This window comes from Ruminococcus sp. OM06-36AC (assembly GCF_003438725.1).
Lineage (GTDB): Bacteria > Bacillota > Clostridia > Oscillospirales > Ruminococcaceae > Ruminococcus_C > Ruminococcus_C callidus.
Genome location: NZ_QSTT01000006.1, coordinates 1 through 115,343, shown reverse-complemented (window position 1 = coordinate 115,343; position 115,343 = coordinate 1). Strand labels below are relative to the sequence as shown.

Annotated in this window: 94 protein-coding genes, 3 tRNA genes and 1 riboswitch; of the genes, 29 read left to right on the top strand and 68 right to left on the bottom strand. The window is 54.4% G+C overall.

Translation table 11 applies throughout. From position 1 onward, the window contains the following. The first annotated feature begins 918 nt into the window (after positions 1-918). Positions 919-1,056 (top strand): hypothetical protein, encoded by a 138-nt coding sequence (locus DXB92_RS13610; RefSeq protein WP_181976947.1) that lies wholly within the window; start codon positions 919-921, stop codon positions 1,054-1,056. Between the two features lie 260 nt (positions 1,057-1,316). On the opposite strand, the gene DXB92_RS06865 is transcribed toward DXB92_RS13610, so the two are convergent. From DXB92_RS06865 to DXB92_RS13605, 3 genes are all read right to left on the bottom strand, one after another. Further along, positions 1,317-2,063, bottom strand: a complete 747-nt coding sequence (locus DXB92_RS06865) for a hypothetical protein (RefSeq protein ID WP_242986614.1) — start codon at positions 2,061-2,063, stop codon at positions 1,317-1,319. A gap of 20 nt (positions 2,064-2,083) precedes the next feature. Then, positions 2,084-3,157: a glycosyltransferase family 2 protein gene (locus tag DXB92_RS06860; protein ID WP_242986613.1), complete on the bottom strand. Its 1,074-nt coding sequence runs from the start codon at positions 3,155-3,157 to the stop codon at positions 2,084-2,086. 691 nt (positions 3,158-3,848) lie between these two features. Further along, positions 3,849-3,986: a hypothetical protein gene (locus tag DXB92_RS13605; protein ID WP_181976912.1), complete on the bottom strand. Its 138-nt coding sequence runs from the start codon at positions 3,984-3,986 to the stop codon at positions 3,849-3,851. A gap of 298 nt (positions 3,987-4,284) precedes the next feature. Here DXB92_RS13605 and DXB92_RS06855 point away from each other — a divergent pair, with 298 nt between their 5' ends. Further along, positions 4,285-6,177 (top strand): endo-1,4-beta-xylanase, encoded by a 1,893-nt coding sequence (locus DXB92_RS06855; RefSeq protein WP_117733295.1) that lies wholly within the window; start codon positions 4,285-4,287, stop codon positions 6,175-6,177. A gap of 259 nt (positions 6,178-6,436) precedes the next feature. Here the strand turns inward: DXB92_RS06855 and DXB92_RS06850 are convergent, their stop codons facing one another. From DXB92_RS06850 to DXB92_RS06775, 15 genes are all read right to left on the bottom strand, one after another. Next, a complete protein-coding gene (locus DXB92_RS06850) occupies positions 6,437-6,796 on the bottom strand; it encodes a DUF3783 domain-containing protein (protein WP_117733294.1) in 360 nt (119 codons plus the stop codon). 429 nt (positions 6,797-7,225) lie between these two features. Beyond that, positions 7,226-10,030 (bottom strand): glycoside hydrolase family 2 TIM barrel-domain containing protein, encoded by a 2,805-nt coding sequence (locus DXB92_RS06845; protein ID WP_117733293.1) that lies wholly within the window; start codon positions 10,028-10,030, stop codon positions 7,226-7,228. Between the two features lie 709 nt (positions 10,031-10,739). Beyond that, complete coding sequence (locus DXB92_RS06840; RefSeq protein ID WP_117733292.1) at positions 10,740-11,594, bottom strand: zinc-ribbon domain-containing protein; 855 nt, start codon at positions 11,592-11,594, stop codon at positions 10,740-10,742. A gap of 49 nt (positions 11,595-11,643) precedes the next feature. Further along, positions 11,644-12,072 carry a zinc-ribbon domain-containing protein gene (locus DXB92_RS06835; protein WP_181976946.1) on the bottom strand — a complete coding sequence of 143 codons (429 nt, stop codon included), beginning with the start codon at positions 12,070-12,072 and terminating at the stop codon, positions 11,644-11,646. Positions 12,073-12,542: 470 nt separating this feature from the next. Then, complete coding sequence (locus tag DXB92_RS06830; protein WP_117733290.1) at positions 12,543-13,529, bottom strand: ATP-binding protein; 987 nt, start codon at positions 13,527-13,529, stop codon at positions 12,543-12,545. 638 nt (positions 13,530-14,167) lie between these two features. Beyond that, positions 14,168-15,064 (bottom strand): LysR family transcriptional regulator, encoded by an 897-nt coding sequence (locus tag DXB92_RS06825; protein WP_040646663.1) that lies wholly within the window; start codon positions 15,062-15,064, stop codon positions 14,168-14,170. 769 nt (positions 15,065-15,833) lie between these two features. Further along, the gene (locus DXB92_RS06815; protein WP_021680911.1) at positions 15,834-16,829 is read right to left on the bottom strand and encodes an NAD(P)H-dependent glycerol-3-phosphate dehydrogenase; all 996 of its coding nucleotides are present in this window, start codon (positions 16,827-16,829) and stop codon (positions 15,834-15,836) included. A 429-nt stretch (positions 16,830-17,258) separates the two neighbouring features. Beyond that, positions 17,259-17,930, bottom strand: a complete 672-nt coding sequence (gene plsY / locus DXB92_RS06810) for a glycerol-3-phosphate 1-O-acyltransferase PlsY (protein WP_021680912.1) — start codon at positions 17,928-17,930, stop codon at positions 17,259-17,261. A gap of 14 nt (positions 17,931-17,944) precedes the next feature. Next, a complete protein-coding gene (gene der, locus DXB92_RS06805) occupies positions 17,945-19,273 on the bottom strand; it encodes a ribosome biogenesis GTPase Der (RefSeq protein ID WP_040646665.1) in 1,329 nt (442 codons plus the stop codon). Positions 19,274-19,632: 359 nt separating this feature from the next. Beyond that, positions 19,633-19,821, bottom strand: a complete 189-nt coding sequence (gene rpmF, locus DXB92_RS06800; protein ID WP_021680914.1) for a 50S ribosomal protein L32 — start codon at positions 19,819-19,821, stop codon at positions 19,633-19,635. A 16-nt stretch (positions 19,822-19,837) separates the two neighbouring features. Continuing rightward, positions 19,838-20,293, bottom strand: a complete 456-nt coding sequence (locus DXB92_RS06795) for a DUF177 domain-containing protein (RefSeq protein WP_040646667.1) — start codon at positions 20,291-20,293, stop codon at positions 19,838-19,840. A gap of 121 nt (positions 20,294-20,414) precedes the next feature. Beyond that, entirely contained in the window at positions 20,415-20,822 is a 408-nt protein-coding gene (locus tag DXB92_RS06790; protein WP_021680917.1) for a hypothetical protein, read from the bottom strand. 91 nt (positions 20,823-20,913) lie between these two features. After that, positions 20,914-22,254 carry a glucose-6-phosphate isomerase gene (locus tag DXB92_RS06785; protein WP_021680918.1) on the bottom strand — a complete coding sequence of 447 codons (1,341 nt, stop codon included), beginning with the start codon at positions 22,252-22,254 and terminating at the stop codon, positions 20,914-20,916. Positions 22,255-22,469: 215 nt separating this feature from the next. Next, entirely contained in the window at positions 22,470-23,615 is a 1,146-nt protein-coding gene (locus DXB92_RS06780) for a serine hydrolase (RefSeq protein WP_117733288.1), read from the bottom strand. A 374-nt stretch (positions 23,616-23,989) separates the two neighbouring features. After that, positions 23,990-24,220 (bottom strand): HPr family phosphocarrier protein, encoded by a 231-nt coding sequence (locus DXB92_RS06775; RefSeq protein WP_021680922.1) that lies wholly within the window; start codon positions 24,218-24,220, stop codon positions 23,990-23,992. A 371-nt stretch (positions 24,221-24,591) separates the two neighbouring features. Here DXB92_RS06775 and mtaB point away from each other — a divergent pair, with 371 nt between their 5' ends. After that, complete coding sequence (gene mtaB / locus DXB92_RS06770; RefSeq protein WP_117733287.1) at positions 24,592-25,920, top strand: tRNA (N(6)-L-threonylcarbamoyladenosine(37)-C(2))-methylthiotransferase MtaB; 1,329 nt, start codon at positions 24,592-24,594, stop codon at positions 25,918-25,920. A 348-nt stretch (positions 25,921-26,268) separates the two neighbouring features. Further along, entirely contained in the window at positions 26,269-29,973 is a 3,705-nt protein-coding gene (locus DXB92_RS06760) for a phosphoribosylformylglycinamidine synthase (protein WP_117733285.1), read from the top strand. 716 nt (positions 29,974-30,689) lie between these two features. Here DXB92_RS06760 and DXB92_RS06755 read toward each other — a convergent pair. From DXB92_RS06755 to DXB92_RS06730, 5 genes are all read right to left on the bottom strand, one after another. Further along, positions 30,690-32,327: an LCP family protein gene (locus tag DXB92_RS06755; RefSeq protein WP_117733284.1), complete on the bottom strand. Its 1,638-nt coding sequence runs from the start codon at positions 32,325-32,327 to the stop codon at positions 30,690-30,692. Between the two features lie 472 nt (positions 32,328-32,799). Continuing rightward, on the bottom strand, positions 32,800-35,262 hold the full coding sequence (locus DXB92_RS06750) for a hypothetical protein (RefSeq protein WP_117733283.1): 2,463 nt from the start codon (positions 35,260-35,262) through the stop codon (positions 32,800-32,802). 732 nt (positions 35,263-35,994) lie between these two features. Continuing rightward, a complete protein-coding gene (gene rlmB / locus DXB92_RS06740; protein ID WP_040646279.1) occupies positions 35,995-36,735 on the bottom strand; it encodes a 23S rRNA (guanosine(2251)-2'-O)-methyltransferase RlmB in 741 nt (246 codons plus the stop codon). Between the two features lie 492 nt (positions 36,736-37,227). Next, entirely contained in the window at positions 37,228-37,476 is a 249-nt protein-coding gene (locus DXB92_RS06735; protein WP_040646252.1) for a hypothetical protein, read from the bottom strand. Between the two features lie 311 nt (positions 37,477-37,787). After that, the gene (locus tag DXB92_RS06730) at positions 37,788-39,314 is read right to left on the bottom strand and encodes a sialate O-acetylesterase (protein WP_181976945.1); all 1,527 of its coding nucleotides are present in this window, start codon (positions 39,312-39,314) and stop codon (positions 37,788-37,790) included. A 429-nt stretch (positions 39,315-39,743) separates the two neighbouring features. Here DXB92_RS06730 and DXB92_RS06725 point away from each other — a divergent pair, with 429 nt between their 5' ends. From DXB92_RS06725 to DXB92_RS06670, 12 genes are all read left to right on the top strand, one after another. Continuing rightward, positions 39,744-40,346, top strand: a complete 603-nt coding sequence (locus DXB92_RS06725) for a flavin reductase family protein (protein ID WP_117733280.1) — start codon at positions 39,744-39,746, stop codon at positions 40,344-40,346. Positions 40,347-40,765: 419 nt separating this feature from the next. Continuing rightward, on the top strand, positions 40,766-41,491 hold the full coding sequence (locus tag DXB92_RS06720) for an ATP-dependent Clp protease proteolytic subunit (protein WP_117733279.1): 726 nt from the start codon (positions 40,766-40,768) through the stop codon (positions 41,489-41,491). Between the two features lie 52 nt (positions 41,492-41,543). Further along, the gene (locus tag DXB92_RS06715) at positions 41,544-44,144 is read left to right on the top strand and encodes a DNA translocase FtsK (RefSeq protein ID WP_242986612.1); all 2,601 of its coding nucleotides are present in this window, start codon (positions 41,544-41,546) and stop codon (positions 44,142-44,144) included. 362 nt (positions 44,145-44,506) lie between these two features. Further along, a complete protein-coding gene (locus tag DXB92_RS06710; RefSeq protein WP_117733278.1) occupies positions 44,507-46,408 on the top strand; it encodes a YgiQ family radical SAM protein in 1,902 nt (633 codons plus the stop codon). Positions 46,409-46,557: 149 nt separating this feature from the next. Further along, positions 46,558-47,322, top strand: coding sequence for a ComEC/Rec2 family competence protein (locus DXB92_RS06705; protein ID WP_181976944.1), 765 nt, complete (start codon positions 46,558-46,560; stop codon positions 47,320-47,322). A gap of 10 nt (positions 47,323-47,332) precedes the next feature. Further along, positions 47,333-47,545, top strand: a complete 213-nt coding sequence (locus tag DXB92_RS06700; RefSeq protein WP_021680303.1) for a DUF3006 domain-containing protein — start codon at positions 47,333-47,335, stop codon at positions 47,543-47,545. Between the two features lie 26 nt (positions 47,546-47,571). Next, positions 47,572-48,930, top strand: a complete 1,359-nt coding sequence (trkA, locus tag DXB92_RS06695) for a Trk system potassium transporter TrkA (RefSeq protein WP_117733276.1) — start codon at positions 47,572-47,574, stop codon at positions 48,928-48,930. A 13-nt stretch (positions 48,931-48,943) separates the two neighbouring features. Next, the gene (locus DXB92_RS06690; protein WP_117733275.1) at positions 48,944-50,389 is read left to right on the top strand and encodes a TrkH family potassium uptake protein; all 1,446 of its coding nucleotides are present in this window, start codon (positions 48,944-48,946) and stop codon (positions 50,387-50,389) included. Between the two features lie 723 nt (positions 50,390-51,112). After that, positions 51,113-52,348, top strand: coding sequence for an NAD(P)/FAD-dependent oxidoreductase (locus DXB92_RS06685; RefSeq protein ID WP_117733274.1), 1,236 nt, complete (start codon positions 51,113-51,115; stop codon positions 52,346-52,348). A 36-nt stretch (positions 52,349-52,384) separates the two neighbouring features. After that, positions 52,385-53,053: a (d)CMP kinase gene (cmk, locus tag DXB92_RS06680; RefSeq protein ID WP_117733273.1), complete on the top strand. Its 669-nt coding sequence runs from the start codon at positions 52,385-52,387 to the stop codon at positions 53,051-53,053. Positions 53,054-53,267: 214 nt separating this feature from the next. Continuing rightward, positions 53,268-54,014, top strand: coding sequence for a lysophospholipid acyltransferase family protein (locus DXB92_RS06675; protein WP_181976943.1), 747 nt, complete (start codon positions 53,268-53,270; stop codon positions 54,012-54,014). A 6-nt stretch (positions 54,015-54,020) separates the two neighbouring features. Then, positions 54,021-55,973: a bifunctional 4-hydroxy-3-methylbut-2-enyl diphosphate reductase/30S ribosomal protein S1 gene (locus DXB92_RS06670; RefSeq protein ID WP_117733271.1), complete on the top strand. Its 1,953-nt coding sequence runs from the start codon at positions 54,021-54,023 to the stop codon at positions 55,971-55,973. A gap of 120 nt (positions 55,974-56,093) precedes the next feature. On the opposite strand, the gene DXB92_RS06665 is transcribed toward DXB92_RS06670, so the two are convergent. The 13 genes from DXB92_RS06665 to DXB92_RS06600 form a co-directional block, all read right to left on the bottom strand. After that, entirely contained in the window at positions 56,094-56,615 is a 522-nt protein-coding gene (locus DXB92_RS06665; RefSeq protein WP_117733270.1) for a DNA-3-methyladenine glycosylase, read from the bottom strand. 212 nt (positions 56,616-56,827) lie between these two features. Continuing rightward, positions 56,828-57,205 (bottom strand): hypothetical protein, encoded by a 378-nt coding sequence (locus tag DXB92_RS06660; protein WP_117733269.1) that lies wholly within the window; start codon positions 57,203-57,205, stop codon positions 56,828-56,830. A gap of 486 nt (positions 57,206-57,691) precedes the next feature. Then, positions 57,692-59,419 carry an NFACT RNA binding domain-containing protein gene (locus DXB92_RS06655; RefSeq protein WP_117733268.1) on the bottom strand — a complete coding sequence of 576 codons (1,728 nt, stop codon included), beginning with the start codon at positions 59,417-59,419 and terminating at the stop codon, positions 57,692-57,694. A 499-nt stretch (positions 59,420-59,918) separates the two neighbouring features. Beyond that, a complete protein-coding gene (locus tag DXB92_RS06650) occupies positions 59,919-60,749 on the bottom strand; it encodes a putative RNA methyltransferase (protein WP_117733267.1) in 831 nt (276 codons plus the stop codon). After that, positions 60,746-61,540, bottom strand: a complete 795-nt coding sequence (locus DXB92_RS06645) for a Nif3-like dinuclear metal center hexameric protein (protein ID WP_117733266.1) — start codon at positions 61,538-61,540, stop codon at positions 60,746-60,748. Before DXB92_RS06645 ends, DXB92_RS06650 begins: the two co-directional genes overlap by 4 nt. A 212-nt stretch (positions 61,541-61,752) precedes the next feature. Further along, positions 61,753-62,406: a class I SAM-dependent methyltransferase gene (locus tag DXB92_RS06640; protein WP_181976941.1), complete on the bottom strand. Its 654-nt coding sequence runs from the start codon at positions 62,404-62,406 to the stop codon at positions 61,753-61,755. Positions 62,407-62,868: 462 nt separating this feature from the next. Continuing rightward, positions 62,869-63,081, bottom strand: a complete 213-nt coding sequence (locus DXB92_RS06630; protein WP_021682559.1) for a DUF1858 domain-containing protein — start codon at positions 63,079-63,081, stop codon at positions 62,869-62,871. A 349-nt stretch (positions 63,082-63,430) separates the two neighbouring features. Further along, positions 63,431-63,712, bottom strand: a complete 282-nt coding sequence (locus tag DXB92_RS06625; protein WP_021682560.1) for a zinc-ribbon domain containing protein — start codon at positions 63,710-63,712, stop codon at positions 63,431-63,433. Positions 63,713-63,833: 121 nt separating this feature from the next. Then, positions 63,834-64,403 (bottom strand): sigma-70 family RNA polymerase sigma factor, encoded by a 570-nt coding sequence (locus tag DXB92_RS06620; RefSeq protein WP_147330030.1) that lies wholly within the window; start codon positions 64,401-64,403, stop codon positions 63,834-63,836. A gap of 280 nt (positions 64,404-64,683) precedes the next feature. Further along, positions 64,684-65,196, bottom strand: a complete 513-nt coding sequence (locus DXB92_RS06615; protein WP_040647778.1) for a S1 RNA-binding domain-containing protein — start codon at positions 65,194-65,196, stop codon at positions 64,684-64,686. Between the two features lie 222 nt (positions 65,197-65,418). Beyond that, positions 65,419-65,730: a septum formation initiator family protein gene (locus DXB92_RS06610; protein ID WP_051343782.1), complete on the bottom strand. Its 312-nt coding sequence runs from the start codon at positions 65,728-65,730 to the stop codon at positions 65,419-65,421. Beyond that, on the bottom strand, positions 65,688-66,251 hold the full coding sequence (gene yabQ, locus DXB92_RS06605; protein ID WP_117733263.1) for a spore cortex biosynthesis protein YabQ: 564 nt from the start codon (positions 66,249-66,251) through the stop codon (positions 65,688-65,690). Before yabQ ends, DXB92_RS06610 begins: the two co-directional genes overlap by 43 nt. Beyond that, entirely contained in the window at positions 66,248-66,538 is a 291-nt protein-coding gene (locus tag DXB92_RS06600; RefSeq protein WP_021682566.1) for a YabP/YqfC family sporulation protein, read from the bottom strand. The genes yabQ and DXB92_RS06600 overlap by 4 nt, the downstream gene beginning before the upstream one ends. Before the next feature lie 607 nt (positions 66,539-67,145). On the opposite strand from DXB92_RS06600, the gene secG reads away from it, so the two are divergent. Further along, the gene (gene secG / locus DXB92_RS06590) at positions 67,146-67,403 is read left to right on the top strand and encodes a preprotein translocase subunit SecG (RefSeq protein WP_021682568.1); all 258 of its coding nucleotides are present in this window, start codon (positions 67,146-67,148) and stop codon (positions 67,401-67,403) included. A 211-nt stretch (positions 67,404-67,614) separates the two neighbouring features. Continuing rightward, positions 67,615-69,777: a ribonuclease R gene (gene rnr, locus DXB92_RS06585; RefSeq protein ID WP_021682570.1), complete on the top strand. Its 2,163-nt coding sequence runs from the start codon at positions 67,615-67,617 to the stop codon at positions 69,775-69,777. A gap of 305 nt (positions 69,778-70,082) precedes the next feature. Here rnr and ftsZ read toward each other — a convergent pair whose 3' ends face one another. The 17 genes from ftsZ to DXB92_RS06500 form a co-directional block, all read right to left on the bottom strand. Then, positions 70,083-71,273, bottom strand: a complete 1,191-nt coding sequence (gene ftsZ / locus DXB92_RS06580) for a cell division protein FtsZ (RefSeq protein ID WP_040647795.1) — start codon at positions 71,271-71,273, stop codon at positions 70,083-70,085. Between the two features lie 234 nt (positions 71,274-71,507). After that, positions 71,508-72,434: an FtsQ-type POTRA domain-containing protein gene (locus tag DXB92_RS06575; protein WP_117733261.1), complete on the bottom strand. Its 927-nt coding sequence runs from the start codon at positions 72,432-72,434 to the stop codon at positions 71,508-71,510. Between the two features lie 12 nt (positions 72,435-72,446). After that, the gene (gene murA / locus DXB92_RS06570; RefSeq protein ID WP_117733260.1) at positions 72,447-73,766 is read right to left on the bottom strand and encodes a UDP-N-acetylglucosamine 1-carboxyvinyltransferase; all 1,320 of its coding nucleotides are present in this window, start codon (positions 73,764-73,766) and stop codon (positions 72,447-72,449) included. A gap of 95 nt (positions 73,767-73,861) precedes the next feature. Then, positions 73,862-74,995 (bottom strand): undecaprenyldiphospho-muramoylpentapeptide beta-N-acetylglucosaminyltransferase, encoded by a 1,134-nt coding sequence (gene murG, locus DXB92_RS06565; protein WP_117733259.1) that lies wholly within the window; start codon positions 74,993-74,995, stop codon positions 73,862-73,864. Next, positions 74,992-76,242, bottom strand: coding sequence for a putative lipid II flippase FtsW (ftsW, locus tag DXB92_RS06560; RefSeq protein ID WP_242986611.1), 1,251 nt, complete (start codon positions 76,240-76,242; stop codon positions 74,992-74,994). Before ftsW ends, murG begins: the two co-directional genes overlap by 4 nt. Positions 76,243-76,260: 18 nt before the next feature. After that, on the bottom strand, positions 76,261-77,289 hold the full coding sequence (gene mraY, locus DXB92_RS06555; protein ID WP_021682576.1) for a phospho-N-acetylmuramoyl-pentapeptide-transferase: 1,029 nt from the start codon (positions 77,287-77,289) through the stop codon (positions 76,261-76,263). Next, positions 77,273-78,655 (bottom strand): UDP-N-acetylmuramoyl-tripeptide--D-alanyl-D-alanine ligase, encoded by a 1,383-nt coding sequence (gene murF / locus DXB92_RS06550; RefSeq protein WP_117733258.1) that lies wholly within the window; start codon positions 78,653-78,655, stop codon positions 77,273-77,275. Before murF ends, mraY begins: the two co-directional genes overlap by 17 nt. A gap of 24 nt (positions 78,656-78,679) precedes the next feature. Next, positions 78,680-80,122 carry a UDP-N-acetylmuramoyl-L-alanyl-D-glutamate--2,6-diaminopimelate ligase gene (locus DXB92_RS06545; protein ID WP_040647780.1) on the bottom strand — a complete coding sequence of 481 codons (1,443 nt, stop codon included), beginning with the start codon at positions 80,120-80,122 and terminating at the stop codon, positions 78,680-78,682. Positions 80,123-80,359: 237 nt separating this feature from the next. Continuing rightward, positions 80,360-82,846 carry a penicillin-binding transpeptidase domain-containing protein gene (locus DXB92_RS06540; protein WP_117733257.1) on the bottom strand — a complete coding sequence of 829 codons (2,487 nt, stop codon included), beginning with the start codon at positions 82,844-82,846 and terminating at the stop codon, positions 80,360-80,362. Positions 82,847-83,161: 315 nt separating this feature from the next. Beyond that, positions 83,162-83,626, bottom strand: a complete 465-nt coding sequence (locus tag DXB92_RS06535; protein ID WP_021682580.1) for a hypothetical protein — start codon at positions 83,624-83,626, stop codon at positions 83,162-83,164. A gap of 3 nt (positions 83,627-83,629) precedes the next feature. Beyond that, positions 83,630-84,556 (bottom strand): 16S rRNA (cytosine(1402)-N(4))-methyltransferase RsmH, encoded by a 927-nt coding sequence (gene rsmH / locus DXB92_RS06530; protein WP_117733256.1) that lies wholly within the window; start codon positions 84,554-84,556, stop codon positions 83,630-83,632. A 9-nt stretch (positions 84,557-84,565) separates the two neighbouring features. Beyond that, positions 84,566-85,048 (bottom strand): division/cell wall cluster transcriptional repressor MraZ, encoded by a 483-nt coding sequence (mraZ, locus tag DXB92_RS06525; protein WP_242986610.1) that lies wholly within the window; start codon positions 85,046-85,048, stop codon positions 84,566-84,568. 195 nt (positions 85,049-85,243) lie between these two features. Further along, positions 85,244-86,443: an elongation factor Tu gene (tuf, locus tag DXB92_RS06520; RefSeq protein ID WP_021682583.1), complete on the bottom strand. Its 1,200-nt coding sequence runs from the start codon at positions 86,441-86,443 to the stop codon at positions 85,244-85,246. A 133-nt stretch (positions 86,444-86,576) separates the two neighbouring features. Next, complete coding sequence (gene fusA, locus DXB92_RS06515; protein WP_021682584.1) at positions 86,577-88,652, bottom strand: elongation factor G; 2,076 nt, start codon at positions 88,650-88,652, stop codon at positions 86,577-86,579. A gap of 33 nt (positions 88,653-88,685) precedes the next feature. Further along, a complete protein-coding gene (rpsG, locus tag DXB92_RS06510; protein WP_021682585.1) occupies positions 88,686-89,156 on the bottom strand; it encodes a 30S ribosomal protein S7 in 471 nt (156 codons plus the stop codon). Positions 89,157-89,384: 228 nt separating this feature from the next. After that, entirely contained in the window at positions 89,385-89,807 is a 423-nt protein-coding gene (gene rpsL / locus DXB92_RS06505) for a 30S ribosomal protein S12 (RefSeq protein ID WP_021682586.1), read from the bottom strand. A 206-nt stretch (positions 89,808-90,013) separates the two neighbouring features. After that, positions 90,014-91,636, bottom strand: a complete 1,623-nt coding sequence (locus DXB92_RS06500) for an oligosaccharide flippase family protein (RefSeq protein WP_117733255.1) — start codon at positions 91,634-91,636, stop codon at positions 90,014-90,016. A 292-nt stretch (positions 91,637-91,928) separates the two neighbouring features. Here DXB92_RS06500 and DXB92_RS06495 point away from each other — a divergent pair, with 292 nt between their 5' ends. From DXB92_RS06495 to DXB92_RS06475, 5 genes are all read left to right on the top strand, one after another. After that, on the top strand, positions 91,929-93,125 hold the full coding sequence (locus DXB92_RS06495) for a PLP-dependent aminotransferase family protein (RefSeq protein WP_117733254.1): 1,197 nt from the start codon (positions 91,929-91,931) through the stop codon (positions 93,123-93,125). A 113-nt stretch (positions 93,126-93,238) separates the two neighbouring features. Then, positions 93,239-93,763, top strand: coding sequence for a hypothetical protein (locus DXB92_RS06490; RefSeq protein ID WP_117733253.1), 525 nt, complete (start codon positions 93,239-93,241; stop codon positions 93,761-93,763). 21 nt (positions 93,764-93,784) lie between these two features. Next, positions 93,785-94,609 carry a nucleoside triphosphate pyrophosphohydrolase gene (gene mazG / locus DXB92_RS06485; RefSeq protein WP_242986609.1) on the top strand — a complete coding sequence of 275 codons (825 nt, stop codon included), beginning with the start codon at positions 93,785-93,787 and terminating at the stop codon, positions 94,607-94,609. Next, positions 94,596-94,841, top strand: coding sequence for an RNA-binding S4 domain-containing protein (locus DXB92_RS06480; RefSeq protein ID WP_021682593.1), 246 nt, complete (start codon positions 94,596-94,598; stop codon positions 94,839-94,841). Before mazG ends, DXB92_RS06480 begins: the two co-directional genes overlap by 14 nt. A 545-nt stretch (positions 94,842-95,386) precedes the next feature. Beyond that, positions 95,387-96,094: a sugar transferase gene (locus DXB92_RS06475; RefSeq protein WP_117733251.1), complete on the top strand. Its 708-nt coding sequence runs from the start codon at positions 95,387-95,389 to the stop codon at positions 96,092-96,094. Positions 96,095-96,177: 83 nt separating this feature from the next. Here the strand turns inward: DXB92_RS06475 and DXB92_RS06470 are convergent, their stop codons facing one another. Then, positions 96,178-96,897 carry an RsmE family RNA methyltransferase gene (locus DXB92_RS06470; protein ID WP_051343790.1) on the bottom strand — a complete coding sequence of 240 codons (720 nt, stop codon included), beginning with the start codon at positions 96,895-96,897 and terminating at the stop codon, positions 96,178-96,180. A 281-nt stretch (positions 96,898-97,178) separates the two neighbouring features. On the opposite strand from DXB92_RS06470, the gene DXB92_RS06465 reads away from it, so the two are divergent. Then, a complete protein-coding gene (locus DXB92_RS06465) occupies positions 97,179-97,826 on the top strand; it encodes a hypothetical protein (protein WP_117733250.1) in 648 nt (215 codons plus the stop codon). A 209-nt stretch (positions 97,827-98,035) separates the two neighbouring features. Here DXB92_RS06465 and DXB92_RS06460 read toward each other — a convergent pair whose 3' ends face one another. Next, positions 98,036-98,311 carry a hypothetical protein gene (locus DXB92_RS06460; RefSeq protein ID WP_117733249.1) on the bottom strand — a complete coding sequence of 92 codons (276 nt, stop codon included), beginning with the start codon at positions 98,309-98,311 and terminating at the stop codon, positions 98,036-98,038. Between the two features lie 78 nt (positions 98,312-98,389). Further along, positions 98,390-98,465 (bottom strand) — tRNA-Gln (locus DXB92_RS06455). 283 nt (positions 98,466-98,748) lie between these two features. On the opposite strand from DXB92_RS06455, the gene DXB92_RS06450 reads away from it, so the two are divergent. The 4 genes from DXB92_RS06450 to DXB92_RS06435 are packed head-to-tail and all read left to right on the top strand — an operon-like array spanning position 98,749 to position 102,522. Beyond that, positions 98,749-100,029, top strand: a complete 1,281-nt coding sequence (locus DXB92_RS06450) for an SPFH domain-containing protein (RefSeq protein ID WP_117733248.1) — start codon at positions 98,749-98,751, stop codon at positions 100,027-100,029. A gap of 20 nt (positions 100,030-100,049) precedes the next feature. Further along, a complete protein-coding gene (locus tag DXB92_RS06445; protein WP_117733247.1) occupies positions 100,050-101,135 on the top strand; it encodes a TFIIB-type zinc ribbon-containing protein in 1,086 nt (361 codons plus the stop codon). Continuing rightward, positions 101,132-102,067 (top strand): hypothetical protein, encoded by a 936-nt coding sequence (locus DXB92_RS06440; RefSeq protein WP_117733246.1) that lies wholly within the window; start codon positions 101,132-101,134, stop codon positions 102,065-102,067. Before DXB92_RS06445 ends, DXB92_RS06440 begins: the two co-directional genes overlap by 4 nt. After that, on the top strand, positions 102,064-102,522 hold the full coding sequence (locus tag DXB92_RS06435; protein WP_117733245.1) for a GNAT family N-acetyltransferase: 459 nt from the start codon (positions 102,064-102,066) through the stop codon (positions 102,520-102,522). Before DXB92_RS06440 ends, DXB92_RS06435 begins: the two co-directional genes overlap by 4 nt. Positions 102,523-102,810: 288 nt before the next feature. Here the strand turns inward: DXB92_RS06435 and DXB92_RS06430 are convergent, their stop codons facing one another. The 12 genes from DXB92_RS06430 to DXB92_RS06380 all read right to left on the bottom strand — a co-directional run bounded on the left by DXB92_RS06430 (position 102,811) and on the right by DXB92_RS06380 (position 114,351). After that, positions 102,811-103,443 carry a folate family ECF transporter S component gene (locus tag DXB92_RS06430; protein ID WP_181976939.1) on the bottom strand — a complete coding sequence of 211 codons (633 nt, stop codon included), beginning with the start codon at positions 103,441-103,443 and terminating at the stop codon, positions 102,811-102,813. A 100-nt stretch (positions 103,444-103,543) separates the two neighbouring features. Beyond that, a riboswitch (THF riboswitch) is annotated at positions 103,544-103,648 on the bottom strand. 75 nt (positions 103,649-103,723) lie between these two features. Further along, positions 103,724-104,887 (bottom strand): phosphoglycerate dehydrogenase, encoded by a 1,164-nt coding sequence (locus DXB92_RS06425; RefSeq protein ID WP_117733243.1) that lies wholly within the window; start codon positions 104,885-104,887, stop codon positions 103,724-103,726. A 15-nt stretch (positions 104,888-104,902) separates the two neighbouring features. Further along, a complete protein-coding gene (serC, locus tag DXB92_RS06420; protein WP_021682817.1) occupies positions 104,903-105,988 on the bottom strand; it encodes a 3-phosphoserine/phosphohydroxythreonine transaminase in 1,086 nt (361 codons plus the stop codon). Between the two features lie 241 nt (positions 105,989-106,229). After that, positions 106,230-106,910: a hypothetical protein gene (locus DXB92_RS06415; RefSeq protein ID WP_147330029.1), complete on the bottom strand. Its 681-nt coding sequence runs from the start codon at positions 106,908-106,910 to the stop codon at positions 106,230-106,232. 149 nt (positions 106,911-107,059) lie between these two features. Beyond that, positions 107,060-107,755, bottom strand: a complete 696-nt coding sequence (locus tag DXB92_RS06410) for a leucine-rich repeat domain-containing protein (RefSeq protein WP_117733241.1) — start codon at positions 107,753-107,755, stop codon at positions 107,060-107,062. A 222-nt stretch (positions 107,756-107,977) separates the two neighbouring features. After that, the gene (typA, locus tag DXB92_RS06405) at positions 107,978-109,798 is read right to left on the bottom strand and encodes a translational GTPase TypA (RefSeq protein WP_117733240.1); all 1,821 of its coding nucleotides are present in this window, start codon (positions 109,796-109,798) and stop codon (positions 107,978-107,980) included. 180 nt (positions 109,799-109,978) lie between these two features. Then, positions 109,979-110,063, bottom strand: a tRNA-Tyr gene (locus DXB92_RS06400). A 27-nt stretch (positions 110,064-110,090) separates the two neighbouring features. Continuing rightward, positions 110,091-110,166, bottom strand: a tRNA-Thr gene (locus tag DXB92_RS06395). 520 nt (positions 110,167-110,686) lie between these two features. After that, entirely contained in the window at positions 110,687-112,888 is a 2,202-nt protein-coding gene (locus tag DXB92_RS06390) for a hypothetical protein (protein WP_117733239.1), read from the bottom strand. Next, the gene (locus DXB92_RS13590) at positions 112,885-113,040 is read right to left on the bottom strand and encodes a hypothetical protein (RefSeq protein WP_181976938.1); all 156 of its coding nucleotides are present in this window, start codon (positions 113,038-113,040) and stop codon (positions 112,885-112,887) included. The genes DXB92_RS06390 and DXB92_RS13590 overlap by 4 nt, the downstream gene beginning before the upstream one ends. Next, positions 113,027-113,956, bottom strand: a complete 930-nt coding sequence (locus DXB92_RS06385) for an ABC transporter ATP-binding protein (RefSeq protein WP_021682707.1) — start codon at positions 113,954-113,956, stop codon at positions 113,027-113,029. Before DXB92_RS06385 ends, DXB92_RS13590 begins: the two co-directional genes overlap by 14 nt. Next, positions 113,953-114,351 (bottom strand): GntR family transcriptional regulator, encoded by a 399-nt coding sequence (locus DXB92_RS06380; protein WP_117733238.1) that lies wholly within the window; start codon positions 114,349-114,351, stop codon positions 113,953-113,955. Before DXB92_RS06380 ends, DXB92_RS06385 begins: the two co-directional genes overlap by 4 nt. A gap of 342 nt (positions 114,352-114,693) precedes the next feature. Here DXB92_RS06380 and DXB92_RS06375 point away from each other — a divergent pair, with 342 nt between their 5' ends. Continuing rightward, positions 114,694-115,233, top strand: a complete 540-nt coding sequence (locus DXB92_RS06375; protein ID WP_117733237.1) for a stage V sporulation T C-terminal domain-containing protein — start codon at positions 114,694-114,696, stop codon at positions 115,231-115,233. Positions 115,234-115,343 lie beyond the last annotated feature (110 nt).

Genomic DNA, 115,343 nt, shown 5'->3' with positions numbered 1-115,343 from the left:
AGTATAGACGTGCAATGGCTCGACTGCACGGCAGCAAAAAAGCCGCACCACCCACCGGAACGCTCCGGCAGTGATGCGGCTGTTTGACATTTTTTGCAAAGTGTGGTATACTGGATTTCGAGGGCATACCTGAAACGGTAGGCGGTTTGTTTCTGCTCCCACTGCTCATTGGAACAGATGGGAGGTGATTGCATTGGATAGTTTTGTTACATTTCGTGATTTGCTGGAAATCGGAACGTTTCTGATTTCTCTGGCAACATTCATCGTTTCATTGTGTAAAAAACATGACAACCGTGATCACAAGAAGAAAAAGAAATAACCGCCCCTACGTCTTCCAAACATGTGGCGGTTAAATCTTTTTAACTATCTACAGTGGGAGCAGACCGTCTACTGGTATGCTCTTTCTATCTTTATTATACGCCAGAACGCCGCATTTGTCAAGGGCTTTTTTGCTGAAAACTGTCGTTTGACATTTTTCGCGTGATGTGGTATACTAAACTTTGAGGGCATACCTAAAACGGTAGGCGGTCGATTCCAGCTCCCGGAAGGGAGTGAGTGCAAATGAACCTGGACATTCTCGTCAAGTGCATTAGCATGGTTTGCGAAGTCTTCAAGGCATATCTTGCCTACTTAAACTTCAAGAAACGGAAATAACCGCCCCCAAGCTTCCAACTAAAGGCGGTTATTTCAAATAATCACATATTGGGAGCAGACCGTCTACTGGTATGCTCTTTCTATCTTTATTATACGTCAGAACGCCCTGTTTGTCAAGGCTTTTTTTGCTGAAAACTATCGTTTGACATTTTTCGCAAAGTGTGGTATACTGGATTTTGAGGGCATACCTGAAACGGTAGGCGGTCAAGTCTTTTTCTGATTTTTGCTCCCACTGCTCATTGGAACAGATGGGAGGTGATCGGTATGATGGATCAATACATCACTTTAGGTGATTTGCTGAAGATCGGCAGCTTTCTGTTGGATTTGATCAGCGTGATCTTGTACATTTACTATAATCATAAAAATAGTAATCAGAATCACCACGGCAAGAAAAAGAAATAACCGCCCCTAGTCTCCAAACTGCGGCGGTTATTCTTTAACATAATGCAGTGGGAGCAGACCGTCTACTGGTATGCTCTTTCTATCTCTATTATACGTCAGAACGCCGCATTTGTCAAGGGCTTTTTTTGCCGGAAAATGCGGTTATTTTTATGCCATGGGATTCCGCAGGGTGAACTGCATTTGTCCGCACGTCCACGCTGAAACGCACATCTGCATAGAAAAAAGCTGCCCTTTTGAGAAAGGACAGCCTTTTCTGATTCTTAAGACTCCAGCAGACCTGCTTCCCGCATATTTCGCAGCAGCAGGTTGAACTGCTCCACAATGTTATCCACGCTGCTGGCCTCCGCTACCGCAGCTGCCGGCGTAACGACACCGGCGGCACCAGTTGCACCCGTAGGCCCTGTGGCACCGGTAGGACCTGTCGCACCAACGGCACCGTCCGCACCTGTGGCACCGGTGGGACCTGTCGCACCAACGGCACCGTCTGCACCTGTGGCACCGGTAGGACCTGTCGCACCAACGGCACCGTCTGCACCAGTTGCACCGGTAGGACCTGTCGCACCAACGGCACCGTCTGCACCAGTTGCACCGGTAGGACCTGTCGCACCAACGGCACCGTCTGCACCTGTGGCACCGGTGGGACCTGTTGCACCAACGGCACCGTCTGCACCAGTTGCACCGGTAGGACCTGTTGCACCAACGGCACCGTCTGCACCTGTGGCACCGGTAGGACCTGTTGCACCAACGACACCGGCGGCACCTGTTGCACCCGTAGGACCTGTGGCACCGGTGGGACCTGTCGCACCAACGGTACCGGCTGCACCTGTGGCACCGGTAGGACCTGTTGCACCAACGGCACCGGCTGCACCTGTGGCACCGGTGGGACCTGTTGCACCGACCGGACCGGTCACACCTGCCGGACCTTGCAGACAACAGGGCACAGGCGGCGGTGCCGGCATGCAGCAGCGGTCAGGCTGGCTGGGTTCTCCGCAATTACAATATGCCATTCTATATCGCTCCTTTCGCATCATTTCCGGCGGGCAGCCTTTTCCGCGAAATACTGCCGGTTATACGCCACTGCCGCATCACCGCGGCGAAAACTGCCTGCCAATGCATTATATGCTGCCGCCGTGGAAATGTCACCCATACGGTCATAGCACACGCACAGCTGGATCGCCGGCAGATAGTCACAGCACTCCTGCCGCCAGAAGCCCTCGTGGGGCTGGTGACCGGTTTCGATTGCCAGATGATACCAGAAAGCTGCCTGCGGGTACTGCTGCCGCTCCAGAAACAGCCCGCCGATCTCGCAGCAGATCTCCGGCTGGGGAATGCCGTAGCAGAACGAACGGAACAGACTTTGCATTGCCTCGTCGGGCTGTTCCAGCCGGGCATAGCAGCGGCCTGCAAGCAGGCATGCACCGATGTTGTCCGGTGTCCAGCCCCTGCCCTCCTGCAAAAACTGTTCCAGCACCGGCAGTGCCGCCCGATAGGCTCCGTGGTCGCAAAGCTCCCTTGCATAATAGTACTGCTCCCGCGGCGAAAATCGTTTGCCGGACAGCAGCAGTTTCTGATAAATGTGCAGATTCCGGTCAGGGTCGCCGGCGTGCAGTTTCCGGTGGGACACTGCCGCATCGCCGTAGCGGATACTGCCGGAGGGCACCACGGCTTCATGTACGGCTCCGGTGAAACGATAGCCGCGGCTCCGCCGGAAAATCCGTTCCCGCCGGGAGATCATCTGGGGCGTTCCGGCAGCGTCAAAGCTGAGCCAGTAAGGGAGAAATACCATGTCTGCTTCCGGAGCCTCCAGGATTTTTCGCAGCTTTTCGTGGTTTTCCCCCTCGATGACATCGTCCGCGTCCAGCCACAGCCAGTAATCTCCTACGGCTTGGGAAACGGCGTAGTTCCGTGCCGCGGAAAAATCGTCGCACCACGGAAAATCATAAATTTTGGCGGCATATTCCGCAGCCACTGCCTTGGTGTTGTCGGTGGAGCCGGTGTCCACCAGAATGATCTCATCTACCAGATCTGCCACCGAATCCAGACACCGCCCCAGCACCGCTTCTTCATTTCGCACGATCATGCAAAGACTGATCAAAGGCATATGCATTCCTCCTTCTGCTGGTTTATCGTATGCGGCAGGAACGGCGGAGGTGCGGTTTTTGGCAGTCTGTAGGGGCATTGCGGCATGGTGCAAACTGCATTGTAGAAAAGTACAAAAGTACGCAGTTTTGTTTCTGCGGAATCCCATGGCATAAAAATAACCGCATTTCCCGGCAAAAAAGCCCTTGACAAATGCGGCGTTCTGGCGTATAATAAAGATGGAAAGAGCATACCAGTAGACGGTCTGCTCCCACTGTTTTAGTTAAAAAGATTTAACCGCCGCAAGTTTGGGTGCTAGGGCGGTTATTTCTTTTTCTTCTTGTGATCACGGTTGTCATGTTTTTTACACAATGAAACGATGAATGTTGCCAGAGAAATCAGAAATGTTCCGATTTCCAGCAAATCACGAAATGTAACAAAACTATCCAATGCAATCACCTCCCATCTGTTCCAATGAGCAGTGGGAGCAGAAACAAACCGCCTACCGTTTCAGGTATGCCCTCGGTTTTTTATTATATCACACTACGCGAAAAATGTCAAACCATAGTTTCCGTTGTTTTCGCAAGAATAAAAATGACTTGACAAATCAGCCAAAATCGCGTATAATAAAAGTAAAGAGAGCACACCAGTAGACGGTCTGCTCCCACTGCTTGAGTTAAGATTTAACCGCCGCGAGTTGGTAGCTGGGGCGGTTATTTCTTTTTCTTGCCGTGGTGATTCTGATTACTATTTTTATGATTATAGTAAATGTATAAGATCACGCTGATGCAATCCAGCAGAAAGCTGCCGATTCTCAGCAAATCACCTAAAGTGATGTATTGATCCATCATACCGATCACCTCCCATCTGTTCCAATGAGCAGTGGGAGCAGAAACAAACCGCCTACCGTTTCAGGTATGCCCTCAAAGTTTAGTATATCACACTTTGCGAAAAATGTCAAACAACAAATTACAATACCTATATATAAGTGGCAGCCGCCACTTCCCCCAACCGGAAAGCACGTCTTTTGCACAAAATGAGGCGTGCTTTTTTGTGATTTCATACAAATATCCGTGTGGTTGGTTGACTTTTTCTGCTTCACATGCTACAATAAAATAGAATATTTTTGTGGCAGGGAGGAACACATTCATGAAAAAGGAAATCAGAACTCGTGTAACTGCCGGTGTGCTGAGTGCCGTGATGCTCTGTGCAGCAGTTCCGGTAACGACAGCGTTCAGCAGCAGTTCTGCCGGCATTGTCAGTGCGGCAGAAGACGACGGCACCACAGAGATCTACAGCAATGGCTTCGAGGACGGCGATGTTTCGGCATTCACCGGCAGAGGCGGCGTAGAAACCATTACCGCAACCGATTCGCAGGCATACAGCGGCTCTTACTCCATGTGCGTCAGCGACAGAGCGAAAAACTGGAACGGCCCGCAGTTCCTGCTGGACGACAGGTGCGAAGCCGGCGTGCAGTACACTGTCAGTGCCGCAGCAAAGACTGAGTGGTACAACTCGATCAAGCTGAGCATGGAATACACCGATGCCAGCGGCGAACGCCACTACAGCAATTTGAAGGAACAGACCAGCAACGGCGACTGGGCAACATTCTCCAACGTGAAGTTCAGCTTCTCCGAGGACGTTTCCAAGGTATACCTGTACTTTGAGTGCAACGACACCGCCGCCATGTACATCGACGATTTCGAAGTACGCACGGCTCCGGTATACCCCATTCAGAAAGACATTCCGTCCCTCAAGGACGTGTATGCCAACGATTTCAAGATCGGCACCGCAGTGACCACTGCGGAACTGGCTCCCCAGTCCACCAAGGATCTGATCGCCAAGCATTTCAACAGCATCACGCTGGGCAACGAACTGAAGCCGGAATCCATTCTGAACAAAGCCGCTACCCTCGCTTCCGGCAGCAACACCGATCCGGTCATCAATCTGGCAAGTGCCAGAACCATTCTGAATTACTGCCGTGACAACAACATTCCGGTTCGCGGACACGTGCTGGTATGGCACAGCCAGACACCGGACTGGTTCTTTAAGGAAGGCTTTCAGGACGACGGCGACTGGGTATCCAAGGACGTGATGCTCCAGCGTATGGAGAACTACATCAAGAACGTTTTCGCGGCTCTGGAAGAAGAATACCCGACGGTAGACTTCTACGCATGGGACGTGGTCAACGAAGCATGGCTGGACAACGGCGTTCCCCGCACCGGCGGCGGACAGTCCGAGAATGCCAACTATTCCGGCTGGGTCAAGGTATTCGGCGACAACTCCTTTATCGAACCGGCATTTGAGTATGCCAGAAAGTACGCTCCGGCAAACACCAAGCTGTACTACAACGACTTCAACGAGTACATGCCGCAGAAAACCGATGCGATCTGCAAAATGGCTCTGGAACTGAAAGAGAAGGGACTGATCGACGGTATCGGCATGCAGTCCCATCTGGACGTTGGATTCCCTAACGTTTCCACCTATAAGAAGGCTCTGGCAAAGTTTGTCGAAACCGGTCTGGACATTCAGGTCACCGAGTTGGACATCACCACCTCTGACACTTCGGAAGCCGGCTTCGAGAAGCAGGCAGAGATGTACAAGGGCATCATGGACGCATGCGTAGAGTATGCAGACAGCATTTCCGCAGTGGTATTCTGGGGCACCACCGACGACAAGAGTTGGAGAGCCGCAAAATCCCCGTTGCTGTTCAATGAAGACTACACCGCAAAGCCGTCGTTCTACGCCATCGTAGAGGGCAAGGATCCGGTAGTCACCACTGCAAGCACCACAGAAACCACTGCGGAAACTACCACCACTACCACTATCACCGAACCGGTCGGCAATGTCATTCGCGGCGATGTCAACGAGGACGGTATGCTGAACGGATTCGATCTGGCGATCATGCGGGATATGCTGTTCAAAGAAGTTGCACTTGTACCGTCGGAAACTGATCCGAATTTCCAGCGTGCTGACATGAACGCTGACGGCAGTTTCAACATTCAGGACGCTGTCACATTGATGAAGTTCCTGCTGGGTTAAGGAAACGCTGCATAAAGCCCGTAAAATTACGACATTTCCCAATTTCATTTTTTTGACTTCCATTATATGCAAAAACACGGCACCGCCCGCTTTGGGTGTGCCGTGTTTTTGCGTTGGTGGGGATAGAGGGAAACCCCTCAGTCACCTCTAAAATGAGCCTCCCCTGAAAGGGGAGGGGGACCGCCGTTAGGCGGTGGAGGGGTTCTTCCGTGAAATCTTCTACACGCCCTACTCGCCCAGAAAATTTTCAAACGAACATTCACTTCTCCCCCATCGCTTGCCGTTCCCGTTCCAGTTCCTGTGCCAGCCGGTAGACGTTCCAGTTCTGGTTGGTAGGGGTCAGCACTGCCTTGTGGGGAATGACGATGCCGGCGTTCCGGAGGGCAGCCAGCAGCTTGTCCATGTGGGAATTTTTCAGCCCGCACATCACCAGCAGCCCCGTTTCCGGCAGGGGCAACGCCGGTGTTTCCTCTGCCGCCGCCGCAGGATAACCGGCAAGCTGCCCCAGACTGCGGGCATACTGTTCCGGCTGTACCAGCACCGTCCGCAGCCGCAGCCGACGTGCGACCTGCTCCACGCCGTCCGTGTCGGGAATTGCAATGAGTAATAATTTTTCCATGTGTATACTCCTTTGAGATCGTGGAATCAATGTGGAATCGTAGGGACAGATTGCACCGTGTCCCCGCTGGAAGAATAGCCTCCCTTGAAAAGGGAGGGGGACCGCCGCAGGCGGTGGAGGGGTTCTCTCGTAAAACCTCTTGCTTAATGTAAAGATTTACGAACTAACCCCTCAGTCACCTGCGGTGCCAGCTCCCCTTTCAGGGGAGCCTATACACAAAAGGGAGCCTGAATGCAGGAACAGCCTCCCCTGAAAGGGGAGGGGGACCGCCGCAGGCGGTGGAGGGGTTCTTGTGGAATCTTTTGCTTGGCGTAAAAGAGTTTACGGAAGCACCCCTCAGTCACCTGCGGTGCCAGCTCAGCACAAGGCACGCCCTGCGGGTGCCCTAAAGGGGAGCCTATACACAAAAGGGAGCCTAAATAAAATCCCTCACACCCCAAACCACTTCCGCAGCTGTTCCGCCGTCACACTCTGCTGCGGGGCGAATGCCTCTGATGCCGCGTAGTGCAGCAGGCTCTTTGCCAGCCAACGCACTTCCGGACGGGTGGCGATCTCGGACAGGCGGCTGGTGCAGACCAGCAAGCTGCCGCTGCCCACTTTGGCTTCCCAGAGAATGCCCAGCTTGTGGTTGCGTTCGAAGTTGTCGATCATCTGTACAATGGGCGTGAACCCCGCCGGCGTGTCGTCCAGAATGGTGCAATCCGCCGCAGTCACAATGTCATACCACTGGGGCGTGCTGTACTCCTGCGTGGGGAACAGTTCCAGTGCGGGGTGGTCGTCCTGAATGCAAAGCCCCATGGTTCCCACAGCAACCGGCTTTTTCATCCAGTTGCAGATGTCGCGGAACATGGGATAGCACCAGAAATCCGTACAGTAAAAGCCCTGTATGCTCTCCGCCGTTTCCCTGGGGAAAAAAACTGTCTTTTTCCCTGCCGCCAGAGCCGCCAGTGCCGTTTCCAGCTGCTCCGTGACACACAGTTCCCCCTGATCTTCCAGTGCCGGCATGGCGATCGCCGGATAGAGCATCAGGTCATAGACGTTGCAGACATCGGTGTCCGCCAGCGACAGAATGAGGTGCACCCGTTCCGGCTGCTGCAACTCCTCCGGCATGCGGCAGAAGATGCTGCCGATCTCCGTCAGACCAGATTCCGCCTGTACCGAAAATCTCCCCTCGCCCAGCTTGTCGCCGTTTTCCCGAATCAGCAGCCATTCCGCCTTGCCGGACTGGGGCAGCACTGTCCGCAGAGAAACCTTTGCCGCAAACATCTCGCCGGTAATCAGCACGTAGGACGGGAACTGTGCCAGCAGTACGCAGTCGGAGCAGAACATTCGCCATTCCTCCGGCGAGATCAGCCCCTTGTTGTCCAGAAATGCGTCCAGCATGCCCACCAGAGCCGTGCCCTGTCCGGAAAAGTCCTGCAAGTCCAGCAGCTGGAAGCCGGCAATATAGCGGGAACGCATGGCGGCTTCGATCTCCTCCTTGTAGCAGGCAGCCGCCAGTGCCCCGCTGCACCGGAAGAACCGGTTCGCCTGATGCAGCATGCCCCTGGCAGCAAGGCGTTCCCGAAAGACTTCGAAATTCCGTGCTTTCAAAGGCCCCGTGTACTTCTCGATCTCCCGAAAATCCGGATAGACCTCGTACTGTCCGATCTCGTGGGTGATGACCGGCTTGGTGGGGATCAGTCCGCCGGCAGTCTTGCTGACCTGCACTTTCTTCACGCCGGTGCCGTACTGGATCTCGATCTCCTCCGTGTCGCCGCTGTCCTCTCCGGCGGTCTGTCGGGGAAAGATCACGTCGTCATACTGGTGCATGGTGCTGGGACGGTCGGTCTGGACGTGTCCCAGCGGAGCATCACACATGCCGAAAGAGCCGCGGAGCAGCCGTTCCTTGCTCAGCCGCACGCCGACAAAATAGTCGTCCTCCGGCACCATCAGCGGGAAGTGCTGAAAGTTGTTGCAGCCCTGTGTGTACAGATGCCGGCTGTCCTTTTCCTTGTAGTGCCGCAGGATCTCCCCCAGCCGTTCCGGACTGCCCCACAGTTCGTTCCCCAGCGAAAACATCACAAACGAGGGGTGATTGCCGAAGGTTTCCAGCATCTTGTCCCCCAGTGCAATGAGGTAGTTCTGTTCGGCTTCGTTGTAGCCCTCCTCACCGGGAGCCGCAATGGTGCCCCAGAACGGCAGTTCCGGCTCCATGTAGATGCCCAGCAGATCTGCCGCAGTAAAGGCAGCGTCCGGCGGGCAGCAGGTGTGGAAGCGGTAGTGGTTGATGCCGTAGCTTTTAGCGATGCCCAGCACCCGCAGCCACTCGTTCACATCTGTGGGAGCGTAGCCGGTTTTCGGGAAGATCAGTCCGTCGTGTTTGCCGCGGAGCATGGTGGGCTGGCCGTTGATCGTGAACCGGCTGCCGTCAGCACAGAACTCCCGCATGCCGAAGCTGACATAGCCGCAGTCCGCCTCGTCGATGTTGTAGACCAGATAATACATGGCGGGGTGGTATTCGCTCCACGCATAGTACGCCTCGTCCAGCGGGATCGTCACCGAAGCCGTGCCGTTTTCGTCCGCCGTCAGCTGTGCCTGAAACAGCGGAATGCTGTCCTCCTCATCGTCCTCCATGACGCTGCCGGTGGCGGTAAAGCTTGCCGTCGATGCCCCGTGAAGCTGCATGGTGAGGGTGACATTTTTTTCCGCCGGATTCGGATACGCCTGTACATGGTCTGCATAGACCTCCGGAAACACTTCCAGCGTCATCTGACCGGTGATGCCGTTCCAGTTGGACTGGGTGTCCGGCGAGGTGAGGTGACCGCCCTTGGTGGGATAGCCGGTGTTCTCCACCAGCACCAGAATCTCCACCAGCGGCTTGGTCACATAGGCGGTGATGTCATAGACGTGGGGCGTGCACAAACTGTCACAGCTGCCCACCCGCCTGCCGTCGATCCAGAGGGTCGTCATGCGGGTGCGTTCCAGCGTCAGCTTCATGGGGCAGCAGCCGATGTCAGGGTCGATCAGTTCCGGATCGATATAGATTTTTTTGCGGAACCACGCCTGCCCTTCAAAAGCGTAGGCATCGGTGAGAAAACCGGTTTCCCGTCTGGGATTTGGGGTGCCTTTTTTGGCGAGAGAGGTAGTATTGGGGAGTGAAATGGTATCGGAAAACGCCGTGGGGAAAGTGCCCTTTGCCATCTGTGCCATGGAAAAGTCCCACACGCCGCTGAGGTCATAACTTCGAAACATCGTGTTGTTCATTCCTTTCGCTGAATTGCCTTTTCGGTTAAATTTAGTGTACCATATTGCAGAATGTGTGTCAAGGAATAATTTAAAAATGTTTGGGCAATACCGCACAAAGATTGTGCGGTATTGCCTTTGGAAAAAGCCACATCTCAACAATCAGAACGCACAGACTGGAGAGCCGGTCTGTGCGTTTATGGAGATATGAAGTTGTCTGAATCAGTGGGATTATAGGACGAGTTGTGCTGTGTCCGCGGAATCCCTCCACCAGCTTCGCTGGTTCCCCCTCCCCTAAAGGGGAGGCTTATTTGTACATAGGCTCCCCTTTAGGGGAGCTGGCAGTGCGTAGCACTGACTGAGGGGTGCTTCCGTGTAACCTCACACATTAAGCAAAAGATTCCACAGAAGAACCCCTCCACCAGCTTCGCTGGTTCCCCTCCCCTTTCAGGGGAGGCTTTTTACATTCAGGCTCCCTTGAAAGGGGAGCTGGCACCGCAGGTGACTGAGGGGTGCTTCCGTGTAACCTCGCACATTAAGCAAAAGATTCCACAAAATAACCCCATTCCCTCACCACCCCACCATCATACCAAACCAGTTTTTCAAAAACAGCACAACTGAAAAAATTCACAAAAAAGCACGCACAGACTCATTCGCCCATGCGTGCAGATATAGGGCAACACCGCACAAAGCCCGCCTGACGGCTTTGCCCTAGGAATTACCAAAGTCCGAAGAAATACCGGCAGGCATCTTCAAAATCTCCGTAGTACTCATAGTTGTCGTAGGAGGAATCGAAGGTGCTGCCGCTGTCCAGCATGCCGCTGACCATGCCCACCACTGTAGACAGGATCACGATAACCGAGATCACGATGCCGATAATGGAGCAGATCAGACCGCCAGTGGACAAGCCGGAGTTGCCGGTTGTGCCGTTGGGGTTGTTCTTGGCTTCCTTGCGGGACATGCAGGAAAAGACGATGCCCAGAATGCCGAACAGAACGCCGGAACCGGAGCAGGAAGACACAATAGAAACGATGCCGAGGATCAGTCCGGCGACTGCCTTGCCGTCGTTCTTCTTGGGCGGATTGTACTGGGGCGGATAGTAGCTGTTCTGGGAATAGCCCTGCTGTCCGTAGCCGTTCGGCTGCCCATAGCCCTGCTGCCCGTAGCTGTTCGGCTGCCCGTATCCCGCCTGTCCGTAGGGCTGCTGGGAATAGGGTGTCTGGGGCGGTGTCTGCCCGTAGCTCTGCCCGCTGCCAGTGGGCGGATAGGTGCCGCCGGACTGGCTCGGTGCCTGCTGGGGAACCGCACCGCCGGACGGCATGGAATAGGGGTTCGTGTCACCGGTCACGCCGACAGCGTCCGGTGTTTCCGGTGTCGGTGCGGCAGTGCTTTCCGCGGAATCTGCGGTGCTGTCCGGTGTGCCGAAATCTTCCGGAACATCTGCCGTATCCGGTGCAAAGGAATCCGGTGCGTCCGGCACAGGCGGCTCTCCGCCGGAAAGCCGTGCCCCGCAGTTGGGACAGTATTGGGTGCCCTCCGGCACGATCTCGCCGCAGGTTTCACAAGTCAACATAGGGTTTACCTCCGTAATTGAATTTTTTACTCGTTTTATTTTACTCGTTTTAAATGTAAGAAAACAGCAGCCGAATCAGTACTGCCAAAGTCGCTATGGAGAGGAGCACCAGCAGCACACCGATGCAAAGCCCGATGATCGAGCAGACCATGCCGCCGGTTGCCAGAGCCGTGCTGCCGCGGGGATCACGGCTGCGGATCTCTCCGCGGGCAATGATACCCAACGCCACGCCGGCAGCCCCCAGCGGAATGCTGTTGAAACAGAAGAAGCCTCCCACCGAATCGATCAGGAGCAGCAGGCAGGACAATATCGAACAGATGCCCAGTACCAGCGAAGTGACTGCCAGACAATTGCTGCTGTTTTTCCGGGGTGACAGATCTCCCGCCGGAAATGTCAGCGGCAGCCCGCAGGCAGGACAGTAGGCCGTACCATTTTGCAAAGCCTGCCCGCATCTGGGACAGAAGAAATATTCGCCCACGTTCAAAGCCCCCTCCTCCAGTCAACAATAGTATAGCATATGTTGGATAATTTGTCAAATTTCTGTGGCGTTTCCGGTGAAAAAATCTCTAACATTAGCCTCCCTTGAAAGGGCACCCGCAGGGCGTACCTTGTGCTGAGCTGGCAGTGCGTAGCACTGACTGAGGGGTTACCCCTAAATCTATTACATCATGTAAAAGATTCCACAAGAAATCCCTCCACCGCCTAACGGCGGTTCCCCTCCCTTTTCAAGGGAGGCTTATTTCAGGCTCCCTTGAAAAGGGAGCTGGCAAGCCGCAGGCTTGACTGAGGGATTATTACGCAAACCCTTTACACCAAGCAAAAGTGCCACAAAAGAACCCCTCCACCAGCTTCGCTGGTCCCCCTCGTACTGAGCGGTCCCCTCTGCCCTGCGGGCATCTCCCCACCCCGTGGGGAGTCACCCCTAAAAGGGAGGCTTTTCTTCTACACTCACCCGTTCTGCATTCTCGACTTTTTCAGCACCCGCACATCCTGTCCCACGAAGTGCAGGCAGGTGTAGGTGGTGTAAATGCGGGAAGTGATTCGCTCGTCGTAGAGGGCGGAAATTTCGTTGTGATTCAGGTTGGTGCTGATGATGGTGGGGAGATCCCGATTCATGCGGGTGTTGATGATGTTGTAAACGGTGGACTGGTAGAACTGCTTGTGGAACTCCGTGCCGAGGTCGTCCAGAATCAGCAGATCGCAGGACAGCAGCGTGTCCAGCGTGTCGTCATTGCTGCCGCCTCTGCCGAAGTGTTCCTTTTCCACCTGCCGCAGAAAGTTGATCGCCGAATCATAGAGAACATTGTATCCGTTTTGCAGCACCCGATTGGCAATGGCGAGAGAGAGGTGGGTTTTTCCACGGCCGGTCTTCCCGAACATCAGAATGCTGCTGGAGTGGTTGGTGAACTGGCGGGCGTATTCCTGACAGAAGAAGTAGACCTTTTCCATTGCCTGATAGCAGCTGCCGCCGTTTTCGGTCTGGAAGCCCCGATAATAGTTCAGGTCGAAATTCTCGAAGCTGCACTGCTCAAACTGAACGCTCTTGTTCAGTTCCCTGGCGGACAGCTTGGCGATCAGATCGGTCAGACAGGTACAGTATTTTTGCTGAAAATAACCGGTGTCATGGCATTTTTCGCAGGTGTAGTGGAGTTCCAGATAGTCCTCCGGATAGCCGTGTTCTTTCAGAAGCCGGCGGATCATCTCCTGAGCCTGTAAATTCTGCTGCCGCAGGGCTGCCACCCGTTCTTTCGTGTTTTCGCCCTTGACGATGATCTGCATCAGGTCGCGGCTGGTGCGGAACATCTGGTAGTTGACCTCCGACACCTCCGGAATGCGGCTTTCAATTTCCATAATGCGTTCCCGATTCTGCTGTTCCGCCGCGAGCCGCCGCGAGTGAATCATGCCTAGTGCTTGTTCCAAATAGTTTCCCTGCATGGACAGTACCTCCTTATGAATTGGTATGTGTGGAAATGAGCCTCCGGAAAAGAGGCGGCTTATTTGTATATAGGCTCCCCTTTAGGGGAGCTGTCACCGCAGGTGACTGAGGGGTACTTCCGTGTAACCTCGCACATCACGCAAAAGATTCCACAGAACCCCTCCACCAGCTTCGCTGGTCCCCCTCCCCTTTCAGGGGAGGCATTTATTCAGGCTCCCTTGAAAAGGGAGCTGGCAGCCGCAGGCTGACTGAGGGATTCTTCCGTGTAACATAACACATTAAGCAAAAGATTCCCCACAAAGAATCCCTCCACCGCCTAGCGGCGGTCCCCCTCCCTTTTCAAGGGAGGCTTATTTGTACATAGGCTCCCTTGAAAAGGGAGCTGGCAGCCGCAGGCTGACTGAGGGATTCTTCCGTGTAACATAGCACATTAAGCAAAAGATTCCACATAAGAACCCCTCCACCAGCTTCGCTGGTCCCCCTCCCCTAAAGGGGAGGCTTATTTGTATATAGGCTCCCCTTTAGGGGAGCTGTCACCGCAGGTGACTGAGGGGTGCTTTCACAAACCTTTTACACCAAGCAAAAGATTCCACAGAGCCCCTCCACCACCCCTTTCAAGGGAGGCTTTTATTAAATATCAATTTCCCGCCGAAAACGTCTTTTGCAGCAGCACGTCGCGAATTTTCCACAGCTGTTCATTGTCGGCACGATCCCGCATGGTGACAAAATAGAGAGAGCCATACATAGGCATGGTGTCCACATAGATTCTCCCCAGCCGTTTTTCGTCCCGTTCCTGCTGAATGGTGGGTTCCAGCACAAAGGCGATCCCCAGCCCCTGCCGGAGCAGTTCTTTCAGCACAATAAAGGAGTCCACCTCAATGACTTCCCGAAAATCGTAGAGCGAAATGCCGCTGCGGCTCAGGTGCCGCTGTACCAGCGTCCGGATCCCGCAGCCGGTTTCCAGCACGATCAGGGGCTGTTTCAGCAGAGTGCTCCATGTACAGCCGTATAGTTCTTCCGAAAGTTCCGGACTGGCGGCGGCAATGATATTTTCCCGACACAGTTCCGTGGCTTCCACCAGCATATCGGGAATTTCGCCCTCCATGATGATCGCATCCAGCATGCCGTTCTGCATGCCCCGCAGCAGCCGGCGGGTGTTGCTCACATGAAACTGTATCCGCGGTTCTGCATTGCGGTTGACATAGGTACAAAGCCGCGGCAGTGCAAAGGAAAATGTGGCAGACGGAGTCAGCCCGATGTCAAAGGAGATCGGTTCCTGCATCTGCTGGAGCCGTTTGCGAATTTCCACATTCTGGGCACGCTGGAGAATCACCTTGTCCCGCAGATACTGCCCCGCCTCCGTCATTTCCACCTGTTTGCCGTCGTAGTGAAACAGCGGGCACTGGTAGAAATGCTCCAGATACTTGATATGCTGGGTCACAGAGGGCTGTGTCAGGTGGAGAATCGCAGCCGTCTTGGTATAGCTTTTGGTTTCACACAGGGACAAAAACGTGTCCATTCGATAATCTAGCATAATGCTGCACCTCGCTGCAATGTGGATTGGAAAGCGGACGTGAGGAATGGAAAAGAAAGGCTTTCACTTTAGGCTCCCCTTTAGGGCACCCGAAGGGCGTGCCTTGTGCTGAGCTGTCACCGCAGGTGACTGAGGGGTGCTTCTGTGTAACCTAACACATCAAGCAAAAGATTCTACAAAGAACCCCTCCACCAGCTTCGCTGGTCCCCCTCCCCTAAAGGGGAGGCTTATTTATATATAGGCTCCCCTTTAGGGGAGCTGGCAAGCCGCAGGCTTGACTGAGGGGTACTTCCGTGTAACCTAGCACATCAAGCAAAAGATTCCACAGAGAACCCCTCCACCAGCTTCGCTGGTCCCCCTCCCCTTTCAGGGGAGGCTTATTTGTATATAGGCTCCCCTTTAGGGGAGCTGGCAGCCGCAGGTGACTGAGGGGTGCTTCCGTGAAACCTAGCACATCAAGCAAAAGATTCCACAAAGAACCCCTCCACCGTCTGCGACGGTCCCCCTCGTACTGAGCGGTCCCCTCTGCCCTGCGGGCATCTCCCCACCCCGTGGGGAGTCACCCCTTTCAGGGGAGGCTTATATAGGGCTCCCCTGAAAGGGCACCCGCAGGGCGTGCCTTGTGCTGAGCTGGCAAGCCGCAGGCTTGACTGAGGGGTACTTCCGTGTAACCTAACACATCAAGCAAAAGATTCCACAGAGAACCCCTCCACCATCTGCGACAAACTCTCCCCTAAAGAGAAAGCACATTTTTGAAAAGGAGCGAAAATCAGAACTCCTCATACTCATGTTTTTTCGGGCGGTTCATGAGGTTGTTCAGTGCCTGCTGCGGCTCAGCACCGTCGAACAGGATATGGTACAGCTGTTCCGTAATGGGCATGGAAACGCCGTGCTGCTGTGCCAGTTCCCACGCGGCGTGGCAGCAGTAATAGCCCTCTACCGTGCCCACCTGCTTGACCGCATCTTCGGGAGAAGTTCCCTCGCCGATCAGGATTCCGGCACGGCGGTTGCGGCTGTGCATGCTGCAACAGGTGACGATCAGGTCACCGATACCGGACAGCCCGCCGAAGGTTTCCGCTCTGCCGCCCATTTTGACACCCAGATTGGTGATCTCGTGAATGCCCCGCGTCATCAGAGCCGCCTTGGTGTTGTCACCGCAGTGCAGCCCGTCGCAGATGCCTGCCGCCAGTGCAATGATATTCTTCAATGCCCCACCGATCTCGCAGCCCACGGGGTCTGTGTTGATGTAGATCCGCAGGGTGTGACTGGAGAACGTTTCCTGGATCTGCACCGCAGCGGCTTCATTTTTGGACGCAGCCACCACGGTGGTGGGCACACCTCTGCCCACTTCTTCGGCGTGGGACGGGCCAGTGATAACGCCCACCGCATTGTCGGGATATTCCGACTGAATGACCTGGCTCATGGTGAGAAACGTCTTTTCCTCCAGACCCTTGCTGGCGTTGACCAGAATGACATTTTCGTCAAGATAGGGTTTCACACGCTGTGCCACGGAACGGATATACAAGGACGGCACCACAAAAACCACCATGTCGCTGTGTTCCATACAGACAGGGTCTGTGGTGAATCCGATGCCTTTCGGGATCTTTACCCCCGGAAGCTTGGTCTTGTGCTCTCCGTCCCGCAGAATTGCATCTACGATCTGCTGGGAAATATCCCAGACCGTAACGGTATGCCCGTTCTGAAATGCTGCAATGGCAAGGCTGACACCGAAGCCGCCTGCACCAAGAATCGTGATTTTTGCCATATGAACCTCCTTTACAATTTCGGGCTCTCTCTTTCATTTTAGGCTCCCTTGAAAAGGGAGCTGGCAGCCGCAGGCTGACTGAGGGATTATTACGTAAATCCTTTACACCAAGCAAAAGATTCCACAAAGAATCCCTCCACCGCCTAGCGGCGGTTCCCCTCCCCTTTCAGGGGAGGCTTTTACATTCAGGCTCCCCTGAAAGGGGAGCTGGCAAGCCGCAGGCTTGACTGAGGGGTACTTCCGTGTAATCTAAAACATCAAGCAAAAGATTCCACAGAACCCCTCCACCAGCTTCGCTGGTCCCCCTCCCCTTTCAGGGGAGGCTTATTTGTACATAGGCTCCCCTGAAAGGAGAGCTGTCACCGCAGGTGACTGAGGGGTACTTCCGTAAGACCTAGCACATCAAGCAAAAGATTCCACAAGGAACCCCTACGCCTTTTTCGAATGGAACGAAAACTTGTTTTCATTGCCGGCTTTGAGCCGCTGGATATTGGTGCGGTGCATATAGATGACCCACGCCCCCATCAGTGCCGCCAGTCCGGTATTGAGCCAGAGGTACCACATGGGCAGATCGCCCCGCTGCCAGAACTGGAACAAAAACGTCACCACCGGACAGCATGCCGCCGCGATGATCGAGCCGAGGGAAACGTACTTCGAGATTGCCAGCACCACAGCGAAAATGACGATCAGGCAGAGGAACACTTTCCAGTCAATGCCCAGAAAGACCGACACGCCCACCAGCACACCTTTTCCGCCTTTGAAGTGGTAATAGATCGGGAACACGTGTCCCAGAATTGCGAAAATACCGGCAATATAGCCGATGAAATGCACATCGTTCTGTGCCGTCAGCCCTGTACCCAGCAGTTCGCAGATGCCCTTGGACAGCAGCACGGCAACAATGCCCTTTGCCAGATCGCCCACCAGCGTCAACGCGGCACAGCCCTTGCCGAAGCAGCGGAGCGTGTTGGTCAGACCGGCGTTATGGCTGCCGAACTCCCGAATATCCTGATGCTTCAGCAGCCGCACCACCAGAATGGAACTGTTGAAACTGCCCAGCAGATAGGACAGCACCGCAGAAATGAGTATTGCAAGAATCAGCATGATATTCTCTCCCGTTATTTTTCATCTCTCGCCCGTTCCCGCACCACAAACCGCACCGGCGTTCCGGTCAGTCCGAAGGTGGAACGGATCTGGTTCTCGATATACCGCTGATAGGAGAAGTGGAACAGATCTGCACGGTTGACAAAAATGACAAACGTCGGCGGCTTGGTGCTTGCCTGCGTCATATAATAGATCTTCAGGCGGCGGCCTTTATCCGAGGGCGGCTGCACCCGTGTGGTAGCATATGCCAGCACATCGTTCAGCATGCCTGTGGAGATCCGCATAGCGTTCTGCTCGTAGACTTCGCGAATCTTTGCGAACAGCTTGGGCACACGCTGCCCCGTCTTTGCAGAAATGAACACGAACGGAGCGTAGGACATGAAGCTGAAATCCCGCTGCAATTTTTCCTCGAACTCCTTCATGGTGGTGTTGTCCTTTTCAATCAGATCCCACTTGTTGACCACGATAATGGAAGCCTTGCCCTGTTCGTGGGCATAGCCGGCAACCTTGGAATCCTGTTCCGTGAAGCCCTCTGTGGCATCGATCAGAATCAGGCACACGTCCGCACGGTCTACCGCCATATAGGCACGCAGCACACTGTAGTGTTCGATTCGCTCGGTAACGCGGGCTTTTTTCCGGATACCGGCAGTGTCGATCAGCACGAACTTGCCGTCCTCGTTTTCCACAGTCGTATCCGTCGCATCACGGGTGGTGCCGGCAACATTGGACACGATCGCCCGTTCTTCGCCGGCGATACGGTTCACCAACGAGGACTTGCCCACATTGGGCTTGCCGATAATTGCCACATGAATGGCATCTTCGTCGTCCTCCAGCTGATCCTCCGGCGGCAGCAGATCGTAAACTGCGTCCAGCATATCGCCGGTGCCGTGACCGTGTGCCGCGGAGATCGGAAACGGGTCGCCGATGCCCAGATTGTAGAACTCATACAGTTCCATCGGCGGTTCCCCGATAGAATCGCACTTGTTGACAGCCAGAACCACCGGCTTGCCGCTTTTCTGGAGCATGCTTGCCACGGCACTGTCATCAGCCGTCACGCCGCAGCGAACGTCAGTCACCAGCACGATCACGTCCGCCCGTTCGATCGCCAGTTCCGCCTGCCGCCGCATCTGCTTCAGAATCACGTCATCGGTCACCGTTTCGATACCGCCGGTATCCACCAGCATGAACGAACGGTTCCGCCATTCGCCCTTGGCATAGATCCGGTCGCGGGTCACGCCGGGGGTATCCTCGACGATCGACAACCGCTGTCCGATCAGCTTATTAAACAGCGTGGACTTTCCCACATTGGGTCGTCCCACCACCGCTACAACAGGTAATGCCATATGATTTTTCATCTCCTTGATTTTTTGATTCGTTCTATTTCCAGTCAGAAACGCTGTACTGTAGTATGCCTTCTTTGAAAGGTTTCATATTAGGCTCCCCTGAAAGGGCACCCGAAGGGCGTGCCTTGTGCTGAGCTAGCAGTGCGTAGCACTGACTGAGGGGTTATCCCTAAAGCTTTTACACCAAGCAAAAGATTCCACAGAAGAACCACTCTACCAGCTTCGCTGGTTCCCCTCACTTTTCAAAAGTGACTTCCCCGCTATCATGCCCCCAATCCGAGGACAGCATACAAAAAAGAGAGGCGACACAAGCCGCCTCTCCTCCTCGTACAAAACAAAATCGTCTTGTCAGTCAGCACTTATTCTGCATCGTCCATCTTCAGAACAGCAACGCCCTTGTAAAATCCGCAGTTCTTGCAGACCTTGTGCGGAGCTTTGAACGCACCGCAGTTGCTGCATGTGCTCATTGCAGGTGCATCGAGCTTCCAAACAGCAGAACGTCTTTTGTTACGTCTTGCCTTGGAGACCTTATTCTTCGGTACAGCCATGTTTTGGCACCTCCTTCTACTTTCGACAGTCGCAGGTGGTTTCGTTCAGATTGCACCCGCAAATATCGCACAAACCCTTGCAGTCCTCCCGACAAAGCATCTTTGTCGGCAGCATGAGCAAAAGGTCTGAGATTGCTGTCTCATTCATATCAATGCTGTCGTGTTGTGCGACGAGGTATGTATCATAGATGTCGCCTTCGCTCTGGAGGGACGGTACGACTGTGTGAGAAAAGTCATACGAATAGTCCCGCCGCAGTTCCGCCAGACAGCGGTCACAGACCGCATCTAAGGTACAGGAAACGGTATATTTCAGTGTCACGATACCGGCACGGTTCGAAAACTCGCCCTGTACAGACACCGGTGCGGCAAATGTATAGCCGCGTACCTCGGACAGTTCTTCCAGCGAGATCGTATAATCCACCGGCAGATGCATGCCCTCTATCTGAAAAATCTCCCGTAACTGTAGAATCATACCTGTTCCTTTCACGCATTGCATCATTTATTATAACAAATTTCCAGCTGCCTTGTCAAGTCCTTTTTCAAAAAATTCGAAAAAAGCAGCATTTTTCCCTGTTATCGGGAATCCAGACCTATTAGTCTACGAACTTGGTCACAGAAGCCGGCAGTTCGGAAACGTCTGCGGAAACGGTGAAAGTCACAACGGAATCGTCGCCGGTCAGCTTGTCCAGCTTTTCCAGAGTACGTCCCAGTTCCTCGAAGTCCGCACCAGCGATCTTCAGGATACCGTCTACATAGATTTCCTTGATGTCATAGTTGCCAGCCAGCATGCCTGCTACGAAACCATAGAATGCATCGAAGGTGTCGATCGCAAACTGCTCTGTATCGCACCATCTAACCTTGTAGCTGATGGAACGACGCAGTGTTTCGCCCTTTTCGATGCAAACCAGACAGCCGTTGGTGTTCTTGACTGCTGTGTTGATTCTATCGATAATGATCTTGGTCTTACCGCTTCCCTTTTTACCTGTAATCAGTCGAATCATGATGATAACTCCTTTCGCACCGGAATTCCGGTACTTGTTTATTCCTTCACAGCCGCATCACCGGCTGTTGAATACATAAAGTATTTGCCCGTTATTCTGCCAGCTTTGCTTCCAGAGCAGCCTTCTGGTCTTCATAGCCCGGCTTGCCCAGCAGAGCGAACATATTCTTCTTGTAGCTTTCTACACCCGGCTGGTTGAACGGGTTTACGCCCAGCAGATAGCCGGAAACTGCACAAGCCTTTTCGAAGAAGTAGATCAGATAGCCGAGGCTCTTTTCAGAAACGTCCTCTACCTCGAGGATCATATTCGGTACGCCGCCGTCGGTGTGTGCCAGAACAACGCCTTCCAGAGCCTTGCGGTTTACCACAGACATGTTCTGGTTGGTCAGGAAGTTCAGACCGTCCAGATTCTCTGCGTCCGGTTCCAGATAGAAGTCCTGCTTCGGCTTCTTGATGTCCACAACGGTTTCGAACAGAATGCGGCTGCCTTCCTGAATATACTGACCCATAGAGTGCAGGTCGGTGGAGAATACTGCGGAGGACGGGAAAATGCCCTTGTTGTCCTTGCCTTCGCTTTCGCCGAACAGCTGCTTGTACCATTCTGCCATGGTCACGAAGCTGGGCTCATAGGAAACCAGCATTTCCACGTTCTTGCCCTTGCGGTACAGAATGTTCCGCAGTGCAGCATACTTGTAGCAGTCGTTGTTGTCGAAATCTGCGGTGAGTTCCTTCTGTGCTTCTGCGGCACCAGCCATCAGGGCTTCGATGTCACAGCCGGCAACTGCGATCGGCAGCAGACCTACAGCAGTCAGAACGGAGTAACGGCCGCCCACATCGTCCGGAACCACGAAAGTTTCATAGCCCTCTGTGTCGGACAGGGACTTCAGTGTGCCCTTTGCCTTATCTGTGGTTGCAAAGATGTGATCCTTGGCACCGTCCTTGCCGTACTTCTTTTCTACCAGCTGCTTGAACACACGGAATGCCAGAGCCGGCTCTGTGGTCGTGCCGGACTTGGAAATGACATTGACAGAGAAATCTCTGCCCTCGCAGATCGAGATCACTTCGTTCAGGTAGGTGGGGTTGATGTTGTTGCCCACATAGTAGATGTCCGGCGTGTCCTTCTTCAGGTTGTTGTAGAACGGGGACTTCAGGAATTCGATTGCCGCACGGGCACCCAGATAAGAACCGCCGATACCGATCACGACCAGTACCTCAGAATTCTTCTGGATCTTCTTGGCAGCCGCCTGAATTCTTGCGAATTCTTCCTTGTCATAGTCGGTCGGCAGTGTCAGCCAGCCCAGAAAATCAGAACCCAGACCGTTCTTTTCGTGCAGCATCTTTGCAGATGCTTCCACCTGATGACGGATTCCGGTCAGTTCGTCCGGATTCACATAGTTTGCCAGATATTTTGTATTCAGCTTTACAGAAGACATAGTACAATTTCCCTCCACTTTCTTCTCAAGGCGTTGGACAGTACGGCGAAAAACGCTGCTTCCGCCAGACCATTCCCTTGTGACCGCAGGAACGCTCTGACAGAAACTGCACATACGGGTGCTGTCCAACCACTTTACCACTTATATCATACTATATTCTGCGGCAGATTGCAAGGGGTATCTGGATTCTTGTATAATCTACACAATTTTTCCGATTACATTTTAAGCATTTTGACCGTTATTTGATACAGAGCGTCCCAGAAGTCCCGCACCGGCACTGCATCAGCCGCCGCCACGTCAGTTTCATATAACAACGTGTTCCCCTGATAGAACGCGGCATGCCCCAGCTTCTGCCCTTTCCGGACGGGAGCCTGCACAAAACGGGGCAGTACCATAACGGTTTCCAGCTCCGTGCAGCTGCGTGGTACCACCAGCCCTTTCAGCGGCCCCGACTCCGCCAGCACTGCCCGTTCCACGCCGCCGCGGACTTGTACCGGATAGAGGAACTCGCCGGACAGCTGGGGCTGCACCACTTTCCAGCCGGCGAAGCCCTTCCGCAGCAGCTGTTTCGCCAGAGTGAAGCGGCTGTCGGTGTCCCCGCACCCCAGCACCACCGCCACGCACTGCATGCCGTTCCGCCTGGCACCGGCGGCAATGCTCCAGCCCTCCGCTTCGCTGTGACAAGCCTTGAAGCCGATGCTGGTTTCGTCGGTACGGGAAAAGGTGTTTTCGTTGACCAGTTCCGTGGCTTCTCCCCGCAGGAAATCCCGCCACGTCCGGAAATAGGGCTGCAACGCTGTCTTTTTCGCCAGAGCACAGCAGAGCCGTCCCAGATCTGCCGCGGTGGTGTAGCTGGTGTCGGTGTTCCCCTGGGGGCTGGTGAACCACGTGTCCCGCATGCCCAGATCAAAGGCACGGGCGTTCATGTCCATGACGAACTGCTTCGTGTCACCGGCGGCAGCTGCGGCAAGCACAACGGCGGCATCGTTGGCGTTCCCCACGATCAGCCCTTTCAGCAAGTCCCCCACAGTCATTTCCTCGCCGGCGGTGAGCCAGATCACAGCCCCCTTGGTGCCGGTCACCGCGTCTGTGGCAGTGAGCACCGTGTCCGTTGTCCACGCCCCCTGCTCCAGCTGCTCCGCCGCCAGCAATGCCGTCATCAGCTTCGCCATCGCCCCGCAGGGCAGCCGGTCACTGCCGTGGGATTCCAGCAGCACCGTGCCGGTTTCTGCCTCCAGCAGGGCATAGGCAGCCGCAGGGATCTCCGGCTCCTCCGCCGCCGAAACCGCCGCCGGACTTCCCGGCAGCAGCCACCAGAACAACAGCACTCCGCAGCACAGCAACGCCGCATAACGTTTCATAAGCACACCCTCCCGAATTCGTTTTGTATTTTGTATAAAATATGCCGCACAGGGTGCGGGTATGCGGTGTTTTGCAGCGGCGGAATGGCTGGGGTTTGTGTTATCAATTAGGCTTCCCCTTTGTTATTCAGGCTCCCCTTTAGGGGAGCTGGCACCGCAGGTGACTGAGGGATTTTTGCGTAAATCTGAAACATTATGCAAAAGATCTCAGCAGTATCCCTCCACCAGCTTCGCTGGTCCCCCTCCCTTTTCAAGGGAGGCTCTTCCCACACCCCAAAACAGAAAAACGGCACCCCGTTGCCGGAGTGCCGTCTTTCCCTCTTACTATTCTACTCAATCTTTGAAAAGATGTGTGTTCTCAAAATAATCTGTGCTTACTTGACAATGTACTTGCCGATAGATTCTACCAGCTTTTCCGGATCATCGGTGTGTGCCTGCAGCTTGATCGGCTTGGACAGATCCAGGCTGAAAATGCCCATGATCGACTTTGCATCGATGGCATAACGACCGGACACCAGATCAATGTCATAGTTAAACAGCATAACCTTGTTTACGAAATCCTTTACATCATTGATTGCATTCAGCTGAATTGTGGTTTCATACATAACAATTACCTCCTCTTGAAGGGGTTACCTCTCGCCCTTCCGGTGTCACAATAAATTGCAGAACGAAAAGCAAACTCCACGCTGCGGCAACGTGCACACCGCATCATGCTTTCTTTTAGAAGTTTCTGACGCCTTCCGTTTCTGTACTTATAGTCTACCACGAAAAATTTTTCTTGTCAAGATGATTGCAACATTTTCGTCGATATAGTATAATAGATGATGAAATCGCCGCTGCTTTTTTGACAGTGACGTTAATTTTCATGAAAATCCGGTGAAAATGACACAAAGATTTCGGGAAAATCCGGTGGTTTTTCCGCAGATTCCGTCGAAAAAGCTGCCGGATCTTTCCCCCGAGGAGGTCACACCCAAACTTGAACTGTTATTTTTACACATTCGGCTGCAAGGTGAACACCTGTGAAACCGCCGGCATGCAGTCCCTGCTGCAAAACGCCGGCTATACCGTGGTTTCCCAGCCGGAGCAGGCAGACATCTTTTTGTTCAACTCCTGCACCGTCACCGCCTCCGGCGACAGCCGCCTGCACCACGCCATGCGAAAAGTCCGGCGGGAACACCCCGACGCTCTGCTGGTGCTCACCGGCTGCTATCCGCAGGCGTATCCGGAACAGGCTGCGGCGATCCCCGAAGCCGATCTGATTATCGGCACCAAGCACCGCAGCCGTCTGCCGGCACTGCTCGCCCAGCTGTGCCAGAACCACGCCCGCATCGCCGCCGTGGACAGCTACGCCCGACAGGACGATTTCGAGGTGCTCCCCTGTGACACCATGCCGGACAACACCCGTGCATTCCTGAAGATCCAGGACGGGTGCAACTGCTTTTGCAGCTACTGCATCATTCCCTACGCACGGGGACGCTGCCGGAGCCTTTCGCTGAAAGACGTTGCCGCCGGAGCCGCTGCCTTTGCGAAAAACGGCTATCGGGAGATCGTCCTCTGCGGCATCAATCTGGGCTTCTACGGCATGGAGTGGGGCGGCTCGCTGGCAGAAGCCGTGGAGTGCTGTGCCCGCACCGCCGGCGTGGAGCGTGTCCGGCTGGGTTCTCTCGAACCGGAACGGCTGACCGAGGAACAGCTTTCCCGACTGGCAGCCCTGCCCCAGTTCTGCCCCCAGTTCCACCTGTCCCTGCAAAGCGGCTGTGACAAGACACTGCATGCCATGAACCGGAAATACGACAGTGCGGAATACGCGGAGATCTGCCGGAGGATCCGGCGGTACTTCCCCGACTGTGCCATTACCACGGATTTCATGGTGGGCTTTCCCGCCGAGAGCGAAGTGGACTTTCAGACCTCGCTGGCGTTTGCGGAACGCATGGGCTTCGCCGCCATGCACGTGTTCCGCTATTCCCCCAGAGCCGGCACCCGTGCCGCACAGTTCCCCGACCAGTGCAGCGGAGCCGAAAAAACCAGCCGCATGGAACGTGCCCAGAAAGCGGCGAAAACCGCAAAGGAAAACTTCCTGAAAAGCCAGATTGGCAAGGAATTTCCAGTACTTTTTGAACGGGAACGGGGCGACGGCTACCACGTGGGACATACCCCGAACGGCACCGTTGTGCGAATTTCTGCAAAAAATCCAAAAAAAAGTTTGCGTAATCGCGTTTTTTGTGTTAGAATAGTAGAGAGTGATGCGGAATGCTGCTATGGGATACTGACAGAATCCAGTTTTGACGAAAGGACAGCCCTGTAAGGGGCGATGCCCACATCGCCCCGTGTGCCCCAAAATCAGGCTTCCTTGAACCAGTCTGCCAAATCAGCCTCCCCTTTAGGGGAGGGGGACCGCCGACAGGCGGTGGAGGGGTTCTTTCGTGGAATCTTTTGCGTAATGTGCGAGGTTACATAAAAAAATCCCTCAGTCAGCCTGCGGCTGCCAGCTCCCTTTTCAAGGGAGCCTGAAATAAGCCTCCCTTGAAAAGGGAGGGGGACCGCCGTTAGGCGGTGGAGGGATTTCTTGTGGAATCTTCTTCCACATGTGCTGGCTTCCGTAGTCCCCACCACAATCGCAGCACCCGCAAATCCAAAATAAAGGAGATTTACCATGTCTGTTTTTCGTATTTATGTGGAGAAAAAGCCGGAATTCGCGGTAGAAGCCCGCTCTGTTCTGAGCGACGTGCAGACCGCACTCCGTCTGAATGTCACCGACATTCGCATTTTCCACCGCTATGATGCAGATCATCTGACGGCAGAAGCTTTCCAGCGTGCCGTTCCCACCGTATTTTCTGAACCGGCGGTGGATCACACCTACACAGAACTGCCGGCTCTGGAAGAAGGGCAGCGGACATTCGCGACCGAATACCTGCCGGGACAGTTCGACCAGCGTGCCGACAGCTGCGAGCAGTGTATCCAGATCCTGCTTCAGGGCGAACGCTGCCGTGTCCGCACAGCAGATGTCTACGTCGTTACCGGCAACCTGACCGATGCAGAATTCGACCGTCTGAAAAAGTATCTCATCAATCCGGTGGAACGCCGCGAAGCTTCTCCGGAACTGCCGGAAACACTGGACACCAACTATACCATTCCGACAACAGTAGAAACCCTCACCGGCTTCATCTCCCTGTCGGAGGACGAACTGAAACAGTTCATCGCTGACTACGGTCTGGCAATGGATCTCGGCGACATTCAGTTCTGCCAGAAATACTTCCGCGATACCGAACACCGCGACCCCACCATTACCGAGGTTCGCATGATCGATACCTACTGGTCTGACCACTGCCGCCACACCACATTCCTGACACAGATTTCCGACGTGGACATTCCCACCGACTATATCAGGGAAACCTATGACGCATACTGCACCGTCCGGCAGGAACTGGGCAGAGGCGAAAAGCCCATGACGCTCATGGACTTGGCAACCATCGCTGCCAAGAAGCTGAAAGCGGACGGCAAGCTGAACGATCTGGACGAGAGCGAGGAGATCAACGCCTGCTCCGTCAAGATCAAGGTGGACATCGACGGCAAAGAAGAGGACTGGATCCTCATGTTCAAGAACGAAACCCACAACCACCCCACCGAGATCGAGCCGTTCGGCGGTGCTGCGACCTGTCTGGGCGGTGCGATCCGTGACCCGCTGTCGGGACGTTCCTACGTATATCAGGCAATGCGTGTCACCGGTGCAGCCAATCCGCTGGTGCCGGTAGAGGATACCATTGCCGGCAAGCTGCCCCAGAGAAAGATCACCGTGGGTGCTGCCAACGGCTACAGCTCCTACGGCAACCAGATCGGTCTGGCAACCGGCCACGTGGCAGAGGTATACCACCCCGGCTACATGGCGAAGCGTATGGAGATCGGTGCGGTACTGGGTGCTGCTCCGGCTTCCAATATCCGCAGAGAAGCCCCCGTCCCCGGCGATATTGTCATTCTGCTGGGCGGCAAGACCGGACGTGACGGCTGCGGCGGTGCGACCGGTTCTTCCAAGTCCCACACCGTGGAATCTCTGGGACACTGCGGTGCAGAAGTCCAGAAGGGTAACGCTCCGGAAGAACGCAAACTTCAGCGTCTGTTCCGCAACCCCACTGTGACACAGATGATCAAACGCTGCAACGACTTCGGTGCAGGCGGCGTTTCCGTTGCGATCGGCGAACTGACCGACGGTCTGGAGATCGATCTGAACGCCGTACCGAAAAAGTATGACGGTCTGGACGGCACAGAGATCGCGATCAGCGAATCGCAGGAACGTATGGCTGTGGTGGTTGCCGCAGAAGATGCCGACAAGTTCATCAAGGAAGCCGGCAAGGAAAATCTGGAAGCTACGATCGTGGCAACCGTACAGGCAGAACCCCGCCTGCGGATGCACTGGAACGGCAACACCATTGTTGACCTGTCCCGTGAGTTCCTGAACTCCAACGGTGCCGTAAAGCACACCGACATTGCCATTGAAGCACCGCAGCCGGCAGCAGAATCCACCCTCACCGACAGTGCAGACGCATGGACAGAACTGCTGTCCAGCCTGAACATCTGCTCCCAGAAGGGTCTGATCGAAAAGTTCGACTCCACCATTGGTGCCGGCACTGTGCTGATGCCTTTCGGCGGTGTCTACCAGCTGTCGCCCTCACAGGCAATGGCTGCCAAGATTCCGGTGCTCAAGGGCGAAACCAACACCTGCTCGCTCATGGGCTGGGGCTATAATCCCACGGTCAGCGAACGCAACCCCTATCTGGGTGCCATGGACGCAGTCATCACCTCCATTGCCAAGGTCGTTGCAGCCGGCGGCAGCTGGCACCACTGCTGGCTGACATTCCAGGAATACTTCGAGCGTACCCAGAATGATCCCAAGCGTTGGGGCAAGCCCATGGCTGCCCTGCTGGGTGCATTCAAGGCACAGCTGGAACTGTCCTGCGGCTCTATCGGCGGTAAGGACTCCATGTCCGGTACGTTCGAGAACATTGATGTTCCGCCGACGCTGGTATCCTTTGCCGTTTCCACCGCCAAGGCAGACAAGGTGGTTTCCACCGAATTCAAGCAGGCTGGCGACAAGGTCGTGATGCTCCGTCCGGAAACTGACGAAAACGGTATCCCCAGCTTCGAGAGCGTTCGTGCCACATTCGACAAGGTCGAAGCAATGATCGCCGCCGGCCGCATTCGTGCCGGCTGGGTCATCGACTACGGCGGCGTGGCAGAAGGTATTGCCAAGATGTGCTTCGGCAACGGCATCGGCTTCACCTTTGACCGCCAGCTGACAGATGCAGAACTGTTCCAGCCCTGCTGCGGCGGCTTCCTGCTGGAACTCTGCGGCGATGCAGAGGACGGCGAGGACGTGATCGGTTCCACCAGCGAAAAGCCGGAGATCGTCTGCCCGAAGTTCACCCTCCAGCTGGACAAGCTGCTGTCCGTCTGGGAGAAGAAGCTGGAGCCGGTATTCCCCTGCCGCATCAAGACCACCACAGAGGTTCCGGAAAAGCTGTCCTATCCGAGAAAGACCACGCTGTCCGCTTCGATCAAGAGTGCACAGCCCCGCGTGCTGATTCCGGTATTCCCCGGCACCAACTGCGAATACGACACCGCCCGCGTCTTTGAGCGTGCCGGTGCAAGACCGCAGACCTTTATCGTCCGCAACCTGTCCGCAGCGGCAATGGAAGATTCTATCACCACCTTTGCGGCAATGGTTCGTCAGGCACAGATCATCATGATCCCCGGCGGCTTCAGCGGCGGCGACGAGCCGGAGGGCAGCGGTAAGTTCATTACGGCGTTCTTCCGCAACCCCCGCATCAAGGACGCTGTCCACGACCTGCTGAAGAACCGCGACGGTCTGATGCTGGGTATCTGCAACGGCTTCCAGGCACTGGTAAAGCTGGGACTGGTACCGTTCGGCGAGATCATGGACATGACCGATGTATCCCCGACGCTGACCTTCAACACCATTGCCCGCCACCAGTCCATGCTGGTACGGACACGCATCGCTTCCAACAAGTCCCCGTGGCTGTACGGCACCGAGGTGGACGATGTGCACACCGTAGCCATTTCCCACGGTGAGGGACGCTTTGTTGCTCCGCCGGAACTGCTGGCAGACATGGCGAAGAACGGACAGATCGCCACCCAGTACGTGGACATGGACGGCAACCCGACCATGGACATTCACTTCAACCCCAACACTTCCATGATGGCGATCGAGGGCATCACCTCTCCGGACGGCAGAGTGCTGGGCAAAATGGGACACAGCGAACGTATCGGACAGAACCTGTACCAGAACGTTCCGGGCGAAAAGGATCAGAAGATCTTCGAAAGCGGTGTCGCATACTTCAAGTAATCGTTTGATTCCTGCGGGAACGTGAGAACATTCCGTTTCCAGTCATTACAAAACCGCCATACCCAGATGCAAAAGTGCATGGGTGTGGCGGTTTTTGTTATGTTGTTAAGCCATAAATGGCTCCCTTGAAAAGGCACCCGTAGGGCGTGCCTTGTGCTGAGCTGGCAGCCGCAGGCTGACTGAGGGGTACCTTCCGTAAAGCCTCGCACAACAGGCAAAAGATTCCACACAAGAACCCCTCCACCGCCTATCGGCGGTTCCCCTCGTACTGAGCGGTCCCCTCTGCCCTGCGGGCATCTCCCCACCCCGTGGGGAGTCACCCCTAAAGGGGAGGCTCTTTTACATTCAGGCTCCCCTTTAGGGCACCCGCAGGGCGTGCCTTGTGCTGAACTGTCACCGCAGGTGACTGAGGGGTACTTCCGTGAAACCTCGCACAACAAGCAAAAGATTCCACAAGAACCCCTCCACCGCCTAAAGGAAAGAATCCACACACAAAAAAAGCAGCCGCACACCTCCACAGGTGCGTGACTGCCTTTGCGGCAATACCGCACAAAGAGCGTCTGGCGACTTTGCACGCCATCTGCTTGCAAATTTCCCGTCATATTTCACAAAAATGCTCGTGAATACATCCAGTATTCACTCCGCTTTTTGTTTCATCTGACGAAAAATTTGACGACGCATCTGTCGCACAATCTTTGTGCGGTATTGCCGTTGCATTATTTCTCTGCAAACACCGTGCTTTGCAGCTGCTGCTTGGCGGCATCGAGGTCGATCTCCAGCACCGACTGCCCGCCGACATCTGCCCCCTGAAACGTGCCGTCTGCCGGCACACGCTGCTGCTGCATGTCATAGGTCGCCAGCTTGAACGGCGTAGTAAGGGCATAGCCGTACAGCCCCGGCACCGACATGTTGGTCGTCATCTTCGGCAGTGCTCCCATGCACACGGGGAGCAGCCGAAACGGGTTGCTCTTGACCTTGCTCATGACCTGGCTCATCACTGTCCGCTGCCGTTCGGTACGCTCAAAGTCGGCGTTGCCCACATAGCGGATACGGCTGTAGGAGAGAGCCTGCTTGCCGTCCAGCGTCAGCTTGCCGCCGCCGTCCAGCAGGTCGTCCTCCCGATCGTCGCCCATGATTTCATTGACTTCACTGATGAGGATCTCGTTGACTGCCTCCGCCTCACGGTCGGAGATCTCCAGTTCCACGCCGCCCACCGCATCGATCATGGCGGCACACGCGGCAAAAGTAATCATCACATAATCGTCAATATGTACGTCGAAATTCTCCTCCAGCGTGTCCATCAGCAGTTCCGGCCCGCCGTAGGAATACGCCGCGTTCAGTTTGTCGCTGCCGTATCCCGGAATATCCACATAGGCATCACGCATAAAGGAAGTCATATAGATCTGATTGGTGCGGGAGTTCAGGGACACCAGAATCATAGAGTCCGAACGCCCCCGTTCCTCGTTGGGGTCACGGGTGTCCGTGCCGATCACCAGCACGCTTTTCACATAGGCAGCGTCCATGCTGCCGCTGGTCACGCCGCGGTCGCCGGTGCTCACCCGATTCATGCCCAGAATGCCGATCATGGCAACTGCCGAGTACAGGAGGAACACCGCCACCACGATCGTCAGCAGCACCCGAAACAGCCTGCCCAGAAACGAGCCTTTCCGGCGGCGGTGCACAGTCGGACGGCGGCTGTTCTCCTGTCGGGGAGCCGTTTGCTGACGGGGAGCACTCTGCGGCGGTGCACTTTGTCTGCGGGGCGGTTCCTGCCGCGGCGGTGCACTGGGACGAGGCTGCTGTGCCGGTCTGGGCTGGCTCTGCCGCGGGGCACTCTGTCCCTGTCGGGGAGCACTTTGCCGCGGCTGCTGGCGGTAGACATTCTGCTGGGGCTGCCGTGCCGGCTGGCGATACCCCTGCGGCTGTCCGCCGGTGTGCGAAGCATATCCGCCGCCCTGCGGCTGCCGGTAACCGTTCTGGGAGTACCCCTGCTGGCCGTAGCCGTTCTGGGAGTACCCCTGCTGCCCGTAGCCGTTCTGGGGGTATTCCTGCTGGCCGTAGCCATTCTGGGGGTATCCCTGCTGGCCGTAGCCGTTCTGGGGGTATCCCTGCTGGCCGTAGCCATTCTGGGGGTATCCCTGCTGCCCGTAGCCGTTCTGGGGATACCCCTGCTGGCCGTAGCCATTCTGGGAGTATCCCTGCTGGCCGTAGCCGTTCTGGGCTTGACGGCGAACCTGCTGGGCGTTCAGCTGTTGGGTGTCATACTGGTCGGTCGAACCGCCGGATTCAGCGGCACGGAAGAACATGGTTTCTTCGCCGTCGGTATTGTCCTGATGTTTATGATTGCGTTCCATAATAATCAACTCCTTGCGGCGGTCAGCCCGTCGCCCAGTGGAAATGGCGGCAACAGTTGCCCGTTGCCATCCGCGGGATTTCTGCTTGCGAAAATCTGCGAGTGAATGATACTGCGGGGAAAGCTCCCCTGAAAGGGCACCCGAAGGGCGTGCCTTGTGCTGAGCTGGCAAGCCGCAGACTTGACTGAGAGGTTATCTCGTAAATCTTTTACATTAAGCAAAAGATTCCACAGAAGAACCCCTCCACCGTCTGCGACGGTTCCCCTCCCCTAAAGGGGAGGCTCTTTTACATTTAGGCTCCCCTTTAGGGGAGCTGTCACCGCAGGTGACTGAGGGGTATTTCCGTGAAGCCTCACACAACAAGCAAAAGATTCCACAGAAGAACCCCTCCACCAGCTACGCTGGTCCCCCTCTCCTTTCAGAGGAGGCTTTACTCAGGCTCCTCTTATCTCATAAAACTTTTCGCTCTCACCTACCGCAGCCGCACAGCCAAAGCTGTGACAACAGTGAGGATCACGTGATAGATCAGGAAAAAGTATGCCGTCATCTTCTCATAGGCACCGGTCACCACGTGGATCATCGCCAGCGACAGCCCCAGCAGTCCTGCCACTACCAGCAGGATCACGCCGATCACTGCGGCACGGCGTACCCGTCTTGCTCCCAGCAGAAGTGCACCGGCACCGAAGCCGCTGTCCCCTACGGTCATGGAAGCACTGACACAGCCAAGACCACCGGTTTCCCGCTGGAACAGGTGGTGCATCGAGGTGGGGATAATTTTCAGATAGGACTCCGGAAAGTCAAACAGAGCAGAGAGCCGCCGCAGCGAAACGGAACAGTCCACGCTCCGCAGGATCAGTGCCACACGCTCCTGCCGCAGTGCCTGCATCTGCCGTTTGACATGGGGGTCTGCCGTAATGCGAATGGAGAACAGTGCCGCCAGCATGCCGCTGACTGACAGATACAGCACATCGCCGTTGCCCTCCGCCAGTTCGGCTTCTCTGGTCTTGGTAGGCAGCCCTTCGATGTTGTGGTTCGCCATCATTTCACGGCTGCCGAACAGCACCCGCTGATTGGCGATCCAGCCGCAGAAGCCCTGTCCGTCCTCGCAGACGAACTCGTCCACCGGCAGAAGCGTTTCCACATCGGGGATCATCTCCGCAAAGGCACCCTGTAACATGCTGTCGCCGTGGTGCACCAGACTGGCTGCGTCCAGCAGCACATCGTCTACCTTGGCACCGGAAAAGACCTTCATGCCCTCGATCTGTACCGAGCCCTTGGGGAACAGGTCGTTCGCCTCTACCAGCAGGGCGTTGGTGTCGAAAAAGTCGTCCACGCTCTGATAGCCCAGCATGGCACTGTTGGAAGCCGCCGCCCTGCGGGACTCCCGTTCCAGCGGCAGATTGACCACCAGTGCACTGGCAGTGCAGCAGCTTGCCGTCTGGAGCAGTGCCAGCATGGAACACAGGAAGCTGATCCACGGCATGCCGACCGCCGTTCCCATGCGGATCAAGGTCATGCCCACGGCGATCAGCAGGGTGACAATGCCGCAGATCGGCGTCATTGTCCGGCACAGCCCGTCCGCCATATCCGTGGAATAGGAGTACCGGAGAATGTCGCACAGGCCGTCCGCTTTCCGCACTGCCGTCACAATGGGAATATCGTGGAGCACGCCCCGTGTGAGCAGTTCCGCAGTTTCCTCCTGCGAAACATAGGAGAGCACACGCTTTTGTCCCTCGCGGGAAATGACGTTCACGTTCCGCAGAGCACGGCGTACCATCAGCAGCCGCCCGATGATATTGCAGAACAGAGCCAGCAGAGCACAGGGCACATAGAGGTGCACCGTGTCCATTGCCAGCACGTCCGGCGAGATCACCACGCACACTGCCCCCAGCAACGCCGGCACCAGCGGCAGCACTGCCATGCTGTCACTGTCCGCATGAAACCGGAGCAGGTTCCACAGCCCGTTTTTCACGGTGGGGAACATCACGCCCAGCCCCAGCAGTCCCAGTGCCAGTTGAATGATACCGTAGCCGCGGGGGGTGACCAGTGCCGTAAAGGCACCGTTCCCCAGCACTTCCGTGCACGCCAGCACCGCCCCTGCCACAGTCAGCACCAGCACGGCGATAAACCGGAAAAATACCACATTCCGGAGATTTTCCAGCGTTTTCTTCACCAGTTCCAAATTGTCGGGCTGCCGCTTTTCCGCATCTGCCCCAAAGGTGTGGCTCCGCACCCGCTGGCGGACAGGGCGAAACCGGCTGGTCTGCTGGCTGCCCTGATAGTAATAGTCCTGTTCTTCCTCCCAGTGCCGCCGCGAAACCGGCGGTTCTTCATCCGTTCCCACCGGCTCTGCCCGCTGGAATTCACCGGTGACGGATTCCTTGAGGTAGGCACTGTCCGGCACATTCCGGCGGCGTTTCTTTTTCTTTTCCCGTGCACGGGTGGAATCTTCCATCTGCCGCACATTGGGGCGGTGCCGCTGGGGTGCGGCGGCATCTTCTTCCATCAGCTTGACTGCACCGTCATAGCCGCTGTCGCCGGTTTCGGTGTAAGAAGCCTGATACCGTCCGGCACCGGCGGCGTTGACAAAGGACACGTTTTCCCGCCGAAGATGCTGGGTGGGAAAGCGTTCCCGCAGCACCGGTGCCGCATCTGCTTCCTGTGCTGCCTGTGCCGCTTTGCTGGCTTTGATGTGGGAGATCGTAGACTTGATGTCCACCAGTTCTTCCGCATTCTCCGGCGGCGGGACAACCGTGTCATAGCCGGCACGTTCCCGCGAAAGCGGACGCTCAGACGTTGCCGCATTCACCAGCTTTTCGGTTTCCAGTGTCCCGCGGGACAGGGGCTGTTCCGAGGTGTGCCGGATTCCGGAGCGTTTGCCGTCCGCACTGTATTCGTTTAAGATTTCTTCTAATGTAAATTTATGGTCTGCCATAATACACTCCTGTGAAAATTTGAGGCAATACCGCACAAAGATTGTGCGACAGATGCGTCGTTAAATTTTTCGTCAGATGAAACAAAAAGCGGAGTGAATACTTGATGTATTCACGAGCATTTTTGTGAAATATGACGGGAAATTTGCAAGCAGATGGCGTGCAAAGTCGCCAGACGCTCTTTGTGCAGTATTGCCTTGAGAAGTGATTCTCCGAAAATGATTGTTGCCGCCGATGCCCTAAAACTGCCTGAAACAAGCCTCCCCTGAAGGGGTGAAGGGGTTCTCATGTGAAATCTTTTGCTTGATATATCAGGTTTTACAGAAGCACCCCTCAGTCAAGCCTACGGCTTGCCAGCTCCCCTAAAGGGAAGCCTATAGCTACCGATTCAGCACAGGCACGTCCCTATAGAGAAGTCTGAAATAAGCCTCCCCTGAAAGGGGAGGGGGACCAGCGAAGCTGGTGGAGGGGTTCCGGTGGAATCTTCTGCTTGATGTGTTAGATTTCACGGAAGAAATCCCTCAGTCAGCCTGCGGCTGCCAGCTCCCTTTTCAAGGGAGCCTATAAGCTACCGGTTTAACGCATGCACGTCCCTATAGAGAAGCCTGAAATAGCCTCCCCTTTAGGGGAGGGGAACCAGCGAAGCTGGTGGAGGGGTTCCGGTGAAATCTTTTGCTTAATGAAAAAGACTTACGAGATAACCCCTCAGTCACCCACGGCACCCTCCCCGTCCGTCACTTCGCCAGCCGCTGCCGCACTGCCTCATACAGGAAGATGCCCGCTGCCACGGAAGCGTTCAGCGAGTTGACCTTTCCACGCATGGGCAGGCTCAGCATGGCATCGCACTTTTCCCCAACCAGACGGCTCATGCCGAAGCCCTCCGAGCCGATGACAAACGCCGTGCCGCCGGTGAAGTCCGCATCGGTATAGCTGGTGCCTGCGGCATCGGTGCCGTAGATCCAGACATTGTTTTTCTTGAGGATCTCCATAGCGGAAGCCAGATTGGGCACCCGTGCCACCGGCAGCCAGCTTGCGGCTCCCGCAGAGGTCTTGCCCACGGTCAGCGTCAGGGACGCACTCCGCCGCTTGGGAATAATTACGCCGTGTGCACCGGCAGCTTCTGCCGTCCGGATAATGGCACCCAGATTGTGAGGATCCTGAATCCCGTCACACAGCACCAGCAGCGGCGGTTCGCCCTTTTCAGCAGCACGCTCCAGCAGTTCTTCCAGCGAAACGTATGTGCCGCAGGCACCCTCCGCCGCAACGCCCTGATGCACTGCCCCGCCGGTCAGCTGGGTCAGCTTGGACTCTGTCACAACCTTTACGGGAATGCCCTGCTCCTTGGCAAGGCTGATGATCTCCTGCAAGCCGCCGCTTTCCTGCCCCACATAGAGCATGTCGATCCTGGCACCGCTGCGGAGTGCTTCCATAACGGGATTTCTGCCGGCGATCCGGTCGTTTTCCGTTTCCGGCATTTCCGCAGGCTTCTGCCGGCGGGGCTGTGGTTTTCTCTGGCTCATATATTCCTCCGTATCTCCTGCGGCATGGCATTTCCCCACGCCCGTTGCAGGACACTGTCTGTTTTTTTACGATGCTATCCATTATAACATATCTCCGGAGAAAATACAAGGTTTTTCGTGTGAGAGGGAAAATTGACAAGAAAGATTGCACAGGAACCCCTCAGTCACCTGCGGTGCCAGCTCCCCTTTCAGGGGAGCCTATAAGCTACCGATTCAACACAAGGCACGCCCTTCGGGTGCCCTAGCCTCCCCTGAAAGGGGTGACTCCCCACGGGGTGGGGAGATGCCCGCAGGGCAGAGGGGACCGCTCAGTACGAGGGGGACCAGCGAAGCTGGTGGAGGGGTTCTTCCGTGGAATCTTTTCCCTCACGCATCAGGCTCTACAAAAGAATCTCTCAGAAAAGCTTTTTACATTACAGGGACACTTTCAACAATCACCATCTCCCACTACAGCACCAGCAAACAAACCGCCGCCGTGCCCAGACAGCTCAGCAGCACCAGCAGGAGCGTCCGAAGCCAGAAGCGTTTTTCTGCCCGTTCCGGTGCCGCTTCCCGCAGCAGTGCGTCCGCGTCCGCCTGCGAAAGCTGCTGGGGCAGCTTGGTCACGCCGGGCTTGAGATAGAACACCGCACGTTCAAAATACAGACTGTCCGGACGGTTCACTTCGATGATTTTTTTCTGTACGCCTTTTACCATAGCCATTCCTCCTGCGGCAGCCGGTACATGCCGGTACTGCCGAATGATTTCACAGGAAGTATGTGCACATTGTAAACCACTCAAACAGAACAAACCTGTTTTTCCACAAAGTCCCCCGTTCCGACAGGAATTTCTGTGGAAAACTCTGTGGAAACTGTGGAAAACGTCCGGTTTTTCCAGTCTGTCCCCTATTGTGGAATCTGGTGGAGAACGCTTGAACAGTGTTTTATTTTAGGCAATACCGCACAAAGCTTGTGCGACAGATGCGTCGTCAAATTTTTCGTCAGATGAAACAAAAAGCAGTATTGCCTTTATTCACAAACTGCCGTCAGCGGCAGCGGAGAAGCTTCCGTCCGGAACGGTGCCGCCGGAATCCCGTTTTTCCCGAACAGCGTAACTGCACCGTAGTTCACCCAGTTGTACCGTGCCGCAGCAGGAGCCGGCACTTCTGCCGCCGTCAGCCGCACCGTGTCGCCGTCCAGCACTGCTCTGGCATCGTGATACACCCCGTCTGCACCGGCGATCTGGAAGCCGCAGGGTTCCCCGTGCCACTCCATGCCCTGTGCCGCATGGGAAAAGAACACCGTCAGCGTACTGCCCTCCACAACGAAGCTGCGGAAGATCGGTCCGAACGCCTCCAGTTCCCGTTCCCCGTAGACCAGCTGCCGAGCCTGCAACGCCAGCCGGTGTCCCACAGGGTGCTTGTCTACAGGGTGAATGTTGCAGTATTCGCCGCAGTCCAGAATCACGGCAATGCCGGTATGCTTTACCGTCTGGTATACCTGCATCTGTGCCTCCCGCAGCCGGCTCCACGCCCCGTTTTCCGGCGTGTCCGCATAGGTGTGCATGGGCAGCTGCACCAGAATGAACGGCAGCCGGGCATCTTCAAAATCCTGCCGCCAGCGAGCGATCAGCATTGTCAGCAGTGTACCATAAGTATCCGGTCGGATCTCGTCGTTTTCGCCCTGATAATAGAAAAATCCCCGAATGGTATAGGGCACTACCCTTTGCAGCATGGTGTGATACATGCCGGCAGGACGGTAGGGGCTCTTGATGCCCAGCGGCCCAGGGTAACGGTTTTCCCCGCAGCGGCGAATGATCTCGTCCCACGGCATGTTGCTGTCCTCCTGATAGCACTTCTGCATGCGGCTCTCCCATGCGGTATGATATGCCACGTATTCGTCATACTCGACGATCATTTCCTCGTCCGTCTTTCCGGCAGCGGCATCGGCGTAGTCCTGCAAATAGGGGTGACCGGCAGTGTGTGCCTGTAGATCGGATTCCGGCAGCCAGCAGCTGACCGATGAGCCGCCGTAGTTGCAGCCGATAATCCCCACAGGAACGCCCTGTGTCTGTGCCAGTTCCTTCGCCGCCAGATACGCCGCCGCAGACCATGTACCGCTGGTTTCCGGATCCGGCAGTTCCCAGCGGGCAGCGTTCCATGCAGCAGTGTAGGCATCGTCTGCAAACGTATTCCGCGGCACCTGAAAATACCGCACGTTGGAGTTCCGGCACTGTTCCAGTTCCGCCGTTCCGTTCCTGGCATCTTTCAGCATAAATTCCATGTTGGACTGTCCGCCGGCAAGCCAGACTTCCCCGAATGCCACGTCGGAAAATTCCCGTTCGTTTACCGTCAGGGTACAGCCCGTGCCCGCAGGCATCGGCGGCAGCGTCACCCGCCATGTTCCGTCCTGCCGCACCGCAGAAGAAACGGTACAGTGCCGCTGGGGAATGGAAACGGTCACCGGCTCCCCTGCGGTGCCCGTCCCGAAAACGGCAATGGGCTTGCCCCGCTGGAGCAGCATGTGGTCTGTAAAAATGGCTGCACAATGTATCATATGAATTCCACCTCGTTGTTTTTTCAGACAGCACGGCATCAGACGGTGCTGTTCAAATGCTACCTGTATTATACAAGGTTTTGCAGAAGATGTCAACGAGGGGTATTGCCCAAATATTCCCACGGAAATCAATTTTCAAAAATATGTTGATTTAAATTGTGCCAAATTATGAAGTTTGACAAGGAAGGCTCCCCTGAAAGGGGAGCTGGCAGTGCATAGCACTGACTGAGGGGTTTCCACTTATGCCGGAAACGCCATAAAAGGATTTTACAAAAGACCCCCTCCACCGCCTAACGGCGGTCCCCCTCCCCTTTCAGGGGAGGCTATCATGAAAATTGATTTCCGTGCTATATTCCCGCCGGCACTTGACACACCGCCCGCTCCGTGATACAATAGCCTATTATAACCGAAAGCAAGGAGCAGATACTTATGGCAAAACAACACTGGAAAGGCAGCGTCCTGCTGGCACCCGTTCCGCCCACGCTGGTCACCTGCGGCACCATGGAACATCCCAACGTGCTGACCATTGCATGGACAGGCGTGCTGGCAACGCACCCGCCCATGACATATATTTCCGTTCGTCCCTCCCGCTATTCCTATGATCTGATTCGGGAATCCGGCGAATTCGTCATCAATCTCCCCACCTCTGCCATGATGAAAGCCACCGACTTCTGCGGTGTCCGCAGCGGCAGGGACGTGGACAAGTTCGCCCAGTGCCACCTGACACCGGAGCCGGCACAGACCGTTAAGGCTCCCCTGATCGCAGAGTGCCCCGTCAGTCTGGAATGCCGCGTCACCGCCACCAAGGAACTGGGCACCCATACGGTATTCGAAGCGGAGATCACCGGTATCAACGTCGAGGAACAGTACCTCGACAGCAAGGGCAAACTGAATCTCCAGCAGTGCGGTCTGATGGCATACGCCCACGGCGAATACTTCGCTCTGGGCAGAAAGCTGGGGAACTTCGGGGATTCCGTCCGGAAAAAGAAGAAAAAACGCCCCGAACACAAGAAGCAGAAGCCGCAGAAGTAAGCTCTAAAATCTTTAATAATTAGACTCCCCTGAAAGGGCACCCGTAGGGCGTGCCTTGTGCTGAATCGGTAGCTATAGGCTCCCCTGAAAGGGGAGCTGGCAAGCCGCAGGCTTGACTGAAGGGTTATCTCGTAACTCTTTTACACCAAGAAAAAAATTCACGAAAGAACCCCTCCACCGCCTAACGGCGGTTCCTCCCCCGCCTTGACTTTTCCACAAAATCTGCTATAATATAGGTGTACAGGAACATCTTGCAGAAGTCCCTGTCTGTTGTCTGCATAACTGCTGCTTCTCTGGGCAAACTAAGGACGCACTGAAAAACGTTTCCGATATTTTAGGAAACACTGAATAAAGCCCGCCTGACGGCTTTTCACGCACAAGCTTTATTCAGTGTTTCCTTTACCCAAAGGAGCAGCACTATGGCTAACACGACACCATCTGACAGCATGTCCCCCGCAAAAGAACAGCTGGATCAGGCACAGCTGATCGAAGAAACCGGCAGCGTCCGGACACCCAACGCCAAGCACCTGATCCACTGCCTGAACATCATCGGTCAGGTGGAGGGACACAACGTGCTGCCGGAGGACACCAAGACTACCAAATACGAACACGTCCTGCCGGCACTGGTGGCGATCGAACAGGACCGCAGCATTGAAGGGCTGCTGATCCTGCTCAACACCATGGGCGGCGATGTGGAAGCGGGGCTTGCCATTGCGGAAGTCATCGCCGGCATGCAGACCCCCACGGTTTCACTGGTGGTGGGCGGCGGTCACTCCATCGGGATCCCTCTCGCCGTCAGTGCAGACGTTTCCCTCATCGTGCCCTCTGCCTCTATGACTGTGCACCCTGTCCGTACCAGCGGACTGGTGCTGGGCGTGCCGCAGACAACCATTTACTTTTCAAAAATTCAAGAGCGTATCACAGGCTTCATCACCAGCCACAGCCGCATCTCCAAGGCTCGGCTGGAAAACATGATGCTGAACACACAGGAAATGGCAACCGATATGGGAACGGTCATCTCCGGTGCAGAAGCGGTGGAATGCGGGCTGATCGACCGGCTGGGTTCCCTCCGCGATGCCATTGATGCACTCTATCATCGGATAGAAACACAGGAACTGCGACCGTCCGAAAACGCAAAAGCCTGAGGTAATATCAGGCGAATTTCCGGCTTGCAGTTCTTTTCAGAAAGGCGTAACATTGGCAAAAAAATCTGCGTCTTCGAAAAAGAAGACTTCAAAACCCGCAGCGAAAAAGAAGCCGGCAGCCAAGAAAAAGACTGCCGGCACTTCTGCTGCACAGACCTCCAAGGAGGAGGCTCTGGCAAAGCTGAACCAGCAGCAGAACGGCAACACCAAATTTCAGTCAGTGGTACTTTTCACCAGTGCCATTTTATTTTTTCTGCTGGCATTCGTCCACGGCAACGCCGGCTGGTATCTCATGCACTGCATTATCCGCGGCATTTTCGGCTTTTCCATTCTGCTGGTGCCGATTCTGCTCATGGCGGCTGCCTACTTTACCGAACGCCAGTCCGGCATGAACCTCACCAAACGGCTGCTGCTAAGTCTGGGGCTGACCGTGCTGGTGAGCAGTTTTTTCCAGATCATATTCGTGGGCGACATCGGCAAAAAGGGCTTTTTCCGCTGCCTCAAATATCTGTTTGTGACAGGCACGGAAAACGCTTTCGCCAGCGGCGGAGCGATCAGTGCGTTCCTCGCCTATCCGTTCCTGCGGATCATCGGCACGCCCGGAGCACAGATCATCATCATCTGCCTGCTCTTTCTCACCATTATGCGGCTGATGGATCTGAGTATCCGGCAGCTGTGGTGGTACATAGGCTTTCCGTTCCGGAAACTCAGGGAACTGTGGAACCGTGATCCGGAATGGGCAGACGATATTCCCGAAGATGCCGCCGCAGAGGAAGAACCGGAATTCCTGCTGCCGGAACAGCACGCCCCGAAAATTGCAAAGGTACACCGCAGGGGCACTGTCCAGCCACAGCCGGAACCGGCTGCCGCAGAACCGGCTCTGGACGCGGACATTCCGGACTTTGTGGCTGCCGACCAGCCGCTGCCGTCGGAACTGGACGACATGATCCGGAACAGCTATTCCCAGCCGCAGGACGATGCCCCCTATACGCCGGCGTATGACATGGACATTGACATTCCCCTTCCGGACAGCGAGCCGGACAACGCCGCGATCGTATCACCGGATGAACTGCTGCAAGATCCGCCGGAACTGGCTGAGCCTGCCGCAGAAACAGAGAACCCGTCAGAACCGGCTGCTCCGGCAGCACCGACGGTTCCGGCACGTCCCTACCAGATCCCCAGCATCGACTTTTTGCAGAACGGTGTCAGCCGTGCCGGCGACCCCGCGGTAGATCAGGAGATGAAAGAAAAAGCGGGCATTCTGGTGGACACGCTGAAAAGCTTTGGCGTGACTGTCCGCATTACCGGTATTTTCCGCGGTCCTTCCGTCACGCGGTATGAGATACAGCCTGCCGCCGGCATCAAGGTTTCCAAGATCACCGGACTGGCAGATGACATTGCCCTGTCGCTGGCGGCACAGGGTGTCCGCATCGAAGCCCCCATTCCGGGGAAGCCGGCGATCGGCATCGAAGTCCCCAACAGCCACAAGGACACCGTTTCCCTGCGGGAGATTCTGGAGAGCGACAGCTTCCGCAGTTCCAAGAGCAAGCTGGCGTTTGCCGTGGGGCGGGATATTGCCGGCAACGCCGTCATCGGCGACATTGCACGGCTGCCCCATATGATTATCGCCGGAGCCACCGGTTCCGGTAAGTCGGTCTGCACCAACTCCATTATCATGAGTATCCTGTACCATGCCACACCGGAGGAAGTCAAGCTGATCCTGATCGACCCGAAGATCGTCGAATTCACCGTCTATGAGGGCATTCCCCACCTGCTGATCCCAGTGGTCACCGACCCGAAAAAGGCTGCCGGAGCGTTGAACTGGGCAGTGCAGGAGATGCAGCGGCGGTATAACCTGTTCGCCGAAAACAGCGTCCGCGATCTGGGCGACTACAACGCCGCGGCTGCCCAGCCGAACAGTCCGCTGGAGCCTATGCCCCAGATCGTAGTCATTATCGACGAGCTTGCCGACCTGATGATGACCACGTCCAAGGAAGTGGAAGATGCGATCTGCCGTCTGGCACAGAAAGCCCGTGCGGCAGGCATGCACCTCATCATTGCGACACAGCGGCCTACCACGGACATCATCACCGGACTTATCAAGGCAAATATCCCCAGCCGTATCGCCCTGTCTGTCATGTCGCAGGTGGACTCCCGCACCATTCTGGACACCGGCGGTGCGGAAAAGCTGCTGGGACACGGCGATATGCTGTACCTGCCCAACGGCAAGATCAAGCCGGTGCGTGTACAGGGCTGTTTCACCTCCACCAAGGAGATCGAAAAGGTGGTGGACTTTATCAAGTCCCAGACTCAGAGCGAATACAGCAACGAGATCATGGAGCAGGTAGAACAGAACATTCCCGTCACCAAGGCAGAGGGAAAGGCAAAGGAACAGCGAAAAGATTCCGGCGAGCCGGAACCGGGCAGCGACGAGGACATTTTCGAACGTGCCATTGAAGTGGTCGTAGAAGCCGGACAGGCCTCCACCTCCTCCCTCCAGCGGCGGCTGAAGCTGGGCTATGCCCGTGCCGCACGCATCATGGACGAACTGGAGGAAAAGGGCATCATCGGCCCCTATGAGGGTGCCAAGCCCCGCAGAGTGCTGATGTCCAAGGAGCAGTTTGCCGAACGGAAAATGCGGCGGCTGCAATAAAAAACCACACCGTAATATTATATTGTAATTTTTAAAGCTTTATAGATTAGGCTCCCTTGAAAAGGGAGCTGGCAGCCGTAGGCTGACTGAGGGATTTTGCCGCGAAATCTGCAATTCAAGAAAAAGATTGCACCAGAATCCCTCCACCAGCTTCGCTGGTCCCCCTCGTACTGAGCGGTCCCCTCTGCCCTGCGGGCATCTCCCCACCCCGTGGGGAGCCACCCTTTTCAAGGGAGGCTTATTCCTATAGTTTTAGCTGTTACACCATTCTGTGTAAAAATTTTTCCTGATGTATTCGATTTCATAGCCTCCTTTTTCAAGAAAGCCGAAACGGAAAAACCTCATCTATAAGGAGCAAATACATGACCAATTTTCTCCCTGTCACCATGCAGGAACTTCTGGAAACCGGCGTATCCCAGCCGGATTTCGTCTATATTACCGGTGATGCCTACGTGGATCACCCCAGCTTCGGGGCAGCCATTATCACCCGCCTGTTACAGTCGCAGGGCTACAGCGTCGCCGTTCTCGCCCAGCCGGACTGGCACACAGTAAAAGACTTCACCCGATTCGGCAAGCCCAGACTGGCGTTTCTGGTGACCGGCGGCAACATCGATTCCATGGTTGCCCACTACACTTCCGCCAAGCGGAAACGCAGCACTGACATGTACTCCCCCGGCGGCAGGGCCGGGCTTCGTCCCGACCGTGCCGTCATCACCTACTGCCGGAAAATTCGGGAGGCTTACCCCGATGCCGCCATTGCCATTGGCGGACTGGAAGCTTCTCTGCGGCGGTTCGCCCACTATGACTACTGGGACGACACCGTCCGCCCGTCCATTCTGGCAGACAGCGGAGCAGATCTGCTGATGTACGGCATGGGGGAACACCAGATCACCGAACTGGCACAGCTGCTGGCAGAGGGCGTGCCCATACAGGAGATCACGGACATTCGCGGCACCTGTTATCTCACCTCACCGGAAAACACCCCGTGGGGCGGCGTGCAGTGTCCGGATTATGCACAGGTCTGCCGCGACAAAAAGGCATACGCCAAGGCAACCCGCCAGCAGTACGACCAGCAGGACGAGATCACCGGAAAGACCGTGCTCCAGCGGCACGGGGACAAGATGCTGGTGCAGAACCCGCCGGCAGTCAGCCTGACACAGGAAGAACTGGACGCAGTATACCGGCTGCCCTATCAGCGGAAGCCCCACCCCATGTACGATGCACAGGGCGGCGTGCCGGGCATTGAGGAGGTACAGTTCTCCATTGCCCACAACCGCGGCTGCTTCGGCTACTGCAACTTCTGCTCCATTGCCCTGCATCAGGGCCGCCGCATCACCTGCCGCAGCGAGGAGTCCATTCTGGAAGAAGCGAAAAAGATCACGGAAATGCCCAACTTCAAGGGCTATATCCATGACGTCGGCGGCCCGACGGCAAACTTCCGGCTGCCCTCCTGCAAAAAGCAGGCGAAATCCGGCATGTGCGTCGGGAAAAAGTGTCTTGCTCCGGAACCCTGCAAGGCGTTGCAGGTGGATCACAGCGAGTATCTCCGCATTCTCCGGAAGCTGCGGAAACTCCCCAAGGTGAAGCGGGTGTTTATCCGTTCCGGTATCCGGTTCGACTATGTCATGGCGGACAAGGACGACACCTTCTTCAAGGAACTGGTGGCGGAGCACGTCAGCGGGCAGCTGAAAGTGGCTCCGGAGCATGTGAGCAACGTGGTGCTGGACAAAATGGGCAAGCCCCACATCGAGTGCTACGAAGCGTTCCAGAAGCGGTTCTATGAGATCACCAAGAGCATCGGCAAGAAACAGTATCTGGTGCCCTATCTCATGTCCTCTCACCCCGGCAGCACCCTACAGGAAGCCGTAAAGCTTTCCCTGTTCCTGCGGGACAACGGCATGCATCCGGAACAGGTACAGGATTTCTACCCCACGCCGGGGACGATCTCCACCTGCATGTATTACACGGAACTGGATCCCTACACCATGGAGCCGGTCTATGTGCCGAAAACGCCGAAAGAAAAAGCCATGCAGCGGGCTTTGCTGCAATATTACCTGCCCCAGAACCGCCAGCTGGTGCTGTCTGCACTGAAGCAGGCGGGGCGGCAGGATCTCATCGGCACCAAGCCGAACTGTCTGGTGGCTCCGGAACAAAGATCCGACAGCCAACGCAGCCATGCCGACAAAAACCGGAATCCCCACACCAAAGGAGGCGTATTCCCACGAAAACCAAAGCATTCTTCCAAAAAATCGCGGCGATCCTGACTGCGGCAGCCCTGCCCCTGCTGGGCGGCTGTTCACTGGACGATGCCGAACAATATCTCACCGACACCGTACAGCAGGCGTTCGGCGGTGAGGAAGCCGAAACCGGCGGCGGCTCTGCCACCGGAAGCTGTACCGTCCACTTTCTGGACGTGGGACAGGGCGACAGCGAACTGATCGTCACCGACACCGCCGCTGTGCTCATCGATGCCGGCGAACAGAGTGCCGCAGACGACATTCTCGCCGACTTACAGCAGTACGGCATCACCAAGCTGGACTGGATCATCGGCACCCACCCCCACGCCGATCACATCGGCGGGTTCCCGACGATTTTAAACTACACAGCACAGAACAGTGACCTGACGATCTGCAACGCCATGAGCCCCCAGCTGCCGGACAGCATGGTGCCGACCACCCGTACATACGAAAAGTTTCTGGACGGCATCGAAGCCAACGGACTGATCCTGACACCTGCCACCTCCATGACCATTGACATGGGAACGGCTTCGCTGGAGATCATACCTTCTCCCGCCGAGGACTACAGTTCTCTGAACGACTATTCCATCTGTGCCTATCTCACCTGCGGGGACACCAGCTTTTTCTTCACCGGTGACGCGTCCAAGCCGGAGGAAAAAGACCTGCTGGAAAAAGGCGAACTGGACGGCATACAGGCGGACGTGCTGAAAGTGGGACACCACGGCAGCCGTGAATCCTCCACAGATGCATTTCTGGCACAGTTACAGCCCAGCTATGCGGTGATCTCCTGCGGAGCAGGCAACAGCTACGGACACCCCCACAGCGAGGCGGTATCCCGCTTGCAGCAATACTGCGGCGAACAGATCTGGCGGACAGACGAAAGCGGCACGGTGACCATTTCGTCCGACGGCTCCAATCTCACCGTGACAACTGAAAAGTGAGGTGCTTCTGATGTGGATCATTGACCGGTTCGAAGAAACCATTGCCGTGATCGAAACCGACGACGGTATGACAGAGATCCCCCGCAGCCAGATTCTGGGCGATGCCAGAGAGGGCGACATTCTCCGGCAGAATCCGGACGGCAGCTATCAGACCGACACCGCCGCCACACAGGCACGGCGGGAAAAGCTTGCCGCACGGACACGGCGGCTCATGGGAAAATAACGGGTGGAACAACAGGTGAATCAACTATGAAAATCGTAATTATTGGGAACGGCAAGATCGGCAGCAATCTGGCTGCCCTGCTGGTGCAGGAGGGACACGACATCACCGTGGTAGACTGTGATGAAACCCACTTGCGAAAGAGCCAGAACACACTGGACGTTATGTGCATCGAGGGCAACGGGGCAACGGCGGAAACCCAGCTGGAAGCCGGAGCAGACAAAGCCACCCTGCTCATCGCGGCAACGCCCTATGACGAAGTGAATGTTCTCTGCTGCCTGATCGGCAAGCGGCTGGGCACGAAAAAGACCATTTCCCGCGTGCGTATGCCGGAGTATTACCAGCAGATGCACCTGATTCGGGAAGATCTGGGGCTGTCGATGGTCATCAATCCGGAACTTTCCACCGCAGACGAGATCATGCGGGTACTGGTGTTCCCCTCCGCGGCAAAGGTGGAGGTCTTTGGCAAGGGCAAGCTGGAGCTGGTGGAATACCGGCTGCCGGACTTCCCGTGGCTGGAAAACATCACGCTGGTGGAACTCTACAAAAAGATCAAGACGAAATTCCTCATCTGTGCCGTACAGCGGGACGAGAAAGTGTTTATCCCCTCCGGCGACTTCGCTCTGCAAGAGGGCGACCGCATTCACGTGGCGGCTTCGCACCGGAACATTGAACGGTTCTTCCGTGCCAGCGGCTTCATGAAGGACAAGGTGCGTACCGTCATGATCGTAGGCGGCGGCAGAGTGGGCTATTACCTGTCGAAGCAGCTGCTGGCGGTGGGCATGAAAGTCAAGCTGATCGAAAAAGATCGGGAACGCTGTGAAAAGCTGTCCGATCTGCTCCCCAAGGCCATCGTCATCTGCGGCGACGGCACCGATCAGGATCTGCTGATCGAGGAGGGCGTACTGGAAGTGGACGGCTTTGTGGCTCTGACCGGCATCGACGAGGAGAATATGATCATCTCCCTGTTCGCCAAGGACAGCACCAACGCCAAGGTAGTCACAAAAGTCAGTCGGGAAAACTACATCGACCTGTCCTCCGAACTGGGGCTGGACTGCGTGGTTTCCCCCAAGTCCCTGACCATGGGCAACGTGCTGAGTTACGTGCGTTCACTGGAGAGCACCGCCGGCAGCGAGATCGAATCCCTGTATCATCTGGTAGGCGATCAGGTGGAGGCGATCGAGTTCCGCGTCAAGGAACGGATCCCCGATCTGGTAGGCGTACCGCTGAAAGACGTGCAGCTGAAAAAGAATATCCTGATCTGTGCCATTATCCGGAAGCGGGAGATCATCATTCCGGACGGCAGTGCTGTCATCGAACTGGGGGATTCCGTGGTGATCGTTTCCAAGGAACACCACTTCTCCAGCATGAAAGACATTCTGGACTAGGCGGTGAACGAGTATGAATAAAGGCATTGTATTCCACTATCTGTCCAAGGCACTGCTGCTCTCCTCAGCACTGTTTCTGGTGCCGGCTCTGGTGAGCCTGTACTATCGGGAATATTTCTTCATGCTGATCTTTCTGGGCGTAGGCGGCGGCATGGCTCTGGCATCGCTGCCGGGGGTGTTCTACCGTCCCAGGCACAAGTACATGTTTGCACGGGAGGGCATGGTCATTGCTGCCCTGATGTGGATCATTTTTTCCGCAGTGGGAGCACTGCCCTTTTATTGCAGCGGCAGCATTCCCCACTACATAGACGCTCTTTTCGAAAGCGTATCCGGCTTCACCACCACCGGTTCTTCCATTCTGACTGATATAGAGGCTCTGCCGCGGGGGATCCTGTTCTGGCGAAGCTTCACCCACTGGGTCGGCGGCATGGGCGTACTGGTGCTTGCCATCGCCATTCTCCCCTCCTCGGGGAATGCCCTGTATCTGATGCAGGCAGAATGCCCCGGTCCGCAGGTAGGCAAGCTGGTGCCCAAGGGCAAAAACTCCGCCCTATACCTGTACCTCATCTACGGAGCCCTGACATTTATCACCATTGTGCTGCTGTTCACCGGCGGCATGCCCCTGTTTGACAGCGTATGCCACGGCATGGGCATTGCAGGCACCGGCGGCTTCGGCATCAAGAACGACGGATTGTCCTATTACAACTCTCCTTATCTGGATGGCGTGGTGACAGTGACCATGCTTCTGTTCGGGGTGAACTTTACCCTGTACTACTACATGCTGATACGGCGGTTTCGGGAAGTGCGGAAGAACACGGAACTGCGGGTATATTTCAGCATTGTTGCCATTTCGACCGCACTCATTATGCTGAATATCCGCCCCGTTTACCACAGCGTGGGAAAGTGCTTCCGCTATGCCGTTTTTCAGGTGGCTTCCATTATCACCTCCACCGGCTTCGCCACGGCAGACTATAACCAGTGGCCGCTGTTCTCCCAGATGCTGCTGATCCTGCTGATGCTTATCGGTGCCTGCGGCGGCTCTACCGGCGGCGGATTCAAGGTGCAGCGGTGTGTGATCCTCTGGAAAAGCGGCTCTGCTGCCATGCGGAAAATGGTACACCCCAACTCCGTGAACCAAGTCAAATCCGACAACAAAATTCTCCGTCCGGAGGCACTCCACCATGTGTGGAGTTACCTCATTCTGTATCTGGGTGTGCTGCTGGCTTCGTTCCTGCTGCTGTCGCTGGACGACATGGACTTCGGCACGGCAATTTCTGCCGTCATCACCTGCACCAACAACATCGGCCCGGGCATCAACAGCGTAGGCCCCATGGAGAATTTCTCGTTCCTGTCGGACTTTTCCAAGGCGGTGCTGTCCGCGGACATGCTGCTGGGACGGCTGGAGATCTTCCCCATTCTGGTACTGCTGGCTCCGTCGGTGTGGAGAAAGAGTTTTTGACGAAAAGAAAACCATGAAGCAAAAAAATCTCCCCACCCCGCGGGGAGTCACCCCTTTCAGGGAAGGCTTTACTTAGGCTCCCCTGAAAGGGCACCCGTAGGGCGTGCCTTGTGCTGAGCTGGCAGCCGCAGGCTGACTGAGGAGTTATCTCGTAAGTCTTTTTCATTAAGCAAAAGATTCCACAGAAGAATCCCTCCACCAGCTTCGCTGGTCCCCCTCCCTTTTCAAGGGAGGCTTATTTCAGGCTCCCTTGAAAAGGGAGCTGGCAGCCGCAGGCTGACTGAGGGATTTTGCCGTAAAATCTATAGTTCAAGAAAAAGTTTCATCAAAATCCCTCCACCAGCTTCACCCCTCACCCTATCTTTCCGGTGAAGCTATCAAGACAAAAAATTGATTTGCATGTTTATGCATCGTTTCCCTTGGGCAACACCGCACAAAGAGCGTCTAGCGACTTTGTACGCCATCTGCTTGCAAATTTTCCGTCATATTTTACAAAAATGCTCGTGAATACATCAAGTATTCACTCCGCTTTTTGTTTCATCTGACGAAAAATTTGACGACGCATCTGCCGCACAATCTTTGTGCGGTATTGCCAAAAAATTGATTTGCACGTTTATGCATCGTTTCCCTTGCATTTTTCAGCACGATGTGCTATACTATCCATAAGCGTGCAGCAGCAGCTGTATCTGCTTACATGAAATGCATCAAACAAAGTGAGGTAATATGGAAACAGACCATTTATGCATCGGCGGCGGACCGGCAGGTGTCTTTGCGGCACTGACCGCCGCCGAACACGGCAAACGCTGTATCATTCTGGAACACAACAAACAGCTGGGACGCAAGCTTCGCATCACCGGCAAAGGTCGCTGCAATCTCACCAACAACTGTGACCGCGACACCCTGATGGCAAATATCCCCGCCAACGGGAAATTCCTGTACAGTGCATTTTCCCGCTGCACCCCGCAGGACGTCATGGCTTATTTCGAAAAGCTGGGCGTTCCGCTGAAAACCGAACGGGGCAATCGGGTATTTCCCGTCAGCGACCGTGCGGAGGACATCGTACAGGCTCTGCAAAAGGCAGTGCGGCTGGCGGGGATCCCCGTAGTGCACGGCGACGCAGCAGAACTGCTGCTGGAAAACGGCAGATGTACCGGTGTCCGCACCGCAGACGGCAGAGAATATCGGGCAGGGACGACACTGCTCGCCACCGGCGGCATGTCCTACCCCAAGACCGGTTCTGACGGCTCAGGCTATCGTCTGGCAGAAACAGCCGGTCACACCATTGTGCCGCCAATGCCCTCTCTGATCCCGCTGGTCACACAGGAAACGTGGTGTCAGGAAGCCATGGGGCTTTCCCTGCGGAACGTGATCCTGCGGCTGTATCGGGGAAACAAGTGCATCTTTGAGGAACTGGGCGAAATGCTGTTCACCCACTTCGGCGTGTCCGGTCCGCTGGTACTCAGTGCCAGTGCCCTGATGCGAAAGGGCAGCCCACAGGACTACCGGCTGGAGATCGACCTGAAATCCGGTCTGACTCCGGAACAGCTGGACAAACGGATCCAGCGGGATCTTGCCGACAGTCCCAACCGCGACCTCGGCAACATTCTCCACGCCCTGCTGCCGGCAAAGCTGATCTTGCCGGTGCTGCGGCTGGCGGGGATCTCGCCGGACACCAAAGCCAACGCCCTCACCAAGGCACAGCGGCTGCATCTGGGCAGCTGCATCAAGGCGGTTCCCCTGCATGTGCGGGCATTCCGTCCCATTGAAGAAGCCATTGTCACCCGCGGCGGCGTTTCTGTCAAAGAAGTCGATGCCCGCACCATGACTTCCAGGTGCTGTGAGGGGCTGTATTTCGCCGGAGAGATTCTCGATCTGGACGGATACACCGGCGGTTTCAACTTACAAATTGCCTTTGCAACTGCCTATAGTGCCGGTCTGGCAATGGCAGAACAGGCATGATAATTTCTATGATACATAAAGGAGTTTGTCATTTTTATGAAAAAGATCAACATCGCCATTGACGGGCCTGCGGGAGCCGGCAAAAGCAGTATTGCCAGAGAAGTGGCATCACAGCTGGGATTTGTCTACGTGGACACCGGTGCACTGTATCGTGCGATCGCCCTGTTCTCCACCGAGTACCCGACGAAAAAGGACTTTCTGAAGCATCTGGAGGACGACTGTCATCTGGAACTGAAATACTTCGGCGGCACCCAGTGCATCTTCCTCAACGGCGAAAATGTGACCGAAAGCATTCGCACACCGGAGGTTTCCATGAAAGCTTCCGAGGTTTCTGCCCTGCCGGAAGTGCGGGAGTTCCTGCTGGAAACCCAGAAGGACATCGCACGGGAATACAACGTCATCATGGACGGACGGGACATCGGCACAGTCGTTCTGCCGGACGCAGACCTGAAGATCTATCTCACCGCTTCCGCAGAAGAACGTGCCAGCCGCCGGTATCTGGAAATGGAGGACAAGCCCGACAAGCCTACCTATGACCAGATTCTGGAGGACATCAAGCAGCGGGATTACAACGACATGCACCGTGCCGTTTCGCCCCTGCGACAGGCAGATGATGCCGTACTGATCGACAGCACCACCATGGGCTTTCACGAAGTCTGCGAGGAGATCATGGATCTGATCGAACAGCGTCTGGACGTGGAATAATTTTTATTTCCAGCAGAATAATTTGTAAGCAAACATTGGTTTCCTCAAAATTAGCCTCCCCTGAAAGGGGAGGGGGACCAGCGAAGCTGGTGGAGGGGTTTCTCATATGAAATCTTTTGCATGTTGTTTCAAGCTTATATAAATTTCTCACTCAAGGAAACTATTTTATGCACACGTCCTACCCTTTGTTGCTGTTGAAAAAGGAGGTCATTTTTTGCCGTATCCCATTGTCTTTTTCTTTTACCGCATCGCCTATTATCTGGTGCGGATCGCATTTTTCTTTTACTACCGCATTTCTTTCGAGGGGCGGGAAAATGTCCCGAAGGGCACTGCCGTCATCTTCGCCTCCAACCACCGCAGCTATCTGGATCCGGTGCTGGTAGCAATGGCTGCCCCGCACCCGTTCAACTTTATCGCCAAGGAGCCCCTGTTCCGGAACCCCGTTTTCGGCGGTTTTATCCGGCTCATGGGAGCCTTTCCCACCGCAGATGCCAAGCACCCCGATTATGACATGCTCTCCGAAGCCACCAAACGGCTGGAAAAACGGCGGCATCTGACCATTTTTCCGGAAGGCACCCGCCACACCGACGGCAAGGTCGGCAGAGGAAAAAGCGGTGTCTGCGTACTGGCTGCCCGCAGCGGCAAGCCGGTAGTACCCATCGGGCTGGTCTTTGATTCCAACAACCTGCACTTCCGCAGCCGCATCTGTGTCCGCGTGGGCAAGCCCCTGTACGCCGCAGATTATGGACTGAACGCCGACTCCACCCCCCACGAAATGCATGCCATGCGAAAAGACATCATGGACAGCATCAAATCTATGGTGGAGGAGAACCCGCCGTTCCCGATCCTTCACGATGTGCCGAAACACCGCACTTCGATTGAGATCGCTCAGGACAAAAAACGGGCGGCTCTGGAACAAAAAAAACAGGCAGAACAAGCTGCCGACACTACGGAGGAATGATCGCGTATGGCTGAAATCACTGTGGCGGAATCCGCCGGCTTCTGCTTCGGCGTAGACCGTGCCGTCAAGCTTTGCTATCAGGCTCTGGAACAGCACCCCCATGTGGCAACGCTGGGGCCCATTATCCACAATCAGAACGTGGTGGACGATCTCACCCGCCGCGGAGCACGCATTGTGGACAGCATCGCAGATCTCCAGCCGGACGAATGCGTGGTGATCCGTTCCCACGGCGTCAGTGCTGCGGTCTATGACCAGCTGGAACAGGCTGGAAATCCCTATGTCGATGCCACCTGCCCCTTTGTGGCGAAGATCCACCGGATCGTGGAAGAACACACCCGAGCCGGCGATTTTATTTTGATCGCCGGAGATGCCAATCATCCGGAAGTTGCCGCAATTGTGGGGCATTGTAAAGGCAATTGCTTTGTTTTTGAAAGTGAAGAAGCGTTAAACAATTTTTTTCAAAAAAATTTAGTGAATTCTCGCAAAAGACTTGCAATTGTTGCACAAACAACGTATAATATATTAGTATGGGAAAAGTGTTTAGAAGCTCTTCCCAAGGACAACCCGAATATTATGGTTTACGATACAATCTGCCACGCCACACAGGTGCGGCAGTCCGACGCAGACAAACTCTCTCGCAAGTCAGATTTAATGATCATTGTGGGCGGCAGACACAGTTCCAACACCGTGAAGCTGTATCATGTCTGCAACAGAAACTGTAGGTCTTATCATATTGAGAATTCGGATGAGCTTTACACTTTAGACCTTGGTAACGCCGAGAAAATCGGCATTACCGCCGGCGCGTCCACACCGGCACATATCATTAAGGAGGTTCAACAAACTATGACTGAAATCATGGATAACAACGCCGTGGAGGAGGATATCAACTTCGCAGAAGCTCTGGATCAGTCCTTCAAAAAAATACATACGGGAGAGAAGGTAAAGGGTACCGTTTGCTCTGTCAACGATTCTGAAGCGATCGTCGATGTCGGCACCAAGCACACCGGTTATGTTCCTCGCAGCGAACTGACAGACGACGCATCCAAGAAGCCGTCTGACGTTGTCGCTGTCGGCGATGTTCTGGATCTGATCGTTACCAAGATCAACGATCAGGAAGGTATCGTTACCCTGTCCAAGAAGAAGGTCGACGAGATGAAGGGCTTTGAGGAGATCATCAAGGCCAAGGATGAGGAAGCTGTTCTGGAAGGCACTGTCAGTGCATCTGTCAAGGGCGGCGTTATCATCAACTATGCCGGCGTTCGCGTATTCATTCCGGCATCGCAGAGCGGTCTGCCGAGAGGTGCAGAGATGGATTCTCTGGTAAAGACCACCCAGCGTTTCGTCATTCTGGAAGTCAACGAACACCGCAGACGGGCTGTCGGCTCCATCAAGGCTGTTCTGAAGGCTGAAAAGGACGCTGCAAAGGAAGCTTTCTGGGAAACTGCCGAGGTCGGCAAGACCTACAAGGGCGAAGTCAAGTCCCTGACCAGCTACGGTGCATTCGTAGATCTGGGCGGCATCGACGGTATGGTTCATATCTCCGAGCTGTCCTGGAAGCGGATCAAGCACCCGAGCGAAGTTGTCAAGGTTGGCGACTACATCGAAGTATACATCAAGGATCTGGACAAGGAAAACAACCGCATCTCTCTGGGCTACAAGAAGCAGGAAGACAATCCGTGGGAGAAGTTCAAGGCAAACTACAAGGTTGGCGACGAGATCGATGCAACTATCGTTTCCATCACTCCGTTCGGTGCATTTGCACAGATCATTGACGGCGTAGACGGTCTGATCCACATTTCTCAGCTGGCTGACAAGCGTGTGGAAAATGTCAAGGACATCGTTTCCGTTGGTGACGTTGTACGGGTAAAGATCATTGACATTGACATCGAAAACAAGCGGATCTCTATCTCCATGCGTGCACTGCTGGAGGAGAACAACGACGCTGACTACGAGGACTAATTTCCCCGAACACGAAAGCGTAAGCTTGTAAAATAGAAGCGGCAGTATCGGTTTTGTGCCGGTACTGCCGCTTTTTGTTTTAAGGCAATACCGCCCCGATCAGTTTACGACCGGGGCGGTTTATTTTTCATCGGCGATCCAACGCCATGGCATGTTTTTCCAGTATTCTCCGGCATAATCAATGCCTACACGCACATCGGTACGCAGAGCCGGACGAAAGCCGTCATCTGCGATCCACAGTTCCGGACAGGTGAGAAAGCTGTCCCCGTTGAACTGTTTGTCCACCTGTAGATACTTGGTCAGCTTGGCAGGGCCGTTGTGGACGGCTCCGGCACGAAGCAGTACGCCCTGTGGCTGTTCCCGTTCGCCGGTGATGACATTCATCAGCCAGTGCATGCCGTAGCAGAGGTAGACGTAGATCACACCGCTTTCCCGATAGAGCAGTTCCGTGCGGGGTGTTCGCCCTTTGGAGGCATGACACGCCAGATCTTCCTGCCCGCGGTAGGCTTCGGTTTCGGCAATGCGTTCCTGTAAAATCGTGCCGTCCGGCAGCCGCCGCATCAGAAGCTTCCCCACCAGATCGGGAGCGACCTCCAGACAGTCGCGGTGGTAGAAGGATTCCGTTAAACGAATAGGTGCCATGAGAAATACCTCCTTTTGCGGCGAGTCGCCGCTGACCTTACGCCCCAATTTCAAATGTGAAACGGGTAGTGTTACGGCGGACAAGCCGCCTGTATGCCCCGCCGGGGGAGTTTTGTTGATGAGAATCTCTTGTGTAATCTTCGCGTGATACTTGAATCTTACAGTACAGGTGAAACGCGAACTCTTTTCTTTTTTTGCTTCTTTTTTTCTTTTCAGTAAAGAAGCGGCGGGTCGCCGCTGACCTTACGCCCCAATTTCAAGTGTAAAAAGGGTAGTGTTACGGCGTGCGGCGAGTCGCCGCTGACCTTACGCCCCAATTTCAAGTGTGAAAGGGGTAGTGTTACGGCGGCGGCTGCCGCCTGTTCGCCCCGCCGGGGGGAGTTTTGTTGATGAGAATCTCTTGTGTAATCTTCGTGTGATACTTGAATCTTACAGTACAAGTGAAATGCGAACTCTTTTCTTTTTTTGCTTCTTTTTTTCTTTTCAGTAAAGAAAAAAAGAAGCGTAACTCTTTGTGAAACCGGTTGATTGCTGTAGCATACGAAGTTTAAGCTTGCAAACGCCGCAAAGATAAAGTCACCCGCCTGCACAAGCAATACCTCAAAAAACCAACATTACCGATACAGGCAAGGTCAACCACCGGCGTTGGCAAGCCCTAGGCGGACAGCGAGGTACGAGCGAATTCCGCCGGACGGTTTCGGCTTGACTGCACTAGAAGATACGCTTCACGGAGAACCCCTCCACCGCCTAACGGCGGTTCCCCTCAGCACAAGGCACGCCCTACGGGTGCCCTTTCAGGGGAGGCTATATGCAAGCTTGCAAACGCCGTAAAAAATAAGGTTCACCGTCTGCACAGGAAAACACCTGAATATCAACATTACCGATACAGACAAGGGCAACCACCGGCGTTGGCAAGCCACAGGCAGACAGCGAGAGCAACGAGCGAATTCCGCCGGACGGTTTCGACACAGCAGCCCCAGAAGTTCCCGCGGAGCGATGTGGACATCGCCCACTACGCATTCCCAAAAACAAAGCTAGCCGCAGTCTGCCCGCAAATTCCCTGTCCGGCTATTCCGCTATCTCTGCTCCGGCTTCACATACAATGTGTGCTGATTGGTGAAGATCACCATGCCCGGCTTGGCTCCGGCAGGCTTTTTCACGTACCGCACGGCACAGTAATCCACCGGCACCTGTGCCGAATCCCGTGCCTTGCTGTGATATGCCGCCAGCTGTGCCGCCTCTTCCAGTACCTTCTGGGACGGCTCTTTTCCGCCGGTTTCCAGAATCACGTGTGAACCGGGGATATTCTGGGTGTGCAGCCAGATGTCGTTCTTGTTTGCCGTTTTCAAGGTCAGCTGGTCGTTCTGGCGATTGTTCCGCCCCACCAGAATCCGTGTGCCGTCCGAAGCGGTAAACTCCATCGGCGGCAGAGATTTCGGCGGCTTGCCCTTTCGCCGCAGCAGCCGGAGATAACCCTGCTCTGCCAGTTCCGCCCGCAGTTGTTCCAGATCGTTTTCCGTTTCCGCACGGCTCAGAGCGTCCAGCACGCTGTCCAGATACGTCAGTTCTTCCCTGCCCTTGGCAATCTGCTCCGTGAGAATCTTCTCCGCCGTGCAGGCTTTTTTGTACGCTTGATAGTACTTCTGGGCGTTCTGGGGCGGTGTCAGGCGAGCATCCAGTGCAATGTGCACCGTCGGGCAGTCCGGCTCGTAGAAGTCCTCCAGAACCGCCTCTGTATCGCCCTTGTGCAGCCGGTAGAGGTTGGCGGAGATCAGATCCGCTTTCCGGCGGTCTGCGTCCTTTTCCCCGCAGGCTTCCAGTTCTTCAGACTGGGAAACGATTCGCCGCTGGATTCGCTCTGTTGCGTGGAGCAGCAGGTGGAACAGGTCGTTTGCCCGCTGTTTCAGCCGTGCCATATGGTCGCGGCTGGCGAAGAATTCGTCCAGCAGAGCACAGGCAGAGGGCATGACTTTTGTCACCATCAACGTGCCATACTGGTGCAGCGGCAGGAACGAGAAATCCTTCGGCTGTCCCTCGCGTGTGCTGACAATGGTATAGACGGCCTCGCCCTGTTCCAGAATCTCCCGCGTTCTGCCAATGGTGTAACAGAGCCGGTCTTTCTGGTCATCGGTGAGGGATTCCGCCCGACAGGGCTGCCCCTTTCCGGTATAGTATGCCCATTCCCGCACCAGAACCGGCGAAACGCCCTCAAAAGTTTGCAGCAGAGCCTTGGAAAGTTCTCCCGTTTTGGTGGACAGCACCGCCAGCATCTGTTCCGGTGCCGCCTGTAAAAAGTTCAGCCGTTCGTCCCGCGGCGGCATCTCATAGGGCAGCCCCGGCAGCACCAGCCGTTTGCTGGACATGGTGGCATCGACACGTTTCATGCTGTCGATGACCTTTCCGGTTTCGTCAATGAGGATTAGGTTGGAATATCGCCCCATGATCTCGATCGCGAGAGTCAGCTGCACAATATCCCCCAGTTCGTTGACGCAGGAGAAGTCGAAGTACAGCACCCGTTCCAGTCCGTCCTGCCGAATTGCCAGCAACTTGCCGTTTCCCAGCCGTTTCCGCAGGAGCATGCAGAACATAGGCGGAGCCTTGGGGTTTTCCACAGTCACCTGTGTGAGGTGCACTCTTGCACGGTCTGCCGCACAGGAAAACAGCACCTTTGCCCCGCCGGTACGCCCGCGGAAAGCGACAAGCAGTTCTTCCCGTGTCGGCTGGTGGATTTTTTCAATACGGGAATCCAGCAACGGCAGCAGTTCCTGCCGCACCACGTGTAAATATGCACCATCTAATGCCATGTTTGATTCGTCCTTTCTTACGGCGGGCGGCGAGTCACCGCTGACCTTACGCCCCAATTTCAAGTATGAAACGGGTAGTGTTACGGCGGGCGGCGAGTCGCCGCTGACCTTACGCCCCGATTTCAAGTGTGAAACGGGTAGTGTTACGGCGGGCGGCGAGTCGCCGCTGACCTTACGCCCCGATTTCAAGTGTAAAACGGGTAGTGTTACGGCGGGCGGCGAGTCGCCGCTGACCTTACGCCCCGATTTCAAGTGTAAAACGGGTAGTGTTACGGCGGGCGGCGAGTCGCCGCTGACCTTACGCCCCAATTTCAAATGTGAAACGGGTAGTGTTACGGCGGCAGCAGCCGCCTGTTCGCCCCGCCGGGGGAGTTTTGTTGGTGAAAACCTATGAGAGAGTAGAGGGCGATGCCCACATCGCCCCATGTAAAACCAGACAAACAATATTCGTTCATAACAGCAAGAAGCGGAGGGGTATTGCCTAAAATCTTTTACACACCTACTCCGTTTCCACCGCCCGATACTGCAAGATCTCGAAAGAGATCTGCGTAGACAGGCTTTCCAGCTGTTCCAGTCGGGCGTGTTCCTCCCGTCCGGTCTTATAGTAATACGGTGTCATCTGAAACAGATTCTGAATATCTGCCGGATCGTCCAGCTTCAGCCAGCTGTCCACATACTCCGCCTGTATCAGTTCAAAGCCGTCCAGTGCATAGTCCCGCACCGCGTTGGGATAGGGCACATCGTAGATCGCTTCTTTCAGCCCCCACAGATGCTGCTGCCCCGGGATCACCATCAGCATAGTGCCGCCCTTATGGAGCACACGGTGGTACTCCTCGCCGCAGTAGGGAGCAAAAATCGTCATCAGCATATCACAGCACCGGTCTGCCACCGGCAAGTGATACACGCTCCCCACCGCGAAATGGGCATTCGGGCAGCGTTTCGCCGCCGCATCTGCCGCACTCTTGGAAATATCCACGCCGTAGGTTTCCATTTGCAGATCCGCCTGTGCCAGTGCTTTCGAAACGCCCTCGGTATAATAGCCCTCGCCGCAGCCCGCATCTAACAGCACGCCGCCGGCTCTGCCGTACCGCACTGCCGCCTGTTCCAGAGCCTGTAACAGCAGAGCATAATGCCCTGCGTCCAGAAAATTCTTGCGGGCACGCATCATCACGGCGTTGTCCCCCGGATTCTTGGCGTGCTTCCGGTTCACCGGCAGCAGATTCACATAGCCGCTTTTCGCCATATCGAAGTTATGTCCCTGTGCACAGCTCCACGATTTCCCGCGGTGCTGCATAAACGAACCGCATACCGGACACTTCCAAACACTCATGCTTTTTCCACTCCCCTGCAAAACTCAGCCGGATTTCTGCCGGCGTTCTCTGTCACCTGTGCCGCAGGCAACGCCTTTCGGATCTGTTCCGCCAGAATGCCGGCGGCAAAGCGTTCCGTACCGTAGTGCCCGCAGTCGAACAGAGCGATGCCGGAAAACTCTGCCGCATACCACCGGTCATGCTTGATGTCGCCGGTGATCAGAGCATCACAGCCCTTTGCCGCAGCCAGTTCCAGCATGGACGCAGCCGAGCCGGAGCAGTAGGCAATTTTCCGAATGGAACGCTCTGCGGCGGAATACCGCACTTCCCCGAATGCCGTTTGCAGCGTCTGTGCCAGCGTTTGCGGTGTCCATGTGCGGGCACTGGTGTCGATCCACCCGAAGCCTCTGCCGTCCGTCCACGACGGCTCCAGCACTTCCTGTGTGCCTTGGAGAGCCAGCGGCTTTTCCAAAAGGGTGTGTGCAAAGGTGTTCAGACCCAGCGGTGCCATGTCCAGCGGCGTGTGCACACAGATCGCTGCAATGCCGTGAGCCGCCAGCTGGTAAACCGGACTGTCCGGCGGCAGCGTTTTCAGCGGCGAAAAAATCACAGGGTGATGTGCCACCACCAGCTGCACCTGTTCCGCCACCGCCTGTGCCACAATGGCTTCGGAAATATCCAGCGTGGTGAGAATGCGGTCGGCAGGCTGTGCCATACCGCCCACCAGCAAGCCGGAGTTGTCCCACGATTCCTGCGAGGCAAACGGTGCGAATGCGTCAATGGCTTCATATACTTCTTTTACAGTCAGCATGTGATCTCTCCTTTTCTGTCTATGCCGAACAGACTCTTATGGCAATACCGCACAAAGATTGTGCGACAGATGCGTCGTCAAATTTTTCGTCAGATGAAACAAAAAGCGGAGTGAATACTGGATGTATTCACGAGCATTTTTGTGAAATATGACGGTAAATTTGCAAGCAGATGGCGTACAAAGTCGCCAGACGCTCTTTGTGTGGTATTGCCTTATAGTTTCTCCTGAATTGCCTGTGCCAGTGCCGCCCAGTCTGCGGCTTCTGCACGCCCTGCCTGTTCCAGCTGCTGTGCCAGTTTCTGAAAACGCTGCTGCTTCCAGCCGGCATAGCGGCGGACGGATTCCGACTGCCAGTCCACGCAGCCGATCTCCTGTTCCAGCGGCGACAGGATGCGGACAGTTCCCGTGTGACGGGCACTCAATATCACGTAGAATTTTTCGCCCTCCTGCACCACCTGTTCCGACCAGCCGAACCCCTGCTGTGCCAGCCAGAGCCGCAGGTCGGGAATCTTGGTCATGGGCTGAAGGATCAGGTGCACCTGCCGCCGCCACGGACAGTTTTCCAGAATGTGCACAATGGTTTCGCCGCCCATGCCGGCGATCACCACATCGGTAATGCCTGCCGGCTGCACCTGTTCCAAGCCGTCGCAGAGGAACAGTTCCGCCTGTTCCAGCACGCCGGCTTCTGTGAGTGTCCGTCTTGCCGCCTCCAGCGGTCCAGCGTGAATATCGGTGGCGACAGCACGGGTGCAGCGTCCGCTTTGCAGCAGTTCCGCCGGCAGATAGGCGTGATCAGTGCCTACATCGCAGACAACTCCCGCCGGTGTCACCTGTGCCGCACATGCGGCAAGCCGTTTCGTCAGCATGGTTCGTATCCTCCATTTCATTATGCAAGAGATTTCAGAAAACCCCTCCTCTTTCAGGGGAGGCTTATTCTACTAGGCTCCCTTTTGGTGTATAGGCTCCCTTGAAAAGGGAGCTGGCAGCCGCAGGCTGACTGAGGGATTCTTCCGTATAACCTGAAACATTATGCAAAAGATTTTACAAAAGAATCCCTCCACCAGCTTCGCTGGTCCCCCTCCCTTTTCAAGGGAGGCTTTTTTCAGGCTCCCCTGAAAGGGCACCCGCAGGGCGTGCCTTGTGCTGAGCTGGCAAGCCGCAGGCTTGACTGAGGGGTTATCTCGTAATCCCTTTACAGCAAGCAAAAGATTCCACAAATCCCTCCATCAGCTTCAGCTGTTACACTGCCCCAAAAACAAAAATTGCCCCACCGGAGAACCACCATTGCTGCGGCAGAGTCACACGGGGAGCAATTTCATAAAACCAATTTACTGTGCATCGCCGGCTGCGATCTGCTTGTTCAGTTCTTCCAGCAGTTCGTCCGTATCGATACCATGCACCATGCAGGCTTCTTCTACAGTTTCTCCGCGAGAAGCCGGACAGCCCAGACAATGCATGCCGATTGCCATAAACAGCGGAGCTGTCTGCGGTGCAATATCCAAAATATCACCGATGATGGTTTCTTTTGTAATCGTTACCATAGTCTTACACCTCCTGTCTGTATATCATACGGCAAAGTGCCGCAGTCCTGCACGGAAAGGAAACCTTTTTTCAAGAGTTCCCTGCCGTGACAATCCATAGCGTTCCCTTTCCGGAAAGCACTATACAGACAAAAAGAAAAAGTCGTTTCTTATGGCAATACCGCACAAAGATTGTGCGACAGATGCGTCGTCAAATTTTTCGTCAGATGAAACAAAAAGCGGAGTGAATACTTGATGTATTCACGAGCATTTTTGTGAAATATGACGAGAAATTTGCAAGCAGATGGCGTGCAAAGTCGCCAGACGCTCTTTGTGCGGTATTGCCTTATCTCAATGCAGTCCGTAAGCCTTATGCTTCTTCCTTCATCTTTGCATAGCATGCACTGCAGTAGATCGGACGGCCTTCACGGGGCTGGAACGGCACTCTTGCTTCGCCGCCGCAGGAATCGCAGACAGCAGTGAACATTTCGCGTTCCTGTCTGGGAGCACCGCCACGCTTTGCATCACGGCAAGCCTTGCAACGCTTCGGCTCGTTGGTGAAGCCTCTTTCTGCGTAGAATTCCTGTTCGCCAGCAGTGAAAACGAATTCATTGCCGCAGTCCTTGCATACCAAAGTCTTATCTTCGTACATAGTATAACCTTACCTTTCTCGAGGGTGTCCGCTTGGGATTCCTCGTGCCGGAATGGTCTTTCCGGCTGTTCCATGAAAAATGTTCCGGCGGCAGGATACCGTCCGGAGAATCCCGGTGCAATTACTGCAAAACGCCTTCCGAATGAAGTTTTCGTCGGGCACGCTGCAGTGCATTATCCACTGATTTTACAGAGATTCCGAGCTGTTCCGCAGCCTGTGCATAGGACGCTCCTCCGTAGATCAGCATGCAAACCTGATATTCCCGCCGGGATAAGCGGTTCACCATTGCACAGAACATCTCCGCCGCCTGTGACCGGCTCTGTACCACAGAATCCGGCGGCAGGGCGGTGTCCTGTACCTGAGAAAGCGGAGGCATGTCCGATGCCCCCACAGGTAACGGTAAATTGCGGCAGTGCCGCAACGCAGATACAATGCTGTTTGTAATGCATTTGCCCGCATAGGCAGAAAAAGGTACGCCACGCATGAAATCATACCGACATACCGCAGAAATCAGACCCAAAAAGCCCTCTTGTGCGAGATCCTCCGGTTCAGAAATGCCCTGAAACTGCCGCACCTGATGCCAGACGGCACCGGTATAGCGTTTCACCAGCGATTCCATTGCCCCACGGTCATTTCTCGCCAGGAGCACAAGCTCCTGATCCGGTAGTTGCTCAAAAGGTACCGGCTTCAATACGCATTCCCCTATCAATCCGTGAAATTATTCAGTTTGCTATTGCTCAGGAAGTGCGGCACGCACCCGTTGACGGCACGCACTGCACTTTTCTTATTATATCGGAAAACGGCAGAATTGTCAATATCTATCCTCAGAAATCTTGAAACCCTTGGGAAAACCGGCATTTCCCCCAGTTTTGCCGGCGGCTTTTCTGACAATATGTACAGTTTTATGAAAGGCAACACAAAACGGCAGCCGTGTCGGGCTGCCGCTGGTTCTTTTTCAGGGAATATTTTTCTCACTTCCGCTTCGAACGATTTTTGCGTTCGGTTCCACGCTTGATGTCACACATGCGTTCCTCGCTGGTCTGCTTGAAGCGGGAAAGCATATCCTCGAAAGACATTTCAGAGGGATCCTGCCGCTTTTTCGGCTCCCAGACGTTGGGCTTGCTGCGGCGGGGCGGACGGGACTGCTGTCCGTCACCGTTTCCGCGGAACGGCTTGCCGCCGCGTTCTCCGCGGGGAGCGTGGTCAGAGTCACTGCGTCTGCCGCCGTGCTCTTTGTTTTCTTCCGCCTGCTTCATGGAAAGGCTGATCTTCCCCTGTGGATTGGTGCCGATCACCTTGACACGTACCGATTGCCCCTCTGTCACGAAATCGCGGATCTCGTTGACATAGCTGCGGGAGATCTCAGAGATGTGCACCATGCCCATCACCTTTTCCTCCTCCGGCATTTGCAGCTCCACAAATGCACCATACTTGGTGATATTTTTTACTGTTCCCTCATAAATTTTTCCGATTTCGACCTGCATGTAACTCCGTATCCCTTTCTCTCGCATTTCATTGCTGGGTGTTTTCCTAGGGCAATACCGCACAAAGATTGTGCGACAGATGCGTCATCAAATTTTTCGTCAGATGAAACAAAAAGCGGAGTGAATACTTGCTGTATTCACGAGAATTTTTGTGAAATATGACGGGAAATTTGCAAGCAGATGGCGTGCAAAGTCGCCAGACGCTCTTTGTGCGGTTTTGCCCTAGTTTCTGGATGTGTCATAGAACCGGTACTCGTCCGGATAAGCATAGTTGTATTCTTCCCGTGCCAGACGCTCCATATAGCCGTCAATATCGCCGCTTTCGAGGATCCGCTGCAAATCCTCGTTGTCCGCGGTGAGATCGTCGATCTGCTTCTGCACCTGTTCCAGTTCCGTTTTCTTTTCCGCGATGCTGGACTGATTCGACACAATGCTGATGGTACAGCCGGCGATCGCAAGAACTACCGCTGTCCGGCTGATGATCCGAAAGATCAAGCGTGACCGCTTTTTTTCCGTTTTTGTTTCCTCTGCCATGATAACGCCGCCTTTCGTTTCAAAATTCCACTATCATTATACAACATTTTTCTATCTCTCTGCAAGGGTAAATGCGAAAAAAAAGATGCTTTTCGAAAAAGTTTGGCGAAATGTCCAAATTTCCGGTGCAACGGAGTGCAAATACGCACGACACCGTGGAAAAACGGGCGAAACAGCCGCCGCAAACTGCCGAAAATCCCCGCCAGAACCCGTCCCAGAAGGGGCACTGTGACGCAGCCCAGCGTACAGCGGTACAGCAAAAATCCCAGCACGCTGCCCATGACATAATAGCCGCGGAATTCTCCCCGTGCCAGCACGGTGGAAAAACAGAGCAGTGCTCCCGCCCACAGCAGCAGGAACGCCACATCTTCCAGAGCCGCCGCCAGCTTGCCATGGGGCAGCAGCAGCCGGAGCGTCCGCAGCACATCGAACACCACGCCCAGCGGGATCCCCAGCAGCACCGCAAAGATCAGCAGCCGTGTCTGTTCCGGCACGGTGAAAAAAGTTTCCAGCTGCATCATCGGAACAGCTTTCCCAGCAGGGACAGCGGACCGCGGCGATCCTTTTCCCCGTATTGCAGCAGCCAGATGTCGCCGGTAATGGTCATGTCGCCGGTTTCCACGCTGACATCATTGATGTGGAGATTCCGCCCCTTAATGGTCAGCTCCCCCAGCCCCGTGAACAGATTGATCATGCGTTCATCAAAGCAGTCCACATCAGTCACACCCGTCAGCGTCAGCTTGGCACGATCTTCCAGAATGAGGTTGTGGTGTCCGGTGGGTGCAGGCAGTTGTTCTTTTTTGGTCATATCAATTTCCTCCTGTCACATGGTCTTGCATTCGTTTCAGTGTATGCGGCGAGGAGTGAAAACATGCTTGCGGCGGTATTCAGGCACCCTTTTCAAAACAGGCTCCCCTGAAAGGGCACCCGCAGGGCGTGCCTTGTGCTGAGCTGGCACCGCAGGTGACTGAGGGGTACTTCCGTGAAACCCAACACATTAAGAAAAAGATTCCACGTAGGAACCCCTCCACCGTCTGACGACGGTTCCCCTCCCCTTTCAGGGGAGGCTGATTTTATTCAGACTCTCACTTTTGTGCATAGGCTCCCCTTTAGGGGAGCTGTCACCGCAGGTGACTGAGGGGTACTTCTGTAAAACCTGATACATGAAGCAAAAGATTCCACAAAGAACCCCTCCACCGCCTATCGGCGGTCCCCCTCCCTTTTCAAGGGAGGCAATTTTATTTTTCTTGACATGTGGGATTTTTTTCTGAAAAGGGCTTGCTTTTTTTTCGGGAATGTGGTATAATGTGAAAGATAATGAATGTTTGCAGGTTTCTGCATCGTTCAGCACGAAGCCGCCGCTGTTATGCTGCCGCTTTGTGTACTCGAAACTAGACGGGAGGAGGGACTTTCCCATGAGCGTACTGGAAATCATTGTTGGTGCTGTGGTACTGCTGATCAGCGTTGTTCTGATTATTATCTGCATGATGCAGGAGCAGAAGCCGCAGAACGCCACTGCTGCACTGACTGGTGCAAGCAACGATTCGTTCTATGACAAAAACCGCGGACGCACAAAGGAAGCACGTCTGAAGAAGATCACATTCATCTGCTCAGTCGTTTTCTTTGTTTTGATTCTGTTTATGGATATTGTAATGCCGCTGCTGACCAAGTAAACGGCAGATCGTCCTGTGCTTCAGGAGCCTGTTTCGATTCTAGGTTATCTAGGCGGAACAGGCTCTTATGTGTTTTCCGTCCGGAACAGCACAAGTACAGGACTTTTTTCTGACTGCACATCTTCTTTCTGCACATTCGGCAATATCGTCAGAAAAACAACAGCAATGAGAAAGCCGCACAGGGCGGCAGAAGTGAAAGGATTTTTATTTTATGGCTAATACCCAACTGGGCGGGGCTGAAACGATCGACAGCTACCGCAAGAAGATCATGACGATCCTGAAGAAAAGCGGCCGCACACCGGTCAGCGACCGCGATCTGGCTACCAAGTGCCGCACCAACCGCGGCGGGGCTGCCAATTTCCGCAAAGCGGTGCAGGAACTCTGCAAAGAGGGTGCGATCTGTGAACGCCGCCGCGGCTATGTTTCCTCCGCAAACATGGGCTACTATCCGGCAACGATCGTCCGGCTGAGCCGCACATTCGGCTTTGCCCGTCCCGAAGAAGAAGGGGCTCAGGACGTGTTTATCCCCGGCAAGTTCTTACAGGGTGCCATGACCAGGGACCGTGTCCTCATCGGCAACATTCCCTCCCGCAGCGGCAAGCCTGAAGGCGAAGTGCTGGCGATTCTGGAGGAAGCAGACAGCAAGATGACCGGCGTTATCATTGAGGACAACGGCAAGCTGATGTTCCGTGCGGACTCCATGTCCAAGACTCCCATTCAGATCCAGCGAAAGGACAGCGTGATCTATCACGAGGGCGAAAAGGTGCTGGCAGAAGTGGTTTACCGCGGTCAGCGGCACGCCGAGCACAAGGTCAAGATCGTGTTCAGCTTTGGTGTCTGCACCCGTGCAAGCGTCTGTGCCGAAGCAATGGTTGCCGTTCGCGGTGTCAACGTGGACTTTCCGGAAGAAGTCGTTGCCGAAGCCGACCAGCTGGCAAATGCTCCCATTCCGCAGGAGGAATACGCAAAGCGTCTGGACCTGCGGGAAACCCCGATCTTCACCATTGACAGTGCCAAGTCCAAGGATCTGGACGATGCCGTTTCTCTGGAAAAGACCGAAACCGGCTACCGTCTGGGTGTGCACATCGCAGACGTTTCCCACTACGTCCGCCCGCACACCCCGCTGGACAACGAAGCTCTGGATCGCGGCACCAGCATCTACTATGCAAACCGCGTCATTCCCATGCTGCCCACCAGCCTGTCCAACGGCATCTGCTCCCTGAACCCCTGCGAAGACCGTCTGGCATTCTCCGCCCTGATGGACTTGGACGAAAACGGCGAGATCGTCAAGTACGAGTTCCGGAAGACTGTGATCCGTTCCGCTGTCAAGGGCGTTTACAGCGAGGTCAACGAAATCCTCGCCGGCACCGCTTCTCCGGAGCTGCTGGAAAAGTACAAAGCTGTTCAGCACATGATCCCGCTGATGGACGAACTGTGCGACATTCGCCTGCGGGAACGGAAACGCCGCGGTGCTCCGGAACTGGAAACCGCAGAGGGTGCACTGGTCATCAATGACGAGGGTGTCTGCGTGGACGTTGTGGCACGGGAACGGGGCAAGAGCGAGTGCATCGTCGAGGAAATGATGCTGCTGGCAAACGAAGCTGCCGCAAAAATGGCACGGGAAAAGAACCTGCCCTTTGTCTATCGTGTGCACGACAAGCCCTCTCCGGAAAAGATCGAGCGTCTGGAACAGGTCCTGCTGCGGCTGGGTGTCGAAGTGCCGGTATTCACCGACATCAAGCCCCGTCATCTGGCGGAGATTCTGGACAACGCACGAGGTACTGAACTGTATCCGGTTCTGAATGTCATGGTGCTGCGTTCCATGGCAAAGGCAGCCTATGCTCCGGAAGCGATCGGACACTTCGGTCTGGCACTGAAAGACTATGCCCACTTCACTTCCCCGATCCGCCGCTATCCCGATCTGGCAATTCACCGGATCCTCAGCAACTACTGCGAGAACCCCAACGCCGAAGCGATGCACGAAAAGTACGATGCTTTCGTGATCGAAGCTTCCATGCGTTCCAGCGACACCGAAGTACGTGCCATTACCATTGAACGCAACGCCGACGACTGCTACAAGGCAGAGTACATGCAGCAGCATCTGGGCGAAATTTTCGACGGCATCATTGCCGGCGTGACCGACTTCGGCTTCTACGTGGCTCTGCCCAACACCGTAGAAGGTCTGGTACACGTTTCCACCCTGCCGGAAAGCGACTGGATCAACGACGACAGCATTGCTTTCAAGGAAGAACAGGGCAGTGCATGCTACCGTCTGGGCGACACCGTGCGGGTACAGTGCACGAAAATCGATGTCAACAGCGGCAACGTAGACTTCGCCCTCGTAGAAGAAGGACAGGAAGCCGCCGCCAAGTAAAGGCAATTTTCAATCTTAGGGAAACACTGAATAAAGCTTGTGCGTAAGATGCGTAGTCAGATTTTTCGGCAGATTGCATAGAAATTCCGCAGGCATACTGTATGTATGGTAAGGGATTTCTGGGCAATATGACGGAAAATCTGCAAGCAGATTGCGTGCAAAGCCGTCAGGCGGGCTTTATGCAGTGTTTCCTTAGGCAATCAACGCCCCGAAAGGTCACTGCTTTTCGGGGCGTTTTTGACAAAACCAAAAAATCCCCGCTGCTTTTCCACAGCGGGGATTTTGTAAATCGTATCCAGTTGTGCTTAGCGGCGATCCAGAATGTTGAAGATTGCCATCAGGTCGTCATCTACCGGCTTGGACTGCTGCTGCGGTGCTTCTTGCTTCGGAGCAGCTGCCGGCTGTGCCGGTGCCGGATTCGGTGTGCTGCCGCTGACTTTAACGTCATCTACCAGCGGGTTATCTACCGGAATCGGTTCTTCTGCCGGAGCAGCTTCTTCCTCCGGTGCTTCTTCCTCTTCCGGAGCGTCCGGATCTACCATATCGAAACCAGCCGCAATTACAGTAATCACCATTTCGTCCTGCATGTCTTCCTTGAATGCCGTACCGAAGATGAATTCCACATCTTCTGCCGCCTTGTCGGTAATCATCTTGGTGGCAACATCTACGTCGGTAGACATAATGTCCTCGCTCATTGCGATGTTGATCAACAGACGCTTTGCACCGGCAATCGAAGTTTCCAGCAGCGGACTTGCGATAACAGCGTTGGCAGCTTCCTTTGCCTTGTCCTTGCCGGAGCCGTGACCGATTGCCATGTGGGCATAGCCGGCACCCTTCATAATGGTGGAAACGTCTGCGAAGTCCAGATTGATGTAGCCTTCTTCTACGATCAGATCGGAAATGCTCTTGACACCAGTCTTCAGCACGTCATCTGCCAGTGCGAAAGATTCCCGCATGGTCAGGGGCTTGTCCAGACCTTCCAGCAGCTTTTCATTCGGGATCACGATCAGGGAATCCACATACTTCCGCAGTTCTGCGATACCTCTTTCTGCCTGTAACATCTTCTGTTCCCGTTCAAACGCAAACGGCTTTGTGACAACTGCAACAGTCAGAATGCCGGCTTCCTGTGCCAGACGTGCAACGACCGGAGCCGCACCGGTACCGGTACCGCCGCCCATGCCGGCAGTGATGAATACCATGTCAGCACCTTTCAGAGCTGCTTCGATCTCGTCTTTGTTTTCCTCTGCACTTTTCTGTCCAACTTCCGGCTTGTTGCCGGCACCGCGGCCTCTGGTGAGTTTCGAACCGATCTGGATCTTGGTGGTTGCCTTGGAATTATTCAATGCTTTTGCGTCAGTATTGACTGCAATATACTCGATGTCATGTACATCAGAAGATGCCATGCAGTTCAGGGCGTTGCCGCCGCCGCCGCCGACACCGATCACCTTAATATTTACATCGGGATCAAACGCATCTTCATAGATAAAATCAGTCATCTCAACATTTCCTCCTACAAGAACTTCTGTGGTACGCTGTATATTTTCCGCATCGTCCGTCTTCCGCACATACGGATACCTTCTTTAGAAATACACTTATTATTTTAACACATTTCCGAAAGCATTGCAAGCTTTTTTTTGAAATAAATCGGGTTTTTCCCTTTCCCACAAGATTTTAAGGGAAAATCCGCCTGAATTTCACAATTTCATACAGATTCCGTAAGGACATTTTCGTTACTGCCAGCCTGCCGCTGTTGTTGTGGTTTCTGTCTGGGTTTCTGTGGTAACGAGATTGCCGTATTCGTCGGTTTCCGTCACAGGATTTCCGTATTCGTCCGTTGCAGTGGTTTGCAGCGGTGCCGTGGTCTGCTGTTCCACCGCCTCCTTGTCCCGATAGGAACACTGGTGGTCGCCCACCATAGAGAGATAGCCCACCTTGTCGGGGGACAGCTGTCCCAGCACAGTTTCCGCCAGCGTGATCTTATAGTCCATATCGCTCCAGTTTCCCAGCTGAAAGGACACTCTGCCGTCAAAGATCAGGTTGATGTTGTATTTATCTGTGAGGTCGATGGAAGTCACCGGACAGTCCAGCCCCTTGGCGATCCGTTCGGACAGGGACTGAAAGATCTTGTCCTTCTGGCTGTCCCGCGATGCCAGCGTTTTCCCCGGCTCCCGCACGGAAGCTTCGAAGCCGGTGATCGTCGGCAGGGACGGATCACTGTCCGGACCGCTGACCAGAATTTTTCCGGCGGCACTGACTTGCAGCGTACCGCTGGAATCCGTCACATTAAACGCCGCCTTGCTGGGTTCAATGGTGATGACCAGCCGGTCGGGGAAGTCCTTCTGGATCGAAACGCTGTCCACAAAGATCAGCCGGCTCAGAATGTTTTCCTTGACCGTTTCGCGGTTCAGCCGCATCATATTGTCACCGGTATGTACACCGGAAGCCTTTACCACGTCGTTTTTTTGATACGGCTGGTCGGCATCTCCGGCAACGACGATCTGCTCAATATTAAAGAACACTGTCATCGACAGCGACACACCCACACCAATCACCAGAATTGCCACCAGCAGCCCGTACAGCGGTCGGAACCGATTCCGGCGGCGGCGGCGTTTCGAACTGGTCTGGCTCTGGATCTCTGTTTTTTCCACGTCCTGCATGACTTCTGCTCCTCACTTCTTTTCTATCCGACACGTTTTGGTGTCTGTTCTGCCGGCGGATTCCGATACAGGGGCAGTTTCCACGCGGAAAATTTTTGCCCCAACGCCCTGCAATGTCTGCTCGATCGCCTCATATCCGCGGTCAATGTGTGCGATCTGCCGCACCTCTGTTTTCCCCTGTGCTCCCAGCCCCGCCAGCACCATGGCAGCTCCGCCCCGCAAATCAGTGGCGGCAACGGAAGCACCGCTAAGAGAACGCACACCGGTAACTACGGCAATTCTGCCGGACACGCGAATTTTCGCCCCCATTTTCACGAGAGCGTCCACATGACGATAGCGGTTCTCGAAGATGTTTTCTTCCAGCACGCTGACACCGTCCGCCAGACTCAGCATTGCCATAAAAATCGCCTGTGCGTCAGTGGGAAAGCCGGGGTGGGGCATGGTGCGGAGAAACGGCACCGCCCGCAGCCGCCGCGGTGCCAGCAGGTGCAGCCGATCCGGTTCTGGAAATACCCGACAGCCGATCTGTTCCAGCACAGGGAGCATATTCTCCATAGGCTGAGTGCTGACACCACGCAGGCACAGCGTCCCGCCGGTAATTGCCGCCGCCCCCAGATAGGTCACACCGGCAATGCGGTCGGGCATGATCGTATGACGGCTGCCCCGCAGCTTCCGGACACCGGAGATCACAATGGTGCTTTCGCCGTCGCCGGAGATGTCTGCCCCGCAGCCTCGCAGGAATGCCGCCAGATCGCAGATCTCCGGTTCTCTTGCCGCATTATGCAGCACCGTTCTGCCCTCTGCCAGCACCGCCGCCAGCATGACATTTTCCGTAGCCCCCACCGAGGGGAACGGCAGGTGTATGCCTGCTCCGTGCAGTCCCTCCGGTACGGTGCAGTCCAGCTGTCCCCCATGTACAGAAAAATGTGCACCCATTTGCCGCAGGGCATCTAAGTGCATATCAATGGGACGGGGACCCAACTCACAGCCGCCGGGATAGGAAAGATGACAGCTGCCGGAGCGTCCCAGCACAGCCCCCAGAAAAATGATCGAAGACCGCATCTCCTGCATCAGCACTTCGGGGATCGTATCCGCACACAAGTCCCGCACCTGTACTGTCACGGTATGTTCCTGCACGGTGCACCGGCAGCCCAGATGCGTCAGGATCCGGCATGCCGCAAACACATCTGTCAGGCGGGGACAATTTTCCAGAACCGTTTCGCCGTCACAAAGCAGTGTTCCCGCCAGAATGGGCAGGGCACTGTTTTTTGCCCCATGGAGAAAAATTTCTCCCTCCAGCGGTTTGCCGCCCTCAATCACCAGTTTTTGCAAACTGCATCACCTCTTTTTATTTTCAGTGTATGCAGTTTCGACAGAATTGGTGAAATGTGCAGGCAGGCGGGCTTTCTACAGTGTTTCCCGCGGTCTTACTTGGATTTTGCTTTCTGATATAGCTGGGCGACCACGTTCCAGATGCGGTCGTCCGTGTCTGCAATTTCCAGCGACTTCGCCTTGTGCCCCATTTCCGTCAGGCGTTCCCGATCGGCATAGAGCTGTTCCACTTCTGCAATGATGCGTTCCGGCGAAACGTCCTTCTGTTCAATGACCACAGCCGCACCGGCATCGCCCAGCACATTGGCGTTGTGCAGCTGGTGATTGCCGGTGACGATGGGGGACGGGATCAGAATGGAACCCCGTCCGGCAGCCTCCAGTTCCGCCAGCGTGGACGCACCGGAACGGCAGATGACCAGATCTGCCGCCGCCAGACAAACGTCCATGTCATTGATGTATTCCGTGATTCGCAGACGGTCGCCTTTCAGCGGAATGCCTGCCGCAGCCATTGCCTTGGGGAAGGTTTCCTTTCCCATGCCGCCGTAGCCGTGAATGTGGTTGATCGACAGCCCCTTCTGCACGTGCCACGGGATCACCTTTGCCATTGCTTCGTTGATGCAGCCTGCTCCCAGACTGCCGCCGAACGAGAGAATGCACATACCGTCATCAAAGCCCAGCTGCTTCCGTGCTGCGGCTCTGTCCATGCCGGAAATGCCGCCACGCACCGGCAGACCGGTGACGGTATACGGACAGTTCAGGTGGAAGAATTCCAACGCCTTTTCCACAGTCAGCATCACGTGGTCTACTTCCTTTGCCAGCATCTTGTTGGTGACACCGGGGAATGCGTTCTGCTCGTGAATGGCACAGGGAATCCCCATGCGGGCTGCGGCGTGGAGGATCGGTCCTGCCACATAGCCGCCGGTGCCAATGGCAATGTCCGGCTGGAACTGCTTCAGGATCTGCTTGGCACGGTGCTGCGAAGTTGCCAGATAATACACCGCCTTACAGTTCCGGCGAATATTTTTCAGCGTCAGCTTCCGCTGAAAGCCTGCCACATGCATGGTTTCCATCGGATACCCCGCCGCCGGCACCAGACGTGCCTCCATGCCGTTAGGCGTTCCCACAAACAGGAACTCTGCGGACGGGTCATGTTTTTTGATGATCGAGGCAATGGCAAGTGCCGGATTGATATGACCGCCGGTGCCGCCTCCTGCTAATAATACTTTCACGCGTTACCTCCCTGCAGCTGTACTTCTGCCTGTGGTGCTCTCTCCGCTGCCGGTACCCGCTGGGGCGACTGATACCGTACACGGGAGATGTTCAGGACAATGCCCATTTCCGCCAGCTGCAAGATCAACGCCGTGCCGCCGTAGCTGAAAAAGGGCAGACTGATACCCGTATTGGGGATCAGGTTGCTGACAACCGCAATGTTGAAAAATGCCTGTAGTCCGATATGAGATGTCAGACCAATTGCCATTAACATGCCGAACTTATCCTTGGCACGCATAGCAATATAGAATCCGCGAATGACCAGCAGGGTAAACAGCAGCACTACTGTGAGTGCTCCCACCAGCCCCAGTTCCTCGCAGACGATAGAGAATACAAAGTCGTTTTTGGTTTCCGGCAGGTACAGATACTTCTGGCGGGATTCCCCCAGTCCCAGACCGAACAGTCCGCCGGAGCCAATGGCGATCAGGGACTGACAGGTCTGCCATGTATTGCCCTGACTGTCTGCAAACGGATCTACCCATGACTGGATACGCTTCTGAATGTAGTCGTAGTTGCGGGACATGATCGAAACCAACAGCAGAGCACCTGCCGCACCGATAACACCGATCAGCAGAAACTGCTTGAGATTGACACCGCCCACAAAAATCAGAATGATACAAGTCATGACGATCAGAGCCGTTGCAGAGATGTGCGGTTCCTTGATGAGCAGTGCCGCAGGTACCAGCAGTGCCAGCAGCATCGGCAGCATGCCCCGCAGGAAATACCGCATGTTGTCATAGTTCTTGGTGATGACATAGGAGTAGAAGATCACCATGCCGATCTTCATGGTTTCCGAAGGCTGAAAGTTGAAACTGCCAATGGCGATCCAGCGGGTCGCACCGCCGTCAGTAACGCCGATTCCCGGAATAAACACCATGACCAGCAGGATCAGCGGCAGCACATACGCACCGATCGCGATCAGTTTTTTCTGAAAGAAATGATAGTCCACCATGCACAAAAACAGCATCAGCACCAGACCCAGTCCGGCATTTTTCATCTGGCTGACGGCATAGTAAGAACCCTCTTTTCCCTCGGCAATTGCCCACGCATAGCTGGCGGAGAACATCATGACAATGCCCATGACCAGCAGTGCAATGACAATGAGGAAAAACGGCAGATCGACTTCCCCGTACTGTACCCCACGCCTCCAGAAAAGCTGCATATCCCCCAGTCTGCGTTTTTTTCCGGCAGTTTCTTTTTCCGCCATATAGAACCTCCTTCTGCCTTACAGCAGTACCAGCAGCAGTCCGCACAGTCCGGTAACTGCACCGAACAGCGAAAATGTGATCACAATTTTATACTCACTGAATCCGCTCATCTCAAAGTGATGGTGGATCGGTGTCATCTTGAAGATGCGGCGGCCTTCGCCGTACTTCTTCTTGGTATACTTGAAATAAGTCACCTGGATCATAACGGACAGTGCTTCCAGAATGTACACCAGAGCCACCAGGATCATGCTCAGGTGCTGGTGGCTTGCCAGTCCGATAGCTGCCACAGAGGCACCCAGATACATCGAGCCGGTGTCCCCCATGAAGCACTTCGCCGGGTGCAGGTTCCACACCAGAAAGCCCAGACAGCCGCCTGCCAGTGCCATGGTAAACAGGGTGTAGCAGCCCATTTGCAGCTTGCTGCAAATCAGGGTAAAGATCAGCATTGCCACCAGTGTCACCGTGCCGCACAGACCGTCCACGCCGTCAGTCAGGTTCACCGCATTGGTCAGGTACAGAATTACCAGCACCATCAGCGGATAGTAGAACCACGAGATGTTGAACCGGACAAAGCCCAGATCAATATGGGTGTCCCGATCGCCCAGCCAGTACATTGCCGCCAGCCACAGCACTGCTGCCACCACTTGCAGTACGATCTTCTGCATAGGCTTCAGCCCCTCGTTCTGCTTCTTGGCAACCTTTGCGAAGTCGTCGATAAAGCCGATCACGCCGAACAGCAGGCAGAAGATCATGCAGCTCAACAGCCGCAGTGCCTCCCGATTACTGAATGTGGAAACGAAATCGGTGGTACCGAAAAAGCGGTACAGGGCATAGCCCACCGCGGTGGCAATGATGCTGCCGAAAATGAACAGCAGTCCGCCCATCGTAGGCGTACCCTGCTTGTTGGCGTGCCAGCTGGGACCGAAGTCCACCTTAATGGGCTGCCCGAATTTCAGCTTGTGCAGCCACGGCAATAGTGCTTTTCCTCCGAGGGCTGCCACGACAAACGCCAGCAGTCCCACCAATATGTTAATCCAGAACGGCATGATCTGCGTCCTCCTCCTGCTCAAAAATCACATCGATACAATCCTCTAGGTGCATGCCGCGGCTTGCCTTGAACAAGATCACATCATTGGGACGGAGATACTGCCGGATCACGCGGCAGAGTTCCCGTTTGTCCTCGGTGTGATACACGGCAACTTCCTGCATTGCGGCACGCTGTGCCAGATAAAAAGATTCTTTCCCGTAGCAGAACAGAGCGTCCACTTCACTTTCTGCTGCCATATCGCCTACCAGTGTGTGCAGCTGGCGGGACATTTCGCCCAGTTCCAGCATATCCCCCAGCACGGCGATTCGTCTGCCCTTGCACGGCAGATCCCGCAGCACAGTCAGAGCTGCTTTCATGGAGTCAGGGCTGGCATTATAACAGTCTGCAATAATGGTATATGCACCCCGCCGGTAAATATTCTGCCGCAGTCCTACGGTGTGATACTGCTCCAGACCCTTGCAGATCTGTTCCGGTGCAATGCCTGCCAGCCGTCCCACGCAGAACGCCGCAAGGGCATTCATTACGTTGTGGTCACCGGCACAGGGCAGTTCCACCGGATAGGTGCTGCCGTCCTGTGCCAGAATGGAAAAGCTGGTGGACTGTGCCTTTCGCTCCACGTCTGCCGCACGGACATCAGCCTTTTCGCTGTGCATGCCGTAGGTGATGACCGGACGGGAGAGCTCCCGCTTCAGCGGTGCCAGCAGCGGATCATCGCCGTTGACCACCAGCGGAGCATCTGCCGCCATGCCGTCCTGGATCTCCAGCTTTGCCTGCCGGATCCCCTCCTGTGTCTTGAGGTTTTCGATGTGGGAATAGCCGATGTTGGTAATGACACCAATGCTGGGTTCGGCTGTCCGTGCCATGCGGCTGATCTCGCCGAAGTGGGACATGCCCATTTCAATGACTGCCGCCTGATGACAGTCCTCCAGCCCCAGCAGTGTTTTCGGCTGTCCGATCTCGTTGTTCAGATTGCCCTGTGTTTTCAGAGTGCAGAACTGGGATTCCAGTACGCAGGCGATCATTTCCTTGGTGGTCGTCTTTCCCACGCTGCCGGTGATGCCCACCAGAATCGGGTGAAATTTCTCCCGATAGAACCGTGCGATCTGCTGCAATGCCCGACCGGTGTCCTTCACCACCAGACAGGGACAGTCCCCCACCTGCCGGTCTGTGACGGCTGCCACGGCTCCCGCCGCGATCGCCTGTTCCACAAAAGCGTGGCCGTCAAATTTTTCCCCACGCAGTGCCACGAACAGACAGCCTGCCGGCAGGTCACGGGTGTCTGTGCTGACACAGGTGATCTCTGCCTCTACCGGCACAGCACAGTGCAGCACCGCTTCCAACTCTGACAATTTCCAAGGTTTCATGTACAATATATCCCCCAGTCCTATTTATCGCTTCGGTACCAGCGGCAGGCACTCCCGCACGATTTCCCGTTCGTCCATATGAATATGTACGCCGCCTTTCAGTACCTGATAATCCTCATGGCCTTTTCCGGCAAGCACAATGACATCTTCCGGCTGTGCCAGCTGCATGCTCCGCAGAATGGCTTCCTTTCGGTCTGTTACGACCTCATAGGGCACATCGCTGTCAGTGAGTCCGGCGAGAATGTCGGCAATGATCGCCTCCGGCTCCTCATCTCTGGGGTTGTCGGAAGTGACCACCAGAAAATCAGCATACTTCGCCGCAGCCTTTGCCATTTTCGGACGCTTTGTGGCATCGCGGTTGCCGCCGCAGCCGAACAGACAGATCAGTCTGCCTTTGGTGTATTCCTTGACACTGCGGAGAATATTTTCCACAGCGTCCGGCGTGTGGGCATAGTCGCAAATCACGGTGAAGTCCCGTCCGGTGGGGATCACTTCGCAGCGGCCCCGCACACCGGTGCAGGTTTCCAGAGCCTTGCGGACATCGTCCACCGACATACCCACGGCACAGCATGCAGCCACCGCTGCCAGTGCATTGGACACGTTGAACATGCCGGTCAGGTGCAGGTCTACCGGATAGGACTTTCCACCGCAGCACAGCCAGAAGCTGGTGCCGTCTGCTCGCAGCTTAATGGCATCGGCGTAGAAATCTGCCTGATTACTGCTGCCATAGGCGATTTTCGGGCAGGTCACTTCGCTGTACAGCCGCTTGCCGTAGTCATCGTCTGTATCGATCACTGCCGTATCACACCGGCTGAACAGCAGTTTCTTTGCCTGATAATAATTTTCCATGGTGCCGTGATAGTCCAGGTGATCCTGCGTCAGGTTGGTAAACACCGCCGCCGCGAAATGGGTTTCGCCGATCCGCTGCTGCACCAGCCCGAAAGAAGAAACCTCCATGACCACATCATCACAGCCAGCCTCTGCCATTTTCGCATACAGAGCCATCAGGTCGTAGACAAACGGCGTGGTGTTGTCGGTGTGGACGATCTCGTCCCCGATCTCGTTCTGAATGGTACCGATCAGCCCCACTTTTCTGCCGTTTTCCGTGAGAATATGCTTGATGAGATTGGTGATCGTGGTCTTGCCGTTGGTACCGGTGACACCAATGAAACGCATTTTCCGTTCCGGATGCCCGAACCATGCGGCACAGAGTTTTCCGTACAGGGCACGGGTGTCCTCGGTGAGGATCTGCCGGTCGCCCAGTCCCAGATCATGATCTACCAGAACCGCCGCGGCTCCCTTTTCCAGAGCCTCCGCTGCGGCAGTGTGTCCGTCAAAGCGTTCACCCCGAATGCAGGCGAACACCATACCGGACTGCACCTTTCTGGAATCGTCCGTCAGTCCGGTGATCTCCAGATTCTCCAGACTGGTTTTCGCATTGTCTTCCAAAAGCGTATACAATTGCATTTCTCTCATCCTTTCTGTGTGTGAAGGCATGATTCTCAAATTTACATCTATGGAAACACTGAATAAAGCTTGTGCGTAAGATGCGTAGTCAGATTTTTCGGCAGATTGCATAGAAATTCCGCAGGCATACTGTCGTATGGCAAGGGATTTCTGGGCAATATGACGGAAAATCTGCACGCAGATTGCGTGTAAAGCCGTCAGGCGGGCTTTATTCAGTGATTCCTTTATCTATAACGATCAGTCCGTTGCCTCACCGGCGGACAGTGTCAAAGTCACTGACGAACCACGCTGGATCTGGGTGCCCTCCGGTACGGACTGGCTCTTGACCAGTGCACCCTCGCTGCTGGCAGAAGCACCCACCAGAGCGTAGTTCAAGCCATAGTATGCCATGGTTTCATTCGCCTGTGAAGCCGTCATGCCCACCAGATTCGGTACGGAAACCAGATCCGGTGTTGCATTCTGCTCGGTATACAGCAGCACCTTGCCGCCCTTGACTACGCTGGTGCCGGTCGTCGGGGACTGGGAAACCACAGAAGAACCGCTGCCGACAACTTCATACGTCAGCCCCAGCTGTTCCAGTGTGGATTTCGCCGTATCCAGCGTTGCATCTTGCAGCAGCGGAACACTGACGTTCATTTCCTTGGCTTCCTCGTCAGTATACTCCGGATAGAAGCCCATGTACGGAAGAATTTCTTCCATGATCTCCTGTGCATAGGGCGTTACGACCTTGGAACCGTAGTAGCCGATTTCCGGATTCGGATAGTCCGCCTGAATCAGCATAATGAGTTCCGGATCTTCCGCCGGTGCAAAGCAGCAGTACGATGCCACATAGTCATCTTCGATGTCTCTGGTGGCACGAATTTCCGCTGTACCGGACTTACCGCCGATGCGATAGCCCTGAATATAGGCATTGTGAGAGGGGTTGGAGGAAACGACTGCCTCCAGCTGTTCCCGCATGGTCTGAGAGGTTTCTTCCGAAACGATCTGCCGCTTCACCGTTCTGGTATTTTGCAGCACGGTATTGCCGCTGCTGTCTATTACATGGTCTACCACATACGGTTCAACCACATAGCCGCCGTTGATCGCCGCAGAGTACGCGGTAATCAGTTCCAATGCCGTGGTTTCGTTGGTCTGTCCGTATGCACCGGAAGCCAGATCGACCTGTGTCATTTTATCCTCAGGTACGACCACGCTGGAAACCTCGCCCGGCAGATCGATGCCGGTCTTTTCCGTCAGACCGAAGCCCTGCAAATAATAGCTGAACTTCTGCACGCCCAGCCGCAGACCAATTTCCATAAAGGCAGGGTTGCAGGAGTTAGTCAGTGCCTGTGTGAACGTCTGCGAGCCGTGACCGGAACGCAGCGAGCAGCCGATTTTCGCGTCCTGTACCTGCAAATAGCCGGAGCAGAAGAACGTGTCGCTGTTCAGATCGATCAGGTTTTCCTCAAACGCCGATGCCGAAGTTACAATTTTGATGGTAGAACCCGGCGGGTTGATCTCACTGATCGACTTGTTCCGCCACTGTTTTTCTCTGGCTTCCAGATATGCGTCCTGATACTCCGATTCCGGCAATTCTTTCAGCTGTGCCGCCACAACGGGATCGTAGATCTCCGAGGGATTGTTCAGGTCGAAAGACGGGCAGGTCGCCATGGCGTAGATCGCACCGGTTTTCGGGTTCATGATGATGCCGGTGGCACGGTCGTTGACCTCGAATTTCTCCACCATTTCCGACATGCTCTTTTCCAGATAGTACTGCAAGGTGGAGTCCAGTGTCAGATACAGGGACGCACCGTCCTCCGCATCATAGGTGGTGGAATACCGGTAGGGCATTTCCTCGCCGTTGGCACTCTGTGCCGAAATGATTCTGCCGTCCACGCCGGAGAGGTAGTCGTTGTACTGATATTCCAGACCATACTGTCCGTCGCCGTCGCCGTTGGTGAAGCCGATAACTGCGGCTGCCAGTTCATTCTGGGGATAGTACCGCCGTGTGGTCGCCTCCTCGCCGATAAAGGACAACTTCAGTTTATCGAAATATGTGGTGATCTCGTCCGCCACATCTTTTTCCACTTGGGTTTTCAGCACGTAGTAGCGGCCGCTTTTGGTATAGGATTCCTCCAGCTCAGCCCGATCGATGCCCAGCGTTTCCACCAGAAATGTGGTGATGGACTGCTTCAGTTGATCCACGTCCACCAGATTTGCCGCTTCTTCGTTATTCTTCGCCGCAGTTTCTTCCTTTTTGGCGTTTGCCTTTTCGATCGCGTCCATTTCGTCCTGATATTGTTTGGGGTCGATGTACACGTTGTACACCGTTGCACTCCACGCCAGTGCCGTGCCGTTGGCATCATAAATGGCACCGCGGTTCGCCCGCAGGGTCATAGTACCGAAATGGTAGTTGTTCGCCAGCGTTTCGTACTTCTGGTTATCCACCACCGAAACTTTCAGCAGCTTTCCGGCAACTGCTGCACCGCAGACCACCAGAATGGTCATGCAGACCGCCGACCGGCGACGCATCACCGCAGATGCAGAACGAGGCTTTGCTTCTGTTTTCTTTTCCTTTTTTTCTTTCCGCTTTTTATGGATCATCTCCACGTGCAGCACACCTCCGTTTTCTGATACCCCGATGAACTTCTGCCGGCAGGCATTCGCCGCCGATGACATACCATTATAAATAGAATCAGGCAGGGAATCGTTACCATTACCCCGCCTGTTTCCACCGCCTGCCAAGACGGGAATTTCCCATTCTGCGGCAGCAAGTCTGCCTTGCCGCAAAATCAAACCTAGGGTGTGTTGACACGAAGCCTGACACGTGTCTTTTGGGGTGATTTTTCCCCGTTCGTCGTTAAAAATCCTTGCCGTGCGAAAGCACGCCTGCGAATTTTTGCCTAGAACGGAGAAAAATCACCTCACAAAATTCACATATCATTATCGTGTCAACACCCCCTAAGAAAACACTGCATAAAGCGTGTTTCCCGCATGCAGAAATGGGGGATCGTGATTCCGCAAAAGCCGCTGTCTGCCGCCTATCTCATTGTATGGCGGTCAGCCACGGAGATATGCTAAAATATCCTCACACTTGTGTTTGAGCCGAACGAAAATATTCTGCTCCTCCCCATCGATCTCTACGGTATCCTCTTTCTGAATCTCAATATATTGAATCTGGGACTGATCCAGTTTCTGGAGCCCCAGATGATTTTCCGCGTAATCCTTGATGTTGCGAATGGAAGCCTTGCCCTCCAGTTCCGTCTGCATCCGCACGTTTTCGCTGCGGAGGTTGCTCAGTTCCGAGTTGGCATCGGAGATGGACGAATAGACTTCGTTCAGCTGCATATAGCTGCTGATGACCTGACTGAACATCAACAGTGCCAGCACGCCGGCGATAAACACCTTAATGGCAGCACCCCGCTTTTCGGGGCTGAACCGGAACATCAAAAATCTGGTGGAAGTACTCTTTTTGCTGTCAGTTTCCGCAGGTTTTTCCGGTTGTTTTTTTGCGTTTCCTGCCATGAATCAGCGACTCCTTTCCAGAATCCGCAGTTTTGCACTACGGCTGCGGCTGTTCTGTTCCACTTCTTCCGCACTGGGTGCAATGGGCTTTCGGGAAACCAGCTTCGCCTCCGGCGTTCTGCCGCAGACACACTGGGGGAAATCCGGCGGGCAGATACAGCCCTGACACCACTGGGCAAACTGCCGCTTGACCATGCGGTCTTCCAGCGAATGGAACGTGATAACCGCCAGTCTGCCGCCCGGCTTCAGCACGGAAAATGCCGCTTTCAGCCCGTTTTCCAGATGTTCGAACTCCCCGTTTACCGCAATGCGGATCGCCTGAAACGACTTTTTACAGGGATTTTTCATGCGACGCACCTTTTGCGGCACACCGCTTTTGATAAGCTCTGCCAGTTCCAGCGTGGTATGAATGGGCTGTTCGGCTCTGGCACGGACGATATTGCGGGCAATGCTGCGGGCAAAAGATTCCTCCCCGTAGGTATAGAGAATACGGGAAAGTTCCTCCTCCGAAGCCGTATTGACCAGATCTTCCGCCGTCATGCCGGTCTGGCTCATACGCATATCCAGGGGTGCATCGTGATGATAGGAAAAACCGCGGGACTCCTCGTCCAGCTGGTGGGAAGAAACTCCCAAATCCAGCAGCACGCCGTCCACCGGCACATCGCCCATCTCCGTCAGCACCTCTGCCATTTCATCATAATTGTGGTGCACCACCGTTGCCGGATAAGGTGCCAGTCGCTGCGTTGCAACTTCCACAGCATCAGGGTCGCGGTCAAAACCGATCAGTTTTCCGCCTGCCGTCAGACGCTTTGCAATTTCCGTGGAATGTCCGGCTCCGCCTACGGTTCCGTCCACATAAATGCCGTCCGGACGAATTGCCAGTCCCTCCAGCACCTCATGCAGCAGCACGGGAATATGTACAAAATCCATAAGCTTCTCCTAAAATCCGATTTCTTCTAACGTTTGCAGCATTTCCCCGGGATCCCATGCGGCGTTCAGTGCTTCCCACCGAGCCCGATCCCAGATCTCTGCCTTGGTATTGGCACCAATGACCACAACATCTTTTTCCAGTCCGGCGAACTGCCGCAGATCCTGCGGAATCAGCACACGCCCCTGCTTATCCGGTGTCAGAACACCAGCTCCCGAAAAGAGCCACCGCCGAAGCTGTCCGCCCTTGGATTCCGGAATGGCAGCCACTTTTGCGGCAAGGCGTTCCCACTCCGCAGCGGAGCAGACCGTCAGACAGGGCTGATCCAGCCCCTTTGTCACATAAAATGTTGTGCCCAGAATCTCCCGCAGTTTCGTGGGGAAGTTCATGCGTCCCTTTGCGTCAATATTATGATAATATGTACCCATGAGGGAAGCCACAAACGCCGCCGCCTTTCTGCAAGAAGCTGCGGTTTTCCGTGAAAAACGTTCCACTTTCAGGGAATCCTCCCCACTTTTCACCGCTAGTTATTATTATACCGTATCTAACCCGAAATTGCAAGGCGGCAGCGGCAGAAAACGAAAAAAATATGCCAGAAAAAATGTGCTTTTTTTATACACCTTGCACAAACAAAAAAGGACGAGCCGAAGCCCGTCCTCTTTCAGAGAAACCGCAAAAATGCGATTCAATTATTCGTTAATTGCTGTAACGACACCAGAACCTACGGTTCTACCACCCTCACGGATAGCGAAACGCAGACCTTCTTCGATAGCGATCGGCTGAATCAGCTCAACGTCCATTTCAACGTTATCGCCAGGTGTGCACATTTCAACGTCTGCCGGCAGAGTGATGATACCGGTTACGTCAGTAGTTCTGAAATAGAACTGCGGTCTGTAGTTGTTGAAGAACGGTGTGTGACGGCCGCCTTCTTCCTTCTTCAGAACGTAAACCTGACCCTTGAACTTGGTGTGCGGGTGGATAGAACCCGGCTTGCACAGTACCTGACCACGTTCAACCTGGTCACGGGTGATACCACGCAGCAGTGCACCAACGTTATCGCCAGCTTCTGCGAAGTCCAGAGACTTACGGAACATTTCCAGACCGGTAACAACGGTGTTCAGCTTTTCTTCAGACAGACCAACGATTTCAACCGGTTCGTTAACGTTCAGCTTTCCGCGTTCTACACGACCGGTAACAACGGTACCACGGCCAGAAATGGTCATAGTATCTTCGATCGGCATCAGGAACGGCTTTGCATCGTCACGTTCCGGAGTCGGAATGTACTCGTCAACAGCGTCCATCAGTTCAATGATCGGCTTGTAAGCCGGATCGCTCAGATCGTCCGGAGCTTCCAGAGCAGCCAGAGCAGAACCAACGATGATCGGAGTGTCATCGCCCGGGAAGTCGTACTCGTTCAGAGTTTCACGAACGTCCATTTCAACCAGTTCCAGCAGTTCCGGATCGTCAACCTGGTCAGCCTTGTTCAGGAATACAACGATTGCCGGTACGCCTACCTGACGAGCCAGCAGGATGTGCTCCTTGGTCTGAGCCATCGGGCCGTCAGAAGCAGCAACTACCAGAATTGCACCGTCCATCTGAGCTGCACCAGTGATCATGTTCTTAACATAGTCAGCATGTCCCGGGCAGTCAACGTGAGCGTAGTGACGCTTGTCAGTTTCATACTCAACGTGAGCGGTGTTGATTGTGATACCACGTTCTCTTTCTTCCGGAGCCTTATCGATCATATCGTAAGCTTCGTACTGAGCCTGACCCTTCAGAGCCAGAGTCTTTGTGATAGCAGCAGTCAGAGTGGTCTTACCGTGGTCAACGTGACCAATGGTACCAATGTTTACATGCGGTTTGGTTCTTTCAAATTTAGCCTTTGCCATTGGAATAATCCTCCTCAATAATGAATTTTAATTCAGCGTAATGCACTTACGAGAAGTGTTACACATATTGTACCAGATTTCAAAGCAAATTGCAAGTCTTTTTTGAAAAAAACAGAGAATTTTTCAAAAAAGATTACTTCTTGCGGTCTGTCATGATCTTTTCAGCAATATTCTTCGGAACTTCCTGATAGCTGTGGGGTTCCATAGCATACTGACCACGGCCCTGTGTGTTGGAACGCAGGTCGCTGGTGTAGCCGAACATTTCAGACAGCGGCACCAGAGCGTCTACCTGTACAGAGCCCGGACGAGCTTCCTGACCCTGGATCTGTCCACGACGAGAGCTCAGGTCGCCGATAACGGTACCAGTGTAATCGTCCGGAACAGTAACGGAAACCTTCATGATCGGTTCCATCAGAATCGGCTGTGCCTGCTTCATTGCTTCCTTGAAAGCGATAGAGCCGGCAATCTTAAATGCCATTTCAGAGGAGTCGACTTCGTGATAAGATCCATCGTACAGTTCAACCTTTACGTCTACAACTTCATAGCCAGCCAGAATACCAGCCTGCATTGCACCGCGGATACCAGCGTCAACAGCCGGAATGTATTCCTTCGGAATTGCACCGCCGACAACCTTGTTGATGAACTCATAGCCCTTACCGGATTCGTTCGGAGCCACACGGATCTTAACGTGACCGTACTGACCGGAACCACCGGACTGCTTCTTGTACTTGTAGTCCACGTCAGCAGTACCCTTGATGGTTTCCTTATAGGATACCTGCGGAGCACCAACGTTTGCTTCTACCTTGAATTCGCGAAGCAGACGGTCTACGATAATGTCCAGATGCAGTTCGCCCATGCCGGCGATAATGGTCTGACCAGTTTCCTCGTCTGTCCAGGTACGGAAGGTCGGGTCTTCTTCTGCCAGCTTTGCCAGAGCGATACCCATCTTGTCCTGACCAGCCTTGGTCTTCGGCTCGATTGCCAGCTGGATAACCGGTTCCGGGAATTCCATGGATTCCAGAATAACCGGAGCCTTTTCGTCGCACAGAGTATCACCGGTGGTGGTGTTCTTCAGACCAACAACGGCAGCAATATCGCCTGCGTATACAGTTTCGATATCCTTTCTGTGGTTGGAGTGCATCTGTACGATACGTCCCATACGCTCCTTGTTGTCCTTGGTAGCGTTCAGGACAGTTGCACCAGCATTGACAGTACCGGAATATACACGGAAGAAGCACAGCTTACCAACGAACGGGTCAGTTGCGATCTTGAATGCCAGAGCAGCGAACGGTTCACTGTCGGAAGAATGACGGAACACTTCCTCGCCGGTTTCCGGATCTACGCCCTTGATGGACGGTACGTCCAGCGGGGACGGCATATAATCTACGATAGCGTCCAGCAGCTTCTGTACGCCCTTGTTACGATAAGAAGTACCGCAGGTAACCGGAACCATCTTGTTTGCGATGGTGGACTTACGGATGCATGCCTTGATCTCGTCGATGGTAATTTCTTCTTCGTTAAAGAACTTTTCCATCAGAGCGTCGTCCTGCTCTGCAACGTGTTCCATCAGTTCCTGATGATATTCTTCAGCCTTTTCCTTCAGGTCATCCGGAATTTCTTCTACGCGGATGTCCTTGCCCAGATCGTCATAGTAAACATAAGCCTTCATCTCAACCAGGTCAACGATGCCCTTGAACTCGTCCTCGGCACCGATCGGCAGCTGGATCGGAACAGCATTACACTTCAGGCGATCCTTCATCATGTTGATAACGTTGTAGAAGTCAGCACCCATGATGTCCATTTTGTTGACATAAACCATACGCGGAACCTGATACTTATCAGCCTGACGCCATACAGTTTCAGTCTGCGGTTCTACACCGCCCTTTGCACACAGTACGGTAACAGAACCGTCCAGTACACGCAGAGAACGCTCAACTTCTACAGTGAAGTCCACGTGTCCCGGAGTGTCGATGATGTTGATTCTGTGACCAGCCCAGTGAGCAGTTGTTGCAGCGGAAGTGATTGTGATACCACGTTCCTGTTCCTGTTCCATCCAGTCCATAGTTGCGGCACCCTCGTGGGTTTCACCGATCTTATGGTTGATACCGGTGTAGAACAGAATACGTTCTGTTGTTGTTGTTTTACCGGCATCGATGTGAGCCATGATACCGATATTTCTGGTTTTTTCCAGGGAACAATCTCTAGCCATAGATGATCCTCCTTATACAGCAGCACAAAGTGCTTACCAGCGGTAGTGTGCAAACGCCTTGTTTGCTTCTGCCATCTTGTGTGTATCGTCACGCTTCTTGCAGGCACCGCCGGTGTTGTTCAGTGCATCGAGAATCTCTCCTGCCAGACGCTCCTTCATGGTCTTTTCGTTCCGCAGTCTGGAATACTTGGTGATCCAACGCAGTCCCAGAGTCTGACGGCGTTCCGGACGAACTTCCATCGGAACCTGATATGTGGCACCGCCCATACGGCGAGCCTTAACTTCCAGAACAGGCATTACGTTGTCCATAGCCTCCTGGAACATTTCCAGTGCGTCCTTGCCGGTCTTTTCAGCGACAATATCAAATGCACCGTAAACAATCTTCTGGGCAACACCCTTCTTGCCGTCTACCATTACATTGTTGATAAGACGGGTTACGAGCTTGGAGTTGTAAATCGGATCCTCCAGCACGTCACGTTTTGCGATTTTACCTCTTCTTGGCATTTTCGCTTCCCTCCTTCACAATAATTCATGAATTCACAGGTACTCAATCGGGCGGAATTTCCGCCGACCGTAGGGCCAATGGAGAGGAATACGCCGGCACCCGAACTGGTGCCAATCTATATTCAAATCTCCACAGTTCCCGTGGTGATCTCAGTTTTCCTGTTACGCCGGAGCAGTTTTCACGCTGCCCCTGATTTTTGTCGGTAAGTTGCAGATCGAAAAAAGATCTTACTTCTTGCCAGCCTTCGGTCTTTTCGCACCGTACTTGGAACGAGCCTGCATTCTGTTTGCAACGCCCTGTGCGTCCAGAGTACCGCGGATGATGTGGTAACGTACACCAGGCAGGTCCTTTACACGACCGCCGCGGATCAGAACCACGCTGTGCTCCTGCAGGTTGTGACCGATACCCGGAATGTAAGAAGTTACCTCATAACCGTTTGTCAGCTTTACTCTGGCAATCTTTCTCATAGCGGAGTTCGGCTTCTTCGGTGTAGCAGTACGAACTGCGGTGCACACGCCTCTCTTCTGCGGAGAACTCTGATCGGTAGTAATCTTCTTCTTGGCATTATAGCCCTTCTGCAGTGCCGGTGCGGTAGACTTGTACTGCTGTACCTTTCTTCCCTTCCGAACCAACTGATTAAAAGTAGGCATAATTTTCCTCCTTTGCAAAAAAATGAATTTGCCGCAGCAGACAAGTCTGCCGCATGCTTTTCTATTTTATCACATTCAGTTTGCGTTGTCAACGCTTTTACAGAATTTTTACAAAATGCAGGCTTGTCTTGCGGAAACACGGTGTACTGTGTCCCCGCAGTTCCCGTTTTCAGAGCCAGTTGCCGCTTCACCACGCTGCCATACTATTATATAAGAGCCTTTCGTTTCCGGCAACGCATCAGCAGTCCCCACACTGCCAGATACACCAGACAGCCCACACCGGAAGCCGCTGCCGCCGAGAGCAGCATGCCCAGCGGCTGGGCATAGGTATGGCAGAGCCACGCCGCACCGGTACAGCACGCCGCCGCTGCCGCCGGCGGGAACAGTCCCCGCAGCAAGTGCAGCCGTACTCCCAGACAGCGGTGCAGCTGCCACAGGATCAGCAGCAGCAGCACCAGATAACACGCTGATGTAGCAATACCGGCACCGGTGATGCAGAACGCCGGACGGGACAGCAGCAGCAGATTCCCCGCCAGCTTCACCGCCACCCCTGCCAGCATGCACAGCACAGGGATCCCCGCCCTGCCGATACCCTGTAACACGCTGCACAGGGGAAATGTCAGGCACAGGCAGACCATGCCGGGGAGCAGTGTCCGGAGGGCTTCTGCGGCAATGGCAGCTTCTTCTGGTCTGCCGGCGTAAAGCAGATGCATCACCGGCTCCGCCAGCACCCACAGCCCGCCTGCCGCCGGAAACGCCATCGCCGCCGCGGCTCCGGTGACAGAGCGAACATGTGCCGCTGTGCCAAGGCAGTCCTGCTTCGCCCACAGTGCCGCCGCACAGGGCAGAGCACTTTTCCCCAGCATGTTGGTGACAGAGGGCACCAGATTGAACACAGTGATCGCCATACCGGTGAAAGAGCCGTAGACAAATGCCGGAAAATCCGGCTGGGCGGCAAATGCCCCGAATCTCTCCGCCAGTTCTGCCCCGTGGAACATCTGTACCCGTCCAAGGCAACGCATCATGGTCACCAGATCCAGCAGAGAGGTCAGGTTCGTCACCAGCGAGCCCAGTGCCACCGGAATCATTACGTAGAGCAGCCGCCGGAAAATCTGGGAAACAGGTGCCGCCGGACGGTCATCGCGGGGCAGTCGGGTATCCCGCCGCAGACCATGCAGCAGGAAGTACACCCACCCCAGCACCGTAGACAGCGTGACACCCAGCACGGCTCCCGCGGCAGCCAGTGCCGAAAGCGGCACTTCCGGCGGCACCCGGCGGCAGACGACCTCCGGATTCCGGAGCACCCACATGCACAGTGCCAGTCCGAAGCCCAGCTTCGCCACCGCTTCCAGTGCCTGCGACAACGCCGTGGGAGTCATGTTCTGCAAGCCCTCCCAGTAGCCACGTTCCACGGCAGTCAGGCAACCGAACAGTGCCGCCGGTGCAATGGCAAGCAGAGAGAACAGGGCATGGGGCTGGGCGGCGATCTGCGTGGCAAACGGCTCCGCCAGCAGAAACATGCACAGGCTGAGCAGCAGCCCCAGTGCCCCGCAGGCAAGCCGTGCCGCATGGTGGATCCGGCGGACTTCCGACCAGTGTTCCAGAGCCGCCGCACGGGAAACCGTCTGTGCCACGGCGGCAGACAGTCCGGTGATAGACAGAGCATACACCGGCAGCAGCAGCCCGTAGGCAGTGCTGAAATACCCCATGCCGGTGCCGCCCAGCACGTTGGTCAGCGGAATTTTGAAGCATGCCCCCAGCAGCTTGGCAGTCATGGCAGATGCCAGCAGCAGGGCAGAGCCTTTCCAGAACGATTGTTTTCGAAACATAGCTTTTTCTCCTGTCCTGAGAATGGAAACGCGTTGTGCAGTGCCGACTAGTATGGGGAACCAGCGAAGCTGGTGGAGGGATTCTATCGAAACTCATTATCCAGCGTTTCCGAAATTTTTGCACCGGATAGAAAAATTTATGTTGCCGAAAACGAAAATATGTGTTATAATAGAGAGGTAATGCCGTCAGAAGCGGCATTGTCCAACAGGAGCCTGCTGTGGCTCCAAAATCCTGTGCAGCAGGCGGATACTGTATCTGACCGCGACGCTGCCCGAAAGGAAGAATGTACCCATGCAATACAAATTTGCAGAAAATGTTGACGCATTGCAGCCCTCTGCGATTCGTGAAATTCTGAAATTCACCAGCATGCCCGGTGTGATCTCGTTTGCCGCCGGCAATCCTGCTCCGGAGGCGTTTCCGGTAGACACCATTCGGAAAATCTCCGCAGAACTGTTCGAAAAAGACCCGATTCTGGCGTTGCAGTATAACATCACGGAGGGATACCCGAAACTCCGCGATCTGCTGAAACAGCGTATGGCTGCACAGCAGTGCTTCGATGCAGATGCAGACGACCTCATCACCACCTCCGGTGCCCAGCAGGCAAATGAGCTTTCCTGCAAAGTGCTGCTGAACCGCGGTGACACCCTGTTCTGCGAAGCCCCCAGCTTTATCGGCTCCCTGAACGCGTTCCGTTCCTACGGTGTCGATCTGGTGGGCATTCCCATGGAACAGGACGGCATGGACTTGGCAGCAATGGAAGAAGCCGTCAAGGCAAGCAAGAGCCCGAAGCTGGTCTATGTCATTCCCAATTTCCAGAACCCCACCGGCAGAGTGATGTCGCTGGAAAAGCGAAAGGGGCTGTACGAGCTGGCATGCAAGTACGACTTCATCATTCTGGAGGACAACCCCTACGGTGACCTCCGCTTCGCCGGCAGCGACGTGCCTTCCATTAAGAGCATGGACACCGAACATCGCGTGATCTACTCCGGCACCTTCTCCAAGATTCTGGCTCCGGGACTGCGTGTGGGCTATGTCAGTGCCCCCAAGGAGATCATCGCCAAGATCACCGTCTGCAAGCAGGTTGCCGATGTGCACACCAACATCTGGGCACAGGCAGTGTGTGCGGAATTTCTGGAACGGACAGACATGGACACCTATCTGGAAAAACTGCGTGCGGTATACCGCCGGAAGTGCGACCTCATGGCAGACGGCATTCGCCGTCACTTCTCCGGCAAGGTACAGTGGGAAATGCCGCAGGGCGGTCTGTTCCTGTGGTGCACCCTGCCGGACGACTGCGACATGCCGGCGTTCTGCACCAAGGCAGTACAGGAGTACTCCATTGCCGTTGTCCCCGGAAACGCCTTTCTGGTGGACGAAACCGCCCCGACCACGTCGTTCCGCCTGAACTTCTCCACGCCGTCTGATGAACAGATCGTCAAGGGCATCGAGATCCTGGGCGGCATGACCAAGAAGATCCTGGGAGCATAAAGGAAACGCTGTCGCAGGGAAAAGCCAAGGCAATACCGCACAAAGATTGTGCAGTATTGCCCCAGCTTCCCTGCACATGACAAAAATGAAAAATTGAAAGGAATTCACATAAAATGGCACAGAAAAAAGAACATGTACAGACACATTATCTTCCCACCGAAAGCTATCTGGCAACCAGAGCCGCTGCTCTGCACTTTCCGGCAAAGCAGTTTGCGGACATGATTAACGACCAGAACAGCGTTTACGGCATGGTCATCGATATGCCGATCAACCCCGTTACCCTGTCCACACTGGTGGTATACATCAACGGTGCGGCAAACGTTTACTTCAACAACGGCGGCTCCTACACCGGTGCTTCCCAGCGGTATCAGACCGTGGTACAGGCCGGACGGCTGCTGGTGGCAAACGCTTCGAGAATCCTCGGCGAATGCAGTCAGACTACCTCTTTCCCGCTGCCCACTTCCCAGCCCCACCACCTGTATCTGCTGACCAAGAAGGGCATTTTCGAAAAGAAAGTCCTGCCCTCTGCCATCAAGGAAGAAAGCGAAGACATGCAGGCGATCTATTTCCTCTATCAGCAGGTCATGCGGGAACTTCGTTCCGCACAGCTGAAAGATCAGGCAATGTCCCAGAAGTAAACCGGAACGGAGGTGTTTCCTGTGATTCCATACGAAAAGAAAGAACACTATACCATTGACGATCTGGCGGAGATTGTGACGCTGCTCCGGAGCAAGGACGGCTGTCCGTGGGACAAGGTGCAGACGCATGAATCCATTCGTCCGGACCTGATCGAAGAAACCTATGAAGTCATCGAAGCCATTGACCAGAACGACCCCGAAATGCTGCGGGAGGAACTGGGCGATCTGCTGCTGCAGGTGGTGTTCCACAGCCGTATCGAAACGGAACAGGGACACTTTACACTGGACGATGTCTGCACAGACATCTGCAACAAGCTGATTATCCGGCACCCTCACGTGTTCAGCACGGTGCAGGCGGACACCACCGAAGAAGTCCTGAAAAACTGGGACACCATCAAGGAAGAAACCAAGCACCAGACCACCCGCACCCAGACACTGGAAGCTGTGGCAAAGACCCTGCCGGCTCTGATGCGTGCCCAGAAAGTCTGCAAGCGTGCCCTCAAGGGCAACAACCGCTTTCTGTGCAATGAATCCGTCCTCGCCAGCGTGACTGAATGCAAGCACACGCTGGAAGAAGCCATGCACATGGAAGATGCGGAGCAGATCACGCGGGCAATGGGCGAACTGCTGTTCTGCTGTGCCGGCATGGCTCAGACACTGGGGCTTTCGGCGGAACAGGTACTCACCGACACCACCAACCAGTTCATTGACTGTTTCCGTGCCATGGAGGAAAACTGCACCGCGGAAAAGCGGGAAATGGAAACCCTCTCCCACGGCGAGTGGAACGCCCTCTGGAAGAAAACCAAACAAAATTTAGAGGAGGAAGCGACCCATGCGGCTGGATAAATATCTGAAGATCTCCCGACTCATCAAACGGCGTACCGTTGCCAACGAAGCATGCGATGCCGGAAAGATTCTCGTAAACGACAAGGTAGCCCGTGCATCGTATGATGTCAAGGCGGGCGATGTCATCGAGATCCAGATGGGACAGAAGGCTCTGAAAGTCCGTGTAGAACAGGTGGCTGAAGTCGTCCGCAAGGAGGACGCTGCCGGTCTTTACGCCGTGGTTTCAGAGTGAGCAGAAGCAGCATCACAAAAAACAAGATCGGAAAGCGGACGGCATAGGCTGTCCGCTTTTTTGGTCACTATTTTCATAAACAAACCACAAACTTTCGGAAAATTTGTTTCCACTTTTGACTTTTTATTTTTCCGCAAAAGGCACCGCTGTGACAGCAGATGGTGCAAAACGTTCATTTTATGCAAACAAGTGTCTGTCTTCTGCAATCACATTTTTTCTTATACGTCTATAAAAAAACAAGGCATTTCGACGTTTTTTGTCCCGCAGGCATATTTGGGCAGGTTGCTATTCATTCAACCTAGAAATTTGCATAAAATGCACGAGGTTTTCACGGGAATCTTGGTACAATAGTACATTGACAATTTGCAACAGAAAATGCTATAATCTGAGTATAGATATTTCCGCACAAAACGGCGATGATTTTTTGTGCGGCATCGTCTGCAATTTGTGTATAAAGGGGAACATCACAGATTGACATGGAGTGTGCATGCACAAACACGTACACACAACAACGAAATCTATGAGAAAAAATGGAGGGAGTATTTATGGAAAATCTAGGTTATCTTCTGGAAGATGATGACATATCGCCTGCGGTGAAACGCCGCAGCAGAACCCAGACCGCAGCATCTGCACAGCTGGAAAACGTTTCGAAGACGTATCTGTTTGTCAAGCGTCTGGCAGACGTGGTGCTGTCATTTCTGGCAGTGATCGTGTTGAGCGTGCCCATGCTGCTGATCGCACTGGCAGTCTTTTTGCAGGACTTCCACAACCCAATCTTCAAGCAGCTGCGGGTGACCAAGGACGGTCGCTTTTTCACCATGTACAAGTTCCGCACCATGTGCGTGAATGCCGAACAAAAGCTGGAGGAGCTTCGTGCTATGAATGAAGCAGACGGTCCGGTCTTTAAGATGAAAAAGGATCCCCGTGTCACACCGATCGGCAGATTTCTGCGGAAAACCAGTCTGGACGAACTGCCGCAGTTTTTCAATGTACTGAACGGTTCCATGAGTTTGGTGGGACCGCGTCCGCCTCTTCCCAAGGAAGTGGAAAAGTACACACCGTACCAGATGCACCGGCTGGACGCAAAGGGCGGTATCACCTGCTACTGGCAGTGTTCCGGCAGAAGCAACATCATGTTTGACGAGTGGGTGGAACTGGATCTGAAGTACATTCGGGATCGTTCTTTCGCCACAGATGCAAAGATCTTGTTCCGTACCGTAGGGGCTGTTCTCCGGCGGGACGGTGCAGAATAAAGGCAACTTCACAGAAAATACGAAACGGCATGACCGAAAAAGTCATGCCGTTTTTTATATGCTATGTTGTGATATATAGATTTTCAAAGGTTTCCCGTCCGGTGCATCACAATAGAGATCGCCGCCAGCGGTGCCGTTTCACAGCGGAGGATCCGGTGCCCCAGCCAAACTGCAACTGCTCCGTTCTGTTGCAGCTGCTCCGCCTCTTCCGGATCGAAGCCGCCCTCGCTGCCCACGATCAGGGCAATGGAACGGCAGTCGTGCAGGTCTGCCTCATCAAACCGGACACCGCCGCCCTCGTACAGCAAAATCGCACGGTCTGCCTGCTGCATCTCCGCACAGGCCTGTGCAAAGGTCAGCATGGGAGCGACCTCCGGAATGATGCCCCGTCCCGCCTGCTTTGCCGCAGAAGCCGCGATTTTTTGCAGCCGCGGCAGTTTCTTCTGAAACTCCGCCGGCTTGGGACGGGAGATGCAGCGGCGTGTCAGCACGGGAACGATTCGTGTGACTCCCAGTTCCACGGACTTCTGAATGATCTGCTCCAGCTTGTCCGCTTTGGGCACTGCCTGATACAAGGTCAGGGACACCGATGGTTCCGCCGCACACAGTTCCGAGGAAACCACGTCCAGATGGACTTCTTCCGGCGTAATGGACCGAATCCGGCACTGGTAATCCCGCCCGTAGGCACAGACTGTCAGCATCTCCCCCACACGCATTCGCAGAGCCAGTCCGATATGGCGGGCATCGGGGCCGGTGATGCACACATCAGATTCGTCTAGTTCTTCTAAAAAAAATCTCGGCATAACGATTTCCCTTTCTATGGCAATACCGCACAAAGATTGTGCGACAGATGCGTCGTCAAATTTTTCGTCAGATGAAACAAAAAGCGGAGTGAATACTGGATGTATTCACGAGCATTTTTGTGAAATATGACGGGAAATTTGCAAGCAGATGGCGTGCAAAGTCGCCAGACGCTCTTTGTGCGGTATTGCCCTTTTCACATAATCTCATGTTCTTGGTTGACAACCTGCCGAAAATGTGCTACAGTATAAGGTAGCATATCATCGAAAGGAACTGATACCTCATGACATACAATCGCAATACGTTCCGGCGGATTCTGGTCTGTGCGACCGCTGCCGCACTGCTCTGCACCGGTTTTGCCGGCTGCTCCGACAGCAATTCCTCTGACAGCGAATCCGGCGTGAACATCGCCATGGAAGATCTGGAATACGGTGCCACCATGCGGGACGACGACAGCCGTGCAGTGCCGCTGGAATACGACAAGCGTTTTCTGGAGGACGGCGAACTGGACGCACTGGCAAACTACTACGCTTCGATCCAGAACGAGGACGTGGAACTGTTCCAGTCCTGCACCGTGGAAAAGTACATGGAATCCCTCTATGAAAACGCCTACGGCGGACTGCTGGACGACAACGCCTATGTCACCCAGCAGAAGGAAAGCTATGAAAAGCAGCTTAGCGGTGACATTCACTTCTCGCAGATTCTGGTGAACGACTGCCTCAAACAGGACGAAACCGGCTCCAATGCGGAATACCTCACCGGCATGCTGAACGAGCTGAACGAGGACAGCAACTATTGTACCGACCACATGGAAAGCTGCAAAACGCTGACCGTACAGCCGGTACTCACCAACGGCACTGATACGGTCTACTGCGACGAAGTCACCGTGTTCCTCATCGAACTGGACAACCAGTACTATGTCTGTGCATAAAAGACAGCACTTCACAAAATCACATGCTTAAGGAAACACTGAATAAAGCTTGTGCGTAAGATGCGTCGTCAGATTTTTCGGCAGATTGCACAGAAATTCCGCAGGCATACTTGATGTATGGCAAGGGATTTCTGGGCAATATGACGGAAAATCTGCAAGCAGATTGCGTGCAAAGCCGTCAGGCGGGCTTTATTCAGCGTTTCCTTAACTTACGCAGTCGGTTCTTCAGGAGCCGGCTGCGTTTTTTCGGTTTCAGGAGCAGCGGCTTCCGGCTTCTGATAGATCGTAACAATGTCCTCCTCAGCTTTCACCTGCTCCTGCTCCTGTTCCTGTTCCTGCTGCCGTTCCTCTTTTTCACGGCATTCCCGCAGCTTTTCCGAGAGGTTCCCCATGGCTTTCCGATACCGCCAGAACAGAAAGATCATGGCGAGGATATACACCACGGTGACGATACCGAGAACGATTGCCAGTTTATGTTCGCCCATAGATGTCCGATCCTTTCTCAATGTCCAGAAAACCCCGTCCAAATACAGTAGCTGGACGGGGTTTTCTCTTTTCACTTTTGGTTGGAGTAGCTGGATTCGAACCAGCGGAATGACGGAGTCAAAGTCCGTTGCCTTACCCCTTGGCTATACCCCATTCTTTCGAAAGTGTTACCTCAGACAAACATTAGTATACCATAAATCTCGGAAAAAGTCAAGTGTTTTTTCATCTCCGAAAAAAATTACAGATTTTTTCGGATATTTTCATGGAAAATGTCAATTTTCACTTGCCAAGTCGATTTTTTTATGGTATAATTATGATAATATTATTGCAAATCAGCATGTAAACCAGCGGCATTGTCCGCATATCACTCGCATATCATAAACCAGACCGTTGGTTTGCATTGCTTCGCCTTATGAAAGAACTGGAGGTTATCAATATGGGTTTGATTCGTGCAGCAGCAGGTGCCGTTGGCGGCACACTGGCAGATTCGTGGCTGGAGTACATCACAGCCGGTGACATGGGTGCCAACACCGTCATGACAAAGGGTGTACAGATCAAGCGTGGCAAACACGGCAGCAACACCAAGGGCACACCGGACATCATTTCCAATGGTTCCCGCGTTGAGGTGGGGCCGAACCAGATGATGATCCTGGTGGACAGCGGTCGGATCATGGACTACACTGCTGAGGAAGGCTGTTATGAGGTATTCCTCTCCTCCTCTCCGTCCATGTTCAACGGACAGCTGAAGGATTCTGTGCGGGAGTCTTTCGAACGCTTCAAGTTCGGCGGACAGCCGGGCAAGTCCCAGCAGGTCTATTTCATCAACTTACAGGAGATCCGCGGCATCAAGTTCGGCACACGCAACGCCCTGCAATACTTTGACAATTTCTACAATGCAGAATTGTTCGTCCGCTGTCACGGCAGCTATTCGATAAAGATCACAGACCCGCTGAAATTCTTTATGGAAGTTGTTCCCCGCAACGCTGCCAGCCTGACATTTGACGAATTGGGCGACCAGTTCAACATGGAATTCCTGTCGGCTCTCCAGTCAGCGATCGGACAGATGTCTGTAGACGGTGTCCGCATCTCCGCCCTGCCGTCCAAGAGCATGGAGCTGTCCAAGTATATGGCAACCGTTCTGGACGAGGACTGGACACAGGCACGAGGCGTGGATATTTGTGCTGTGGGTATCGGCAGCATCAGCTATGACGAGGAAAGCAAGGCTCTCATCAACATGCGGAATCAGGGTGCCATGATGGGCGACCCCTCTGTACGGGAAGGCTTTGTACAGTCGGCTGTGGCAAAGGGACTTCAGGCCGCCGGCTCTAATACTGCCGGTGCCGGACAGGCGTACATGGCAATGGGCATGGGTATGCAGGGTGCCGGCAACTTCATGGCAAGTGCTTCCCAGGCCAATGCCCAGCAGATGCAGCAACAGGCAATGGCTCAGCAGCAGGCAGCCCCCGCTGCAGCAGCTGCAAACGGCTGGACCTGTTCCTGCGGCACTGTCAACAGCAGCAACTTCTGTACCAACTGCGGCAGCAAAAAACCGGCTCCTGCCGGCTCTTGGAAGTGCAGCTGCGGTACAGAAAACACCGGCAATTTCTGCACCAACTGCGGCAGCAAAAAGCCGGCTTCCGCCGGTGAATGGACCTGTTCCTGCGGCACCGTCAATACCGGCAATTTCTGCACCAACTGCGGCAACAAGCGTGGATAAACGGCAAAAAGGAGAACAACATGAATACCGTACAATACAAATGCCCTAACTGCGGTGCGGAACTGACCTTTGATCCGGAACATCAGAATTTCAGCTGCGAATTCTGCGACAGCACCTACACCGAAGCAGAAATGCAGCAGCTGTATCAGAACATGGAACAACAGGCAGATCAGCAAGCAGACGCTTCGGCGGAAACGCTGGAAAGCGAAACTGATGACAAGGCGTTCGAGAACGAAACACGGCTCTACACCTGTCAGAACTGCGGGGCACAGATCATTGCAGAAGCGGAAACTTCCGCCACATTCTGCTACTACTGCCACACTCCGGTGGTACTCGCCGGACGGCTGACGGGAGAATACAAGCCGGCCTATGTGCTGCCCTTTGCGGTCACACGGGAAGCAGCTGTGGAAAAATTCCACAGCTGGTGCAAAAAGCGTTGGTTTCTCCCCAGAAGCTTCACCTCGGAAAAGCAGCTGGAAAAAATGTCCGGTGTTTATGTACCGTTCTGGCTCACCAACTGTGATGCCAAGACCCAAGTAGATGCACTGGGCAAAAAGGAACGCAGCTGGCGGGATGGGGACTATCAGGTCACCGAAACCAAAGAATTCGCTGTAAAACGTCTGGCAAAGATCCCCTATCGCGGCGTTCCCGCAGACGGCTCTCAAAAAATCGAAGATGCTCTCATGAACGCTATTGAGCCGTTCTCCTATGACAAGATGAAAGCATTCTCCATGAAGTACCTCAGCGGCTTTATGGCACAGAAATACGATGTCCCCTACGACCAGATCCTGCCCCGAATCCATAAGCGGATCGACGAACACGCCGTAAAGACCGTGGAAAAATCCATCAGCGGCTACAGTTCTCACGTGGTGACTTCTCACAATGTACAAATGGAAAATATCCAGCACGATTATGCTCTGCTGCCGGTATGGTTCATGCACTACCAGTACCATGGAAAGAACTACGACTTCGCCATGAACGGGCAGACCGGCACGCAGGCAGGCACGCCGCCTCTCAGCTGGGGGAAAGCACTGCTTTTCAGCGGCGTGCTGGCGGCAGCAATTACAGGGCTGGCAGTACTGATAGGAGGGCTGATGTTCCGATGAAAACGATCTGGAAGCAGACCGCGGCAGCTCTGGCAGCCGGTATCTGCATCTGCAATCTCACACTTCCCGCTGTTTCGGCGAAAACCGAGGATTCCAGCAACAATGTCTACATCTGTGACGAGGGTGACTTCCTGTCCGATGCAGAATTTCAGGAGGCAATGGACGAATTACAGGAAGCCGCAGATGAAAGCGGCATGAACGTCGCTCTCTGGATCGGCAGCACTGCCATCGGGGACAATTCTGATGCGGACACCATTGCATTCTGCGATGAAACCTATGAGGAACTCTACGGCATGAATACCGACGGCGTATTCCTCTATCTGGATATGTCCAGAGAAACCTCTCTCTCTCTGTTCGACTACCTCTCCACAAGCGGCAAGGGACAGTTCTATTATACGGACAATGAGGACTACAACCGTGTGGGAACCATGATCCAGGATGTGGAAGAATATCTGCCCCGCGGCGAAGAAGATCTGCCGTCTGCGATACACATCTTCTGTTTCGATCTGAAATACTATGCAGACCAGGGCGTTCCCACTGACAAATACTACACCTACAACAAAGACACCGGAAAGTATCTCATCATGCAGGACGGTCAGGTGCAGGAAGTCAGCAAACTGCCAGAGGAATACACCGCAATACTCAGCTGGGGAACCATTGTGATCCTTGCCGTTCTGATCGGCGTGATCGCTTTTGGCATTTCCGTGCTGTCGATCCGGAATCGGTATAAGTTCAAGGCTGCGGGCAGCCTGCAAAACTATCTGGTTGCCAACGATGTGCAGTACCTCCAGCGATCCGACCAGTACCTGCGAACCTACACCAGCCGCACGAAGATCTCCTCCGAGAGCAGCGGCGGCGGTGGCGGTGGCGGCGGCAGCAGCCACAGCAGTTCTTCCGGCGGCAGCCACGGCGGCGGAGGCGGACACCGATGAGCGAACTGACATTCCGTCCGATCACAGCGGCAGACGAAACGGACTTCTACACCATGGCAGAGGAATTCTTTCACTCCGATGCGGTGCTGCACCCCATTCCCGCAGAGTATCACCGGCGGACGTTTGCGGAGATGATGCGTTCCGACCAGTATCTGTCCGGCTATATTTTTCAGTGTGATGATGCGGTGGCAGGCTTTTCCGTCACCAACCGCATGATGCAGCACGAAGCCGGCGGTGTCATGGTCTGGGTGGAAGATCTGTATATCCGTCCCGCATACCGCGGGCAGGGACTGGGCAGCCGTTTTCTGCAATGGCTGGAGGAACAGCTGCGGGGCGATGCGGTAATGCTCCGGCTGGAAACTGAACCGGAAAATGAACGGGCACAGGCACTGTACCGCCGGCTGGGTTACGAATCGCTGGGGTATCTCCAGATGATAAAACGACTGGGAGATTAGGGAAACACTTAAGGCAATACCGCACAAAGAGCGTCTGGCGACTTTGTACGCCATCTGCTTGCAAATTTCCCGTCATATTTCACAAAAATGCTCGTGAATACATCAAGTATTCACTCCGCTTTTTGTTTCATCTGACGAAAAATTTGATGACGCATCTGTCGCACAATCTTTGTGCGGTATTACCTTAAACAAAAACCACCCGACACAGTACTTTTCCAGAGTAAAAAGTACCGTGTGCGGGTGGTTTTTATTTATATGGAATATACGGAAGTTGTGGGTTGCCTGAAATTATCCAGCCACTTTCGGCGATACCGACCGCCGGAAAATGTGCTGGTAGGCTTTCAGTGCCACCGGCAGCAGAATAAACAGCAGCGGCAGGTCTATCGCCAACTCGATGACATTCTTTGCCACACGTGCCACGATCGCCGCACCATACGCCTCCTGCGGAATAAAGCCGTAGTGCAGATTCAGCTTGGTCTGGATCAGCAGGTTGATGATGATAACGTCCGCCAGCCGTGCCACGATCGCACGGAGATACAGGGTGATGTCCGTAGTCTTGCCGGTCTTGTTGCTGACAAACTGAATGCTGTGACCACTCCACTTCTGATACAGGAACAGCCCGTAGAACAGTCCCTGTAAGCCGCCGACCAGCACATATGCCGGCAGGAAGCCGCCGCTGGGGTGTGCCAGATAGCCCACGATGTCGCAGGCAAAACCTGCCATCATTCCCATGCACGGACCGAACAGCATGCCGATAATGGCGATAGCGAGGAACGCGAAGTTCAGCTTGGCAAAACCGATGTCAATGGAAAACATCTCGATGACCATGGAAACAGCTACCAGCAGCGATGTAGTCACCAGACTGCGAACCTTGGTGAATTCCTTTGCGGAATCCGTAAATACAGACAAAAAATCTCTCATGAAAAAATACCTCCTTTGCCTTGCGGCAGTACAAAACGTTTCTGCTTCGTGCAGCATAAGAGGTGTTTTCTCTGAGAGATTTCTGACTTCTTATGATACATTCAGCGGGATGCGGAAACCGTACCGCAAGCGATCGTTCTCGCTTTTCGTCCCGACAGCAACTCCCCGTCTGACGGACACTTAACGCACGATTTCCTACTCTGGAAATGCAATCTATTCGGTGCTTTCACACCGTTTCAACCCGAAAATTCGGGCAGATGCCAAAGGCTATACGCACAGATCACTTTTCGATCACACGTACACGGAGTACGCCGTCGATAGCAGTCAGTGCTTCGATCATGCCGTCGGTTACGCCGTCAATATCCAGAATGGTATACGCGTAATCCTTCTTGCTGGCATTGGTCATGTTCTCAATGTTGGCACCGGCTTCGCCAATGACAGAAGTCAGGGCAGAAATCATTGCCGGCACATTCCGGTGAATGACGCAAACCTTGGTGTACACTGCCTGAAGCTGTGCATTCGGCAGGTTGACACTGTTGCGAATATCGCCCTGTTCCAGATAAGCCATCAGCTCATCGGCAGCCATGCTTGCACAGTTGTCCTCGCTCTCCGGTGTCGATGCACCCAGATGTGGGGTAGCAATGATGTGCTTGGCGTTGCAGGTCTTGGCATTGGGGAAGTCGGTGCAGTAGTAAGCCACCTTACCGCTTTCCAATGCAGCGATCATATCTTCATCGTTGACCAGTTCGCCGCGGGCATAGTTCAGCACGCGAACGCCGTCCTTCATCTTTGCGATCGTGGCAGCGTTAATCATACCTTCTGTGTCCTTGTTGAACGGTACGTGAATGGTCAGATAATCTGCGGCAGCGAATACGTCGTCCTGTGTCTTTACGACCGTTACCGACGGATCCAGACGCAGTGCAGCACCAACGGACAGGAACGGGTCTGTACCAACGACCTTCATGCCCAGTGCCACAGCGGCATTTGCCACCAGTGCACCAATGGCACCCAGACCGATAATGCCCAGTGTCTTGCCCTTGATCTCCGGACCGGCGAACTGGCTCTTGCCCTTTTCCACCTGCTTTGCCACAGAGGTTTCGCCGTCTTTCAGGGTTGCTGCCCATGCCATTGCCTCCGGAATCTTACGGGAGGAAATGAGCAGACCGGTGAGCACCAGTTCCTTTACGGCATTGGCGTTTGCACCCGGTGTATTGAATACGCAGATACCAGCCTCCGAGCAGCGATCCAGCGGAATGTTGTTCACGCCGGCACCGGCACGGGCAATGGCTTTCAGGTTATCCCCGAACGAGGTATCGTGCAGCGATGCACTGCGGACCAGAATTGCGTCCGGATCCTTGGCATCGTCCGAAATGGTATAAGCATCACAGAACCGGTCTGTGCCTGCCTTGGAAATCTTATTGAGTGTCTGAATGGAATATTTCATTATGCTGTCCTCTCCTCAAGCGTTGTCTGCTTCAAACTGCTTCATGAATGCAACCAGCTTTTCTACGCCCTCGATCGGCATTGCGTTGTAAATCGATGCACGCATGCCGCCAACGGTGCGGTGTCCCTTCAGGTTCACGAAGCCGGCAGCAGTTGCTTCCTTGATAAACTTCGCATCCATGTCCTTGTCGCCGGTAACGAACGGTACATTCATCAGAGAACGGTCTTCCTTGCGGACAGTACCCTTGAACAGCTTGCTCTCGTCCAGGAAATCATACAGCACCTTTGCCTTGGCGATATTCCGCTTCTGCATTTCTTCCAGACCGCCCATTTTCTTGAGCCACTTGAAGACCTTTCCGCAGATGTAGATGCCGTAGCAAGGCGGAGTGTTGTACAGAGAATCTGCGTCTGCCTGTGTCTTCCATGCCAGCATGGTGGGGGTGTTTTCCACAGCCGGCTTTTCCGGAATCAGGTCTTCGCGGATAATGGCAATAACAACACCGGCAGGTCCCACGTTCTTCTGTACGCCGCCGTAGATCACGCCGTACTTGGTCACATCGACCGGCTCACTCAGGAAGCAGGAGGACACGTCAGCGACCAGCGTTTTGCCCTTGGTGTTGGGCAGCTTCTTATATTTTGTACCATAAATGGTGTTATTCTCACAGATATACACATAATCTGCATCATCATCGATAGGCAGATCGGAGCAGTCCGGAATGTAGGAGAAGGTTTTATCTTCCGAAGAAGCCACCTTGACAGCCTTACCGTACTTCTGGGCTTCCTGATAAGCTTTCTTTGCCCACTGACCGGTAACGATATAGTCTGCTACGCCGTTCTTCATGAGGTTCATGGGAACTGCTGCAAACTGCTGAGAGGCACCGCCCTGGAGGAACAGTACCTTATAATTATCGGGGATTCCCATCAGGTCACGCAGATCCTGTTCTGCGGTCTTGATGATCTCATCAAAAGCGGCACTGCGGTGGCTCATTTCCATAACGGACATACCGGTACCCTGATAATCCAACATTTCATCGGCTGCTTCACGCAGAACCTCCTCCGGCAATACCGCAGGGCCTGCACTGAAATTGTATACTCTATGCATTGTCAATACCCTCCTGTGGAAAAAAGCATACAGCTTATCCTACTGCTTTCATTTTTTCCAAAACTTTTCCGCATTTTCATTGAAAATTGCAACACGGTACTTTCTATTATACGCTTTTTCGGCGAAATTGTCAAGCATTTCACAGGGAAATCATGAAAATCCATTTTGGAAATGTCTTTTCAGCCAAAACAGATGCACGTTTTACGCGGGCAGCCGTACTGCCGTTTGTGTCGGTTTCCGCTTATCCCAGCACGCCGAAGCTGCCGTCTGCCTCTGCCGCCAGAATTTCCAGATTGTCCAGAATGGTGATCTCCTCGCCGTCGCTGTTCTCGCCCTTCATGGTCACGGCAATATCATAGATCGCATCGGACTGTTCTTCCAGATCCTTGGTGAATTCCTCGCCGAATGCCTGTGTATAGGCGTTCAGGTACTCCTGCACAAAATTGGTATCTTCCTCGAATTCCTCCGCCATCACTTCCTGTGCCTGTGCCAGTTCCAGACTTTGAATGGTAAAGTTATCGGTGCCGGCATAGTTCACCAGATTCTGGTGCAGCTGTTCCATGCTGTTCTCCAGTCCGTAACCGTACTGCTCTTGCAGCAGGCTCTCCAGCGATGTCCGGTACAGCGGGTTGATCTGCTCCAGATACAGGTCATAGTTCTGGGTGTCCACTGCATAAAAGTACAGGGCGATGGTATTTGCCAGTTCGTCCGGCACCTTGTCCTTATCGTAGGTCAGCTTGTAGTTCATGTTGTCCGGATCGGATTCTGTCACCGGCTCTATGGAATCGGCAGAATCCGTTGTGCTGCTCTCTGCCGCAGAGCTTTCCGCCTTATCTTTCTTTTCGCCGCAGCCGGCTGCACCTGCCGCCATGCCGCATGCCAGCAGCAAAGCCAGTGCCTGTTTCCAGATGTGTTTCATCATGTTTTCCTCCAAAACAAAAAAGCGTGGGCAGCTGCCGGTTTTTTCCTACACACCATATGGTTTGTCCTGTAGGGAACTACACCCGCATTGTCCCACGCTTGATCTTTCGGCAGCACCGCACAAGCTTTGTACAGTGTTGCCTTTATGATTTATCCGAATGTTTTTGTGCTGATGCCGTTGGCAGCTGCCCATGTTTCTATGGCAGAGCCGGACGGGCAAGTGATCGTCACGCCCAGCGGCTCGCTGCCCTCTACCAGTCCCCAGCGATCATATTCCAGTGACGCATTCGCCACAGTCAGATCAGTCAGGCTGGTACAGCCGGTGAATGCTTCCTCCATGACGGTGGAAACGGTTGCCGGCAGAGAAATGCTGGTCAGTGCCGAACAGCCTGCAAAAGCCGCACGGTCGATCTGTGCCACGGTTTCCGGAATCTGTACGGTGGTCAGACTGCCGCAGTCCATGAACGCACTTTCGCCGATTTCCGACAAGCCCTCCGGCAAAGTCACTTCCGTGAGATTCTGGTTTGCCTCAAAGGCATGGTTGGAAATGGCAGAAACCACATAATTGTCCACGGTGGACGGCACTTCCAGAACGGTTTCCATGCCCTGATAGCCGGTGATGCTGACGGTGCCGTCATCGTTCATCTCATACTGGAACACGTTTGTTTCCGCACTGCTGCCGGTTTCTTCCGGTGCAGTACTGCTGTCCGCTGCCTGTGCCGCAGAGCTGGCGGAATTCGCCGTGCTGCTGGCTGGCTGTTTGTCATCGCCGCAGCCGGTGGCAGACAATGCAAATGCTGCTGTCAGCAGGGCTGCCCAAAGTGTCTTTTTCCAAAACTGTTTCATATTTTCATTCCTCTCTGAAACGGGGGAACCCAAAAAATGCTAAGGCAATACCGCACAAAGATTGTGCGACAGATGCGTCGTCAAATTTTTCGTCAGATGAAACAAAAAGCGGAGTGAATACTTGCTGTGTTCACGAGTATTTTTGTGAAATATGACGGGAATTTTGCAAGCAGATGGCGTGCAAAGTCGCCAGACGCTCTTTGTGCGGTATTGCCCTGGGACTTATTTCTTGCCACGCATCTTGGCACGCTGCTGGTTGCTCAGAATCTGCTTGCGGATCCGCAGCGATTTCGGCGTTACTTCCAGCAGCTCATCATCTGCCAGGAATTCCAGACAGTCTTCCAAGCTCAGATTGCGGGGCGGTACCAGACGCAGAGCATCATCGCTGCCGCTGGCACGGGTATTGGTCAGGTGTTTCCGCTTGCAGACATTGACTACCAGATCTTCTGCCTTCGGCGATGCACCAACGACCATGCCCTCATACACCGGTACGCCGGCACCGATAAACAGGGAGCCTCGTTCCTGTGCGTTGAACAGACCATAGGTGACAGCTTCGCCGGTTTCGAAAGAGATCAGAGAGCCGGTGCTGCGGCGGGGAATCTCCCCCTTATACGGTGCGTATTCATAGAATACGCTGCTCATGATGCCCTCGCCCTTGGTGTCGGTCAGAAATTCGCTCTTGTAACCGAACAGACCGCGGGACGGGATCAAAAATGTCAGACGGGTACGGCTGCCCTGCGGGTGCATATCCTGCAATTCCGCCTTACGGGAGCCCAGCTTTTCCATGACGGAGCCGACACAGTCCTCCGGCACGTCAATGGACAGTTCCTCGATAGGCTCGTAACGCTTGCCGTCTACTTCGTGGAACAGAACACGCGGTGTGGAAACGCCCAGTTCATAGCCCTCACGACGCATGTTTTCGATCAGAATGGACAGGTGCATTTCGCCTCTGCCGGCAACGCGGAACGCATCAGTGCTGTCGGTTTCGGTGACACGCAGAGAAACGTCACGGAGCAGTTCCCGCATCAGGCGGTCACGCAGCTGGCGGGAGGTGACGAACTTGCCTTCCTGACCGGCAAAGGGGCTGTCGTTGACGCTGAAAGTCATTTCCACAGTCGGTTCGCTGATCTTGGTGAACGGCAGTGCTTCGAAGTCGTCCGGTGCACAGACCGTATCTCCGATCGAGATGTTTTCGATACCGCTGATCCAGACAATGTCGCCTACGGTCGCACTCTCTGCCGGCACACGCTGCAAGCCCTGAATTTGCAGCAGAGAAACGATCTTGTTCCGGCGGGTGTTTTCCGGATCGTGGTAGTTGCCCAGCAGTACCTGCTGTCCCACCTGAATGGTACCTCTTTCAATTCTGCCGATACCGATTCTGCCCACGTATTCATTATAGTCAATGGAGGAGATCAGCATCTGTAACGGTGCGTCCGGATCGCCCTCCGGCGGATTCACATAGGACATAATGGTGTCGAACAGCGGCTTCAGATCCTTGCCCTCACCGTGGGGGTCAAAGCTTGCAGTACCTGCACGGCCGGAGCAGTACAGGAACGGCGTATTCTCCAGCTGTTCCTCGCTGGCATCCAGATCCATCAGCAGTTCCAGCACTTCATCTGCGATCTCGTCCAGACGGGCATCGGGGCGGTCGATCTTATTGACGGCCACGATGATCTTCAGGTTCATTTCCAGAGCCTTGGACAGTACGAAACGTGTCTGAGGCATCGGGCCCTCTGCGGCATCAACCAGCAGAATGGCACCGTCTACCATGCTCAGTACACGCTCTACCTCGCCGCCGAAGTCAGCATGTCCCGGTGTATCAATGATGTTGATCTTGGTATCGCCGTAGCGTACCGAAGTATTCTTTGCCAGAATCGTGATACCGCGTTCCCGTTCCAGATCGTTGGAGTCCATGACACGTTCTGCCACAGCCTGATTTTCACGGAACACGCCGCCCTGTTTCAGCATTTCGTCTACCAGCGTTGTCTTACCGTGGTCAACGTGTGCGATAATGGCAACATTTCTCAAATCCTCACGAACCATAATTCTCTCCTCATTCCTATGGTATGGGTTTTGCGAACCGGCATCAAAGCCTGTCCGCCGATTCTGCATAGACAGCACCGTGCAAAGCTTATGCAGGGCTGCCTGATATGTATTGCTCTACAATCCATACACATGCGAAAAAGAAAAACAGGCAAACTCCCGAAGGGTTTGCCTGTTTTCTGGTGGGGGAGGACGGATTCGAACCATCGAAGCTAGAAGCAACAGATTTACAGTCTGCCCCCTTTGGCCACTCGGGAACTCCCCCATGTAACATATGTATGTTGTAGAATATTGGAGCTGGTGGACGGACTTGAACCCCCGACCTGCTGATTACAAATCAGCTGCTCTACCAACTGAGCTACACCAGCACTCGTGTGCTGCAACGATAATTATTATAGCACAACTTCGGGGTACTGTCAAGCATTTTTTTGAGGTTTTTCTTTTTCAAAGTTTCAGAATGTGAAACTTGTCTTTTTGAATCAAAATATATCTGATTTTAGCTATACGGGAATCTGAAAATAATTTTTGTGGAACAGGCAGTTTGACGAAGAGAGCCTCAGCTGCCGGCACAATTCAGGATTTATCGGGGCGATGCGGGCATGCCACCTACTTTATAAATTAGGCTTCCTTGAAAAAGGCACCCAAACTGAGCTAGCAGCCGCAAGCTGACTGAGAGATTTTGCTGTGAAATCTGCAATTCAAGAAAAAATTTCACCAGAATCCCTCCACCAGCTTCGCTGGTCCCCCTCCCTTTTCAAGGGAGGCTTATTCCAAAATAAAAAGAACCTGTTTTGCATCTGTGCTTATACAGATGTAAAACAGGTTCTAAGGAAGAAGTGGGAATCTGCCCTCATGGAACAGGCAGAATCCACATGAAGATGTCAGGATTTAACCAACTGCTTCGACAGCATCATAATCGCCAAGTTCCGCATCGGAAAAATCGTATTCGTTGTAATTTTCAACGCTGAACAGTTCCTCAGTCTGGGGATCATCGAAGAACGAATCCTTGATAGGAATTTGCAGATCAATCGCATTGCCCTGATCCATCAGACCGTCCTCCGACCACAGGTAAAGTTCCACATAGGACTCCCCTGCCTGCATCGGTCTGTCCAGAATCGCATACTGCATGAGCAGCTGTAAAGATTCGCTCTGGTTCAACGGCTGGCAGTCAGAAGCATAGGCATAGTGACCGCTGTAAGCCGAATCGGAAGAACCGCCGTAAGCATTCATGTTGACGGAAACATTCTTATCACTCTTGGTCAGTTCCGACAGCAGTGCCAGATTGTCCTTTTGTGCCGCATAGAGCATTTCGTAGAACTTCTTTGTCGTTTCCGGTGTCAGATTCTGATAGATCGCACAATCCAGTGTGTATGATCTTCCGTTTTTACGGAATGTGTAATCGATGTCGCTCACCCATGTATCGTCAGTACTGCCGTTCTGCATTGTCTGATACAGGGTTTCAAAGTCTGCTGACTGCAATTCCTCCCGATAGGTCTGCAACAGCTCCTCCGCCTGCTCTGTACTCAGATAGCAGGAACCCACCTGGTCGCGGAATGCTGCAGTGCCCTTGAGTTCCTGCGGCGGATTTCGCCATGCGTCCACATAGTCCGCATTGGTCTGCAATGCATTCAGCAGCTTTTCCGTTTCGGAAACAGGCACATAGATCAGCCGGCAAAGTGTCTGGTCTTTCGTGCGGATAATCACGTGATAAGCACAATAGGAATAGTCACTTTCGGTGTAATACTTGCTCTGATAAGCATCGCTCCCGCCTTCTTCCCACGTTTTCAGGTTTTCATCCAGATAGTAGGACACCAGTGTCACGGCAGTGGGGTCGGTGATCGCAATGTCACGGCTCATCAGGTTGATATAATCCCGATAGTTCAGATAGTTGCTGCCGGAAATATAGTCCGTGCCGTCTGTGCTGCAAAATGACACGCTTTCGATCTCCTGCATTGCCGGACGCTGTGCCACGATGTGTTTTTCCACCGCATGCATGCCCAGCAGGATCCCCACATTCAGCAGTGCCACAATGCCCAGCCCCGGCAGTGCCGTCAGCAGGTTTTTCCACTTCTTCGTGGTAATCAGTTCGTAGGCAAAGTACACCAGTGCTGCCACCAGATAGAGCACCAGGAACGCAAACCATTCGTCCCGCATCATACCGGTAGTCATTTCGCTGAACATCACACAAACGATAAAGATACAGATCACCATGGTCACCACAATGCGGTAGATGTGCTGGAGCAGACGGCTGGGAGCAGACTGTCCGGCAGCCTCACTGCGGCGGCGGTGGAACAAGAACGCCGCGATCGCAAAATACAACAGCCCCAGCAGGAACGTGTACAGATATGCCTGCCAGCTGGGAGAAAAGAGAGTTTCTATGCTCGTTCCGTCGTTTTCGGACATGGAAAAGACCACGTTGACACCAGAGAACAACAGGTTATTGGCATTCCGGAAAAATCCCGTTCCCGCAGAATCCGACAGAAACGGCAGGGCATTCACCATAGACGACTGCAATGCCAGTACACAGAGCCGCGGCAAAAAAAGCAGGATTCCGGCAAACAGCAGGTTCGTGAAAACAGTACCGGTAATGCTCATGGAAACCAGCACACCGGCAACCAGCAGAAAACTCATGCAGAACAGACTCGCCGCAAAGGGCAGCAGGCTGTCCATCAGCAGAGTGATGTACTTGTGTGTAAATCCACAGGTGATGACAGAAGTCAGCGTGCCCAGCACCAGCAGCAGGACTACCCACAGCAGCACGGCTCCGGCATAACTCAAGTACAGGGTGATCCGTTTATGGGGCAACGCGTGATACAAGTCTGATGCCGCCCGATTATCCAGAAAGTGGAACAGCATCAGCGTCATCAGCGGTGCCGCCAGCAGCACCACAAGCAGCGTCACATTGATGCCCCACGCTTCATAGACGACTTTGGTATAATGAGGGCTGCTGCTCAAGCTGATTGCCTGGGCAACTGGCTCCAGAACGGCACCCAGCACCACGATCACAGCACTGAAGATCCCGATCATCTTGCACTGCTGAAAGCCTTCCCACAGCAGCCGCAGGGAAAAGTGCATCTTCTTTTGTTTCATCTGATAAATCCTCCCCTTGCGTGAAAATACGCCACGGCACAAACCGCAGCCAGTCCCAATACCACCAGCAGCAGAGCCAGCGAACCCAGCAGCTGCCGGCGAGCTTCCTGCCGATCCTGTCTTCCGGCATACCGATGTTCAAGATTTTGCATGTTCGCTCTCCTCCTCTAACAGGTCATCGATCTGGAACGTATAGCCCAGCGTTTCCATTTCATATGTAAAGACTTCTTCCAGTGTCAGCGGAAGTACGTCCAGCAGAATCGGTTCCATTGCCCGCAGCTTCTGCACGATCTCGTCGCGGTCGCCGCTGACGATCAGATTGGCAACGCTGCCGCTCTTCTCATAGTGGGAAACCTGAATTCCCTGGAACTTGCTCTTGTCGTACTCGCCGCGGAACGCGATCTGAATCTTGAACTGAGAAGTTTTCAGGTTCTCGATGTCACTTTCCAGCACCAGACCGCCCTTATGGAGCAGTGCCAGCTGGTCACAGATGTCCTCCAGTTCCCGCAGGGAGTGAGAGGTGATGATCGCCGAGGCTCCCCGTTCCAGCACGTCCTCGCAGATCAGCTTTTTCACAAAGTTCCGCATTACCGGATCCAGCCCGTCAAAGGTTTCGTCGAAAAACAGGTAATCCGGACGGCAGGACAGTGCCAGAATGGTTGCCGCCTGCCGCCGCATGCCCTTGGAGAACTGTCCCAGTGACTTGTTCCGGGGCAGCTGCAAATGGCTGCGGAGTTTTTCAAAACGATCTCTGTCAAAATCCGGATACAGATTCCGGTACATGCGTTCCATGCGGTTCAGATTTGCCCCTGCCAGAAAATAGAGTTCATCCGGCACATAGGCAATGCGGCGTTTCACAGCAGGATTATCCCAGACCGGTTCGCCGTCGATGCGGATTTCACCGCCGTCCGGCTGATACACACCGGTGAGCGTCCGCAAGAACGTGGATTTTCCGGCACCATTAGAACCGACCATACCATAAATACAGCCGGAGCCGATGGTACAGGTGACATTTTCCAGTGCGGTGAAATCCTGAAACCGTTTTGTGAGATTCTTGATCTCGATCATGCCTGACTGCCCCCTTTCTGCAATTCTTTCGCCTCAGTAAACGCCTGCTCCACACAGGCGGTGATCTCCTCCTTCGTCACACCAGCCATCGCCAGTGCCGTCAGCATCTCCGTCAGGTCTTTCATCTTCTCTCTCCCTTTCTCCAGCAGCTTCTGCTGGGCATCTGCACAGACATAGTAGCCTTTTCCAGGAACAGACTGGATCAGCCCTCGGGCATCCAGTTCAGTATAGGCTTTCAGAATCGTTCGCGGATTGATCGAATTGGTCATCGAAACGCTCCGCACCGATGGGATCTGTGCCTCAGGCTGTAACACGTCCGTCAGAATAAACTGTTCCACCTGATGAATGATCTGTTCATAAACTGGTTCCCGCGACATCGCGTCGATCTGGAACATGGCAAAACCTCCGTTCTCCTGTTATTTTTCAGGAAGTACTGCACGCAATCTGCTTGCAGCATTTCCTTCATATTCCCAAGCTTGTGTTGCATGCGTTTTAGGTGTTGTATCTCTCATGCAACACGTTAAGTATACCATATCCGTTCTCTCTTGTCAAGAGGTTTTGCAAAAAAAATTTGACGACGCATCTATCGCACAATCTTTGTGCGGTATTGCCTTGACAGGCACGATATTTGCCATTGATGTATAAATCTTCCGATTTTGCAGACAATAGCTTTGCATCGCAGCAGCATGCGAGATTGTCGGGGCAGTGCTGTCCCGAGCAAGGAGGATTTTTGAGATATGAAAGCAACTGGAATTGTCCGGCGAATCGACGATCTGGGGCGTGTTGTGATCCCGAAGGAGATTCGCCGCACCATGCGGATCCGGGAGGGCGACCCGCTGGAGATCTACACCAGCAGTGACGGCGAAGTCATCTTCAAGAAGTACTCTCCCATCGGAGAAATGGGAGAGAGTGCGGCACAGGTGGCAGAGATCATGCACCGGCTGGCGGGGTGTCCCGTGGCAGTGTTCGACCGCGACCATGTCGTTTCGGTATCCGGAGCCGCCAAAAAGGAGTGGAACGCCCGACGGGTTTCACCGGAACTGGAAGAACTTATGGAGCAGCGGCGGCAGTACTTTTCCGATGCCGGCGAACCGGAATTTCTACCCGCAGAGGGCATGGAAAAGGCGGCTGTGGCATGCATGCCCATTCTCTCCGCCGGTGACGTGACCGGAGCCGTGGCATTTCTGGAAAACAGCGAGCACACCGCACTGAACGAAACCCAGAAGAGTTTGATTCAGGCGGCTTCGCAGTTTCTGGGGAAACAACTGGAAGACTAAAGGCAATACCGCACAAAGATTGTGCGGTATTGCCTAAAGGAAACAGGTCATCGGCATATTGAACTGACCCCAAAAAGTTAGACAAAGATTCAAAAGAAAATCTATGCAAA

What these genes read in the sequence shown, in the direction of transcription:
- DXB92_RS06750 (WP_117733283.1), bottom strand. Translation starts at nt 35,262, where the DNA reads ATGGCAGACCATAAATTTACATTAGAAGAAATCTTAAACGAATACAGT.
- DXB92_RS06480 (WP_021682593.1), top strand. Translation starts at nt 94,596, where the DNA reads ATGCGGCTGGATAAATATCTGAAGATCTCCCGACTCATCAAACGGCGT.
- DXB92_RS06760 (WP_117733285.1), top strand. Translation starts at nt 26,269, where the DNA reads ATGTCTGTTTTTCGTATTTATGTGGAGAAAAAGCCGGAATTCGCGGTA.
- DXB92_RS06475 (WP_117733251.1), top strand. Translation starts at nt 95,387, where the DNA reads ATGGAAAATCTAGGTTATCTTCTGGAAGATGATGACATATCGCCTGCG.
- rsmH (WP_117733256.1), bottom strand. Translation starts at nt 84,556, where the DNA reads ATGGATTTTGTACATATTCCCGTGCTGCTGCATGAGGTGCTGGAGGGA.
- DXB92_RS06670 (WP_117733271.1), top strand. Translation starts at nt 54,021, where the DNA reads ATGGCTGAAATCACTGTGGCGGAATCCGCCGGCTTCTGCTTCGGCGTA.
- DXB92_RS13605 (WP_181976912.1), bottom strand. Translation starts at nt 3,986, where the DNA reads ATGATGGATCAATACATCACTTTAGGTGATTTGCTGAGAATCGGCAGC.
- DXB92_RS06615 (WP_040647778.1), bottom strand. Translation starts at nt 65,196, where the DNA reads ATGCAGGTCGAAATCGGAAAAATTTATGAGGGAACAGTAAAAAATATC.
- DXB92_RS06790 (WP_021680917.1), bottom strand. Translation starts at nt 20,822, where the DNA reads ATGATTCGACTGATTACAGGTAAAAAGGGAAGCGGTAAGACCAAGATC.
- DXB92_RS06725 (WP_117733280.1), top strand. Translation starts at nt 39,744, where the DNA reads ATGGCAAAACAACACTGGAAAGGCAGCGTCCTGCTGGCACCCGTTCCG.
- plsY (WP_021680912.1), bottom strand. Translation starts at nt 17,930, where the DNA reads ATGCTGATTCTTGCAATACTCATTTCTGCGGTGCTGTCCTATCTGCTG.
- DXB92_RS06645 (WP_117733266.1), bottom strand. Translation starts at nt 61,540, where the DNA reads ATGCTGACTGTAAAAGAAGTATATGAAGCCATTGACGCATTCGCACCG.
- DXB92_RS06865 (WP_242986614.1), bottom strand. Translation starts at nt 2,063, where the DNA reads ATGGCATATTGTAATTGCGGAGAACCCAGCCAGCCTGACCGCTGCTGC.
- DXB92_RS06830 (WP_117733290.1), bottom strand. Translation starts at nt 13,529, where the DNA reads ATGCAGGGAAACTATTTGGAACAAGCACTAGGCATGATTCACTCGCGG.
- DXB92_RS06450 (WP_117733248.1), top strand. Translation starts at nt 98,749, where the DNA reads ATGGGTTTGATTCGTGCAGCAGCAGGTGCCGTTGGCGGCACACTGGCA.
- DXB92_RS06440 (WP_117733246.1), top strand. Translation starts at nt 101,132, where the DNA reads ATGAAAACGATCTGGAAGCAGACCGCGGCAGCTCTGGCAGCCGGTATC.
- DXB92_RS06730 (WP_181976945.1), bottom strand. Translation starts at nt 39,314, where the DNA reads ATGATACATTGTGCAGCCATTTTTACAGACCACATGCTGCTCCAGCGG.
- DXB92_RS06665 (WP_117733270.1), bottom strand. Translation starts at nt 56,615, where the DNA reads ATGGCACCTATTCGTTTAACGGAATCCTTCTACCACCGCGACTGTCTG.
- DXB92_RS06840 (WP_117733292.1), bottom strand. Translation starts at nt 11,594, where the DNA reads ATGTTGACTTGTGAAACCTGCGGCGAGATCGTGCCGGAGGGCACCCAA.
- DXB92_RS06860 (WP_242986613.1), bottom strand. Translation starts at nt 3,157, where the DNA reads ATGCCTTTGATCAGTCTTTGCATGATCGTGCGAAATGAAGAAGCGGTG.
- DXB92_RS06785 (WP_021680918.1), bottom strand. Translation starts at nt 22,254, where the DNA reads ATGTCTTCTGTAAAGCTGAATACAAAATATCTGGCAAACTATGTGAAT.
- DXB92_RS06855 (WP_117733295.1), top strand. Translation starts at nt 4,285, where the DNA reads ATGAAAAAGGAAATCAGAACTCGTGTAACTGCCGGTGTGCTGAGTGCC.
- DXB92_RS06640 (WP_181976941.1), bottom strand. Translation starts at nt 62,406, where the DNA reads ATGCTGACGAAACGGCTTGCCGCATGTGCGGCACAGGTGACACCGGCG.
- DXB92_RS06700 (WP_021680303.1), top strand. Translation starts at nt 47,333, where the DNA reads ATGTGGATCATTGACCGGTTCGAAGAAACCATTGCCGTGATCGAAACC.
- rpsG (WP_021682585.1), bottom strand. Translation starts at nt 89,156, where the DNA reads ATGCCAAGAAGAGGTAAAATCGCAAAACGTGACGTGCTGGAGGATCCG.
- DXB92_RS06435 (WP_117733245.1), top strand. Translation starts at nt 102,064, where the DNA reads ATGAGCGAACTGACATTCCGTCCGATCACAGCGGCAGACGAAACGGAC.
- DXB92_RS06500 (WP_117733255.1), bottom strand. Translation starts at nt 91,636, where the DNA reads ATGTTTCGAAAACAATCGTTCTGGAAAGGCTCTGCCCTGCTGCTGGCA.
- cmk (WP_117733273.1), top strand. Translation starts at nt 52,385, where the DNA reads ATGAAAAAGATCAACATCGCCATTGACGGGCCTGCGGGAGCCGGCAAA.
- DXB92_RS06625 (WP_021682560.1), bottom strand. Translation starts at nt 63,712, where the DNA reads ATGTACGAAGATAAGACTTTGGTATGCAAGGACTGCGGCAATGAATTC.
- DXB92_RS06710 (WP_117733278.1), top strand. Translation starts at nt 44,507, where the DNA reads ATGACCAATTTTCTCCCTGTCACCATGCAGGAACTTCTGGAAACCGGC.
- DXB92_RS06735 (WP_040646252.1), bottom strand. Translation starts at nt 37,476, where the DNA reads ATGGTAAAAGGCGTACAGAAAAAAATCATCGAAGTGAACCGTCCGGAC.
- DXB92_RS06755 (WP_117733284.1), bottom strand. Translation starts at nt 32,327, where the DNA reads ATGGAACGCAATCATAAACATCAGGACAATACCGACGGCGAAGAAACC.
- DXB92_RS06655 (WP_117733268.1), bottom strand. Translation starts at nt 59,419, where the DNA reads ATGGCATTAGATGGTGCATATTTACACGTGGTGCGGCAGGAACTGCTG.
- rnr (WP_021682570.1), top strand. Translation starts at nt 67,615, where the DNA reads ATGGCTAATACCCAACTGGGCGGGGCTGAAACGATCGACAGCTACCGC.
- serC (WP_021682817.1), bottom strand. Translation starts at nt 105,988, where the DNA reads ATGCATAGAGTATACAATTTCAGTGCAGGCCCTGCGGTATTGCCGGAG.
- DXB92_RS06390 (WP_117733239.1), bottom strand. Translation starts at nt 112,888, where the DNA reads ATGAAACAAAAGAAGATGCACTTTTCCCTGCGGCTGCTGTGGGAAGGC.
- DXB92_RS06575 (WP_117733261.1), bottom strand. Translation starts at nt 72,434, where the DNA reads ATGCAGGACGTGGAAAAAACAGAGATCCAGAGCCAGACCAGTTCGAAA.
- ftsW (WP_242986611.1), bottom strand. Translation starts at nt 76,242, where the DNA reads ATGGCGGAAAAAGAAACTGCCGGAAAAAAACGCAGACTGGGGGATATG.
- der (WP_040646665.1), bottom strand. Translation starts at nt 19,273, where the DNA reads ATGGCATTACCTGTTGTAGCGGTGGTGGGACGACCCAATGTGGGAAAG.
- DXB92_RS13590 (WP_181976938.1), bottom strand. Translation starts at nt 113,040, where the DNA reads ATGCAAAATCTTGAACATCGGTATGCCGGAAGACAGGATCGGCAGGAA.
- DXB92_RS06425 (WP_117733243.1), bottom strand. Translation starts at nt 104,887, where the DNA reads ATGAAATATTCCATTCAGACACTCAATAAGATTTCCAAGGCAGGCACA.
- murF (WP_117733258.1), bottom strand. Translation starts at nt 78,655, where the DNA reads ATGAAACCTTGGAAATTGTCAGAGTTGGAAGCGGTGCTGCACTGTGCT.
- DXB92_RS06410 (WP_117733241.1), bottom strand. Translation starts at nt 107,755, where the DNA reads ATGAAACAGTTTTGGAAAAAGACACTTTGGGCAGCCCTGCTGACAGCA.
- DXB92_RS06780 (WP_117733288.1), bottom strand. Translation starts at nt 23,615, where the DNA reads ATGAAACGTTATGCGGCGTTGCTGTGCTGCGGAGTGCTGTTGTTCTGG.
- DXB92_RS06775 (WP_021680922.1), bottom strand. Translation starts at nt 24,220, where the DNA reads ATGTATGAAACCACAATTCAGCTGAATGCAATCAATGATGTAAAGGAT.
- typA (WP_117733240.1), bottom strand. Translation starts at nt 109,798, where the DNA reads ATGGTTCGTGAGGATTTGAGAAATGTTGCCATTATCGCACACGTTGAC.
- DXB92_RS06850 (WP_117733294.1), bottom strand. Translation starts at nt 6,796, where the DNA reads ATGGAAAAATTATTACTCATTGCAATTCCCGACACGGACGGCGTGGAG.
- mraY (WP_021682576.1), bottom strand. Translation starts at nt 77,289, where the DNA reads ATGCCGTTCTGGATTAACATATTGGTGGGACTGCTGGCGTTTGTCGTG.
- DXB92_RS06545 (WP_040647780.1), bottom strand. Translation starts at nt 80,122, where the DNA reads ATGCAATTGTATACGCTTTTGGAAGACAATGCGAAAACCAGTCTGGAG.
- ftsZ (WP_040647795.1), bottom strand. Translation starts at nt 71,273, where the DNA reads ATGACTGATTTTATCTATGAAGATGCGTTTGATCCCGATGTAAATATT.
- DXB92_RS06650 (WP_117733267.1), bottom strand. Translation starts at nt 60,749, where the DNA reads ATGAGTGTTTGGAAGTGTCCGGTATGCGGTTCGTTTATGCAGCACCGC.
- DXB92_RS06720 (WP_117733279.1), top strand. Translation starts at nt 40,766, where the DNA reads ATGGCTAACACGACACCATCTGACAGCATGTCCCCCGCAAAAGAACAG.
- DXB92_RS06495 (WP_117733254.1), top strand. Translation starts at nt 91,929, where the DNA reads ATGCAATACAAATTTGCAGAAAATGTTGACGCATTGCAGCCCTCTGCG.
- DXB92_RS06535 (WP_021682580.1), bottom strand. Translation starts at nt 83,626, where the DNA reads ATGGCAGGAAACGCAAAAAAACAACCGGAAAAACCTGCGGAAACTGAC.
- DXB92_RS06610 (WP_051343782.1), bottom strand. Translation starts at nt 65,730, where the DNA reads ATGGCAGAGGAAACAAAAACGGAAAAAAAGCGGTCACGCTTGATCTTT.
- DXB92_RS06630 (WP_021682559.1), bottom strand. Translation starts at nt 63,081, where the DNA reads ATGGTAACGATTACAAAAGAAACCATCATCGGTGATATTTTGGATATT.
- DXB92_RS06600 (WP_021682566.1), bottom strand. Translation starts at nt 66,538, where the DNA reads ATGACCAAAAAAGAACAACTGCCTGCACCCACCGGACACCACAACCTC.
- DXB92_RS06490 (WP_117733253.1), top strand. Translation starts at nt 93,239, where the DNA reads ATGGCACAGAAAAAAGAACATGTACAGACACATTATCTTCCCACCGAA.
- DXB92_RS06845 (WP_117733293.1), bottom strand. Translation starts at nt 10,030, where the DNA reads ATGTTTCGAAGTTATGACCTCAGCGGCGTGTGGGACTTTTCCATGGCA.
- DXB92_RS06690 (WP_117733275.1), top strand. Translation starts at nt 48,944, where the DNA reads ATGAATAAAGGCATTGTATTCCACTATCTGTCCAAGGCACTGCTGCTC.
- DXB92_RS06460 (WP_117733249.1), bottom strand. Translation starts at nt 98,311, where the DNA reads ATGGGCGAACATAAACTGGCAATCGTTCTCGGTATCGTCACCGTGGTG.
- secG (WP_021682568.1), top strand. Translation starts at nt 67,146, where the DNA reads ATGAGCGTACTGGAAATCATTGTTGGTGCTGTGGTACTGCTGATCAGC.
- fusA (WP_021682584.1), bottom strand. Translation starts at nt 88,652, where the DNA reads ATGGCTAGAGATTGTTCCCTGGAAAAAACCAGAAATATCGGTATCATG.
- yabQ (WP_117733263.1), bottom strand. Translation starts at nt 66,251, where the DNA reads ATGATGCAGCTGGAAACTTTTTTCACCGTGCCGGAACAGACACGGCTG.
- DXB92_RS06430 (WP_181976939.1), bottom strand. Translation starts at nt 103,443, where the DNA reads ATGAGAGATTTTTTGTCTGTATTTACGGATTCCGCAAAGGAATTCACC.
- trkA (WP_117733276.1), top strand. Translation starts at nt 47,572, where the DNA reads ATGAAAATCGTAATTATTGGGAACGGCAAGATCGGCAGCAATCTGGCT.
- rlmB (WP_040646279.1), bottom strand. Translation starts at nt 36,735, where the DNA reads ATGCCGGAAACGGAAAACGACCGGATCGCCGGCAGAAATCCCGTTATG.
- DXB92_RS13610 (WP_181976947.1), top strand. Translation starts at nt 919, where the DNA reads ATGATGGATCAATACATCACTTTAGGTGATTTGCTGAAGATCGGCAGC.
- DXB92_RS06795 (WP_040646667.1), bottom strand. Translation starts at nt 20,293, where the DNA reads ATGATTCTACAGTTACGGGAGATTTTTCAGATAGAGGGCATGCATCTG.
- DXB92_RS06380 (WP_117733238.1), bottom strand. Translation starts at nt 114,351, where the DNA reads ATGTTCCAGATCGACGCGATGTCGCGGGAACCAGTTTATGAACAGATC.
- tuf (WP_021682583.1), bottom strand. Translation starts at nt 86,443, where the DNA reads ATGGCAAAGGCTAAATTTGAAAGAACCAAACCGCATGTAAACATTGGT.
- DXB92_RS06470 (WP_051343790.1), bottom strand. Translation starts at nt 96,897, where the DNA reads ATGCCGAGATTTTTTTTAGAAGAACTAGACGAATCTGATGTGTGCATC.
- DXB92_RS06415 (WP_147330029.1), bottom strand. Translation starts at nt 106,910, where the DNA reads ATGATGAAACACATCTGGAAACAGGCACTGGCTTTGCTGCTGGCATGC.
- DXB92_RS06385 (WP_021682707.1), bottom strand. Translation starts at nt 113,956, where the DNA reads ATGATCGAGATCAAGAATCTCACAAAACGGTTTCAGGATTTCACCGCA.
- rpsL (WP_021682586.1), bottom strand. Translation starts at nt 89,807, where the DNA reads ATGCCTACTTTTAATCAGTTGGTTCGGAAGGGAAGAAAGGTACAGCAG.
- DXB92_RS06685 (WP_117733274.1), top strand. Translation starts at nt 51,113, where the DNA reads ATGGAAACAGACCATTTATGCATCGGCGGCGGACCGGCAGGTGTCTTT.
- DXB92_RS06825 (WP_040646663.1), bottom strand. Translation starts at nt 15,064, where the DNA reads ATGCTAGATTATCGAATGGACACGTTTTTGTCCCTGTGTGAAACCAAA.
- DXB92_RS06445 (WP_117733247.1), top strand. Translation starts at nt 100,050, where the DNA reads ATGAATACCGTACAATACAAATGCCCTAACTGCGGTGCGGAACTGACC.
- DXB92_RS06815 (WP_021680911.1), bottom strand. Translation starts at nt 16,829, where the DNA reads ATGGCAAAAATCACGATTCTTGGTGCAGGCGGCTTCGGTGTCAGCCTT.
- DXB92_RS06465 (WP_117733250.1), top strand. Translation starts at nt 97,179, where the DNA reads ATGACATACAATCGCAATACGTTCCGGCGGATTCTGGTCTGTGCGACC.
- rpmF (WP_021680914.1), bottom strand. Translation starts at nt 19,821, where the DNA reads ATGGCTGTACCGAAGAATAAGGTCTCCAAGGCAAGACGTAACAAAAGA.
- DXB92_RS06375 (WP_117733237.1), top strand. Translation starts at nt 114,694, where the DNA reads ATGAAAGCAACTGGAATTGTCCGGCGAATCGACGATCTGGGGCGTGTT.